General features: G+C 57.1%; 93 protein-coding genes, 2 tRNA genes and 2 pseudogenes (2 of these 97 running past the window's edge). 68 read left to right on the top strand and 29 right to left on the bottom strand.

Going from position 1 to position 115343, the window contains the following annotated elements; genetic code table 11:
- Together ANI01nite_RS02310 and ANI01nite_RS16875 are read right to left on the bottom strand one after the other, a co-directional pair.
- A protein-coding gene (locus ANI01nite_RS02310) for a heparinase II/III domain-containing protein (RefSeq protein WP_141355667.1) crosses the window boundary here: on the bottom strand, positions 1-808 show its 5' portion. It extends 1883 nt beyond the left edge of the window; the window shows 808 of its 2691 coding nt (coding positions 1-808); the start codon lies at positions 806-808; the stop codon falls past the left edge of the window.
- A 173-nt stretch (positions 809-981) separates the two neighbouring features.
- Entirely contained in the window at positions 982-1134 is a 153-nt protein-coding gene (locus ANI01nite_RS16875; RefSeq protein ID WP_218024297.1) for a hypothetical protein, read from the bottom strand.
- On the opposite strand from ANI01nite_RS16875, the pseudogene ANI01nite_RS02305 reads away from it, so the two are divergent.
- From ANI01nite_RS02305 to metG, 10 genes and pseudogenes are all read left to right on the top strand, one after another.
- A pseudogene (locus ANI01nite_RS02305) lies at positions 1133-2306 on the top strand (IS3 family transposase). The gene ANI01nite_RS16875 and the pseudogene ANI01nite_RS02305 sit on opposite strands and share 2 nt — an antisense overlap.
- A 470-nt stretch (positions 2307-2776) precedes the next feature.
- Positions 2777-7192 (top strand): glycosyltransferase, encoded by a 4416-nt coding sequence (locus tag ANI01nite_RS02300; RefSeq protein WP_141355665.1) that lies wholly within the window; start codon positions 2777-2779, stop codon positions 7190-7192.
- Between the two features lie 110 nt (positions 7193-7302).
- Positions 7303-8592, top strand: a complete 1290-nt coding sequence (locus tag ANI01nite_RS16955) for a CgeB family protein (protein WP_255314351.1) — start codon at positions 7303-7305, stop codon at positions 8590-8592.
- A 35-nt stretch (positions 8593-8627) separates the two neighbouring features.
- Positions 8628-9215: a glycosyltransferase gene (locus ANI01nite_RS16950; protein ID WP_371858923.1), complete on the top strand. Its 588-nt coding sequence runs from the start codon at positions 8628-8630 to the stop codon at positions 9213-9215.
- Between the two features lie 50 nt (positions 9216-9265).
- Complete coding sequence (locus ANI01nite_RS02290) at positions 9266-10441, top strand: glycosyltransferase family 4 protein (protein WP_141355663.1); 1176 nt, start codon at positions 9266-9268, stop codon at positions 10439-10441.
- A complete protein-coding gene (locus ANI01nite_RS02285; protein WP_141355661.1) occupies positions 10365-12197 on the top strand; it encodes a glycosyltransferase family 4 protein in 1833 nt (610 codons plus the stop codon). Before ANI01nite_RS02290 ends, ANI01nite_RS02285 begins: the two co-directional genes overlap by 77 nt.
- 131 nt (positions 12198-12328) lie before the next feature.
- Positions 12329-13562 (top strand): annotated as a pseudogene (gene wecC, locus ANI01nite_RS02280) (UDP-N-acetyl-D-mannosamine dehydrogenase).
- A 26-nt stretch (positions 13563-13588) separates the two neighbouring features.
- Positions 13589-14773, top strand: coding sequence for a non-hydrolyzing UDP-N-acetylglucosamine 2-epimerase (gene wecB, locus ANI01nite_RS02275; RefSeq protein WP_141355659.1), 1185 nt, complete (start codon positions 13589-13591; stop codon positions 14771-14773).
- Between the two features lie 123 nt (positions 14774-14896).
- Entirely contained in the window at positions 14897-15904 is a 1008-nt protein-coding gene (locus ANI01nite_RS02270; protein WP_141355657.1) for an NYN domain-containing protein, read from the top strand.
- A 57-nt stretch (positions 15905-15961) separates the two neighbouring features.
- Complete coding sequence (gene metG / locus ANI01nite_RS02265) at positions 15962-17512, top strand: methionine--tRNA ligase (RefSeq protein WP_174787661.1); 1551 nt, start codon at positions 15962-15964, stop codon at positions 17510-17512.
- Between the two features lie 75 nt (positions 17513-17587).
- On the opposite strand, the gene ANI01nite_RS02260 is transcribed toward metG, so the two are convergent.
- Both ANI01nite_RS02260 and ANI01nite_RS02255 read right to left on the bottom strand, forming a co-directional pair.
- Positions 17588-18280: a response regulator gene (locus tag ANI01nite_RS02260; RefSeq protein ID WP_141355653.1), complete on the bottom strand. Its 693-nt coding sequence runs from the start codon at positions 18278-18280 to the stop codon at positions 17588-17590.
- Positions 18281-18287: 7 nt separating this feature from the next.
- Positions 18288-19523, bottom strand: coding sequence for a sensor histidine kinase (locus ANI01nite_RS02255; protein WP_141355651.1), 1236 nt, complete (start codon positions 19521-19523; stop codon positions 18288-18290).
- 183 nt (positions 19524-19706) lie between these two features.
- Between ANI01nite_RS02255 and ANI01nite_RS02250 the strand changes: the two genes are divergently transcribed.
- The 11 genes from ANI01nite_RS02250 (at position 19707) to thiL (ending at position 32414) form a co-directional block, all read left to right on the top strand.
- Positions 19707-20765, top strand: coding sequence for a 3-isopropylmalate dehydrogenase (locus ANI01nite_RS02250; protein ID WP_141355649.1), 1059 nt, complete (start codon positions 19707-19709; stop codon positions 20763-20765).
- Positions 20766-20879: 114 nt separating this feature from the next.
- A complete protein-coding gene (locus ANI01nite_RS02245) occupies positions 20880-21974 on the top strand; it encodes a branched-chain amino acid aminotransferase (RefSeq protein ID WP_141355647.1) in 1095 nt (364 codons plus the stop codon).
- A gap of 187 nt (positions 21975-22161) precedes the next feature.
- The gene (locus ANI01nite_RS02240) at positions 22162-24285 is read left to right on the top strand and encodes a ligand-binding sensor domain-containing protein (RefSeq protein ID WP_141355644.1); all 2124 of its coding nucleotides are present in this window, start codon (positions 22162-22164) and stop codon (positions 24283-24285) included.
- Positions 24286-24416: 131 nt separating this feature from the next.
- Positions 24417-25181: a fumarylacetoacetate hydrolase family protein gene (locus ANI01nite_RS02235; RefSeq protein ID WP_141355642.1), complete on the top strand. Its 765-nt coding sequence runs from the start codon at positions 24417-24419 to the stop codon at positions 25179-25181.
- A 102-nt stretch (positions 25182-25283) separates the two neighbouring features.
- Positions 25284-26789: a glutamate--tRNA ligase gene (gene gltX, locus ANI01nite_RS02230; RefSeq protein WP_141355640.1), complete on the top strand. Its 1506-nt coding sequence runs from the start codon at positions 25284-25286 to the stop codon at positions 26787-26789.
- Between the two features lie 30 nt (positions 26790-26819).
- Positions 26820-27548 carry an HAD family hydrolase gene (locus tag ANI01nite_RS02225; protein WP_255314349.1) on the top strand — a complete coding sequence of 243 codons (729 nt, stop codon included), beginning with the start codon at positions 26820-26822 and terminating at the stop codon, positions 27546-27548.
- 138 nt (positions 27549-27686) lie between these two features.
- Positions 27687-27758 (top strand) — tRNA-Gln (locus ANI01nite_RS02220).
- Positions 27759-27806: 48 nt separating this feature from the next.
- Positions 27807-27882 (top strand) — tRNA-Glu (locus tag ANI01nite_RS02215).
- 99 nt (positions 27883-27981) lie between these two features.
- Positions 27982-29748: a dynamin family protein gene (locus ANI01nite_RS02210; protein WP_141355636.1), complete on the top strand. Its 1767-nt coding sequence runs from the start codon at positions 27982-27984 to the stop codon at positions 29746-29748.
- On the top strand, positions 29748-31391 hold the full coding sequence (locus ANI01nite_RS02205) for a GTPase (RefSeq protein ID WP_141355634.1): 1644 nt from the start codon (positions 29748-29750) through the stop codon (positions 31389-31391). Before ANI01nite_RS02210 ends, ANI01nite_RS02205 begins: the two co-directional genes overlap by 1 nt.
- A gap of 6 nt (positions 31392-31397) precedes the next feature.
- Positions 31398-32414: a thiamine-phosphate kinase gene (thiL, locus tag ANI01nite_RS02200; protein WP_141355632.1), complete on the top strand. Its 1017-nt coding sequence runs from the start codon at positions 31398-31400 to the stop codon at positions 32412-32414.
- A 27-nt stretch (positions 32415-32441) separates the two neighbouring features.
- Here the strand turns inward: thiL and ANI01nite_RS02195 are convergent, their stop codons facing one another.
- Positions 32442-33167, bottom strand: a complete 726-nt coding sequence (locus ANI01nite_RS02195) for an IclR family transcriptional regulator (protein ID WP_038991426.1) — start codon at positions 33165-33167, stop codon at positions 32442-32444.
- A 122-nt stretch (positions 33168-33289) separates the two neighbouring features.
- On the opposite strand from ANI01nite_RS02195, the gene leuC reads away from it, so the two are divergent.
- The 6 genes from leuC to ANI01nite_RS02165 all read left to right on the top strand — a co-directional run bounded on the left by leuC (position 33290) and on the right by ANI01nite_RS02165 (position 39884).
- Complete coding sequence (gene leuC / locus ANI01nite_RS02190; protein ID WP_141355830.1) at positions 33290-34729, top strand: 3-isopropylmalate dehydratase large subunit; 1440 nt, start codon at positions 33290-33292, stop codon at positions 34727-34729.
- 14 nt (positions 34730-34743) lie between these two features.
- The gene (gene leuD, locus ANI01nite_RS02185) at positions 34744-35349 is read left to right on the top strand and encodes a 3-isopropylmalate dehydratase small subunit (protein ID WP_066137887.1); all 606 of its coding nucleotides are present in this window, start codon (positions 34744-34746) and stop codon (positions 35347-35349) included.
- 256 nt (positions 35350-35605) lie between these two features.
- Positions 35606-36925 (top strand): UDP-N-acetylglucosamine 1-carboxyvinyltransferase, encoded by a 1320-nt coding sequence (murA, locus tag ANI01nite_RS02180; protein WP_141355630.1) that lies wholly within the window; start codon positions 35606-35608, stop codon positions 36923-36925.
- Between the two features lie 95 nt (positions 36926-37020).
- Positions 37021-37704 (top strand): lysophospholipid acyltransferase family protein, encoded by a 684-nt coding sequence (locus ANI01nite_RS02175; RefSeq protein WP_255314348.1) that lies wholly within the window; start codon positions 37021-37023, stop codon positions 37702-37704.
- A gap of 33 nt (positions 37705-37737) precedes the next feature.
- A complete protein-coding gene (locus ANI01nite_RS02170; protein ID WP_255314347.1) occupies positions 37738-38772 on the top strand; it encodes an NAD(P)H-dependent glycerol-3-phosphate dehydrogenase in 1035 nt (344 codons plus the stop codon).
- A complete protein-coding gene (locus ANI01nite_RS02165; protein ID WP_141355626.1) occupies positions 38772-39884 on the top strand; it encodes a D-alanine--D-alanine ligase family protein in 1113 nt (370 codons plus the stop codon). The genes ANI01nite_RS02170 and ANI01nite_RS02165 overlap by 1 nt, the downstream gene beginning before the upstream one ends.
- 74 nt (positions 39885-39958) lie before the next feature.
- Here the strand turns inward: ANI01nite_RS02165 and ANI01nite_RS02160 are convergent, their stop codons facing one another.
- Positions 39959-40408, bottom strand: coding sequence for a DUF3515 domain-containing protein (locus ANI01nite_RS02160; protein ID WP_141355826.1), 450 nt, complete (start codon positions 40406-40408; stop codon positions 39959-39961).
- A gap of 141 nt (positions 40409-40549) precedes the next feature.
- Between ANI01nite_RS02160 and ANI01nite_RS02155 the strand changes: the two genes are divergently transcribed.
- Genes ANI01nite_RS02155 through rsmD form a run of 4 tightly spaced genes read left to right on the top strand, consistent with a single transcriptional unit; the run spans position 40550 to position 45368 of the window.
- The gene (locus ANI01nite_RS02155; protein ID WP_128470442.1) at positions 40550-41593 is read left to right on the top strand and encodes an LCP family protein; all 1044 of its coding nucleotides are present in this window, start codon (positions 40550-40552) and stop codon (positions 41591-41593) included.
- 23 nt (positions 41594-41616) lie between these two features.
- A complete protein-coding gene (locus ANI01nite_RS02150) occupies positions 41617-42585 on the top strand; it encodes a DAK2 domain-containing protein (protein WP_128470441.1) in 969 nt (322 codons plus the stop codon).
- Positions 42578-44764: an ATP-dependent DNA helicase RecG gene (locus tag ANI01nite_RS02145; RefSeq protein ID WP_141355624.1), complete on the top strand. Its 2187-nt coding sequence runs from the start codon at positions 42578-42580 to the stop codon at positions 44762-44764. The genes ANI01nite_RS02150 and ANI01nite_RS02145 overlap by 8 nt, the downstream gene beginning before the upstream one ends.
- 19 nt (positions 44765-44783) lie before the next feature.
- A complete protein-coding gene (gene rsmD, locus ANI01nite_RS02140) occupies positions 44784-45368 on the top strand; it encodes a 16S rRNA (guanine(966)-N(2))-methyltransferase RsmD (RefSeq protein WP_141355621.1) in 585 nt (194 codons plus the stop codon).
- On the opposite strand, the gene ANI01nite_RS02135 is transcribed toward rsmD, so the two are convergent.
- Together ANI01nite_RS02135 and ANI01nite_RS02130 are read right to left on the bottom strand one after the other, a co-directional pair.
- Entirely contained in the window at positions 45345-46127 is a 783-nt protein-coding gene (locus ANI01nite_RS02135) for a spermidine synthase (RefSeq protein WP_141355619.1), read from the bottom strand. The two genes, rsmD and ANI01nite_RS02135, sit on opposite strands and share 24 nt — an antisense overlap.
- Positions 46124-47335 carry an aminotransferase class I/II-fold pyridoxal phosphate-dependent enzyme gene (locus tag ANI01nite_RS02130; protein WP_141355617.1) on the bottom strand — a complete coding sequence of 404 codons (1212 nt, stop codon included), beginning with the start codon at positions 47333-47335 and terminating at the stop codon, positions 46124-46126. The genes ANI01nite_RS02135 and ANI01nite_RS02130 overlap by 4 nt, the downstream gene beginning before the upstream one ends.
- Positions 47336-47447: 112 nt before the next feature.
- Here ANI01nite_RS02130 and coaD point away from each other — a divergent pair, with 112 nt between their 5' ends.
- The 11 genes from coaD to ANI01nite_RS02075 all read left to right on the top strand — a co-directional run bounded on the left by coaD (position 47448) and on the right by ANI01nite_RS02075 (position 60386).
- Positions 47448-47918 (top strand): pantetheine-phosphate adenylyltransferase, encoded by a 471-nt coding sequence (gene coaD, locus ANI01nite_RS02125; RefSeq protein ID WP_121866712.1) that lies wholly within the window; start codon positions 47448-47450, stop codon positions 47916-47918.
- Between the two features lie 55 nt (positions 47919-47973).
- Positions 47974-48876 carry a UTP--glucose-1-phosphate uridylyltransferase GalU gene (gene galU / locus ANI01nite_RS02120; RefSeq protein WP_141355614.1) on the top strand — a complete coding sequence of 301 codons (903 nt, stop codon included), beginning with the start codon at positions 47974-47976 and terminating at the stop codon, positions 48874-48876.
- Positions 48877-48930: 54 nt separating this feature from the next.
- Positions 48931-50061, top strand: coding sequence for an LCP family protein (locus ANI01nite_RS02115; protein ID WP_255314346.1), 1131 nt, complete (start codon positions 48931-48933; stop codon positions 50059-50061).
- A 136-nt stretch (positions 50062-50197) separates the two neighbouring features.
- A complete protein-coding gene (locus tag ANI01nite_RS02110; protein ID WP_121867806.1) occupies positions 50198-51046 on the top strand; it encodes an ABC transporter permease in 849 nt (282 codons plus the stop codon).
- Positions 51036-51923 carry an ABC transporter ATP-binding protein gene (locus ANI01nite_RS02105; protein WP_255314345.1) on the top strand — a complete coding sequence of 296 codons (888 nt, stop codon included), beginning with the start codon at positions 51036-51038 and terminating at the stop codon, positions 51921-51923. The genes ANI01nite_RS02110 and ANI01nite_RS02105 overlap by 11 nt, the downstream gene beginning before the upstream one ends.
- A gap of 7 nt (positions 51924-51930) precedes the next feature.
- Positions 51931-52968, top strand: a complete 1038-nt coding sequence (locus ANI01nite_RS02100) for a glycosyltransferase family 2 protein (RefSeq protein ID WP_141355613.1) — start codon at positions 51931-51933, stop codon at positions 52966-52968.
- 2 nt (positions 52969-52970) lie between these two features.
- The gene (locus tag ANI01nite_RS02095; protein ID WP_141355611.1) at positions 52971-53789 is read left to right on the top strand and encodes a CDP-alcohol phosphatidyltransferase family protein; all 819 of its coding nucleotides are present in this window, start codon (positions 52971-52973) and stop codon (positions 53787-53789) included.
- 40 nt (positions 53790-53829) lie between these two features.
- Positions 53830-54720: a glycosyltransferase family 2 protein gene (locus ANI01nite_RS02090; RefSeq protein WP_141355608.1), complete on the top strand. Its 891-nt coding sequence runs from the start codon at positions 53830-53832 to the stop codon at positions 54718-54720.
- A gap of 66 nt (positions 54721-54786) precedes the next feature.
- Positions 54787-55248, top strand: coding sequence for an FAD synthase family protein (locus ANI01nite_RS02085; RefSeq protein WP_121866717.1), 462 nt, complete (start codon positions 54787-54789; stop codon positions 55246-55248).
- Positions 55249-55296: 48 nt separating this feature from the next.
- Positions 55297-56574: a CDP-glycerol glycerophosphotransferase family protein gene (locus ANI01nite_RS02080; protein ID WP_141355606.1), complete on the top strand. Its 1278-nt coding sequence runs from the start codon at positions 55297-55299 to the stop codon at positions 56572-56574.
- A gap of 299 nt (positions 56575-56873) precedes the next feature.
- Positions 56874-60386, top strand: coding sequence for a CDP-glycerol glycerophosphotransferase family protein (locus ANI01nite_RS02075; protein WP_255314343.1), 3513 nt, complete (start codon positions 56874-56876; stop codon positions 60384-60386).
- A 75-nt stretch (positions 60387-60461) separates the two neighbouring features.
- On the opposite strand, the gene ANI01nite_RS02070 is transcribed toward ANI01nite_RS02075, so the two are convergent.
- Positions 60462-61676 carry a CDP-glycerol glycerophosphotransferase family protein gene (locus ANI01nite_RS02070; protein WP_141355604.1) on the bottom strand — a complete coding sequence of 405 codons (1215 nt, stop codon included), beginning with the start codon at positions 61674-61676 and terminating at the stop codon, positions 60462-60464.
- Between the two features lie 422 nt (positions 61677-62098).
- Here ANI01nite_RS02070 and ANI01nite_RS02065 point away from each other — a divergent pair, with 422 nt between their 5' ends.
- The 4 genes from ANI01nite_RS02065 to mutM are packed head-to-tail and all read left to right on the top strand — an operon-like array spanning position 62099 to position 64468.
- Complete coding sequence (locus ANI01nite_RS02065) at positions 62099-62620, top strand: YceD family protein (protein WP_174787660.1); 522 nt, start codon at positions 62099-62101, stop codon at positions 62618-62620.
- Positions 62621-62622: 2 nt separating this feature from the next.
- Entirely contained in the window at positions 62623-62826 is a 204-nt protein-coding gene (gene rpmF / locus ANI01nite_RS02060; protein WP_013348816.1) for a 50S ribosomal protein L32, read from the top strand.
- A 3-nt stretch (positions 62827-62829) separates the two neighbouring features.
- Positions 62830-63528 carry a ribonuclease III gene (gene rnc / locus ANI01nite_RS02055; protein ID WP_141355602.1) on the top strand — a complete coding sequence of 233 codons (699 nt, stop codon included), beginning with the start codon at positions 62830-62832 and terminating at the stop codon, positions 63526-63528.
- Between the two features lie 10 nt (positions 63529-63538).
- Positions 63539-64468, top strand: coding sequence for a bifunctional DNA-formamidopyrimidine glycosylase/DNA-(apurinic or apyrimidinic site) lyase (gene mutM / locus ANI01nite_RS02050; RefSeq protein WP_141355600.1), 930 nt, complete (start codon positions 63539-63541; stop codon positions 64466-64468).
- Between the two features lie 26 nt (positions 64469-64494).
- On the opposite strand, the gene ANI01nite_RS02045 is transcribed toward mutM, so the two are convergent.
- Positions 64495-65310, bottom strand: coding sequence for a serine hydrolase domain-containing protein (locus tag ANI01nite_RS02045; protein ID WP_141355598.1), 816 nt, complete (start codon positions 65308-65310; stop codon positions 64495-64497).
- A 149-nt stretch (positions 65311-65459) separates the two neighbouring features.
- Between ANI01nite_RS02045 and smc the strand changes: the two genes are divergently transcribed.
- The gene (smc, locus tag ANI01nite_RS02040) at positions 65460-69032 is read left to right on the top strand and encodes a chromosome segregation protein SMC (protein WP_141355596.1); all 3573 of its coding nucleotides are present in this window, start codon (positions 65460-65462) and stop codon (positions 69030-69032) included.
- A gap of 74 nt (positions 69033-69106) precedes the next feature.
- The gene (locus tag ANI01nite_RS02035) at positions 69107-70552 is read left to right on the top strand and encodes a glycosyltransferase family 2 protein (RefSeq protein WP_141355593.1); all 1446 of its coding nucleotides are present in this window, start codon (positions 69107-69109) and stop codon (positions 70550-70552) included.
- Positions 70553-70684: 132 nt separating this feature from the next.
- On the opposite strand, the gene ANI01nite_RS02030 is transcribed toward ANI01nite_RS02035, so the two are convergent.
- Complete coding sequence (locus ANI01nite_RS02030) at positions 70685-72763, bottom strand: cell wall-binding repeat-containing protein (protein ID WP_170214534.1); 2079 nt, start codon at positions 72761-72763, stop codon at positions 70685-70687.
- 266 nt (positions 72764-73029) lie between these two features.
- Positions 73030-74265 (bottom strand): MFS transporter, encoded by a 1236-nt coding sequence (locus tag ANI01nite_RS02025; protein ID WP_170214533.1) that lies wholly within the window; start codon positions 74263-74265, stop codon positions 73030-73032.
- A gap of 176 nt (positions 74266-74441) precedes the next feature.
- Between ANI01nite_RS02025 and ftsY the strand changes: the two genes are divergently transcribed.
- Entirely contained in the window at positions 74442-75623 is a 1182-nt protein-coding gene (ftsY, locus tag ANI01nite_RS02020) for a signal recognition particle-docking protein FtsY (protein ID WP_141355589.1), read from the top strand.
- Positions 75624-75795: 172 nt separating this feature from the next.
- On the opposite strand, the gene ANI01nite_RS02015 is transcribed toward ftsY, so the two are convergent.
- A complete protein-coding gene (locus ANI01nite_RS02015; RefSeq protein ID WP_141355587.1) occupies positions 75796-76080 on the bottom strand; it encodes a hypothetical protein in 285 nt (94 codons plus the stop codon).
- 32 nt (positions 76081-76112) lie between these two features.
- On the opposite strand from ANI01nite_RS02015, the gene ANI01nite_RS02010 reads away from it, so the two are divergent.
- Positions 76113-78182: an acyltransferase family protein gene (locus ANI01nite_RS02010; RefSeq protein ID WP_170214532.1), complete on the top strand. Its 2070-nt coding sequence runs from the start codon at positions 76113-76115 to the stop codon at positions 78180-78182.
- 71 nt (positions 78183-78253) lie between these two features.
- Here the strand turns inward: ANI01nite_RS02010 and ANI01nite_RS02005 are convergent, their stop codons facing one another.
- The gene (locus ANI01nite_RS02005; RefSeq protein WP_141355583.1) at positions 78254-78922 is read right to left on the bottom strand and encodes a DNA-3-methyladenine glycosylase; all 669 of its coding nucleotides are present in this window, start codon (positions 78920-78922) and stop codon (positions 78254-78256) included.
- Positions 78923-79031: 109 nt separating this feature from the next.
- Between ANI01nite_RS02005 and ANI01nite_RS02000 the strand changes: the two genes are divergently transcribed.
- Entirely contained in the window at positions 79032-79691 is a 660-nt protein-coding gene (locus ANI01nite_RS02000) for a hypothetical protein (protein ID WP_141355581.1), read from the top strand.
- 21 nt (positions 79692-79712) lie between these two features.
- On the opposite strand, the gene ANI01nite_RS16615 is transcribed toward ANI01nite_RS02000, so the two are convergent.
- On the bottom strand, positions 79713-79889 hold the full coding sequence (locus ANI01nite_RS16615) for a hypothetical protein (RefSeq protein WP_170214531.1): 177 nt from the start codon (positions 79887-79889) through the stop codon (positions 79713-79715).
- A 63-nt stretch (positions 79890-79952) separates the two neighbouring features.
- Between ANI01nite_RS16615 and ANI01nite_RS01995 the strand changes: the two genes are divergently transcribed.
- The 4 genes from ANI01nite_RS01995 to ANI01nite_RS01980 all read left to right on the top strand — a co-directional run bounded on the left by ANI01nite_RS01995 (position 79953) and on the right by ANI01nite_RS01980 (position 85313).
- Positions 79953-81173, top strand: a complete 1221-nt coding sequence (locus ANI01nite_RS01995) for an ammonium transporter (RefSeq protein ID WP_141355817.1) — start codon at positions 79953-79955, stop codon at positions 81171-81173.
- Positions 81174-81405: 232 nt separating this feature from the next.
- Positions 81406-83508 (top strand): catalase, encoded by a 2103-nt coding sequence (locus ANI01nite_RS01990; protein WP_141355579.1) that lies wholly within the window; start codon positions 81406-81408, stop codon positions 83506-83508.
- 95 nt (positions 83509-83603) lie between these two features.
- A complete protein-coding gene (locus ANI01nite_RS01985; protein ID WP_141355577.1) occupies positions 83604-84734 on the top strand; it encodes a YihY/virulence factor BrkB family protein in 1131 nt (376 codons plus the stop codon).
- Between the two features lie 102 nt (positions 84735-84836).
- Entirely contained in the window at positions 84837-85313 is a 477-nt protein-coding gene (locus ANI01nite_RS01980) for a pyridoxamine 5'-phosphate oxidase family protein (protein ID WP_141355575.1), read from the top strand.
- Positions 85314-85441: 128 nt separating this feature from the next.
- Here the strand turns inward: ANI01nite_RS01980 and ANI01nite_RS01975 are convergent, their stop codons facing one another.
- Positions 85442-85633, bottom strand: a complete 192-nt coding sequence (locus ANI01nite_RS01975) for a CsbD family protein (RefSeq protein ID WP_141355573.1) — start codon at positions 85631-85633, stop codon at positions 85442-85444.
- A gap of 260 nt (positions 85634-85893) precedes the next feature.
- Between ANI01nite_RS01975 and ANI01nite_RS01970 the strand changes: the two genes are divergently transcribed.
- Genes ANI01nite_RS01970 through ANI01nite_RS01960 form a run of 3 tightly spaced genes read left to right on the top strand, consistent with a single transcriptional unit; the run spans position 85894 to position 89046 of the window.
- Entirely contained in the window at positions 85894-86955 is a 1062-nt protein-coding gene (locus ANI01nite_RS01970) for an acyl-CoA dehydrogenase family protein (protein ID WP_141355571.1), read from the top strand.
- Positions 86949-88319 (top strand): bifunctional PIG-L family deacetylase/class I SAM-dependent methyltransferase, encoded by a 1371-nt coding sequence (locus ANI01nite_RS01965; protein ID WP_141355569.1) that lies wholly within the window; start codon positions 86949-86951, stop codon positions 88317-88319. Before ANI01nite_RS01970 ends, ANI01nite_RS01965 begins: the two co-directional genes overlap by 7 nt.
- On the top strand, positions 88312-89046 hold the full coding sequence (locus tag ANI01nite_RS01960; protein WP_141355567.1) for a glycosyltransferase family 2 protein: 735 nt from the start codon (positions 88312-88314) through the stop codon (positions 89044-89046). Before ANI01nite_RS01965 ends, ANI01nite_RS01960 begins: the two co-directional genes overlap by 8 nt.
- A 104-nt stretch (positions 89047-89150) precedes the next feature.
- Here the strand turns inward: ANI01nite_RS01960 and ANI01nite_RS01955 are convergent, their stop codons facing one another.
- The 7 genes from ANI01nite_RS01955 to ANI01nite_RS01925 form a co-directional block, all read right to left on the bottom strand.
- The gene (locus ANI01nite_RS01955) at positions 89151-89477 is read right to left on the bottom strand and encodes a hypothetical protein (protein ID WP_255314340.1); all 327 of its coding nucleotides are present in this window, start codon (positions 89475-89477) and stop codon (positions 89151-89153) included.
- A gap of 427 nt (positions 89478-89904) precedes the next feature.
- Positions 89905-91332: a phytoene desaturase family protein gene (locus tag ANI01nite_RS01950; protein ID WP_141355563.1), complete on the bottom strand. Its 1428-nt coding sequence runs from the start codon at positions 91330-91332 to the stop codon at positions 89905-89907.
- Positions 91329-91859 (bottom strand): hypothetical protein, encoded by a 531-nt coding sequence (locus tag ANI01nite_RS01945; protein ID WP_141355561.1) that lies wholly within the window; start codon positions 91857-91859, stop codon positions 91329-91331. Before ANI01nite_RS01945 ends, ANI01nite_RS01950 begins: the two co-directional genes overlap by 4 nt.
- A 121-nt stretch (positions 91860-91980) precedes the next feature.
- Positions 91981-92601 carry a flavodoxin family protein gene (locus ANI01nite_RS01940; protein ID WP_141355559.1) on the bottom strand — a complete coding sequence of 207 codons (621 nt, stop codon included), beginning with the start codon at positions 92599-92601 and terminating at the stop codon, positions 91981-91983.
- Between the two features lie 48 nt (positions 92602-92649).
- Positions 92650-93285, bottom strand: coding sequence for a cyclodeaminase/cyclohydrolase family protein (locus ANI01nite_RS01935; RefSeq protein WP_141355557.1), 636 nt, complete (start codon positions 93283-93285; stop codon positions 92650-92652).
- Entirely contained in the window at positions 93275-93490 is a 216-nt protein-coding gene (locus ANI01nite_RS01930; protein WP_141355555.1) for a DUF6480 family protein, read from the bottom strand. The genes ANI01nite_RS01935 and ANI01nite_RS01930 overlap by 11 nt, the downstream gene beginning before the upstream one ends.
- 141 nt (positions 93491-93631) lie before the next feature.
- Positions 93632-94357 carry an esterase/lipase family protein gene (locus ANI01nite_RS01925; RefSeq protein ID WP_255314338.1) on the bottom strand — a complete coding sequence of 242 codons (726 nt, stop codon included), beginning with the start codon at positions 94355-94357 and terminating at the stop codon, positions 93632-93634.
- Positions 94358-94795: 438 nt separating this feature from the next.
- Here ANI01nite_RS01925 and ANI01nite_RS17105 point away from each other — a divergent pair, with 438 nt between their 5' ends.
- The 3 genes from ANI01nite_RS17105 to ANI01nite_RS01910 all read left to right on the top strand — a co-directional run bounded on the left by ANI01nite_RS17105 (position 94796) and on the right by ANI01nite_RS01910 (position 99920).
- Positions 94796-96829: a peptidoglycan DD-metalloendopeptidase family protein gene (locus tag ANI01nite_RS17105; protein ID WP_170214530.1), complete on the top strand. Its 2034-nt coding sequence runs from the start codon at positions 94796-94798 to the stop codon at positions 96827-96829.
- Positions 96830-97022: 193 nt separating this feature from the next.
- On the top strand, positions 97023-98585 hold the full coding sequence (ffh, locus tag ANI01nite_RS01915; protein WP_073706346.1) for a signal recognition particle protein: 1563 nt from the start codon (positions 97023-97025) through the stop codon (positions 98583-98585).
- Between the two features lie 141 nt (positions 98586-98726).
- A complete protein-coding gene (locus ANI01nite_RS01910; protein WP_141355551.1) occupies positions 98727-99920 on the top strand; it encodes a hypothetical protein in 1194 nt (397 codons plus the stop codon).
- 77 nt (positions 99921-99997) lie between these two features.
- On the opposite strand, the gene ANI01nite_RS01905 is transcribed toward ANI01nite_RS01910, so the two are convergent.
- Both ANI01nite_RS01905 and ANI01nite_RS01900 read right to left on the bottom strand, forming a co-directional pair.
- Complete coding sequence (locus tag ANI01nite_RS01905; RefSeq protein WP_141355549.1) at positions 99998-101710, bottom strand: AMP-binding protein; 1713 nt, start codon at positions 101708-101710, stop codon at positions 99998-100000.
- 354 nt (positions 101711-102064) lie between these two features.
- On the bottom strand, positions 102065-103771 hold the full coding sequence (locus ANI01nite_RS01900; RefSeq protein WP_141355547.1) for an AMP-binding protein: 1707 nt from the start codon (positions 103769-103771) through the stop codon (positions 102065-102067).
- Between the two features lie 148 nt (positions 103772-103919).
- Between ANI01nite_RS01900 and ANI01nite_RS01895 the strand changes: the two genes are divergently transcribed.
- A complete protein-coding gene (locus ANI01nite_RS01895; protein ID WP_141355545.1) occupies positions 103920-104780 on the top strand; it encodes a carbohydrate kinase family protein in 861 nt (286 codons plus the stop codon).
- 127 nt (positions 104781-104907) lie between these two features.
- Complete coding sequence (locus ANI01nite_RS01890) at positions 104908-105777, top strand: VOC family protein (RefSeq protein WP_141355542.1); 870 nt, start codon at positions 104908-104910, stop codon at positions 105775-105777.
- 74 nt (positions 105778-105851) lie between these two features.
- Here the strand turns inward: ANI01nite_RS01890 and ANI01nite_RS01885 are convergent, their stop codons facing one another.
- The 3 genes from ANI01nite_RS01885 to ANI01nite_RS01875 all read right to left on the bottom strand — a co-directional run bounded on the left by ANI01nite_RS01885 (position 105852) and on the right by ANI01nite_RS01875 (position 109925).
- Complete coding sequence (locus tag ANI01nite_RS01885) at positions 105852-106643, bottom strand: CatB-related O-acetyltransferase (RefSeq protein ID WP_141355540.1); 792 nt, start codon at positions 106641-106643, stop codon at positions 105852-105854.
- A gap of 67 nt (positions 106644-106710) precedes the next feature.
- The gene (locus ANI01nite_RS01880) at positions 106711-108516 is read right to left on the bottom strand and encodes a glycosyltransferase (protein ID WP_141355538.1); all 1806 of its coding nucleotides are present in this window, start codon (positions 108514-108516) and stop codon (positions 106711-106713) included.
- A 656-nt stretch (positions 108517-109172) separates the two neighbouring features.
- A complete protein-coding gene (locus tag ANI01nite_RS01875; RefSeq protein WP_141355536.1) occupies positions 109173-109925 on the bottom strand; it encodes an IclR family transcriptional regulator in 753 nt (250 codons plus the stop codon).
- A 120-nt stretch (positions 109926-110045) separates the two neighbouring features.
- Between ANI01nite_RS01875 and ANI01nite_RS01870 the strand changes: the two genes are divergently transcribed.
- From ANI01nite_RS01870 to ANI01nite_RS16935, 4 genes are all read left to right on the top strand, one after another.
- Positions 110046-111434, top strand: a complete 1389-nt coding sequence (locus ANI01nite_RS01870) for an SLC13 family permease (protein WP_141355534.1) — start codon at positions 110046-110048, stop codon at positions 111432-111434.
- Between the two features lie 17 nt (positions 111435-111451).
- The gene (locus ANI01nite_RS01865; protein WP_141355532.1) at positions 111452-112645 is read left to right on the top strand and encodes a CaiB/BaiF CoA transferase family protein; all 1194 of its coding nucleotides are present in this window, start codon (positions 111452-111454) and stop codon (positions 112643-112645) included.
- Positions 112642-113472: an enoyl-CoA hydratase/isomerase family protein gene (locus ANI01nite_RS01860; RefSeq protein WP_141355530.1), complete on the top strand. Its 831-nt coding sequence runs from the start codon at positions 112642-112644 to the stop codon at positions 113470-113472. The genes ANI01nite_RS01865 and ANI01nite_RS01860 overlap by 4 nt, the downstream gene beginning before the upstream one ends.
- Positions 113473-113650: 178 nt before the next feature.
- Positions 113651-113779: a hypothetical protein gene (locus ANI01nite_RS16935; protein WP_255209554.1), complete on the top strand. Its 129-nt coding sequence runs from the start codon at positions 113651-113653 to the stop codon at positions 113777-113779.
- 120 nt (positions 113780-113899) lie between these two features.
- Here ANI01nite_RS16935 and ANI01nite_RS01855 read toward each other — a convergent pair whose 3' ends face one another.
- Positions 113900-114907: an ABC transporter substrate-binding protein gene (locus tag ANI01nite_RS01855; RefSeq protein WP_141355528.1), complete on the bottom strand. Its 1008-nt coding sequence runs from the start codon at positions 114905-114907 to the stop codon at positions 113900-113902.
- Between the two features lie 90 nt (positions 114908-114997).
- Between ANI01nite_RS01855 and ANI01nite_RS01850 the strand changes: the two genes are divergently transcribed.
- Positions 114998-115343 carry the 5' portion of a FecCD family ABC transporter permease gene (locus ANI01nite_RS01850; RefSeq protein ID WP_255314337.1) on the top strand. The gene runs 764 nt beyond the window's last position, so 346 of the gene's 1110 nt are visible here — the first part of the coding sequence; its start codon is at positions 114998-115000; the stop codon falls past the right edge of the window.

Raw genomic sequence — 115343 nt, 5'->3', positions numbered from 1 at the left:
GAAATTTACCGTTTGGCATTGTAATGTAAGTTGCATAATTTGCCGCATCTTTGTACAGCTCAATCAGCGTTTCTGACTCTATCTCTAGGGCCGCGAGAATCTTTAGATGGCTGTGGAGATTCCTCGAAACCAATACATGGTAGGTCGGCGTATTCTCAATGTGAACCCCCTCATCAGTGAACGCATGGATGAAATATTCTTCTAGCCTGTCCAGCGCTATGGAAAGTTTATCAGACCTTTTTTGGTCGTTATCCCAACGTGCGATTACTGCATAATTACGCAAAGAAATGTCTTGAAACATTCCATGATTATTCAGTCCGGCGTGAAATTCTGTCGAAGCCAGTAGATCACTGGTCTCAAGGGCAATTTTTTTAAGTTCTTGGAGACTATCTTTGTCATTTAACTTAACTCCCGCCAAAATAATACTCATTATTGTATTCAGGCGCTGTGCTGTGGTTTCGTCATGATAAGCCATGCTCGAGGCGCCCAGTTCGACTACAGGATTCAATTTTCGCCAAGAAAAAATTAATTTGGCAGCCTCTTTATAGGCAGAGTAATCGATATTCTTGATGATGTAGTCTGCCCAGCCATGCATAAATAACATGCCATGAAAATACCGACCACGAGTTCTATCTAGTTCTGATCCCCATAATATTTCTGGGTTATTCTTTACGGGACCATAGGACGATGGAATTTCCATTCTATTGCCGTTAAAGAATTCTCGAATTCGATCTTCCGTTTTGGCTATAGAACTTACGACTAATTCATCAGTGATCAGAAACAGGGCCTCTGGGTTATTGATGTTCATTTAGTATCTCCGTTGTGTCATGAATTTCTGACCAGATTTATTAAGATTATATTTAAATCAATTACGACTTCTTCGACGAAATATAATTGAAGTAGAAGATGGTGATGTATAATTCACCAACAGTTCATATTGATCTTTCTCCTCTTCCCAGTGTACGCGAGATCAATACGCATCTAATTATTGGGGCATCTCACCTCGCGGGCAGCAGCGGCCTCTTTCTTTGTCCTAGCCACATCGAACGACAGCTTACCGATAAACGCTGTCAGGATCGGGGCCACGCCGCTGATTATTGCCAGGACCACTATTTCCGGCATCAGTATAAACATGCCAAGAATCTTCACCGAAGGATTCAAGAAGGACGCCGTCGCTCTCGTCGAATCGGGGATATCCCAGAAGCAAGTCTCCGCGGATCTGGGAGTCTCAAAGACCGCACTGCAAACCTGGGTCCGCGATGCCCGCTACCAATCCCACGGAATGACCCCGTCCTACGATGCTGACGAACGCAAGGAAATGTCCCAAGGGCTCAAACGCATCCGGGAGCTCGAAATGGAGAACGAGGTGCTGCGCAAGGCCGCAGCCTACCTCTCCCAGCCGCATATCCGTTCCCCAAAATAATGGGCCGGCTCGTCCAAGAATTAGCCGCCAGAACAGGCAGGAAACATATTCGAAGTAGCGGTGACGTGCCGGGTCTTGGGATTCAGCACCCAAGCGTATTACAAGTGGTTGAAGAGCCCTGTCTCCGCCCGGGTAATCGAAGAGCGGGAGTTGATCGGCAAACTGCACGAGCTTCACGAGGAGGACCCGGAGGGAGGGTACCGTGTGCTGGCCGATGATCTGGAAGACGCCGGCTACCAAATTTCCGAGCGCCGGGTCTGGCGATTATGCCGCAAGGCAGGGATCCGCTCAGTGATCAGCAAACGCCAGCGTAAATACGTTCCGGCGGGTCCACCGGTGCATGATGACTTGGTGCAGCGGAACTTCAGCGCCGAGCGGCCTAACGAGTTGTGGCTGACCGATATCACCCTCGCACGACACGAGCGAGGGAAAGCTGTATTTGTGTGCGATCAAGGACGTGTTCAGTAACCGGATCGTGGGGTACTCGATTGATTCGAGGATGAAGGCCCACCTGGCCGTCAACGCCGTGGAAATGGCTGTGGCGCACCGAGGCCACCCGCGCGGAGTCACAGTCCACAGTGACCGCGGCAGCCAGTTCCGGTCCAGGAAATTCACCCAAGCGCTGGAGCGTCACGGGCTGGTCGGTTCGATGGGCCGGGTCGGGGCAGCCGGTGACAATGCGGCCATGGAGTCGTTCTTCAGCCTGCTGCAGAAGAACGTGCTGGACCGCCGCTGGTGGTCCTCGCGCCAACAACTTCGCCTGGCCATTATCGGATGGCTGAAGGGGAAGTATCATCGCAAGCGCAAGCAACGAGGTTTGGGGAAAATGATCCCGATCCAATTCGAGGCTACAATGATCGAGTCTGTCGCTCTGGCAGCGTAAATCTTGGTGTCAACCAAATTCTCAGCAGACCCTGATTCGCTCTGATCTGTTACCGACGTCCTGAGACAGAAGTGTCACCGTCACGAGATTACACACCTGGTTGCACGAATAGACGTAACTTCAGACGGTATTCTGCAGCGAAGCGTTGACAATATGATTTCTAACGCCGACATTAAGGCAAATGATGCTGAAGAGTGCATCGAAGCTGACCCTGCTATACCGAGGCAGGCTCAATAAAGCGTAGTTGGAGGAGCGAGGAGGCGTTCATCAACTGATCTGGAACAAGCATTGGTTCCTTTTGGCATTACAGGTAGTGGCTGTCTTCGGCCCGACGCGTGCCAGATAATTACAAAATGAGGCATCATTGGGAAGTGTCAAAATTCAGCTTATCCAATCGAACCGCTAGAATTACTCATTGAGACGAAAGTATAGTTTAGGGAGTTTCCTAGTTGAAACGATCGAATCATAATATGGCCCAAGCAATTAGTTCGCGCGCCGAACTCTTTAGCATTAGACAAGAGTATCTTGATCTTGGCGGTGACTTTGAAACACGGGTCCTCGATGATCTGGCGAAATACCGTGCACAAATATCGAAACTAACGATTGAGAATGAGAAGCTCCGAGTGCGCCAGGTTAAATCTGAGGGGCTGACCGCGAGGCTCGAACGAGAATTATCGTCTGTCAAAGACGCCCGACAGAAGTTTAGCCGTGAAGCGTCGATCCTCAAGAAGCAACTGGAGAACGAACGCAATCGGGCCGAGAAGTTCAAATCAGCCTACGACAATCTAAAGAACCATCCGGTTGTGAAAGCCGCGCGTGGGTTGAAGAGTCCCTTCGTGCGTAAACAAGTTCCTCCGCGCATGGCGGTTCAGAATTTACCCCATACTTTGGCACCAAAGGCCACCTCCAGTCCGTCGAACGTAGCTCCATCACCTTCTTCAGACGTACCTAGTTCGAAGGATGGTTTCATCGATGCTATTAAGCGCGAAGCCAATGCATATATAGCCCGCTATCGTGACTTGGGTGAGATCGTCGAACCAGCGGCAAGATTAAGCGCGCTTGCCAACGAAGAGGGGGCTCCTTCAAGCTTCGGCGCTATGCACGATCAGATTTTGGGGCAATCCCGACTACTCGATTCTCTGCCGGCAGTTCCACCGAAGACCTCGACACCTGCCTATGTGCCACAACCGGATAAGGTGATGTATTGCGCCCATAGCACCGGTGAGTACAACAGCAACGGATATTCAACGCGTACGACTGGTCTCACATCTGCTGTTACCGAAGCAGGTGTGGATCTCTTTGTAGCAGCGCGCCCCGGCTACCCTTGGGACTCCAATGTCAACAAGAAGTTGCCGAAGGAAAAGCGCCTTATGCGCAAGTACCAGGGCGTCGATACGTACTTCAACCCAGGCGTGTCACTTCGTAACGATCCACTGGATAAGTTTGTGCAGATTGCGGCAGATATCTACGTTCGCGAAGCGATGATGAATCGACCTTCTGTGATCGTTTCTGCTTCCAACCATATTACGGCACTACCGGCATTGATTGCTGCTCGTCGTCTTGGCATCCCGTTCATCTATGAAGTTCGTGGTTTGTGGGAAATTACCGCAGCTGCTGGCAACGAGACTTGGAACCATTCGGAACGATTCGAATTAGCCCGCCGCATTGAATCTCTGGTGGCGAATGAAGCAGATCGTGCCTTTGCGATTACTGAAGAAGTTCGCGAAGAACTGGTGAAGCGTGGCGCGCAACGAGACAAGATTGAAATCTTGCCGAACGCTGCCAATATTTTCCAGTACGTCCCGCTCCCTGCGGAGCGCTCGAGGGTGGTTGAAAGAAAAAAGAAGGGTGAGTTCCTTCTTGGTTATGCGGGCAGCCTAGTCGATTATGAAGGCTTGGATCTGCTGATTAACGCGGTAGCTGGGCTACCCGATTCCCTGTCTCACGTTGGCGCCCTGATCGTCGGTGACGGCTCAGTCTTGCCAGCACTTAAGCAGCAGGTTTCTGATCTGGGCTTAGAGGAGCGTGTTCGTTTCACCGGGCGCGTACCGAATGAGCAAATCAACGACTACCTGGCAATTTTCGATGCCGTGGTCTGCCCACGAAAATCGAACATCGTTACCGAGCTCGTATCGCCATTGAAGCCAATTGAAGCGATGGCCGCGGGGCGTCCTGTGATCGGTTCCAATGTATCGCCAATTGCTACGCTGCTCGGTGCCGATAGTACTCGTGGACTGCTTTTCGACGCGGACAACGTACAGTCTCTGTCCGAGGCGATTGCCCAATTGGCGCTAGATCCAAAGACCGCGCAGGACATGGGACGTCGTGCGCGCAAGTGGACCGTGGAGAATCGTACGTGGCCGATCGTCGCGGAAGCTTTCATTGCCCAAATTGGCAGCGTCCAGAACCGAAAGCCAGTAGGCAAGAAGCTGGACGAGATCCACATGGCTCTAATTGCCGACGAATTCACTACGTCCACCATTAGCCGCGAAGTCAATGTCGTCTCGCCAACTCCAGAAAACTGGCGATCGACTTTGGAGTCAAACCCTGTCGATGTTCTCTTTGTAGAATCGGCGTGGGCAGGGAATGACGGAACCTGGACTCGCAAGGTCGGTTATTATGACGATGAGGAATGCGCGGATCTTGTAGCGCTCATTGGATATTGCCGCAGCAAGAACATCCCAACAATCTTCTGGAATAAGGAAGACCCTGTTCATTTCAATCGATTCCTCGGCACAGCACAGTACTTCGATGTTGTTTTGACGACTGATGCCAATTGCTTGCAAGACTACTGGGATCACCGTGGTGGAAACCTCAAGGCGTTGGGCAGCCTTTCCTTCTGGGCGCAAGCAGAAATCCACAATCCTCTGGGAACATCCCGTGCCTATTCTCATAGTGTGGCGTACGGTGGCTCCTACTACGGTGATCGTTATACCGAGCGTTCGAAGGAACTGCGCGCAATTTTGGAAGGAGCACGTCCTCAGGGTCTGACTATCTATGATCGCCAGGCTGACAATCCTGATTCGCCGTACAAGTTCCCACCAGCTTTGCAGGAGTACGTTCAGGGCGGATTGACTTATGAAGAAATGGTGGAAGCTTACAAGTCGCATCCGGTGCACGTAAACGTGAACTCAGTGAACGCCTCGCCTACTATGTTCTCCCGCCGGGTATTCGAGCTTGCTGCCTGTGGCACTCCCGTAATTAGCGGCAAGAGCTTCGGCGTTACTTGGATGTTTGATGGTTCAGTTCCCGTGGTCGCTTCGAATCGGGAATCGGAACTAATTTCAGCACTGTGGATGAATTCCGAAGCCGATCGTGTCGCCGATGCATGGGAGCCACTACGTGTGACTTTCCGCAAGCATTTGGCACACCATCGTCTTGCTTTGGCGCTACGGATGGCTGGACTCGCAGTGGATATCCCGACCTTGCCAACACTTGGCATTGAATTGGAGACTCTGACCGAGGAAACTGCCCGGGACCTTGTAGCCGCCAGTGTCCGACCTGCACAGGTTTTCGTTACCGATGTCAGCGAGGATGACCCTGCGTTGAGCATTTTGAGATCAGCGGGGATTGAAGTACTGAGCAATAATGCCGCTCGTGAAGTCGATGTAATCGCCACTCGGGTACAAGACGTTCTTAGCGATCATCAGGTCCTTGAAGATATGCTAACCGCAATGTTCTATGGGAAAGTATCTACGGTGCAAGTCTCCGATAAGTACGCGGGTACAAAGGGCTTGCCGCTGTGGATGCGTGAGCCCGCTGAAGCGCAATTGCCGACCTTGAGCCGGACTAGCAATAATTCAAGTTCTGCTGATGTAGCCATATGCCTTCGACGCTCACTTGTTGTTGAAGAACCAGAAGAGAATCTAACGACGAATCATGTACCTGAAGACTCGCAGAACGTCTTAGTCGTTGGACATGACCTGAAGTTTGCCGGACCCATCATGGCCGAGATTTCCGAACGCGGGCACAATCTGAAGGTCGATAAGTGGGACGGCCATGCTCAGCACAATGTTGAAGAAAGTCTAGACCTGCTTGAAGATGCGGATATCGTGTTCTGCGAATGGTCGCTTGGTAACTTGGCGTGGTATTCAAAACACTTGAAACCTGGGCAGAAGCTGGTGACGCGTTTTCACTCCCAAGAGTTATTTACCGATTATCCCCGGGCGGTTGACTTCAAGAAAGTCGACCAAGTAATCTTTGTCAGCGAATTGATTCGTGGTATGGCGATTCATAAGTTTGGAATTCCAGCGGAAAAGACGACAGTCATTCCAAACTCTGTCGATACCAAGAAACTCGATCTTCCAAAGTTCGAGGCCTCGCAATATGTCTTGGGCTTTGTTGGCATGGTCCCGCAGATGAAAAGATTCGACCTGGTCCTGGACCTACTGGAAAAGTTGCGGGCAATCGACAGCCGATACACGTTGCGCGTCAAAGGCAAACGCCCGGAGGATTACCCTTGGATGGCTGCACGCGAAGAAGAGATGGCCTTCTATGAGGCGCAATATGCCCGAATTGAAGAATCTGACCTACTTCGCGGTGCAGTTGCCTTCGATCCTCAAGGCGATGATATGGCCCAGTGGTACCAAGGTATCGGTATTGCCGTTTCGACTAGTGATTTCGAGTCCTTCCATTTCACTCTGGCCGACGGCGCAGCATCTCGCGCCTTGCCGGTGGGCCTGGCCTGGCCGGGCGCTGAGTGGTTGTACCCGAATGAGTGGTTGCATGCAGACACGGAGTCGGCAGCTCAATACGTGGTCCATCAAGTGCAGGATCAAGCCAAGCTGGCCCGCCAAGTTGAGGCTGCACGCGAGTTCACTGTCAAGAACTACGATTCTAACCAAATACTGAATCAAATCATGAACGAATTTGATGCAAAACAGTAGCCTGTTGTAGTTCCATTCACCAGTAGAGGTGCGTTCGGTGGCAATCGCCACCGTACGCACCTCACTGTATTATTGGTTTAGTCTGCGTTGAAGTTAAAGTGAGTTGAAAAGTGAAAATTGCATTAGGGGACTTTCGGAAAGCGCTTTGGCATCTTCGTCATGGTGGTCCACAGCAATTGCAGGAGTGGTATCTGCGTCGCAATTATGAATTGCGTACAGGCGGACATCAACGCTATTTGATAAGTGATGTCGAAAAGCAGCTTGGATTGCATTTCCCATCGGTAGAGTTTGAGCCCTCTGAAGATCATGATGGAAAGTTAGAAGTCGCCGTCATTCTTGATGACTTCAGTGCAAAGGCCTGGTCGCCCGAATGGAACTGCACTTTTATAACCCCTAGTTCGTGGCAAGATGCGCTGGACGCACAAGCGTTCGATCTTCTCTTCGTGGAGTCAGCATGGGCTGGGAATAGTAAGTCTTGGCAATACCACCTCACCGGAGCGTCGGCGCCTCGACCAGCGTTCGTTGAGATGGTAGAAGCATTCAAAGAGCGCGCTATTCCGACAGTATTCTGGAATAAGGAAGACCCGCCGCACTTTGCCGACTTCCTCGAATCTGCAAGATTGTTCGATGTTGTTTTCACTTCGGATTCGCGTATGATTCCAGACTACCGCGAAGCATTGGGCCATGAACGTATCGCAGCTCTGAGTTTCGCCGCTCAACCGAAATTCCACAATCCTGTTCGGTCGCTCAATCAAGAACGTCGAGATGTAGCTTTTGCTGGAATGTACTTTGCCGACAAGTATCCCGAGCGCCAAGAACAGATGGAGATTGTTCTTGGGGGAGCCTTGGATATCTCTCCGAAGCTAGATAGCGGGCTGGACATTTTCTCACGGCAGCACGGCGGAGATGCCAAATACCAGTTCCCGGCACCCTATGACCAGAACGTCGTGGGTGCGCTTGGCTATGACAGGATGCTCTCTGCTTACAAGTACTACAACGTTTTCTTGAATGTAAATTCTGTGGTGGACTCGCCAAGCATGTGTGCCCGCCGTATATTCGAGATCACCGCTGCTGGTACTCCAGTGATTTCAGCACCGAGCGCCGCGATAGAGAATTTCTTCGCTCCGTCAGAAGTACTACAGGTATCCACCAGAGAGCAAGCTGCTGACGCGATTCGTAGCCTAGTACGAAGCCCTGAGCTTCGCGAGCGAATGGTCCATATGGGGCAACGCAGGATCTGGAAAAACCATACGTATGCTCATCGTGCGCAACAAGTCGAACAATTCGTTGGGTTATCCTCGTCCCTAGAGCGTCCGATGTCCATGACTTGCGTGCCAAAGGTAAGCGCGATTGTTTCAACAATCAGACCCACCAGCTTCAACACATATTTACCACTGTAGGAAAGCAGAAAGACGTTGAAGTTGAGCTAGTCCTTGTGACGCATAAGTTCTCGGCAGTCGTCGAACAGTTGAACGATATGGCAGCGGTAGCTGGGGTAGCCAACTATCGATTGATCGAGATGGGTGAAGAAAGCACTTTAGGTGATTGCTTGAACGCAGCAGTGGCGGTAGCCACCGGCGACTTCATCACGAAAATGGACGATGATGATTTGTACGGCGACTATTATCTTTTTGATCAAGTATCAGCTCTTCGGTACAGCGGTGCATCCATAGTTGGCAAGCAGGCGCATTACATGTACCTCGCGGATTCGGATGCTACGTTGCTGCGATTCGCGGAACGTGAACACCGCTTCACCAATCTAGTCATGGGGCCGACGATTCTTGGACATGCGCATGTTTTCCGGGAAACGCCTTTTGACACACGTAACCGTGGTGAAGACACCAGATTCCTAAAGGACGTCATTGAACGCGGAGGGACAATTTACTCTAGTGACCGCTTTAACTTTACGCAGATGCGAGGTAGTGACGGTCTAGCGCATACTTGGGATCTGAGTGACGCGGAGTTGACTGCTACTGGTAGTATTCAGTGGTTTGGACGCAACGATAAACATGTCTTTTTTTAGGAAAGTCTTATTGTGCAATTAGTAAGAGGTATGCCAAGGGAGTGAAAAAGATGAAAATTATGCTTCTGACTCACTCTTTTACGCCTGAGATTTCGCCGCCTCAACGACGATGGTCGATTATCGTCGACGAACTCGGGCAATTAGGTCACGAAATTACTGTAGTGACCCCAAAATCAAATCGGATCGCAAGTAATCGGCAACGTCGTCTTCTTGGTCATTCTTATTTGAAATTGCAGCACTATCCATCAATGCGTCGCTCCAAGACGATGCTCGGAAAAGTATTGAAGCATGGGATCGATGCCGTCTTGAGCGTTCCCGCAGCGTTCCAGGGGCAGAAGCCGGACGTCATTGTTGCAACCGTGCCGGCGATTCCAACGCTAATCGTTGGATTTGCGGCAAGCCGCCTACGGCGCGTGCCTTTGGTTGTGGACCTTCGCGACGCATGGCCCGATTTGCTAAGTGAATCGCAAGTAATCAAGCTCCGGTGGGTTGAGCCGGTTATCTCGAAGTTCATCAGTTTTATAGTGAATCGAAGCGACATGCTCGTCACGGTAACACATGGTCTGGCACTCAAGATGCAGAGAAACGGGATGCAAAATATAGCCACGATCCCTAATGGCGTTGAAACCGAACGTGCAGATCTCGAAGTTGCTCAGCGCGAAAGCGACGGTGAATTGCATATTCTTTATTTGGGAAATATTGGTCGGAGCCAAGGACTTGAGACCGTTATTCGAGCAATGGAGCACGTACCGGGATCTGTTCGTTTGCGCATAGTTGGGCAGGGCACTGAAAAGGCCAAATTGATGAGCCTAGCGATGGATCTTGGCCTTAATATTGACTTTAAGGCCCCTGTCTATGGGCAAGAAGTGCTCGATAACTACGCGTGGGCGGACACATGTGTAGTCTCTCTTCGTCCTGACTGGCCAAGCTTTAATCACACGGTACCGTCAAAACTCTATGAACTTCTGTATTTGAATCAGCACGTTACTGGGTTGGTCAAAGGAGAAGCTGCGGAAATTATTCGAGATTCTGACGCAGGGGTCGTGATTGAACAGAACGTGCCTGCCCTAGCGGCTTATATTAATACCGTGGTTGCGAGCCCGGAAATATTGCAGACTAACCGACGCGGTACTGACTGGGTCATGAAACATGGATCGCTACGCCAAGCTGGACGGGAATATGCCAAACTATTGGTCACCGTTGTCGATGCGCACTCCAAGAGATAGAGCAGAACCATTGATCCCAATAGTCATTCCAAATGCAATCAACACCGGTAAATTAGTACTATCAAACATCGCGGATGACCCGACCTATTTTGCTCTCCAGGTTGCCCGACGATTCAAGACCAAGCCGGTTTTAAGGGCGCTGATAAACGCTCTCGGTAACGATAAATCAAGCATTCGGCTTCGTGCGCTGTCGGCGATGCTGAAGGATGACGTAGGAGCACTTCACTCTGTATGCGGAGAATGGTTGAGTAATGTTGACCATCCAGGCCAAGCAGTATTCCTTGCGAATCTTTGCATCGCATCCAATCAGTGGGAACTGGCAGAAGACTTGCTCAGCAAGAGCGAACCCTCGAACGACCAGGTACGAGCCCGTGCTCGCTTATTGTGGTCCTTGGGCCGAATGACTGATGCAATTAAGCTATTGCAGCAGAATCGTAGTGGGCGTCAACTTGATCACTATGAATCGGAATTGGCAACTTTCAAGGGCGCAGAACCACGTCTTTCTCCGCAGAGTGCCACCGATGCACCTGTCGGTTCGTCCCATACGGTACTTTACGTTGCTACTAATTCATTGCCACACACTGGTAGTGGTTACGCGCAACGAACCCATTCAATTTTGACGTCACTAAGAGATGCTGGCTGGGGAGTTAAAGGACTCACACGAGTCAACTATCCACTGAATATCGGAAAGTTGACGGCCTCAGATCAAGACTGGGTTTTTGGTATCGAATACCAGCGTTGCCTGCCTTTCCCTGCAAAGCACGATTTTACTGGCAGAATCCAGCAGCAAGCCGAGGACCTCCTAACTAGAGTCGTTCAAGCTAAGCCTTCTGTACTTCACACCACGACAGATTTTTCAAACGCGCTAGCCGTAAAGGCAGTTGCAGAAGCAACCGGTACGCCGTGGGTGTATGAAGTTCGCGGACAACTGGCAGACACATGGCTTTCAACGCGCCCCGAGAGTTCGAGAGACTCGGAACGCTACCGGTTGTTTTTGGAGCGAGAAGCGTTTGTAGCGCGGCACGCTGATCATGTTTTCACTCTGGGTTCCGCCATGAAACGCAACTTGGCCGACGCGGGAGTAGACGAAAGCAAAATTTCAATCTTGCCAAACGGGGTAGGGGAAAAGTTCCTCGAGGAGCCGGTACCGAAGGTTCAGGCGCGTGAACAATTGGGGCTTGAACAGGCAGCATTTTATGTTGGCACTGTCAGCAGTTTGGTTCCTTATGAGGGGCTATCGACCATCATTCGTGCTGTTGCCGAACTTGCGAAGCAACATGAATCATTACGTCTGCTGATTGTCGGCGACGGCACTGATCGTGAAAATCTGATCAGCCTCGCCAAAAAGCTTGGAATTGCTGGGCGTTGCGAGTTTCCTGGGCGCATTCCGCGAGATCAGGCGCATCTCTATCATGCTGCGTTGAATGCCTTCGTAGTGCCCAGAATTGACTCTGCTGTAACGCGCTCAGTGACTCCGCTCAAACCAGTGGAAGCATTGGCATCAAACGTGCCCGTTTTGGCATCGGACCTTCCTGCGTTGCAGGAACTAATCACGGACGGTGAGAACGGTCACTTGATAACTTCAGGAGCAGTCACTGAGTGGGCTGAATGTATAGAGAAATTGATACTGGACCCAGAACAAGCAGAGCGCATGGGCAAGTCAGGTCGGGAATTCGTGCTCGCCAATAGAACGTGGGAACAAAACGCAAATAGCATTATCGAAGTTTACGAGCGAGTAATAAGTAAAGCTCCGTGACAATGAAGCTGTCATTGATCTCAGCGATGGGATATGGTTTATAGGGCTAATCTTGCACTACCTGTGCTATAGGATCAGTTTGCAGGCCCTTTCGTAGGGAAAACACTCGTACCAGAAGGAAAGTCACTTTAGTGAACAACATTAAAGAAGTCGCCGTAATCGGTTTGGGTTACATCGGATTGCCAACTGCCGCAATTCTTGCCTCGAAGGGCATCACCGTAAAAGGCGTAGATGTAACTCCTCGAACTGTAGAGGCGGTCAACAAGGGCGAGGTGCCGTTCGTAGAGCCGGCGTTGGGTGAATTTGTTTCCGCTGCTGTGGCTGCCGGTACCTTGTCTGCAAGCTTTGATACCCCAGAAGCTGAAGCTTACATTGTTGCCGTGCCAACACCGTTCAATGATGACTACACCGCCGACCTGTCATACATCGAGGCTGCAGCCGACGGCATCGCTCCGAAGCTGAAGGGCGGCGAACTGGTCATTCTTGAATCGACCTCGCCTCCAGGTGCAACCCAGCACCTCTTCGACTACCTTTTGGCTAAGCGCCCTGATCTCAACAAGGACAGCCTGCTTGTAGCACACTGCCCGGAACGCGTGCTTCCTGGCTACGTCATGGAAGAACTGGTCACCAATGACCGCATTGTGGGCGGAATTACCCCCGGAAGCAGCCGACAAAGCCAAGGCTCTTTACGAGACTTTCTGCCAGGCAGCGATCCTCACCACCGACGCGATGACTGCCGAAATGGCAAAGCTGGTGGAGAACTCGTACCGCGACGTCAATATCGCCTTCGCTAATGAACTGTCGGTGATCTCCGACAAGCTGGGTATTGACGTTTGGGAACTAATCTCCCTTGCAAACCGCCACCCACGTGTCAACATTCTTCAGCCCGGTCCAGGTGTTGGCGGTCACTGCATCGCTGTTGATCCATGGTTCATCGTTTCGGCTGCTCCTGAAGAATCCAAGCTGATTCGCATGGCTCGCAATACCAACGATGCGAAGCCAAACTGGGTCATTGACAAGGTTGTCGAAGCTACCAAGGCCCCATCCTTCAACGGCAAGGTTGCGGTTCTCGGCCTGGCGTTCAAGGCCAACATTGATGACATGCGTGAATCGCCATCGATTGCTATCGCTCGCAAGCTGGCCGAAGCCAACCCAACGGTCGAGTTCCTCGCTGTAGAGCCTCACGTTGAGGCATTGCCTAAGAATCTTGCGGGCATCGACAACCTCAACCTCGTGAGCACTGAAGAAGCACTAGAATCGGCAAGCGTCATTACTTTGCTGGTCGACCATGATCAGTTCAAGTCCGTTCCAGCAACCGCGCTGGCAGGTAAGGAAGTTATCGACACCCGCGGTCTCTGGCGCTAATTTTCAAGCTGACAAGGTAGATATCTATGAAGAAGATCATGCCGATCTATGGTACTCGCCCTGAGGCCATCAAGGTTGCGCCAATCGTCAAGGCTTTGAAAGAAGCCGACGAATTTGAATGCGTTGTTGTCGTCACCGGACAGCACCGTGAAATGCTTGATCAGGTAAATGAGCTCTTTGGCATTACGCCGGACTATGACTTGGATGTCATCCAGCCCCGCCAGACCCTGAACGGCCTGCTCACTAAGACCATTGCCGGTCTTGATGAGATTTTCGAGAAAGAGAAGCCTGATGCTGTGGTGGTCCAGGGTGATACCACTACTTCGACCGCTGGTGCGATCGCGGCTTTCTACCGCGGTATCCCAGTTGTTCACGCTGAGGCTGGACTTCGGAGCTACGACATCTTCTCTCCATTCCCGGAGGAAGCTAATCGCAAGCTGACCAGCCAGATCGCCAGCCTGCACTTGGCTCCAACTTCCTTGAGCAAGCGCAACCTTGAACGTGAAACGTTCAAGGGCAGTGACATTGTCATTACTGGCAACTCCGTCATTGATGCATTGCTGACGGTTGTCGAAAAGAAGGTTCCTTTCTCGGATCCAAAGTTGGAGGAATTGGTTTCCTCTGGCAAGCGCATCGTTCTGGTGACGACTCATCGTCGTGAAAACCAGGGCGAACCGATGCGGGGCATCGGTCGCGCACTGGCCAAGCTTTCCAATGCTGAACCAGATGTTGAATTCATCTTGCCGTTGCATCGCAACCCTGCGGTTCGCGAAGCATTGCTTCCGGAAATCGATGGACTGCCGAACGTCACGTTGACCGAGCCTTTGGCTTACGGTGAATTCACTCGCATCATTGATGCCTCGACCGTCGTCTTGACCGACTCCGGCGGCGTTCAGGAAGAAGCTCCAAGCCTTGGCAAGCCAGTACTTGTCATGCGCCTGAACACGGAGCGACCTGAGGCAGTTGCCGCAGGTACCGTACGTCTAATCGGTACCGACGAGAAGCGTATTTTCGACTCGGTATCTGAGCTGTTGCACGATGAAGCAGCTTACAACGAGATGGCTAATGCTGTAAATCCTTACGGTGACGGCAAGGCATCCGAACGTACTGTTGCTGCCATTGCAGAATTGCTCGGTGTAGGTTCCCGTATCGAGGAATTCGATTCCAAGCTGTCAGATCCAGATGACATGATGCGCGCAACCAGCATCTAGTCCGGTAGAAAAGGCCAGTTCAACATCTGTTGAACTGGCCCTTTCTGGATTTAATAGGGCAAGATCCATGAGGTGCGGACCTAACCAATATGGTTTGCCTAGTTTAATCAGTACGATCGAAACATGATGAATCAAACTGCAATATTTATTGATGCCGGATTTCTACTCTCACTAGGCGGTCATCGTGCCGCCGGAACTACCTTACGTTCAGCCTTCACAACTCATTACGAGGCTTTAATACGCGGGATTGTGCAAACGGTCAAGAAAAATACGGGACTGAATAATCTTCGCGTTTATTGGTATGACGCCTCGAAGGACGGCCTATTTACCGAACAGCATAAGCGTATTGGCTTGATACCAGGCGTTAAAGTCCGCCTAGGACGTATCTCCTATAACGGCGAGCAAAAAGGTGTGGACCTAAGGCTGGCGCTGGACTTGGTCGGCGTTGCGCGCAATGGCTCGGCTTCTATTGCGTACTTGGTTTCCGGCGATGATGACCTCGCCGAAGCAGTTGAGGAAGCGCAGGACTTAGGGATGAAAGTCGTGCTACTTGGCGTAGCGAAATCCGATAGCCGACTTGGCGTAGCTTCCGTCGCTGAACACTTGGCGTTAACCGCTGACTACATCGAAACCGTTCCTAATCATTTATTGGATAGCGCATTCACTAAGGTTCTCGAGTGGGACAAAAATCATTCTGAAAAAACCTCTCTGATTGCTAGTGCATCGACAGAAACAGAACCAAAGCCAGTTGCAAAGCCGGTAGTTCCCACACCTGCAGTCATGGCTCAGAAGCTTGTTGCTAAGTCAAAAATGGAACGGGACACCGAACCAGAGGTGGTCTACTCCAGTGGCGGAGATAGCTCTGGCTATCAGGGTTCTGCAGCTTACGAGCAAAAGGAATTGAAAGTTGCAGAAGAGATTGGCGCAAAGGTTGCTGAATCTTGGCTGGCCTTTACTACCCAGCACGACGTAGTAGAACTGATTGCCGACAAGCCTCAGTTGCCCCCAGAGATTGACAGGACATTGCTCAAGGACTGCGCCCAGGTGCTTGGTGAATGGAAAACCGATCAACAGACCATCCGGCGCACGTTGCGAGGCTCCTTCTGGGAGTACTTAGACAGGATCATGTGACGAGTCAGCACAATCCGCAAATCCGCTTTCAGACGCAAGCTAAGGTAAATTTATATCGTGACTTCTCAGCAAAAACCTTTTTACATCACCACGGCTATTTCGTACCCAAACGGTACCCCGCACATTGGGCACGCCTATGAGGTAGTGGCAACCGATGTCATGGCTCGGTTCAAGCGGCTCGACGGTTTTGATGTCTTCTTCATGACCGGCACCGACGAGCATGGCCAGAAGATGATGCAGACCGCAGAGAATCTTGGCATCACGCCGGCTCAACTGGCACAGCGAAACTCGGATGCTTTCCAAGCCATGAACGATGAGCTGGGCACGAGCTACGATCGCTTCATCCGTACGACTGATGCGGACCATCATGCGGCTGCACAGGAACTGTGGCGCCGCATGGAAGCCAACGATGACATTTACCTGGATAAGTACGCTGGTTGGTACTCGGTACGCGATGAAGCCTTCTACACCGAGGAACAGACGGAAGTTCGTGAAGACGGCATCCGCTATGCCATCGAAACTGACACGGAAGTCACTTGGACCGAAGAAGAGTCATACTTCTTCCGCCTGTCCAAGTACCAGGACAAGTTGCTGGACTACTACCAAAACAACCCTGAATTCGGCGCGCCGCGTTCCCGCTTCAATGAAGTAGTGCGATTCGTCGAGGGCGGGCTGACCGACCTTTCCATTTCCCGTACAACCTTTGACTGGGGAATCCCAGTGCCAGGTAATGAAAAGCATGTCATGTACGTGTGGGTGGACGCGCTCACTAACTATCTGACCGGCGTTGGATTCCCTGACGTTGATTCAGCTTCCTTCCGCAAATACTGGCCGGCAGATGTCCACGTCATTGGCAAGGACATCTCGCGATTCCACGCGATCTACTGGCCAGCATTCCTCATGTCCGCTAAATTGCCGTTGCCGAAGCGTGTCATGATCCACGGCTTCCTGCACAACAACGGCGTGAAGATGTCCAAATCGCTGGGCAACACCGTTTCCCCTGACGATTTTGTGAACCGTTACGGTCTGGATCAGGTACGCTACTTCTTCCTGCGTGAAGTCCCCTTTGGTGCCGACGGCAGTTACAACCATGAAACCATCGTTGCCCGAATTAACGGAGACTTGGCAAATAATTTCGGCAACCTTGCACAGCGTTCGCTGTCCATGGTTACGAAGAACTGCGGGGGAGTTGTCCCGACACCCGGGGAATTGCTGGAAGCCGATCAGCAAATATTAGTCGCTGCCGGCAAGCTGCTGGAAATCAACCGCGACGCGTACTCCCGTCAGGAGTTCAGCAAGGCGCTTGAAGCCGTCTGGCACGTTCTGGGCGACACCAATGCTTACTTTGCCGAGCAGGAGCCATGGAAGTTGAAGAAGACGGATCCTGAGCGCATGGCTACTGTCTTGTACGTGACTATTGAAATTGTCCGCAAGGTAGCGTTGCTGCTTCAGCCAGTCTTGCCCCAGGCAATGACTTCGATGCTCAACGCGTTGGCAGTTGGAGAAGGTTCGGCGCGAACCTTCGAGTCCTTCGAGAGCGCTTTGATTCCTGGAACTGAACTGCCGGCTCCATCGCCAGTGTTCCCACGCTACGAAGAAGAGAACTAAGAAGTACCAGAATGAACATTGAGGTATTCTGCCCAAATTCAAATTTGGGCAGAATACCTCAATTTTTGCGGTCAATCAGGGAGTGACGACGCCCGTCTGGTAGGCGATGACGACGGCCTGGACACGGTCTCGAGCTTCCAATTTTGCCAAGATGTGGCCCACGTGGGTTTTGACAGTCGCTTCAGACAGGAATAGTTTGTCGGCAATCTCAGGGTTGGAAAAGCCCTCTGCAATCAATCCGAAAACTTCCCGTTCGCGAGGCGTCAGCGATTCTACAGCGGCAACAAGGTGAGCATTGTGCTGTGACGAATTCTTCTTGAGCATTGGCGCCATGTGATCCAACAATCGCCGAGTGGTCGACGGGGCTATTACGGCATCGCCTCGATTGACGGTGCGCACGGATTCCAAGAGTTCTTCTGGGGGAGCGTCCTTGAGGAGGAATCCGCTGGCGCCGGCTTGAATCGCGCTCAGCGCGTACTCATCCATGTCGAAGGTCGTCAGCACGATGATCTTTGGGCCATCCGCGGCCTTCTTCTCCGGATACAGCAGCCGCTCGGTAGCTTCGATTCCATCCATTTCCGGCATACGCACGTCCATCAAGATGACGTCCGCCTGGGACATTAGCGGTGCAGCCAGCGCTTCGCGGCCATTGCCAGCCTCGACAATGACTTCCATATCGTCTTGGGAATTAATAAGCATTCTGAAACCACTGCGAACCAGCAGTTGATCATCGACCAAGGCAACCTTGATGGCATCGGGTTTAGGCATTTGAATATTAGTCCTCGGTGTATGGGATGTAAACATTAACAGCGAAACCGCCCCCAGCCTGGGGGAGCGCAGTACAGGTACCTTCATATAAGGCTACGCGTTCTTTCATCCCCTGCAGGCCCTGGCCTGTGCCTTCAAGGACAATGGACCCGGCACCTTGCCCGTCGTCACTGACGGTCAAATTCAAGCCCCGGGAAGTCCACTCGATATGGACTTTGGTCTGAGTGTCCGGGCCAGCATGCTTAATGACATTCGTGAGTGATTCTTGAATGCATCGATAAATAGTGAGCTCCGCACCTGCAGGCAGTTCTTTCCGTGGAGTTCCCGAAGTTTCCAGCTGGACATTCAGTCCAGACACGGCAACGCTTTCTACAAGTTCAGGTATGTTTGCCAGCGACGGAAGAGGGCGATTCTCCAGCTCCTCATCTTTTCGCAGAACGCCTAGGAGCCGGCGCATCTCTTTCAATGATGCGCGACCAGTATCCGAAACTGTCTTTAGAGTCTCGATGGCGATCTCCGGGTCTTTCGCTGCGGCATATCGTGCCCCGTTTGCCTGAGTGATGATGACGGAGAGTGAATGCGCGACGATGTCATGCATCTCCCGGGCAATGTGGTTTCGCTCGTCTGATGCAGCCAGAGCACGCTCTATAAGTCGCTCCTTCTCCAAGCGATCGGCATGCTCACGCAATGATTTCATGGCCAGCCGTCTGGTGCGGGCCAGGTCACCGAAGGTCCACGACAGAGTGACAACCAATGCAAGGCCCACGAAGGAAATCATCATGTCGAAAGTGAAGACCGGCGTTGGATCAAATGAATTCCTTGACGCCCCGAACATGCTGAACGTCGCCAGCAACGCGCCAAGCAAACCAAGGCCCAGCGTACTGAAAGATTGCCAGCGTTTCCCATAGACAGCCATTGTGTAGACAAGGATCGGCACCGAGACCTGCGAGAACAGAATGAGCCCATCAAACGCAAGCTGCATAAGGTGGCCGGCGGCTACGACGAGGGTGACGGGCCATGGATATCGACGCCGCAACATCAGCGGTGCGGATTGAAGGATTGACAGCGTCAGCACGGCTACAAAGGACGCAGGAGTCGACATCGATGATGCGAAGCCGAGAGCTGCCGGCATGCAAATTAGCGTGTACAACAGACCGGTGATGAAATCGACTCGTCCGGGATTCTCGCGGATCCAACCGTCGATACGACGGTGGGGATTGGCAAAGATCAAGTTTTCCTGCAATTCAACATGTTAGTAACAGCCGATCCTGGTAGCGAAGCCATGGATCTTTGTATCCAAGGTTATCGGTAGCGAAGGCTGCGCGACCTCATGCCCAGGGAGGAAATATGCCGTTTCAAATCGAAGATATCTCATTATATGAGATGAACTCTCAAATAGCGGACGCTAGTCGATAGAATCTTTGCCATGGGAAATGTAATTGATATTGCGGTCATTTCGGGTGACGGTATTGGCCCAGAAGTTGTTGCTGAAGCCGTCAAAGTTCTGAAATTCGTCACTAACGGAGGCAAGACCGAGGTCAAGCTGACGGACTACAAGCTTGGTGCGGAGCACTGGCTGGAGACCGGGGAAACTCTGCCGGAAGAGACCTTGGAAGCCATCAAGAAGCATGATGCAATTCTCTTCGGTGCTGTTGGTGCGGCTCCCGGGGATACCCGAATTCCTTCCGGGATCATCGAGCGCGAGATGCTATTGAAGCTCCGCTTCTCGCTGGACCATTTCGTGAACCTGCGTCCGGCGAAGCTGTATCCAGGAATTGAAAGCCCTCTGGCTAACCCGGGTGAAATCGACTTCGTGGTAGTTCGGGAAGGTACCGAAGGTCCGTACGTCGGCAATGGCGGGTCGGTTCGCACGGGCACCGTCCATGAAATCGCTACCGAAGTATCCGTGAATACAGCATATGGCGTAGAACGCGTTGTCCGTGACGCATTCCGCCGCGCAGCAGAGCGTGAACGCAAGCACGTAACGCTGGTTCACAAGCACAACGTGCTGGTGCACGCTGGACATCTGTGGAAGCGAACGGTCGAAATGGTTGCGCAGGAATTCCCCGAGGTTACCCATGACTACCTGCACGTGGATGCGGCAACCATTTTCTTGACTACGGACCCTTCGCGCTTCGACGTGATTGTCACCGATAACCTCTTCGGCGACATCCTCACAGACCAAGCCGGCGCCATCACCGGTGGTATAGGTTTGGCTGCCAGTGGCAACATCAACATGGACCGTACCTACCCTTCGATGTTCGAACCAGTTCATGGTTCTGCACCGGATATTGCGGGTCAGCAGAAGGCGGACCCAACTGCGGCAATCTTGTCGGTGGCACTGATGCTTGACCATCTCGGTTTGGTTGATGAAGCACGGACAGTTGAGCAAGCTGTTGAAAAAGAGATCACTTCACGTCAAGAATTGACCGATAATCGCACCACCAGTGAAATTGGCGATGCAATTGTCGCGTTACTGGCATAAGCTGAAAGTGACGTTTCTGGTTAGCCGCTAACCAGTAGCAAATCCACGAACGGATGTTCCGCAGAGGCGTGGAGCATCCGTTCTTTGTTTATTGAACTAGGAAGTCCAGGGTAGATGGAATTCACCGAAAATCTCTCAACGAATCGCAAGAGCGAGCAGGAGCGAGCTGACGTCTTGGCTAATCCTGGGTTCGGAGACTTCTTCACTGATCACACCGCAGTCATTGACTGGTCGGCAGACGATAGCGGACGTAACGGTGAATGGCATGACGCTAGAATTGAGCCGTATGGCCCAATCGCCATGGATCCAGCCGCTTCGGTATTGCATTACGGACAGGAAATCTTCGAAGGGCTCAAGGCCTACCGGCATGCAGACGGTTCTGTGTGGACTTTCCGTCCGCATGCTAACGCTGCCCGCTTGAACAAGTCCGCACAGCGCCTAGCGCTCCCGCAGCTGGATGAAGAAGTTTTCGTCGAGTCGCTGCGCAAGCTTGTAGCAACTGATATCAATTGGGTTCCGACCGGTGACGGAGAAGCCCTGTATCTGCGTCCTTTCATGATTGCTACCGAAGCGTTCCTTGGGGTACGCGCAGCCCGCGAGGTTTCCTACCGTGTTATCGCGTCACCTGCAGGCAATTACTTTGGCGGCGAGCTCAAGCCGGTTGCCATCTGGGTCTCGAAGAACTATGCGCGAGCAGGCCGGGGCGGTACTGGTTCAGCCAAGTGCGGCGGCAACTATGCCGCTTCGCTCGTTGCCCAGCTGGAAGCCGAAGAAAACGGCTGCAAGCAGGTTCTGTTCCTCGACTCCTTCAATGACAATGCTGTCGAAGAACTCGGCGGCATGAATGTCTTCTTCGTCACCAAGGACAACAAGCTGGTGACTCCGGCGTTGACCGGAACCATCCTTGAAGGCGTGACCCGTTCATCAGTCATCCAGCTCGCGAAGGACCGCGGCATGGAAGTCGAAGAACGCAAGATCACCCTTGATGAATGGCGTGAGGGCATCGCCACGGGCGACATTACAGAGGTTTTCGCCTGTGGTACGGCAGCTGTCATCACCCCAATCGGCGTGTTGAAGAACGGCGAAGAACTCATCGGTGATGAGAACGCTGTCGCCGGCGAAGTGACCATGTCCATCCGCCAAGAACTGCTGGGAATCCAGCTGGGCACCGTGGAAGACCGTCATGGTTGGTTGGAGCGCTTGGCATAGAGCTATCTAAATGTCACTGGTCTCGAGACTTTGGGTCTCGGGACCAGTGTTTCTTTAATCCGAATTGGTCATATGCTTAGACGGTTGCTAGCGTCAGTACACGGTGGTAGGTTCTGTCGCTAATTGAACGGAGAAATGTTTGTCTGGAGACGAACCTAGGGAAACTAAAAGCATCGCAAGGCGAAGCTTGCTCGGACTTGCCGTTGTCGGCGGAGCTGCCGCTGGGCTTTCTATTTTATTTCCAGACCATCGTGTCTCTGAGGTTAGCGGTCCTTCGGTGGCGCCATCGCCGAGCCCCGAACCAATTCCAACTCCGGATACCCGCTACTTATCTGCTCTCAAGCGGGGGCAAGGGATTCATGGTCCTGAAAAGATCTTCGGCAGAGCTTACTCGACGCTGAAGATATTAAGTGCGGTACCGCTGACCAACTATCGCCACACCTCGGAGCTTCGCATCGCTGTGTCTGTCGTCGGGCATATCAATGAATTGCAAATAATCAATCCTTTCGTCGGCAAAGCGATTCACACGTTGAACTTGCCTGACCAGCGCGGGCACGGAATTGACTCGATGGTTTGGGATGAATCCCGGCAAAGACTGTACCTCAGTGTGGATGGGAGTATTCTCGCTTGGAATCCAGCAATTCCAAAGCAATTCACTACTCTGGTGGACGTCGAGGGCGCCTCGACAGTATACGAGCTTCGGCTTGATTCGAACGGCAATCTATGGGGAGGCACCCACCCACTTGGTGCAAGCTTCCATTACAACGTAACGAGCAAAAAACTCCGAGTGTTTGATCGTGTAGCGAAAGACACCGACTATATCCGCAGGCTAGCGCTGGATGGCAGGGGCAGGGTATGGATGGGTACGGGTTCCCGGAATCCTAGGCTATTCACTTTTGAGGCCAAGCAGCCGGGCACGGTACGAGAAATAAACCTTCCAGTAGATGTGGCACATGGGTTCATCGGTTCCATTAACCCGATCGGCCACTACCTCGCTGTTACCGTGAGTTCCGTTTCGGAGCAACTGATACTTGATACCCGGACGATGAAATGGCGTGACCCTGTAACCCGGATTTGGGCATCGCGCGAGATTTCCAAAGCTAGTTCGGGACGGTTCTTCAGCATCACGTCTGGCCATCTGCATTCAACATCATTGCAGGGAATGGCAGACAGCCAAATTGGAAAAGTCGAGGCAAGCGGCGTCTTGTGCATCATCCCGCAAGATGGCCACATCTTGATCGTCAGTACGACGTCCGATGGGGTACTCTGCGAAACATTCGATTTGAGCTTGCATCGCGTACGCGTTGCTCGCAAGATCAGGCTCGCCGCGAGTGCCATCAAGATCCAATCCCTGCTCGGCCACAGCGACGGGAATATCTACATCGGAGGATACAAGGCGAACGGCATTGCCGCATTGAATCCGGAAACCGGTGTCCGCTGGAACTCTGGCGATGACGAACGGGTAATCAACCAGATCGAGGGAATGGTTGAGTACAACCAGGACAAAACCTATATCGGTTCTTACGGCAGCGCAGACCTGGTCCTCATGGAAACATCTCAGAACAATGCCGACAGAAAATATGACCGCATCGCTCGTCTGTTAACTGAATACTCGCAGTCGAGGCCCTTTGGATGGGCCGCAAATGCTTCCAGCGTGTTTTTCGGGACTGTGCCGGAGTACGGTGTCTCGGGCGGAGTTCTGGGAAAGATTGATCCGGCCACAGATACGGTTTCCTGGATACTTGACGGCGATGGCAAGGGATTCATTGAAGGCCATTCCATCATCGGGCTAGCTGCCGATGAATCGCATCTCTATGGCACGACTTCACTACGCAATGGATATGGGGTCGATGACACGAAAGGTCAGGCCAAGGTCTTCAAAATGCATATAGCTTCCCGCAAGATCGTCTGGGCGGTAAGTCCTATTTCGTCTGCGCAAGCATTGTATTCACCAGCCATTATTGGTGGCTGGCTGGCAGTAGCTGATCTTCAGGGCGTCGCCTTGTTGGATCTGGAAAGCGGAGCGTTGAAGAAACGGCATGTCGTCAACAACGTTAAAAACACGTCATACCGTCCTGGGTGGCTTTCAGCAGATATGAGGGCCACCCCTGACGGTCAAAAAATGGTGCATACCGCTGCGGGCGAAGTAACTGTGATCGATTATGTCTCGGGTACTACTCATTCTGTGGTGAGCACAAGACGTCAGGACCGGTTTGGGACCAGAATGACTGTTGGTGCTGATGGACAAGTGTATGGGACTTTAAACCAAACGGCATTGGTTCAATTCGCGCTGACCCCGGAATTGGCCTAGCCGAGTTCGGAATGGGCAACCGAGGCAGCTGGCCCTTCGAGGAACTTCGTCCCCTTGATTGCCTAATATTGTGTAGTTGCCGTTGCTGCAATGAAGGAAAAGCCAGGTCCACATGGATTAGGCTTGTAATCATGCGCATTGCACGATTTGTAGTAGATAGCGACCCGCTGTACGGCGTCGTTGACGGTAATGATATTCATGTTTTGGCTGGAGACCCATTTTTCCAGGGGATCAAGACCACCGGTGCTACGCACTCCTTGGACGATGTCCGGTTGGTAGCACCGATCATCCCTCGTTCGAAAGTCGTTGGGTTTGGCCGCACCTACCGCGAGCACGCCAAAGAGCTGGGCAATGAAGTCCCAGCCGAGCCGTTGATGTTCTTGAAGCCAAATACTTCGGTAGTCGGACATGGAGACCCAGTCACCTTGCCGTCTTTCTCTAATGAAGTTTCCTTCGAAGGCGAACTGGCCGTGGTTATTGGCCGCATTTGCAAGGATGTTCCGGCCGACAAGGCGCAGGACGTGATCTTCGGCTACACGGTAGCAAACGATCTGACCGCACGAGATGCCCAGCGCACGGATCCGCAGTGGGCTCGTGCCAAGGGATTTGACGGTTCTTGCCCGCTGGGCCCGTGGATCGAAACCGAAATCGAAGATGCTGACGACCTGACTATCGTCAGCCGAGTGAATGGCGAGGTTCGCCAAGACGGAACTACCAACGACATGATCTGGCCGGTCAACGAACTCGTGGCCCGTGCTTCCGAAGCATTTACCTTGCTGCCAGGCGACGTCATCATGACCGGCACCCCAGCTGGTGTCGGACTGGTCAATGAAGGCGACGTTGTGGAAGTGGAAGTTGAGGGAATCGGTTCCTTGCGAACCGTCTTCCGCCGGTAGGCAACAAAGCTGGAGACTGTGAGGCTCTCGATCATTAGTGTGATCGGGAGCCTTGCGCTTTAAGTGCCGGTTTCCGTCTTGAAGGCATAGAATGAAAGCATCATGACTGATCTATCGTTGATTCCCCTTGTTACCGAAGATACTCCGGTACGCGTTCGCTTTTGCCCATCACCAACTGGTACCCCTCACGTAGGTTTGATCCGTACTGCCCTGTTCAACTGGGCCTACGCGCGTCACACCGGCGGCAAGATGATTTTCCGCATTGAAGACACCGATGCCAAGCGCGACTCCGAGGAAAGCTACAACCAGCTTCTGGATGCCTTGGCTTGGTTGGGCATTGATTGGGACGAGGGCGTCAACGCGGGCGGTCCTCATGATCCATACCGCCAGTCGCAGCGTGGTGGCATCTACCAGGATGTCATTGAGAAGCTTCGTGCAGCTGGCCATCTTTACGAGTCCTACTCGACCCCCGAGGAAGTCGAAGCTCGCCACAAGGCGGCTGGACGCGATCCGAAGCTTGGCTATGACAACTTCGACCGCGAGTTGACCGACGAGCAGAAAGCCGCGTTCAAGGCCGAAGGCCGCGAACCGGTATTGCGTGTTCGCATGCCAGATCACGACATCACCTTCACCGACCTGGTGCGTGGCGAGATCACCTTCAAGGCGGGATCTGTTCCCGACTACGTGGTCGTGCGCGCCAACGGCAAGCCGCTGTACACCCTGGTCAACCCAATTGATGATGCGCTGATGGGAATTACCCATGTGCTTCGTGGCGAGGACCTGCTGTCCTCGACTCCGCGCCAGGTCGTCTTGTACGCCTTGCTGCATGACATCGGAGTTGCCCAGTACATGCCACGCTTCGGCCACCTGCCGTACGTCATGGGCCAGGGCAACAAGAAGCTTTCCAAGCGTGATCCAGAATCCAGCCTGTTCCTCCACCGCGACAATGGTTTCATCCCGGAAGGCCTGCTGAACTATCTGGCGCTGCTGGGTTGGTCGCTGAGCGCTGATGAAGATATCTTCTCGCGTGAACAGTTGGTTGAAGCCTTCGACGTAAAGGACGTGCTGTCCAACCCTGCCCGCTTCGATGTGAAGAAGGCAGAAGCAATCAACGGCACTCACGTGCGCATGCTGGAGCCACAGGACTTCCGTGATCGTTTGGTCCCTTACCTGCAGGCCGCGGGCCTAGTGGGCGAAGTGCTTACAGAACGCGAAAACGAGATCTTGGATCAGGCGGCGCCATTGGTTCAGGAACGCATTGCGCTGTTGGGAGAAGCAACCGACATGCTTGAGTTCCTCTTCAAGGCTGATGACGAAATTGCCATCGAAGAAAAAGCACTCAAGGGCATGCCTGCAAACCTGGTTGAAGTGATCGACGCTAGCATCCAGGGCCTGGAAGGCCTTGCCGAATGGAACGCTGAAACCATTCAGGCAGCCCTGCGCACGAAACTTGTAGACGAACTGGAACTGAAGCCTCGCCAGGCATTCGGTCCAGCCCGCGTTGCAATCTCCGGGAAACGTGTTTCGCCACCGCTCTTCGAGTCCATGGAAATTCTTGGACGCGAGTCGAGCCTAAAACGACTTCGTGCATTCGGCGAGTCCCGGTAGAGATTCTCCGATAAATCGTTGAGAAGCACTGTGAACGCCTCGGGTGGAACCAGGCCTGCAACTGTTCCTATCCGGGGCGTTCTCTTCGATATCGATGAGACCCTCGTGGATTTGCGCTCCGCCGCTATCCAAGGCTTCTCATCCTTGTCGGCGTCGGCGCTGGCGCATCTGAATCCTGAACAAATAGCTGCGATCGCAGCTGATTTCGCAGACGACGGCGCGCAGGCCTACGGCAGGTACATGGCAGGCGAGCTGACTTTCCTTGGCCAGCGAGAAGTGCGGCTGCAGCGCGCATACAGGTTGGCTGGGGCCACCGCGCCCAGCGGCCAAGCATATGCACGTTGGGCTCATGAATATGAGACGAAAGTTCGCGAGTCGTGGAAGCCCTTTGGCGACGTGCCGGCATTCTTGGACCAGCTGGAGTCTCTGGGGATCCCGTATGGCGCGGTTAGCAACAATGCCGAGTCATACCAACGCGACAAGCTGCAGGCCGCAGGGCTCGCCGGATTCCAATGCGTCATTGGTTCCGATTCCGCTGGGGCACCGAAACCACACTCGGCCCCGTTCCTTGCCGGGTGCGCTGCACTAAAGAGTCTGCCGGCCCACACACTGTACATAGGGGACAACCCGATTAATGACTATCAAGGGGCCATTGACGCTGGACTCCAGCAGGTGCTCCTGGACCGTGCTTCACTTCACAAGAATTTTCCTGGATGGCGGGTGAAGGATTTGGCGTCGCTCACGACTATTCTGTCCTGATTTTCCGCGGATCGCTGGTGGAAAACTGGCCGCGGTGCTCGATTTGTGCGCTGGTCATTTGGCCGGTATAGTTTTATCTCGTGCTACGGCAGTGGCCGGAATGATAACTAGCTGAATTCCTGAAACGCCAAGTCACAATGGGATATGGTGTAATTGGCAACACAACGGTTTCTGGTTCCGTCATTCTAGGTTCGAGTCCTGGTATCCCAGCGCTACATCAAAGAAATTTGATGAGTTGAAGGTAGCTCTTCAGCATACGGCCCCATCGTATAGCGGCCTAGTACTCTGCCCTCTCACGGCAGCAACACGGGTTCGAATCCCGTTGGGGTCACCAATGGAAACCGCGGAGAAATCCGCGGTTTTCGTGTTTTCCCGGACAAAATCAGTACTGGGCTAGCGAAATTACCTGTTGGCATGAGGCAAGATAGTTCTCATGGAGTCGAATGCAGATCTGGATAAGAGCTCAGGGCAGGAAACCGCTTCGCCAGCCGGAACCGGCAGCGAAGCCGTGAAGCATTTGAACGAGCTTCAGGATCTGCTCAGTGAGCTGTCCTTTGTCAACCCTCAGCCACGAGATGCATCCGGATTCGAAGTGCTGCGCAACAAGGTGTTGCACCAAATTTCGGACTACCTGATACCTCGAATTTCGAACTTAGGCGCACCGCTATTGGTGGTTGTCGGCGGATCCACGGGCTCAGGAAAATCGACTCTTGTAAATTCCCTGCTAGGGGAACAGGTAAGCGTTTCCGGTACGGTACGCCCGACGACGCGAACTCCGGTTTTGGCGTTCAATCCGGTTGACCAACACTTCTTTGAATCTGACCGGATTCTTCCCGAACTTAAACGTGTAGCTGGTGGTGGATTCAATGCGCAGGGCGGAGCATCCAGTAACCAAGCACTATTGATGACACCCCGCCAACAAGTACCTCAAGGGCTGGCAATACTTGATGCCCCGGATATCGATTCGGTTTCCGACGAGAACAGGGAATTAGCTGGCCAGCTTCTAAATGCAGCGGACCTCTGGATTTTCGTCACGACGGCCAATAGATACGCTGACGCTCTACCCTGGGATCTGCTCACCGAGGCTGGTGCACGCAAAATAACCGTCTGCGTCGTGTTGAACAGGGTTCCTCCTGGAGCCGAAAACGACATCGTTCCGGACCTGAAGCGCCTATTAAGTGACAAGGACCTGGACCCCACACTGCTGCATGTTCTCAACGAGACGCAACTCGGTGAAGAAAAACTGATTCCCAGTGAGCATGTGGAGCCGTTGCTTGCGTGGCTGAACTCACTGGCAGCGGATTCCGCTCAACGTCAGCGAATCGCGGCCCAAACCCTTGATGGAGCGTTGCGCCGCACCGCCGCCGATGTCAGTGAACTAATCGCTGAACTGCAAGAGCAGGAAAACCAGCTCGGTGAACTATGCACGTTGACCGGCGAACGCTTCGCACAAGCCTTGGCCAGGATCAACGATTCTCTCAATGACGGTTCGCTGCTGCGTGGCGAAATCCTGGCACGTTGGCAGGACTTCGTCGGAGCCGGCGAGCTGCTGCGCGGAATCGAAGGCGCCATTGGACGGGTGAGAGATCGTGTAGGCGCCTTCCTCACGGGGAAGCCTCCAGCGACCCACAGGGTTGAACAAGCCATTGAATCAGGCCTGCATACAGTCTTCATTGCTGAAATCACCAAGGCCTGCCATGACATCGACAGGTCGTGGCAGAACACGCCGTTCGGCCAGGCGCTACGCGCAAATTTGCCAACGCCGCGTCCGCCGAAGGATCTCCCTGAGCAAGCATCAGAAAGCATCCGGCTCTGGCAAAAAGACGTCCTGGACATGATCCGTCAGGAAGGCGCCGGGAAGCGCAAAACCGCCCGGATGGCCGCATTCGGCGTCAACGGGGTGGCCGTGATCTTGATGGTTGTGGTCTTTGCATCAACGGCAGGTCTCACTGGATTGGAAATCGGTATTGCCGGGGGCTCGGCATTGGTGGGGCAGAAACTGCTGGAAGCAATATTCGGAGAGGACGCGGTACGCCGCATGGCCACCAAGGCACGAAAGATGCTCGATTCCAGAGCACGCGATCTCTTGGCGAAGAGCTCCTCAATCTATCTGGATGAGCTCTCAGCCACTTCGCAACCGGAGCTTGCTGATCGGCTGGGCAAGATTACCGCAGGCCTGAACGGGAAGGGGGCCCACTGATGTCCGAACGCAAAATCCTGCGGGCCGTCAGCGGCCTCAACTCGCAAATAAACAGCATCGTGGAAGCGATGCAGCTTGCAGAGCCATACTTGGAACCAGAAACCATCGATTTGGCCGCAGACGTCATCGCCCGCGCTGAATCTCGACGCCAGCTTTCCGCGGAGCATGTCGTGGTGGGACTTTTCGGTGCCACCGGCAGCGGAAAGTCAACGATGTTCAACGCGCTGGTAGGTCAGGAACTTGCCACCACAGGTGTCATCCGCCCGACGACTACCGACACTGTCGCTGCCATTTGGGAACCGGAAGGCGCTGGCGAACTGCTGGACTGGCTGGAAGTGACTACTCGCCACGTCATCGAGGATCGGGACGGCCAAGCGGACTCTGCAAAGAAAAAGACGTTCGATTCCGGGCTCCTGCTGTTGGACCTGCCCGACATGGACTCGACAGCAGTTGATCACCACAAGATCGCTTCCCGATTGGTGGGCCAAGTTGATTATCTGGTGTGGGTGCTAGATCCCCAGAAATACGCAGACGCGTCCATCCACCACGGATATCTCAATTCACTGCGCAGCCAGCAAGGCAACCTGCTGATCGTCTTGAACCAGATAGACACGATTGCCGAGCGCGATCGAAAGCAAGTTGTCGATTCCTTGCGCGGCATCTTGGCCACCTCTCGGTTGGAGAATCTGCCCATCGTCTGCGCCTCGGCCGCTACGGGTGAAGGAGTCTCGGACGTACAGGCCAAGATTGCGGCCGCGGCCAAGAACAAGGCACTTTCCACGCGTCGACTCCGCGCAGATGTTGATCAGGTCATCCATCACTTGAGCGAGGAACTCCAAGTAGAGAAAGTGCGCTTGCCCAGCCAGGTGCACCAAGCCGAGCTGGAGCGCGTGATCGCCAAAGCGCACGGTGCCCATTACATTGCTGATGCAGTGGAAACCTCTTACTTGCTTCGTGGCGCCTCGCGCACCGGATGGCCGTTAACCACCTGGCTGGTCAAGCTGCGCAACGATCCACTCAAGAGGATGAATCTTGGACGGCAGCATGAAGACCCAGAATTGTCATTGACTTCTCGTCCAGAGCTGTCCATCGCAGAAACTGCAGCTATAGAACATGGCATCAACCAGTACGTCGCCGAAGCTTCTGCAGATCTTCCGGAAAGCTGGAAAGAGCCGCTGCGGGAGAAAGTGCACGCAAATACGGCGGAGCTAGATGACGGCATTGATGCGGCGATTGCCGGCACTCCGTTAGGTGTTGAACGGTCCTCGTGGTGGTGGCCCGTAGTCAAGGTCATCCAATGGGTTGCACTTGTTGCGGCATTAGGTGGTGCTTTGTGGCTCGCCGGATATCCGGTTGCCGGATACTTCCAATTCGAGCTTCCGGAGGCTCCCCGAATCGAAGGTATCGCTGTACCAACGCTACTGGTATTCATTGGAATACTGCTGGGCATTGTCCTGGGATTGGCGTGCTCGTTTGTCAACCGAATAGTCGCTAAAGTTAAGCGAAGGAAAGCGTTGAAGAATATTGAACGCTCGGTATCCCAGCTGGTGAGGCAGGCAGTCATTGAGCCCGTTGACCAGCATCTGGACACCTACAACAGCTACTCAGCATTGATCACCTCTGCAGCCAAGAAAGCCGATTAGAACTCTGTGACTACAAACCAACCAAAAGTCGATGCAACAGTGGGTGACCTAGGCGAGCAAGGCATCCTGGAAGCGATCTTGCCGCTGCTCGATTCAGCACAGGCAAGTCTCGGGCCGGGCGACGACGCAGGTGCGTTGAGGGTGAGCGGGAACGAAGTTCTCGTTTCGGTCGATACCCTGGTTGAAAACCAGGATTTTCGGCTCCTCTGGCCCAGCGGGTTGGAACACAATGCTTATGACATCGGATGGAAGTCCATTGCGCAAAATGTCTCAGACATTAACGCGATGGGTGGTCGCGCCACTGGCGCTGTGATTTCGCTGTCCCTGCCGAAGTCCACGTCCCTGGAATGGGTGATGGACTTCAGCCGTGGAGTTGCCGAGGCTATCGCGGAGCTTGGCGCCAAGGAACTGACGATTCTCGGGGGAGACCTCGGGAAGTCGCAAGAAATTTCCGTTACCACGACCGTTCTTGGCGAATGCGCGCATGGGAAAGTGCTGAGGAGCGGAGTCCGAGCCGGAGACCGTGTAGCGGTGGCCGGACGTGTTGGCGCCGCAGGGGCAGGGCTCTCTGTGCTTGAACACGAGCATGACAATGAAAGTTGGAGCAGGGCGGTGCGCCGTCTGGTCCAGACGCAGTGCCGTCCCGTGCCGCCGCTGGAATCTGGCCCACGCGCTGCCGAAGCGGGCGCGACAGCCATGATGGATCTATCCGATGGGCTGATCCGCGACGCCGGGCGCATGGCCAAAGCCAGCCATGTGAATCTCGAGTTGGAATCTTCTGCTCTCCAGGACTTCGCGCTTCGGCTGGAGGCTGCCTCAGAACTGACGGGCACCGATCCGATGTCGTGGGTACTCTACGGCGGTGAGGACTTCGGGCTCCTGGCAGCCTTCCCTGATGGAGTTGAAATCCCCGGTGAATTTACCGTCATCGGTGTTGCCAAGCCTGCCAATGGGCGTCGCGCAGTGGTGAAGGTCGATGGCAAGGTCGCAAAACCTGAGACGGGCTTTGACCACTTCGGCTAGCTGCTCGGGACTCGATTCGTGTGCTGGCTATGCACGGTCATTTTGAACGCGCAGGAGTTCAGAAAGTTCGTGGGCGGCGCTCGTCACGGCTTCGTGATGAATCTTGCCAGGTTGGCGGGTAAGCCGTTCAATCGGGCCCGATAAAGACAGGGCAGCGATGACTCGTCCGGACTGCCCGCGAACTGGTGCGGAAACCGAAGCGACGCCAGGCTCGCGTTCTCCCAGCGACTGGGCCCAACCGCGCCGGCGGACTCCGGCCAGGATTGTGGGTGTGAAGCGCGCGTGGTGCAATCCTTCCACCATGCGCTCATTGTCTTCCCACGCGAGCAGGATCTGGGCTGCCGAACCGGCCTTCATCGACAGCTGGGTTCCCACAGGAATGGTGTCGCGCAGGCCGATTGGGCGCTCGGCGCTGGCGATGCACACGCGGTAATCGCCTTGCTTGCGGAAAATCTGTGTGCTTTCACCGGTGAGGTCGCGAAGCTTGATAAGCACCGGCCCGGCTGCGCTGACCAGCCGGTCTTCACCGGCCGCGCTGGCGAGTTCCACCAGACGGTTTCCCAGCTCAAAGCGGCCATGCATGTCGCGCCCAACTAATCCATGATGGACCAAAGACTGGGCAATGCGGTGCACCGTGGGGCGGGAAATTTCGGTGAGTTCCACCAACTGGGAAAGGGAAGTGGGGCCATTCTCCAATGCATTGAGAATGGCTGCTGCCTTATCCAGTACGCCTACGCCGCTGCCTGTTGTCATACTTCAAGTATCACGTCTCAGTATTTGAGATTCAAGTCCGCATACTGGAAAAGTTTCTCTATGAAGTGTCAAAGTTGGAATATCAATTGTTCGTAGCTTGAGGAGTGTGTCGCATGTCCGCCATGCAGTCGCCCCAGACGTTGGCAGAAAAAGTCTGGAATGCACATGTTGTGCGTCGAGGAGAAGGTGAAGGCGAAGCCCGCCAGCCGGACTTGATTTACATTGATCTCCACCTGCTGCATGAGGTGACCTCTCCGCAGGCCTTCGAAGGTCTGCGTCTCGCTGGCCGTCCGCTGCGCCGTCCGGATCTGACCATTGCGACAGAGGACCACAACACTCCGACGCTGGACATCGACAAGCCCATTGCCGACTTGACCAGCCGCACCCAGATTCACACCCTGCGCGACAACTGCAAGGAATTCGGCGTCCGCTTGCACTCCCTGGGCGACAAGGAACAGGGCATTGTCCACGTCGTGGGTCCGCAGCTGGGATTGACTCAGCCGGGCATGACCGTTGTTTGCGGCGACTCGCACACTTCGACCCATGGCGCCTTCGGTGCCCTGGCCTTTGGCATTGGCACCTCGGAAGTCGAGCATGTCATGGCCACCCAGTCGCTGAGCCTGAAGCCGTTCAAGACGATGGCTATCAACGTCGAGGGCACCTTGAAGCCGGGCGTTACCGCCAAGGACATCATCCTGGCCGTGATTGCCAAGATCGGTACCGGTGGCGGCCAAGGTTACGTGCTGGAGTACCGCGGCTCAGCGATTCGTTCGCTGTCCATGGATGCCCGCATGACCATCTGCAACATGTCCATCGAGGCCGGTGCCCGCGCCGGCATGATTGCGCCGGACGAAACGACGTTCGAATATGTCAAGGGCCGCCCCCATGCTCCGGAGGGCGAAGACTGGGATGCCGCCGTTGCAGACTGGAAACAGCTGCACACCGATGAGGGTGCACGCTTCGACGCTGAAGTCTTTTTGAACGCTGATGAACTTGAACCATTCGTCACCTGGGGCACCAACCCTGGCCAGGGCGTCTCGCTGTCCGAGAATGTGCCTACGCCAGAAGACTTCGAAGACGAGAATGATCGCAAGGCCTGCGAGCGAGCATTGACCTACATGGGACTTGAGGGCGGTACCCCAATGAAGGATATCCGGGTGGATACCGTGTTCCTGGGATCCTGCACCAACTCCCGCATGGAAGACCTGCGTGCGGCTGCCCAGGTCATCAAGGGCAAGGAAAAAGACCCCAATGTCCGCATGATCGTGGTCCCGGGCTCGGCGCGAGTTCGCTTGGAAGCCGAAGCAGAAGGACTGGACCAGATTTTCAAGGATTTCGGTGCTGAATGGCGCTTCGCGGGCTGTTCCATGTGCCTGGGCATGAACCCGGACCAGCTGGCCGAGGGGGAGCGCTGCGCGTCCACCTCGAACCGCAACTTCGAAGGACGCCAGGGCAAGGGCGGACGCACCCACCTGGTCTCGCCACTGGTTGCCGCGGCTACCGCAATCCGTGGAACCCTCTCGTCGCCTAGCGACCTCGTCAACGCACCGGTTTCGGTCTAGGAAGGATCACCGTCATGGAAAAGATTGTCAGCCACACCGGCATTGGTGTTCCGCTGCGGCAGAGCAATGTGGATACGGACCAGATCATTCCTGCCGTATACCTCAAGCGCATCACACGCACCGGTTTTGAGGACGCGTTGTTTGCGGGGTGGCGACGGGATGAGAACTTCATCCTCAACCAGGAACCATTCAACACCGGATCCGTACTGGTGGCGGGCCCCGACTTCGGCACCGGCTCTTCGCGTGAGCACGCTGTCTGGGCGTTGAAGGATTATGGATTCAAGGCCGTGATCTCCTCCCGTTTTGCCGATATCTTCCGTGGCAACTCGGGCAAGCAGGGACTGGTCGCCGCCGAAGTAGCCCAGAGTGACATCGAACTGATCTGGAAGGAACTGGAAAACAATCCAGGCACCACGGTGACCGTGGACCTTGAATCGCGTACGGTTCACTGCGGTTCCATCTCGGCCCCGTTCCAGATTGACGACTACACCCGCTGGCGCTTGATGGAAGGCCTGGATGACATCGGCCTGACCCTGCAGCACGAAGAAGATATCACCGCATACGAGGCCAAGCGCCCTGCGCACAAGCCGAGGACTTTGCCCGCACGTACTGCGGGCTAGCACCGAGTTCAAGGTAAATGGAATGGTCCGCTCATCCCTGGCGTTGTTAGGGGTGAGCGGATCATTGCGTTCCCAACGCAATATTTTTCTGCAGGGCATCATGGCTCTGTCTGAAAGCATGCTCACAATGTGTGCGCCACGAGATGATCTGGGCATACTGGCAGGTATAGAGGCGGTATGCTTACTTAGTCCTGCCAGTTCGAAAGCCTTGATGCTTCGGCGGGCGATAACGACTACGCGATGAGGTAATTCATACATGGGTAAGATCCTGACGATCCATGGTGGTGTTCCGCTAAAGGGCACCGTACGAGTCGGCGGAGCGAAGAACCTAGTGCCAAAAGCCATGGTCGCGGCTCTGCTGGGCGACAGCCCTTCGGTATTGCGCAACGTACCGGAGATCAAGGACGTAGCTGTTGTCCGCAGCCTGCTTGAAATCCATGGCGTCAAGGTGGATCAGGATCCCGAGACCGGTGATCTCACCATGGACCCTACCCAGGTCAAGACCGCCTCGAACCAGGCCATTGATGCCCACGCCGGCGACTCGCGTATTCCCATTCTTTTCTGCGGACCGCTGATCCACTCCCTGGGCGAAGCCTTCATCCCGGATCTGGGTGGCTGCCGCATCGGTGACCGCCCAATCGACTTCCACCTTGAAGTATTGCGCGACTTTGGTGCCATCGTGGACAAAGCAACCGACGGCATCCGCATTTCTGCCCCTAACGGGCTGACCGGCGCCAAACTCGAACTGCAGTACCCAAGCGTCGGCACCACCGAGCAGGTGCTGCTCTCGGCCGTCCGCGCTAGGGGCGTCACCGAAGTCAGCAATGCAGCCATTGAGCCGGAAATCCTGGACCTGATCTCGCTGCTGCAGAAGATGGGCGCCATCATCTCGGTGCACCGCGACCGCGTGATCCGCATCCAGGGTGTCGAGAAGCTCTCGGGCTTCGACCACTCGGCTCTGCCGGACCGCAACGAAGCCGCATCTTGGGCCTCTGCCGCGCTGGTCACCAAGGGCGATATCTTCGTCCAGGATGCCACCCAGCGTGATCTCACCGCTTTCCTTCATGTCTACCGCCAGATTGGCGGCGAATTCGAGGTCAAGGCCGACGGCATCCGCTTCTACCACCCAGGCGGAGATCTTAATCCGCTGATCCTCGAAACCGATGTGCACCCGGGCTTCATGACCGACTGGCAGCAGCCGCTGGTGGTTGCCTTGACCCAGGCCAAGGGCGTCTCGGTCATTCACGAAACCGTGTATGAGAATCGCTTCGGATTCACCGATGCACTGGTCCGAATGGGCTCCACTGTCCAGGTGCACACCGACTGCCTCGGATCCACCCCTTGCCGCTTCGGGCAGCGCAACTTCAAGCATTCAGCTGTTGTGGTGGGCCCCGCCAAGCTCACCGGTGCCGACATCGATGTTCCGGATCTTCGTGGTGGTTTCTCCCACCTGATTGCCGCACTGGCTGCCGAAGGCACCAGCAAGGTCACCGGAATCGAGATCATCAACCGCGGTTACGAGCACTTCATGGAGAAGCTGCAGGCCCTGGGCGCAAACGTCGAGCTGAGCAACTAAAGGGGATCAGATTCGTGGTAAAGATTCTGGCCCCTGGTGAATCTGCGAGGACCAAGCGGGTTTTCTCAGTATTGGCGGGCGTTGTCCGTACTTCCATGAACGCTTTGATTGGCAAGACGTGGAAGGGTTTCGAGACGCTTCCGCAGGGCGGGTACATCCTCTGCCCCAATCACCTCACCGAAATTGATCCGCTGGTTGTCGGCCACGCTATCTACAGCAATGGCCGGCTGCCACGCTGGCTGGCCAAGGAGTCCTTGTTCAAGATTCCAGTGCTTGGCTGGTTGCTGCGCGAGACCGGCCAGGTACCGGTCTCACGCAGCGCATCCAACGCCGGCGAATCGTTGGCCGCGGCCAAGAAAGTGCTGGATGCCGGCGGTGTCATTGTCATTTACCCGGAGGGCACACTGACCCGCGACCCCAATTTGTGGCCAATGGTTGGACGGACTGGCGCCGCACGGTTGGCCTTGCAAACCGGTGCACCAGTGGTGCCGATGGCTCACTGGGGCGACCAGGAACTGCTGCCTCGCTATTCCAAGAAGATGTACCTGTTCCCGCGGAAGCACGTCACCGTGTCCGTCGGCCAGCCAGTGGATCTCGACGATCTGCGTGGAGGCCCGCGCACTCGTGCAGTGCTACAGGAAGCCACAGATCGGATCATGGACGGAATCACTGCACTGACCGCAGAACTGCGCCAAGAAGAAGCACCGGCTGTGCGTTGGGATCCCAGCAAGCACGGCCAGTCGAAGACTGGACGCAATTTCGATACCCCGGAAAATTAATTACTTTCATCATCACCTTCCAGAGGACTGACTTTGACTAAGCCGCTACCACGCAAAATCGCCGTCATGGGCGCTGGCAGCTGGGGGACCACCTTCGCCAAGGTGCTTGCCGATTCAGTTGCAGACAAGGGAATCGCGGTTCAGATTTGGGCACGTCGCGAAGACGCAGCCAATGAAATCAACGAACGCCATACCAATTCACGCTACCTGCGCGAAACCAAGCTTCCTGCCAACGTGGCGGCGTCTTCGGATCCGCAGACCGTGCTAACCGGTGCCGACCTTGTGGTCTTGGCAATTCCGTCGCAGTCCTTGCGCCAGGAATTGGCGAAATTCAAGGAATTCTTTGAACCAGACGCCGTGCTGCTTTCCCTGATGAAGGGCCTTGAACGCGGAACCGACCTGCGCATGAGCCAGGTGATCGCTGAAGTGACCGGGCTGCCAGCTGAGCAGATTGCCGTGCTGTCCGGGCCGAACCTGGCCATGGAGATTGCGCGCGAGCAGCCCACCGCCTCTGTTGTTGCCTGTACAGATTCCGATATCGCGCAGTGGATCGCTGAACTGTGCTCAGCTCCGTACTTCCGTCCTTACACGAATGATGATGTACTGGGCGTGGAGCTTGGCGGTATCGTCAAGAACATCATCGCGCTTGCCGTGGGCATGTGCGACGGCATGGGGATGGGCGACAATACCAAGTCCACCGTGATCACTCGCGGTTTGGCCGAGACCACTCGCTTGGTCCTCGCCCTGGGCGGCCGCTTGGATACCTTGGCCGGCCTTTCGGGTTTGGGCGACCTTGTCGCTACCTGTTCTTCCTCGCTCTCGCGCAACAACACCGCCGGACGTCTGCTCGGCCAGGGGCTCTTCTTGGAAGAGGTCAATGACCGCATGTCGCAGACCGCGGAAGGCATCAAATCAGCACGTGCCGTATTCGACCTTTCACGTGCCCATAACGTGGAAATGCCGATTACCGAAGCAGTGGTGATGGTCCTGGAAGGCACCTTGAGCGTTGAGAACATGGCCGCACGCCTGTTGTCGCGTGAATTGAAATCCGAAGGAGAACGTCACTAATGACTGAACGCAAACTACGCGTCCTCTTACTCTTCGGCGGCCGATCCTCAGAACACTCCGTTTCTTGCGTGACTGCTGCCGGAGTCATGCACGCTATCGACCGTGAACGCTTTGAAATCGTTCCGGTGGGGATCACCCGCGACGGAGGCTGGACCCTGCTGGATGAAGATCCGGAAGGCTGGGCTCTGAACACCGGCAAGCTGCCGGAGATTTCCTCGGTGGATCATCCGGTGCACCTGTCTACCGATGCGCAGAAGACATCATTGCTTTCCTACTCGGATTCCGCTGTGGCGGACCTGGGCGAGATCGACGTGGTCTTCCCGTTGCTTCATGGTCCATTCGGTGAAGACGGGTCAATCCAGGGCATGCTTGAAATGGCAGGTGTGTCCTATGTTGGCTCCGGTATCGCAGCCAGCGCCATGGGCATGGACAAGCACTACATGAAGGTGGTTTTCGAGGGGGCCGGCTTCAAGGTGGGCCCGTACGAAGTCATCACCAACAAGCAGTGGCTGCGCGATAGCGAAGCTGCCATGAAGCGTTGCGAAAACCTGCAGTACCCGTTGTTCGTTAAGCCGGCCCGCGCAGGGTCTTCGGTAGGCATCACGAAGGTTGATGATCGGTCCGGGTTGCGTGCTGCTATTGAAATCGCACGGGCTGAAGATCCCAAGGTGATCATCGAGCAGGGGATCGTTGGGCGGGAAATTGAATGCGGAGTTCTTGAAGGCCGCGGCAGCGGACCCTCGCGTGCTTCATTGCCAGGAGAAATTGCGGTGGCGGACAACCAGCACACCTTCTATGATTTCGAAGCCAAGTACGTTGATGGAGCCGCAGCTGAGCTCAGCTGCCCAGCAAACTTGAGCGACGAAGCCACGATCGAAATTCGCGAGCTGGCAGTCAAGGCCTTTGACGCCATCGACGCAGAAGGCCTATCCCGAGTTGATTTCTTTTACACTCCCGAAGGTGAGTGGATCATCAATGAAATCAACACCATGCCCGGCTTTACGCCGTCCAGCATGTATCCGCAAATGTGGGCGAAGACTGGAATTGAATACCGTGAACTCATTGATGAGCTGATTGCCCTGGCGACCGCGCGGAACATCGGTTTGCGCTAGGCCAAGGAACATTGGTGAGACTTTGGGGTGTGTTGAAAATTCAACACACCCCAAAGCTTTTGTCGAAGGGTTGCTTACAAGCTCACTGACTTGTCAACGCTGACGCACTTCTTGGAAGCTGGGATCTTCTGCGCAGCATCTGAAAGTGTCGCCAGAACTGTGCTCGACGGGATCACGTTAGGGTCGAGGATAACTTCGGTTGCCGGGGTCCGGCCATATGTGGTCAGGGTCCAGATGCTTGTTGCTTCGTCCTCATGCGCTACCCAATCAACATCATTCACTGATACGCAAGGATCTGTGGTCGGCCCGGGGACTTCTACACCGCAACGCAGGACAACTTTGGACGGTTCGCCCCAGGCTGCTGTTGATTGGGACGTCGTGGTACGGCGTTCCGCATCATCGATGGCTTCGGGCAGGACAACCATCATTTCCGCGCATAGCGGGTTGGCTGCGTCTGGGGCAGCATCCACGGAAGCAACTGAAGTACAACCTGCAAGTACCGGAAGCAATAGAGCACCGCTCATCACCAAGGCCGAACTTTGGACAAGTTTTCGGTTAAGTTTTGGTGACGTTCGGGCTTTCGAACTGATTTTAGACACGTTATAAGCCTACATGGGCAGTCTGAAAGATAAGATGTACAGAGTTGAAACTGTGAAAGGTAGCAAATGTCATTTGAAGAGCATCCAGTGCGACCGCGTAAGAAGAAGCGTACGGGTCGAGCCATCGTCTTGAGTGTGCTTGCCCTTGTGGTTGTCGCTGGACTCGTCGCCGGCGGATACCTCTGGAACCTTGGCCGAACTTTCGATTCCGAAAGCCAGACGATTACCAACGCTTTCCCTGCGGAAGAAACTCGTCCTGAAGTCAAGGAAGAGTCCAAGGACGCGGTGAACATCTTGCTGCTTGGCAGTGATACTCGAGCAACGCGTGACACGGATGAGGACAGCGAGGAATTCGGTACCTTGCCCAATGGCGGTCGCTCGGACACCATGATGCTGGTTCACATCCCTGCAGACCGCAAAAACGTGTTTGTCACCTCAGTCATGCGTGACACCTGGCTTGATATTCCGGGCGTAGGCACGGCAAAAATCAACCGTGCATTCGCTAGCGGTGGAGTGCCGAAGGCCGTTGAGACCCTCGAAGGTCTCTTTGGAGTTCGCATTAATCACGTGGCGTCCATCGATTTTGAAGGATTCAAGGGACTGACAGATGCTGTCGGGGGAGTGACCGTCAATAACCCTCGTGCCTTCAAGCAGTCCATTGTTAATGGCATGTACTTCCCAGAAGGCGTGCAGACACTGAATGGTGAACAAGCACTGGCATTCGTCCGCGAACGCAAGTCCTTCCCTGGAAGCGATTACGAGCGCGTCAAGAATCAGCAGCTTTTCGTCAAGGCGTTGCTGGGACAGTTGATGTCCAAGGAAACCCTGACCAACCCCGGCAAGGTTTCCGAAGTCGTTTCCCAAATCGCCCCGTTCATCGCAGTTGACGAAACACTGGACGCTGCCAAGGTTGCTTCCTATGCCTCGTCCATGCTGGACTTGCGTCCAAGCGACATGGAATTCTTCACGCTTCCAAACAAGGGCCCGGGACGTTCCGCCGACGGCCAGTCCATTGTCATTCCTGACATGGACGTGATCGAGAAGTTTGGCCAAGCACTGCAAGAAGACAAGATGGCAGAGTTCGTAGAAACTACTGACTTGTCTCGCTAATTCCACCGAAGGACCGACTTTCCATGACTCCCCAAAAACTCGATACCTCAGTGCGTGCCATCAGGGAATGGCTAGCACGGAGCGTCAAGAGTCTCGGGAACCACTCCGACCGGCTGAACGCTATCAATGTATTCCCTGTTGCTGATGGCGACACAGGCAGCAATCTGTATCTGACTGCGCGGGCCGGTCATGATGCGGTGAGCAAGTTGGAAAGCGACGACATCGGTGGCTTCTTGGAAGTTGCCGCGCGCGCTTCCATGGAATCGGCGCGCGGCAATTCCGGAACCCTGTTGGCTGTTTTCCTCAGCGGACTGAGTGAACCATGGAACGGATGCGAACGGCTTACAGCGCCACTTTTGGCGCTGGGACTTGAACGTGCGAAGGTGCGCTCCTGGTCAGCGTTGAGCGAACCGGTCGAGGGCACCATGCTTTCGGTGATCAATGCCATCGCGTTGGCCGCAGGCTCGACTCTTGCACATCTGAAGAGCGATTTGGAAAGCCGCGCAGCTTTGGATTCGGTCTTGACCCAGATGAGCCAAGCGGCTCGATTGGCAGTGAAGGGAACTGAAACGGAGCTCCCGTCCCTCGTGGAAGCTGGTGTGGTAGATGCTGGTGCAGTGGGCATGCTGATCATCATCGATGAACTCTGCGCTGCCATTCGAAGCGACGCCACTGATTTCGATTCATACGAGAATTTCCATGGCTATCAGGTTCAAGATCCCCATATTCACCTGAACAAGGACAATGAGACTGGTGTAGAAGTGATGTGCACCGTAGCTCTGGATGCCTTGGGTGCCGCTACTCTGCGCGGACAATTGGATTCAATGGGCAATTCAGTGATCATGTCGCCAGTTAATCAGTTGGAGGAAGACACCTACAGATGGCGCGTTCACGTCCACGTTCCTGATGCCGAACCGGCACTGGAACTCATAAGAAAACACGGTGACCCGGTGAATATCAGTGTCACTGATCTGTGCACCCACGATGGCTGAAACAACGCTTACTTCGTTTGAGAGTGCAGAGCTCTCAGCATTCCTGGGAAAGAAGAACTCCACCGCGCTGGAAAAGGCATTCGGCTATATGACGGTGGGGGAGCTCTTATGGCATTTTCCGCGTCGGTACGTTGAGGTAGGTGAGCTCACCCCAATTTCAGAGCTTCCCTTCGATGAGCACGTTACAGTTGTCGCCCAAGTTGTCAACGTCAGCCAGCGGCAGATGCACTCGCGGCGCGGTTTCATTTTTGAAGTGACCGTCAGCGATGAGCTAAGCTCAGGCGGCCAAGAGCTGAAGATGACCTTCTTCAATGGCTATCAAGCACGCACAGATCTGCACATTGGAACTATCGCGATGTTCAGCGGCAAGGTCGGTTGGTACCAGGACCACCTGCAGTTGAGCCAGCCTGAGTATGCGATCCTGGATGAGGCATCCCAGGCAGATCCGCGTCCAATTCCGATCTATCCTGCTTCGGCAAAGATGCCCAACAAGCGCATCCGGGATCTGATGGGGCTGTTGCTGGAGCACTTCACAGATCAGAAGCTTCCTGAGTTTCTTCCAAGGGAACTTCTTCGCACGCATCATTATCCACAACGCCATCAAGCGTTCTTGGATCGCCATTTCCCCAAGGAAATCAAGCACGCCTACGTCGCTCGACAGCGCTTTGCCTTTGAAGAAGCATTTATGCTGCAGTTGGCGTTAGGCGAACGCGGGCGCCAGCTGGGCGCGCAGAAAGCAATTGCTCGCCCACCGGTGCCGGGCCGCTTAGCTGACAAATTCGATGCCCAGCTGCCGTTTAGCTTGACCGAAGACCAGCTGGTCGTCGGTGAACAAATTTCCAAGGACCTGGAGCAGGCGCATCCAATGCATCGCTTGTTGCAGGGCGAAGTCGGCTCCGGCAAGACGGTTGTCGCGCTACGAGCCATCTTGCAGGTGATTGATGCCGGCGGACAAGCTGCACTCCTAGCGCCAACAGAAGTCCTGGCCGCACAACACTACGCCTCGATCAAGAAGATGCTTGGCAAGCTCGCTGAACCTGGGCTTTTCGGCGAAGGCGAAGGAACAGGCGTCGAGCTTCTAACCGGGTCGGCAAAAAGTGCCCATCGCCGTGAAGCATTGCTGGGTATTGCCAGCGGTGAGACTGGACTGATTATTGGAACGCATGCCCTCTTGAGCGACCATGTGCAGTTTGCAGATCTCGGCCTCGTCGTCGTGGACGAACAACATCGATTTGGTGTTGAGCAGCGCGACGCCTTGAGGTCTAAAGCAGTCGACTCGGTTCCTCATACCCTGGTCATGACTGCTACTCCGATACCGAGAACCGTCGCCATGACCGTATTCGGCGATTTGGACACCTCCACAATTAAACGCTTGCCCGCCGGCCGCGCCCCGATCCACACGCATATCGTGCCAATGCAGCTGACCGGTTTCCGCGACAGGCTATTCACCAGAATTGTTGAAGAAGTGGAGAAGGGCCACCAAGTATATGTCGTGTGCCCAAGAATTTCGGACACAGCGGCTGAACAAGGCGTTCTGCTGGCGTCCTATGAAGATTCATCCGGTCAACCCATGAGCGTAGAATCCATGCAAGAAATGCTTGGTGGGATGCCTGAATTCGCTGGGATACGCACCGAGGCGTTGCACTCGCAATTAGATGCGGCAGACAAGCAGGCAACCATGGATTCCTTTGCCCGTGGTGAAATTGACGTGCTGATTTCCACGACCGTCATTGAGGTTGGAGTTGACGTCCATAATGCGACCTTGATGGTGATCATAGATGCTGAGCGCTTCGGCATCTCGCAGCTCCATCAGCTGCGCGGTCGAGTAGGCCGTGGCGGACTGCCTGGTACGTGCCTCATGACAACATGGCTGGACGCGGATCATCCGTCGGTTGGACGCTTGAAGACCATCGAGTCAACCATCGACGGTTTTGAGCTAGCCGAGGCAGACTTGGCTGAACGCAAGGAAGGAAATATCTTGGGTGTTCAGCAATCAGGCAGCCGGTCGACGTTACGGGAACTGAGCATCATCAAGGATCGCTCGCTCATTGAGCAGGCGAGAACCGATGTGGGCAGGCTTCTTGCCGATGCCAACTGGGGAAGCAACTACCAAGGGCTTCTGAGCGCAGTCGGGAATTGGCTTGATGAGTCCACTAGAGAATTTTTGAATAAGAACTGATTGAAGGTATTGCTAGGCAATGAGCCGTATTATCGCTGGAGCTGCCGGTGGGCATCCACTGAAGTCCGTACCAGGCGACGCAACGCGCCCGACAACGGATCGTGTCAAGGAGGCCCTCTTCTCCCGCTTGGATAGCTGGGATATTCTTGCCGGCGCCCGAGTGCTAGATCTCTTCGCAGGTTCGGGGTCGCTGGGAGTCGAGACGGCCAGTCGCGGTGCGCGGCAGGTTGTTCTGGTAGAAAAAGCCCCTAAAGCGGTTTCTGTTTGCCAGCAAAACGCGTCACTGGTGAACAAGGTGTTGATGGCCAATACGGTGACGGTACAGCGGGGAACTGTTGATAGTGTCCTAGACGGCTATTACAACGCAATTTCGGGCCTACCCAGCAAGACCTTTGACATTGTCTTGCTGGATCCTCCCTACCCGCTGACTGAAGAAGAACTGGCTGTCACCCTCGAGAAAATATCCAGAATCCTGGCTGAGGATGCCACAGTCATTGTGGAGCGTTCCGGACGCTCACCGGAACCTACATGGCCAAGCACCATGGAGAAGTTCGCAGACAAGAAGTACGGCGAAACGCACCTATGGTTTGCAGAACCCATCTAGATCCATCGAATGGCGAACTTCTGACGGGTACGGTCCCGCTGCCTGGCACTGGAGTATTTGGTCTTCGGTGAAGTGTTGGCGCGACGCTGTGAGAATCAAGTTCCCGGGGAAGCGCTTGGTAAACATTTCCGGACTTGAACTCAACATCACGAACTCAAAGCTGGAGTTTGCCGCCTCGACTTGGGTGCAAGTGAAATTCAAGGGTGGATCATCGCCGATATTCACGAAGAGCAATCCATCATTGGCCAAAGAGTTCTTGAGTTCCGCGTAATAGTCCGCCGTAGTCAGGTGTTCTGGTGCTTCCGGGCCAGAGAAAATATCCAAGACGATGACGTCAAACTTCTCACCGGCCAGTTGTTCGGCAAGTACACTCCTCGCATCGGCGACAATCGGTGACAAGTGGCAGTCATCCGGCAAAGGAAGATGCGTGAGAACGAAATCAAGAAGTTCGCGCTCAATGTCTACAGCCACGTGGGTACTCGATGGGTAAACGACACTCGCCCAACGGGCCAAGGTCAATGCACCTGCACCTAGATGAAGCATCTTCAATAGGCGCTTTTCTGGGCGCAAGACCTTCAGATGATTAGCTATGCGTGCGAGATACTCGTAGAACACTTCTTCCGGATGGGAAAGATTCACATGGGATTGAGGCGCATCGCCGATGGCGAGTATTTTCGACCCGGGGATCAGGTCATCGTCGTAAATAGTGGCGTGTTCCTGGATGAATCCGAGCCACCGTTTAGCAGGCTTGCGCGTCATTGGGAAAGCACCTTTGGCAGGAGGCGCAAGTGCTCGACGGCATCGGCAATGACCTCACGCTTCTTGCAGAAAGCGAAACGCAACAGTCCTTGGTAGTCTTGCTGATTTTCGGGATGGACAAAGGCAGACATCGGAATCGCAGCTACGCCTACGCGCTCGGGCATCTTGCGCGCTACTTCAGCAGCGTCGTTCAGATCAAAGCTGCGTACGTCAGCAACCAAGAAGTAGGTGCCCTTCGGACGTATAACCGGGATCCCAGCTTGTTCCAGGCCTGATGCGAGAATTTCTCCCTGCTGTCCTAAACCAGCAGCGAAGCGTTCGAAAAAGGCATCAGGAAGATTCAAGGCTTGTGCGACAGCAGGTTGGAACGCAGGGCCCGAGGAATAGGTAAGGAACTGTTTTACCGTACGGACGGCAGTGATCAGTTCGCGGGGTCCGGTTGCCCATCCAACTTTCCAGCCGGTAAAGGAGAAGGACTTGCCTGCCGAAGAAATGGTGATGGTTCGTTCGAATCCACCTGGTAAGCTCGCGATCGGAACATGCCGTATGCCAAAAGTGAGGTGTTCATAGACCTCGTCAGCGATGATGATGCAGTTGTGCTGATGTGCTAGAGAAATGATTTCCTGGAGCACCGAAATATCTAGAACTGTGCCCGTTGGATTGTGGGGATTGTTCACGACGATTACACGGGTCTTGTCTGTGACCGCACGTCGAAGGTCATCCATATCCGGCTCGAATTTCGGAGCCTTGAGCTGAACGACCTTATGCACTGCATTGGCCAACCCGATCATGGCCGCATAGGAATCGTAATACGGTTCAAAAGTCACAACTTCATCGTCAGGTTCCAGGAAGGCAAGTAAGGAAGCAGCGATGGCTTCGGTAGCGCCAGTCGAAACTACGACCTCGGATTCGGGGTCGAGGTTCAATGAATAAAAGCGCTCCTGGTGGGCAACGATGGCTTCGCGGAGCGAAGGAGTTCCTGAACCGGGCGCATATTGGTTAGCGCCATTCTGGATCGCATCGATAGCAATTTTCTTGATTTCTTCTGGCCCTTCGGAATCCGGGAATCCTTGCCCAAGGTTAATTGCCCGATGATCGTTCGCCAGACCCGTGATTTCTTCGAAGATGGTCACTCCCGGCCGGCCAGTGGGATCTAGTAGGTTGGCACCGTGGGCGGTCCGTTGCCATGGAGAGTATTCAATGCTCATGGTTCCATTATCGTCTTGTGTACAGGCGAGCATGGGCATTAAGTCATTGAATATTTACGAGACATTCATACCAGTTCGCTGAATTGGCGAGAGTTCTTGATAGATTCAGATCATGCGAAGAGCGGTATGCCCGGGTTCTTTTGACCCAATTCACAATGGACACGTTGAGATCATTGCGCGCGCAGCGAGCCTGTTTGATGAGGTGATCGTCGCTGTGTCCACCAATTATTCCAAAAAGTACCGCTTCAGCGAAGATGAGCGCGTAGCGATGGTTGAAGAAACTGTCGGGGGACTGCGTGGGGTTTCCGGGGTGCCCATGGGCCAAGGCCTGCTGGCTGATTTCTGCAAGGAGCAGGGTGCCGAAGCAATTGTCAAGGGATTGCGCAGCACTGTTGACTACGCATACGAAATTCCCATGGCCACGATGAATCGGCATCTGACTGGAGTTGAAACCGTTTTCCTTCAGGCCGATACGCGCTACACTCATTTGTCATCTTCGTTGCTAAAGGAAGTACAGGCACTTGGTGGGGACGTTGATGAGTACTTCCCCCGGGCTGTTATCAAGAGACTCACTCACCCATAGGTCGTTGCGCATAGCTATCGCGAACGACTAATCCGAAGATAGGGAATTTAACTTTATGTCTACCCCTCGCTCCATCACCAAAGCAGTCATTCCGGCAGCCGGTTTAGGGACACGTTTCCTTCCTGCGACAAAAGCAATGCCCAAGGAGATGCTCCCAGTTGTAGACAAGCCAGCAATTCAATACGTTGTCGCCGAAGCCGCTCGCGCAGGGCTGAATGATGTCTTGATGATCACTGGCCGAAACAAGCGCGCACTTGAAGACCACTTTGACCGTGTCCCGTCGCTTGAAGCGACCCTAGAAGCGAAAGGCGACGCGAAAAAGCTTGCGTTGGTGCAAGACGCCACCGCATTGGGGGATATCCATTACGTGCGGCAACGTGATCCGCGAGGGTTGGGCCATGCCGTTTTATGTGCTGAGCAACATGTGGGCGATGAGCCATTCGCGGTACTTCTTGGTGACGACTTGATCCATGAAGATGATGATCTGCTTTCCTTCATGATTGACGTCCAGAAGCAGACTGGCGGTTCAGTAATTGCATTGATGGAAGTCGATCCAAACCAAATAAGTGCTTACGGATGTGCCGATGTAGCCCGCGTAGCGAATGCTGACTATGTCAAAGTGAATGGATTGGTGGAAAAACCGAGCATTGACGAAGCACCCAGCAATCTAGCTGTTATCGGCCGTTATTTACTGCATCCTCGTGTATTCGAAATCTTGAAGCACACTGCTCCAGGACGAGGCAATGAAATTCAGTTAACTGACGCACTCCAGGAGTTGACAACTGTCGACGGTGAGGGCGCTGGTGTCCACGCTGTAATTTTTAGAGGTCGACGTTACGACACAGGGGATAAATTGAGTTATCTGCAAGCGAACATCACCCTTGCTGTCGAGAACGAAGAACTCGGAGGGGAACTTAGAACCTGGCTAAAAAGCTTCGTCGAAACGCTCGAAGACTAGCTACTGACCTAGGCTACTCAGGATAATCACATTTATCTTGGGTAGTCTTTTTCATTGCGCGAAGTCACCTCGGCTGCCGTTGGCTTTTGGGGATCGTTGCCCGGTGGAGTAGGAAAGAGAAAAGTGCAAGACCAGGATTCAGTCTTTACGTCGCGGAGTGCGCGAACTAAATCTGAACGTCGGAAGAAGAAACGAACCCAAAGCATCGTCGTGTCTGTAGTTGCAGTGCTACTGGTAGCAGTACTCAGCGCAGGCTATGTGTTATTCGATTTGCAACGACAGTTCAACGCAAAATCTAACACCGTAGCATTGGGTTTTTCAGACGCCGAGGAACAGGCCCGCCCCGTAAAGGATCCGGACGACAAGTCCCTGAATATTCTGTTGCTGGGTGTCGACCATGCCGATGAGGATACAGCTGAATCCGCAGCTTTGAATGAGGCAGTATCGCAGCGGAGCGATTCGATGATGCTTGTCCATATCCCGGAGGACCGCTCTCAGGTGTTCGTCATGTCGATGGTTCGAGACATGTACGTGGAGATTCCCGGCCACGGAATGAACAAGCTCAACGCCGCGATATCGCTTGGCGGAGTTCCACTGTTGATGCAAACAATCGAAGGAATTTTTGAGACCAAGCTGGATCATGTAGCCATGGTTGATTTCGAAGGATTCCGAGAACTGTCAACGGCTTTAGGCGGAGTAACGGTAAATAACGAAATCCCTTTCACCGCGAATGATACTGACTACTTCTACCCTGTAGGTGACATCAAGCTGGAAGGTGACCGGGCGCTTCGATATGTCCGAGAACGGAAGTCGTTTACCAATGGTGACTACCAACGAGTTGCGAATCAACGCAAATTCATCGCTGCAGCTGCCAACCAGGTGCTTTCATCAGAAACACTGGCTAACCCGGTTAAGCTTTACGACATAGTCGACAAAGTTTCTCCTTATCTGACTTTTGACGACAGCTTTGATGCTGCAACCGTGGTTGGACTAGGCTTGCAACTCAAAAACGTGGACACAGATAATATGGCGATGTTCACGATGCCAACCGCTGGCGCATCGATGAGTGCCGATGGGCAATCAATAGAATTGGCTAGCGAACTCGCCATCACTCAAATTAGCGAAGCGTTGCAAAACGACACCATGGCTGATTACCTTCATGACAACCCGCCGGAAACGCCGTAATCGGGTGATGTGGGATGAACGACATCATGTTGAAGTACGAAAGCCAGAAGAACAGCTCTCCATCTACTAGACTTTGAACATCTATGCTTAGCCGACAATGCATCAAGAAGCATTCGAACAAGAGGACATATTTCGCATGACAGTTGCAGAGGAGGCCGAAAAGTATGGCTTGCACCGAGTTGGTGCAAGACCTACTTTGGCTAACTATCTGAAACAGACCTGGCAACGTCGCGAGTTCATTTATGAACTCGCGAAGGCTCGTGTCCAATCCCAGAATCAGAAAAATCGTCTGGGCATGATCTGGATTGTCTTGAAACCGACGTTTAACGCTCTTATGTATGGGTTCATATTCGGCGTGTTGCAGGGACCCAACAAGGCACCCGATTTCCCAGTATTCGTCATTATTGGTGTCTTCTTGTTCGAGTTCTTCACCACATCTATGAATGGTGGGGCGAAATCTATTACGGGGAATAAGGCCCTGGTGCAGTCACTTGCCTTCCCCCGGTTATCCCTACCGGTGGCTCAAGTGACACAGAATTTCTTGACGCTTATGCCGATGCTGGCCGTAATGTTCATTTACGCCTTAATTCTAGGGACGACACCAAAATGGAGCTGGTTTGGAATTGTTCCTCTGCTTGCTCTGTTTACTGTGTTTAATATGGGTATTGCTCTCATCTGTGCACGAGTGACAGTGCATGTTCGAGACTTCACACAGATTTTGCCCCTTGTAGGGCGGGTTTTGTTCTATACCTCAGGTGTCCTCTTTAGTGCGGATCGTTTGCTGAGCCATTGGCCGTGGATGATAGCGATTTTCGACATTCACCCCTTGTATCAAACCCTACAAATCGCTCGGGGGATGGTCATGAACCAAGCTGAATATGACCCTTGGGCATGGTGGGTAGTTGGCGGTTGGTCGCTGGCTACGCTTGTATTTGGCTTACTTTATTTCTGGAAGGCTGAGGAGCGATACGGCCGTGCGAATTAGTTTTGACGATCTGATTAATCCAGACCTATACCCTGAATATGAACCCGCACCGATCTTCTCTGACGATACATCATTTATTGATGTAGTAAAACCAGAACAAATCAAGAATTCGGATCTCCACGTCGACGAGTTCCGGCAGCCTGTAGTAATAGTCGACAATCTCCACGTTAAGTATGAAGTCTTCTCGAGCGGCAAGGCGGTGGGTAATGCCGGCGCGCGAAGACTGTTGCAACCGAAGCTTAAAGGCGTACGCACAGTCCATGCGCTTAAGGGCATCACATTCGTTGCCTATGAAAACGAATCTATCGGTGTAATTGGATCTAACGGTTCTGGCAAGTCAACTTTGTTGAAGGCTATTACTGGGCTAACACCACCCTCTAGTGGTTCGGTGTATGCGCGATCGCGACCAAGCCTTCTTGGGGTGGGGGCAGCGCTAATCCCGGACCTCTCTGGCGATAAGAACATTACGCTGGGTGGACTTGCCCTTGGCTACTCGCGTGAGCAGGTCGAAGAGATGCGTGAGGATATTACGCGTTTTGCCGAGCTCCAAGAATTTATTGACCTTCCGATGAGTACCTATTCATCAGGTATGAGTGCACGATTGAAATTTGCCATTGCAGCTTCAAAAAAGCACGACATCCTGATTGTCGACGAGGCACTTGCTGTAGGCGACGCAAAGTTCAAGAAGCGTAGCGAAGCGAAGATTCGTGAAATTCGAGATAGCGCGGGAACTATTTTCAACGTTTCGCACTCTATGAATTCGATCAAGGAAACTTGTGATCGTGTGATTTGGATCGAAAAAGGCGTCCAAATGATGGATGGTGATCCGGATACCGTGATCAAGGAATATCAAAAGCATCTGAAAGCGAAGAAGTAAGGCCGGAATGACAGGATTTCCTGGTGTCTCTTATGTAATGCCTGTGCTCAACGAAGCGGACTATCTGGAAGAGGCAGTGTCCTCGATCTTGGCACAAGAGTATGCCGGAGAGAAAGAAGTCGTTCTTGCGCTGGGACCAAGTTCGGATTCAACTAACGACGTGGCAAGGCTATTGTCTGAGTCCGACTCGCGAATCGTTCTTGTCGACAACCCTCTGGGGCGAACTCCGATTGCCCTGAACCTGGCGATACGCGCATCCACGATGCCCATTGTCATACGCGTTGACGCCCACAGCGAGCTGCCGTCGAACTATACGTCGCGAGGAATCGAGACCCTTTTCCGTGCGAATGCACACGATGTTGGGGGACTGATGGACGCCAAAGGACGCACAGCCGTCCAGCGGGGGATTGCAGCTGCCTATCATTCGAAGTTCGGATTTGGCGGGCCGGCCTATCACTCAGGCGCGCCCGAGGGACCAGCTGAATCTGCGTACCTTGGTATCTTCCGTCGCGAAGTATTCGACGAAGTCGGTTTTTATAATGAGGAATTGTGGCGTGCCCAAGACTGGGAACTATGTCTGCGGATTCGACAGGCAGGCCACACCGTTTGGTTCGATCCGGAACTAAAGGTCGGCTATTACCCACGTGATAACTTCAAGTCTCTAATGAGCCAGTCGATGGCCTCGGGTACCTGGAGGGCTGAAATTGCTCGACGCTTCCCGGAAGGGAAATCGTTGCGCCATGATGTTCCACCGCTCTTGCTTTTGGGCGTCGCGACAGGACTGGTGGCAACCGTCGTCGAGCCACTAATTCGCCAAGAAGTTCCGAGCTGGGTACGTTTGCCTCTGAAGCTGGCGAAAGCTGTGCCTGCCGGATATGCCGCGGTCGCTTTGGCAGCGGGACTGGCAAGCAACGCGAGTGGATTAAAAGACAAGCTGTTGGCAGCATGCGCTTTCCCCGCAATTCATTTGCCTTGGGCCGTCGGATACCTCAAAGGCCGCATATTTGGAGCATCCGGCACCGTCGATAAGGGCCGCGTGAAGTAGTCATGGCCGAACGTCCAAAGAACCCAACGCTTGACCAGCTGCGAGCGGTCTGCCAACCTCCGGAAGTTCGTGCGCGAAAAAATGCCGAGCACTGGACCGCTGAACTGTACCTGCGTCATATCTCGATTTACCTCACCGCAGCGCTGGTACGAACGCGAATCAGCGCCAACGGAGTTACCGGGTTGATGATCCTTGCCGGCTGGGGGATGTCTCTAGCGCTATTGATCCCTGGCATCTGGGGGCCGCTGCTGGCAGTGCTCCTGTCTCAGGTCCAGTTGTATTTCGACTGCTCTGACGGAGAAGTCGCTCGCTGGAGGGGAACGCAATCTCCCCGAGGTATCTTCATCGACATGGTTGGACACCACACAACTGAGGCGTTGATTCCAATTGCCTTGGGGTACCGAGTCTTCACGGAACTCTCGACAGAGAATTCAACTGTCGAGCAGGCGTGGCCAACATTGTTCATGGCCGCTTGTCTGTCGGTGCTTCTGGTCCTGAATCGTTCGCAGTCGCTCATGGTTCATGCAGCCCGAGGCATGGCGGGGCTTGGAAAATTGCCGGATACGGCGGCCGCCAGATCTGTTCCAACAACATCTCTTGTTGGAAAATTGCGTTCGCTGGCTCGCTTCTTGCCATTCCATAAGCTCCTGCACGCTGTGGAACTGTCGCTGATCATCCTGGGATGCTCGATTATCTCCACGATTGCGGGTGCACCAGCAATTGCTGAAAAATGGATGATTTGGATCCTGATGCCTGCATGCGTCGTTGTGAACATTGGGCATTTCCTGTCCAACATGGCCTCATCCCGCCTCAAAGCATAGTTTGACCGTATTGCCTGTATCCCACCGCCTTAGAGGACAAATGCCTGCAGAGATTAAGCCGACTATCGGTGTAGTTGTATTGACCATGGGTAACCGCCCGGTTGAGCTCCAGCGTGCCTTGGAATCTTTACTAGCCCAACGATCAGTGTCGATTGATGCCGTTGTTGTCGGTAACGGGTGGGATCCAACGGATATTCCGAAAGGCATCAAAACTCATTTTCTTCCGGAGAATTTGGGAATTCCAGCCGGCCGGAATGCCGGAGTGAATCAGGTACGAGGCGAGTACCTGTGCTTCCTTGACGACGATTCATGGTTCATCGATGACGATTTCTTGATCACGGCTGTAGAGCGATTCAAACATTATCCTCGCATGGGGCTGTTGCAGCCGCGCATCACAGACCCGGAGAATGAAGAGCAGAATCCAAGGCGCTGGATTCCTCGTTTGAAAAAACGGACGGCAGTCGAACCAAGCAAGGTTTTCCACGTGGGCGAAACCTGTCTGGTGACCACCCGCAAAATCTTTGATGCCACAGGTGGCTGGGCAGGGGGGTTTTGGTACGCGCATGAAGGAATTGAACTTGCCTGGCGTGTATGGGATACCGGCACCTACGTCTGGTATGCCGGCGATATGCAGATCGGCCATCCGATCGTGGACCCTCGACGCCATGACGAATTTTATCGTTTGAATGCCCGCAACCGGGTATGGCTGGCCCGCCGTAATTTGCCAATGCCGCTGCGTTGGATTTATCCGACATCCTGGATGCTGATTGAGTGCTTGCGGCTGCGTCATAACAAAAGTGCCGTGGCTCAATATTTTGCAGGATGGCGTGCTGGATGGTCCGGCAGCCCCTGGTACCGGGAGCCACGGCCTAAACTGAGATGGAAAACAATTGTTCGCATGACCCTCGCGGGCCGTGCGCCAATTATCTAATGACAAATCCGAGTGAGCGCTACCAGCTGAGCGCGAATTACTTTTACCTTACTTCGAGAGGGATCCATGACTAAAACTGTGTTGACGTACGGAACTTTTGACCTGTTCCATATCGGTCACCTGAATATCCTGAAGCGTCTCAAGGAAAAGGGTGACCGCCTGATTGTTGGCGTATCCACGGATGAATTCAACGCCATCAAAGGTAAAAAGCCTGTAGTTCCATTCGAACAGCGCCTTGAGATTGTCCAGGCCATCAAGTACGTAGACCTCGCCATTCCTGAAGAGAACTGGGAACAGAAACGTACTGACATCAAGAAGTATGATGCCAAGGTCTTCGGCATCGGAGAAGACTGGAAGGGCAAGTTTGACGACCTTGGCGATGAAGTCGAAGTTGTCTACCTTCCACGTACCTCCGGTATTTCGACAACCGAAATGAAGCGCGTCCTGAGCGAGTTCGATGAGCGACATGTCACTTCGTTAAAGAACACATTGGACACTTTGAGCCAGATCGTGAAGGAATTGAGCTAGTAAACTCATCTAGTTGTAAGTTTCTGTTTTCGAGGTTTCAAGGTAGTCATGGCTAGCGAGCACATCACAGACTCCATTAAGTCCAGCGTAAAAGACGCCCTGCGAAAGGTGGGTCGGCGTCCGGAAGCCAAGCGGATTTCCCGCATAATGGGGTTATCGGGGCGTTCTTCGGCTAACGTGAATGTTGGCGTGTCGAATATTCCCGTACCAGGATCCGTCGCGGTCTACTTCGGTGATGGTGCGGACAAGATTTATCAAGTAGCTCAATGGTTGCCTGTGCTTGAAGAACTGCACGAAAAAGAAGAAGTCCTCCTGGTCTTCCGTACATTGAGCGCATTCAAAGCGGCAGAGAGAATTACAGACCTGCCAAAGATCTATGTACGTCGGTTGACTGATTTGATGGATCTATATGACGACAATGATCTCAAGCTGGTCATCTACACCAATAATTCGCGAACGAACTTCCAATCACTGGATCACCCAAGACTTGTCCATGTGCATGTAAACCACGGTGAGAGCGATAAACTCTCTATGGTATCCAATAAGGCCAAGGCCTATGACAGGGTATTCGTAGCGGGCCCAGCAGCCATCAAGCGTCACGAGGCAATGCTGATTGACTTCGATTTCGAAAAATTGGAAGTCACTGGTCGTCCGCAGCTGGATATCGACTTCGAACCCGAATTGGATCCAAGCGACAAACTCGATGTTATGTATGCGCCGACGTGGGAAGGCGAAAACGAGGACAACAACTACACCTCGTTGGACAAATATGGTGTAGCCATTGTCGAGTCGTTGCTGGAAAACCCGACCTGGCGTGTCATCTACAAGCCGCACCCGCGGATCCAGACCAGCAATACACCTGGTGTTGCCCAGTCTCACTCACATATATTGCAGATGATCGAATCTGCCAACGAGGCTGGCGGAGAGCACGTGATTTCGGAACAGGGCAATATCTTGGCCATGTTTGAATCGACCGATGCGCTAATTACCGATGTTTCCAGCGTGGGGTTGGACTACTTGTACCTTCACCCGGAGAATCCACTCGTCATTTCCGACCGACGTAGCAACCGTGAAATTCTTCACCGCGACGCTCCCGTTGCCCAGGCCTGCCATGTAGTGGACCGCGACAGCGTGATGAATATTCGAGCCTTGCTCAACGATGCGTTGACGCGTGACAGCCACAAGGACCAGCGTATTGAAATGCGCCAATTCTACTTTGGAGACCTAAATCGGGGCGATTCGACCAAGAGGTTCCAGCATGTAGTTCAGCAGTTGATTGCCGAGCGCCAAGGAAAACTGGAGAATTTCCGAGGCTGGCACAGCTAGAGTTCCGTAAATTCCTTGATCCCAATTCGTACCTTGCGTATTGGGACCGATTGCTTTTAGGCACAAGTTGCTGACACGACAGCATTGCAGGACCGCTGTGACCTTTTGCAAGCGACTGCGGTGGTTTCAAACCGATTTGTGAGCATTCGGGCGGTAATCTTTACTTTGGATCACATGAAGGCTTGGACACTGCATGTTGGTGCTGGTGTCCTTTCATTTTGTACTCGCGTGATGTCCAGGCTGATCCGCTGAAAGTCTCATGCGATGCAATGCAGCTAGAACATTGAAGGACTCTTTTCGTGGCAGTTGAAATTCGATCTATGCAAGACCTAGCGCAGTCCGGATTGCAGACGTTGCGCACCCAACGGTTGAAGCGTAAGAGGTATCGCTATTACAGCGGCTACCAAGAATTGAATCTTGAGATTCGTGATGACGTACTGCATCTGGAAGCCTGTGTTGCCCAGTCCGTTCAATCTGTTTCGGTATTACACGGAAGCCACATAGTTCTTGTAGCGACGCCACTTGAACTTGAACCGCTAAAGAGCGGCAACGCTGAACTCCGTCGGTTCCAGGCACGGATCTCACTGGATTCAGTTCTGGATCAGTGGCATGAGTACCGGGAACTTGCTTCAAATGATGAAGAGCCGGAATTCAGCTCTGTTGATTCGGATGAGGCAGATGAAGACCATGTCACTTTGGACGATGAGCAGTACTCCGGTACGGTACGTCTCGCGCTAACCTTCATTTCCGATTTTAATGAATTGCCTTCCGGCATTGCATGGTTGCAACTTGCTGAAGGTGGCGAATTGCTCCGGCGAAAAGAAGTCCGGGAGCGCATAGAGGCAGGGGAACTAATCCTCGATGGACCTGTAATTGCCCACCGCATTTTGGGACGGTTTTCTTCAACTGCCTTCAGCAGCAACACGGTCTACCATTCGGGCGATCGAAGCGTAGGACTGTATATCAATAAGAAGGCAGAAGTTGCACTAGCCATTAATCGACCACTGCGATTCAAGTACCGGATACGTACGGATATCACCCAGATTCATGACGGAAAGCTGTCCTTAGGCGGCGTTCTGGAAACTCAAAGCGATCGGTTGTCCTCAGCCACATTGCAACTTATTGGACGTAAGTCCGAGTTCAGGCTTGACGTTCCAGTCGAGCTGAACTTTGATGAGAAAGGTGCAGAAAAACGTTTCGGACGTGCCAGCTACGGTTGGTCGGCATCCCTTGACTTCAAATCTGCAGACTGGACGGCGATAGATCGGGGCGATAACTACGATCTCTATTTACTGGCTGCCCCGTACTCCGGAGGCGAACCCGCTCGGGTTCGGGTAAGTCGCACTCCATTCGCCGTGCGTAGTACAACGCGAGCCGGTACAGTGACCAACGGTGATAAGACTCTAGCGATCTCTCCGTACTTCACCTTTAAAGCGAAATCTACATCGCTGATCCTGGAAGTGTTCGACAAAGAAGCATTTGCCGTCCTTGCGGACGCTAGGCATCGCAGTTTCCCGATTAGCCAGCCATCCGATTCCAAGCCGATCTGGATCATTGGCGAACTATCCTACAAAGCCCAGGACAACGGGTTGCACCTGTTCAATTACCTGCGGCAGGAACGTCCAGATATTGATGCCTACTACGTCATCAATGAAAACGCTCCGGACTTGCGGAATTTCGACTCCATGGATCACGTCGTTTTCCATGGCAGCAAAGAGCATTTTGAATTGGCTATTCGTGCGCAACGTGTCATCGGTACTCACCACGCAGATTACCTGTACCCGACGAGGCACCATAGCTTTTCATCGCGTTGCCGTGCTACCAGAGTATTCTTGCAGCACGGCGTCATGGGAACCAAATGGATGGTTCCCAATTACGGCAAGAACTCGCCTGGCTTTGCTACAGACCTATTCATGGTGTCGTCAGAGCGCGAGAAGCAATACATCGTTAAAGACTTCCTTTACTCGCCGGAAGAAGTAAAGGTCACAGGGCTATCCAGGTTCGATTCCTTGCTGGCCAAGGATCTTCCCGTGAACGAGAATTTGCTGCTGATCATCCCGACGTGGCGGGACTGGTTGCAGAACGAGGACGTGTTCCTTGAATCGGACTACCTTGAGCAATGGAAGAATCTGCTAAATTCGGTGGAGCTGGCAGACCTGGTGCAGAAGCACGGCTTGGAAGTAGTTTTCTGTCTTCACCCCAACATGATGCAATTCAGGGATCATTTTGCTGGAGCGCCGGCCCGGCTGATCGTCCAGGGTGAAATTGATGTCCAAGAACTCATCAAGACCGCTGCGATCATGATCACCGATTACTCTTCGGTGAACTTCGACTTCAGCTTCCTGCATAAGCCTGTTCATTACTATCAGTTCGACCGTGCTCGATTCTTGGGTCCCAACGGTTCGCATTTGAACCTCGATGATGAATTGCCCGGTCGCATTGCTTTCGACAGCGAAACGTTGTTGAAGGATCTATCTCATACACTGGATCGTGGCAAGGCCATGGAACCGAAGTTCCGTCAACGGGCTGACGTCTTCATGACACATCGGGACCAGAACAATTCACGACGTATTGTCGCAGAAATTGAACGAGCCGAATTGCGTGGCAAACCCAAAGTTGGTTGGCGCGCAGAACTGCCAGTTAAGCTGAAGAACAAGTTCCGAGGGCATAAGCGGTACTTTGATGTCATGCGCAAGCTTTACAAGTTGTACAAGCTGGCACCAATGGATGAAGACCTCATTGTATTCGAATCCGGTCTTGGACGTCAGTACGGAGATTCTCCTCGATATATCTACGAGGAATTGCTGCGACAGGGAGATACGCGACGCAAGGTTTGGGTTTACTCCGGCAAGCACCGCTTCACCGATCCGTTGACGTCTACTGTGAAGCGGTTGTCGCCGGAATACTTCTGGTACCTTGCACGGGCGAAATTCTGGGTCAATAACCAGAGCTTCCCTCACTACGTGAAGCGTCGTGCAAAGGGCGTGTTCCTGCAGACATGGCATGGGACGCCTTTGAAGCAGATGGCTCTCGATATCCGAGAAGTCCAAGGCCGCGATGAGGGCTATCTGGACCGAGTTACTCGAGCTACGCGCCAATGGACGCATCTGATTTCGCCATCTCGCTACACCAGTGAGATTATGCGGTCTGCGTACGCATTCTCGGGTGAAGCTGTGGAACTCGGATATCCACGAAACGATATCTTGACGGGTCCTGGTGTTGCCGATCAAGAACAGCGCGTGCGTGATGAGCTTGCGATTCCCCCGGGAATCAAAACGGTTCTCTACGCGCCGACATTCCGTGATGATGCTGCCTCAAGCCGAGGCAAATTCAGATTCGATCTGCCAATGGACCTGGACGAGTTCGACCGTCGTTTCGGTGAAGACACCATCCTGATGCTGCGCATGCATGTGCTGATTTCAAATGCAGTGTCAATTCCGGAGAGTCTGCGGCATCGCATAATCGACGTGTCCAGTCATCCAGACATCCAGGAACTGTATCTCGCCACAGATGTATTGATTACCGATTACTCCTCTGTGTTCTTCGACTACTCACTGTTGCGTCGTCCGATTATCTTCTATGCATATGACCTGGAGAACTACCGCGATAACCTTCGTGGTTTCTACTTGGACTACGAGAGCGCGCTGCCTGGCCCGATTGTCGAAGAAGAGAGTGACCTCTGGGATGCACTCGCGTCAGCCCTTGCAGGGGAACAACTTCCTGGTGTGAACCGTGACGACTTCATCAAAAAGTTTGCACCACATGATGATGGGCAGGCCGCACGACGCGTTGTTGAACGTTTCTTTAAATAGGGAAGTCCTCACTGGCAGTTGAGAAGGTGTTGCCGGAACAGTCCTAGTTCCGGCAACACCCTTCTGGCAAGCGGACTAGCGATCAGCGATGCTATCCTCGTGCACAAGGGAAAGAGTTTCGGCAATGAACCGCTGCATGCTGGCTCCTTGGGAAATGTCGCCAAAGTAATAATCGACCATTTCGCGCAACTGGGGGTCGTTGCTATTCAGCGCGTCATGGGCGAGGCTAACTATTTCGTCAGCCTGCTGGGCCGACAACGCAGGGACCTGTCGAAGTGCAGGTGAGTCATCAATAGTGGCATCGCCTGACACCGGCGCGGTCACGAACATTGGTTTTCCTGTTGCCAGGAAGTCGTAGGCAACCGCGGAAATATCAGTGACACAAAGGTCAGCGATTGACCATTGCCAACCCCAATGCTCGGAATCGTCGAAAATGAATCGTGCGTTGGAAGTATCGTCGTGAGCATCTAGCCGTTTGCGGATTCGTTCTACAGCCTGCGCATATGGTTTTGCACTCATCCCCGAACGCGGATGCGGACGAAAAATGATATTGAAACCGCCGTCCTTGACCAGTGCGTTGATCAATAGCTCACCGTGCGAAAGTGCTGATCCGTAATTCATTGAAGGCCTGTCACCTTCCCACGTAGGAGCGTAGAGAAGCGTAGGCAGTTCCTTATTAACTGTTACGGGCGGCGTGTAGTTCACATCTATTTGAGGACGACCTATGAGGCGGCAGCGCTCCGAAGGATCGAAGTTACGTAGGTGCTTTGCCAGACGATCCTTGGCTGCTTCACCCGCAGAAAATACGTAATCATAGGCCTTGAGCTGATTGGACCACATGTAGGCTTTCTCGCTTTCACCGTGGCAGATGAAAACATGGTTAGGCCCATTGAACCGAAGAGCTTGGAAATTGCGAATATTCTGGTTCACATAGAACACCACGCGCAGATCCTGAGAATGCATGAGCCGCTCCATGTCGTCCACAGCAGGGGCGTAGTGGATCGGTAGCGGGCATTCTTCGCGCAAGGACAACGCAGTTTCGGGACTTCGAACGAGAATTACTACAGGCACGAATTCTGCCAAGGCTACAAGTGGCTCATACCATTGCCTGAGCTGGTAGGCATTGACCATTTCATCGGGAAAGTGGAGCGCCACCTTGTACCGGCCAGCTCCGACGGGCAGCTCGCGGAGTTCTGTGGCGTGGTTCCGAATGAACTCAATGCGTCGTCGAGTCGCAATGCGCTTCCGAATCTTTTCGACGACTCTATCGACGGTATGTATTACATTCATGAACTATCCCTCAGCACTTAAATCGATGCACGACTAAGCATAATTCTTCATACTGCAATTCTTCGGGATGTTTGCTATAAGCCATTTTGCGTCGGTTGGCCCCTAGCATGGTCCTGCCTTATCGGGTGCGTTGGACGCCGTTGAAATCTGTTCAGCATTTGTCTCAACCACTCAAATGGACCGTGCAGAAACTGATCCGCTTCCTGCGCTATGCTGTGGTGAGTGCAACACTGATATCGAACGCTAAAATTGGTTTCAGTTTGGGAACTTGGCCAACGGCAAGCTAAGATGAAATGTCGGACTATGTTTCTATAGGAGTCATCATTAGCGAAAAGCGTTCTGATCGATCGCCGCACGGCGAACTCGATCGCAACTCGCCTCTGGTTTTTTCAACCAGGGAGCTCGGCCGTTCGCCTGGCTCGATGAAAACTCTCAAAGAGCAGGTTCCGGCGCCCACGGATGTGGGAAATGCACTCATCGGTATTCGTGGAGGATCTGAGCTTGACTTAGATCTTCGCTTTGAAGCCGTGCATGAGGGAATTCTGGTATCGGGTACCGCTACAGCGCAGATTGCTGGGGAATGTGGACGATGCCTGGAGCCCATCGAGTACGATTTCGAGGCTGATATTCAAGAGCTCTTCTACTATGAAGAGAGCGAAGAATTCGAAGACGATGATGATATGGATCAGTATTGGGTGGTCGGTGACTTGATTGACATCGATCCGGTACTAAGGAGCGCAGTGGTTACCGCCCTGCCGTTCCAACCGGTTTGCCGGGAAGATTGCTTGGGGCTCTGCAGCGAATGCGGAATCAGCCTCAACGATGACCCCCAGCATGATCACGAGATCCTGGATCCACGTTGGGCAGCGCTAGCGCAGCTGTCCGACATTGTCGCAGAGGATGCGACAAACGATAAAACGTCAGACAAGAGAGAAGAGAAGTAGTCGTGGCTGTTCCAAAGCGGAAGATGTCCCGTGCGAATACTCGTGCCCGCCGTTCTCAGTGGAAGGCTACCGCACCGAACCTGGTGAAGACCGTTGAAAACGGTCGCGTAACCTACAGCCTGCCTCACCAGGCTAAGGTTGTCACCGACTCGGCTGGTACCGAACTGTTCCTTGAGTACAAGGGTCGCAAGGTCGCAGACGTCTAAGACATGTCTTCTAAAGAAGAACTTATGAAGCGTCTCGGAATCAACATTGATTCCGAGACGTTTCGTCTTGCATTCACCCACCGCTCCTATTCATATGAGAACGGTGGCATTCCAACAAATGAACGCCTCGAGTTCCTAGGCGATTCAATTCTTGGCTTCTGCGTTGCAGAATACCTATACGCAACTTTCCCGCTTCTGCCAGAAGGTGATCTCGCGAAACGGCGCGCGGCTATCGTCAGTACCCGCGCCCTGGCAATGATTGCCCGCGATCTGGAAGTGGGGGAGCACTTGCTCCTGGGGCGTGGTGAAGCGCAGTCCAATGGCTCAAACAAGTCATCCATTCTGGCAGACACCATGGAAGCCATCCTTGGAGCAACATACTTGGTTCAAGGCATGGAAGCGGCACGCTCATTTGTGCTTCGTTTCGTCACTCCGCTGCTGGAGGATCCTCGACTGCTGGGCGCAACCACCGACTGGAAAACTGTAATCCAGGAAGAAGTAGCCTCCCAAAAACTAGGCGAGATGCACTACCAGGTCACCGGTTCCGGTCCCGACCATGCACGTACCTACCTCGCTGAACTCCTCATCGGTGACAAGGTATTTGGCGACGGGCATGGGCCGTCCAAGAAAGAAGCCGAGCAGGAAGCGGCACACAAGACTTGGCTAATGCTGCATCCTGGTGAGCAGCTACCCAAGGGATAGCATTAAGCGCATGCCAGAACTGCCAGAAGTTGAAGTCGTCCGCGAAGGCTTGGACAAGTGGGTTCGCACTCGAACGGTGAAAACCGTTCAGGTGCTGGACCCTCGTTCTGTCCGCCGTCATACCGATGGCGTTGATGACTTCGAGCAGACCCTGAGCGGCTGTTCAATTGCTTCTGTTGTTCGCCGGGGCAAGTTCCTCTGGATGGACTTGGAAGGCTTGCCTACTCCGGCCGCCTTGGTAGCTCACCTGGGAATGAGCGGGCAACTTCTTGTTGAAGAGCCTGACGCACCCGATGAGAAGCATTTAAAAGTACGCCTGTCACTGAGCAATAGATCTGGCTACCCAGGCGAACTGCGCTTCGTTGACCAGCGAATCTTCGGCGGAATGTTTATATCTCCTGTGATGGCAACACCCGATGGGTTGCCAGCGGGCGCAGGCTCGCTACAGGCATCGATCCCATTAGCGGCTGCACACATCGCCAGGGATGTCATGGATCCTCACCGCAATCCCGATGACCTGTATGTCGCGCTTCGCAAAAAGAATACAGAATTGAAGCGGGCCATTCTGGACCAGGGGATCATTTCAGGCGTCGGCAACATCTATGCGGATGAAGCCTTATGGCAAGCGTGCCTGTCCGGATTGCGCAGTACCGCGACAATTAGGCGTCCTGAAGTCCAACGCCTCAACGATGCCTTGGTTGATGTGATGATGCGCGCCCTTGCAGCTGGGGGTACCAGCTTTGATTCCCTCTATGTAAATGTGAACGGTGCCAGCGGTTATTTCGCCAGGTCATTGAACGCCTACGGGCGTGAAGGCAAGGCCTGTTTGCGGTGCGAGGAGAAAGGACGAGAATCGCTGATTCGGCGCGATCCGTTTATGGGTCGTTCCTCATACAGCTGTCCTGTGTGCCAGCCACGTCCACGCCGCACGCGAAGCTAGCTGGCACATCGAGAACATATCGCAGGCTATGCAATTCGAGAATTGAGCACCTGTTCATTGAATGGTGCCCAAGCGTCAACGGCCCACTGTCCAAAGTTCTTATCGGTGAGCGTCACACAGGCTACACGATGTTCGGGATCCACCCAGAGGAATGTGCCGGACTGCCCGAAATGCCCGAATGTTGACGCCGGATGGCTTGCGCCTGTCCAGTGCGGTAATTTGGATGATCGGATTTCAAAGCCGAGGCCCCAGTCATTCGGATTCTGCCGCCCATAGCCAGGCAGAATCCCAGCAAGGTTCTCGAAATGAACACGCGTTGCGTCACGCAATGTAGCTTGGGCCACGATAGTTGGGTTCAACAGCTCAGCAGCGAATTTTGCCAAGTCCGCGGCAGTGGAGCGCCCATCCTTCGCGCAGCTGCCGGCAATCTCAGTATTAGCCATGGCCAGGGGAGCGAAGACAGCCTCTTGTGCGTACTGGGACATGCTGATTCCAGTCTGTTGCTCCAAATGCTCTGCTAGCTTCTCGAATCCGAAATTCGAGTAGCCGCGTTTGGTCCCTACGGCAAAGCGGATCGCTTCGGAATCGAAGTCATAGCCGGCTGTATGCGCCAGGAGGTGGTGCACCGTGGAACCCTCCGGCCCTGCAGGATCTTCGAGGGTTATGGCTTCTTCTTCCAGCGCTACCAAGAACGTGTAGGCGCTGAGCAATTTTGTCACTGAGGCCAAGGGATAAACGCGTGCAGTATCACCGTGCCGGTCAATGATTGCCCCGTTGCCGTTGACTACCACGGAAACCGCATTGTCACTTGGCCACTGGTCAATCTGCGTCAGAATGCTCATAGAATGATCTATCCCTCGATTTTCGTTCTTGGATTTTGCGAGCACAACCAGAAAATCCCTACCGTGCTTCGCTAGAATTGCCACAAGGATTGGGTTTGGATGTCCAACCCAACTTTAGCCATTCGACCCAAACTTAGGAACTTCACGCCGTGCATCTCAAGACTCTCACCGTTCGCGGATTCAAGTCTTTTGCGTCGGCGACCACCTTTGAGTTCGAACCCGGTGTCACAGCAGTTGTCGGGCCTAACGGCTCGGGCAAATCCAATGTAGTGGATGCGCTGTCTTGGGTCATGGGGGAGCAGGGTGCTAAGACACTTCGCGGCGGCAAGATGGAAGACGTGATCTTCGCCGGCACGTCGGGTCGCCCACCGCTTGGACGTGCCCACGTTTCCTTGACCATCGATAACGCAGATGGTCAGCTTCCCATCGACTATGCAGAAGTCACCATCTCCCGGACGTTATTCCGTACCGGCGGATCCGAATACGCAATTAATGGAAGCTCGTGCCGTCTACTGGACATTCAAGAGCTGCTCTCGGACTCCGGCCTGGGGCGGGAAATGCATGTGATTGTCGGGCAGGGGCAGCTGGACCGCATTCTGCACGCAACAGCCGAAGACCGGCGTGGCTTCATTGAAGAGGCGGCCGGCGTGCTTAAGCACCGTCGGCGAAAAGAGAAAACTCTGCGTAAGCTGCAGGCAATGCAGGGAAACCTGGATCGCCTTGAAGATTTGAGCGCTGAGGTGCGGCGCCAATTGGCCCCGTTGGGACGGCAGGCGAAAATTGCTCGCCGCGCGCAGACGGTCCAGCTCGACGTCAGAGACGCAAAGTCGCGGTTGCTCGCTGATGATTTGGTCACGCTGAATAACAAGCTTGCACAAGATATTGATGACGAATCAAAGATCCAAGCCCAGCAAGAAGAGGCTGCTGCACGCCTGGAACGCGTCAAGAAGCATATCGAAGAACTCGCTTCCCAGATGGAAACCATTACCCCTCGTCTTGGGCAGATTCAGGAAACATGGGTTGCGCTGAGCACCCAGGCAGAAAGGTACCGTTCGCTTGCCGCGTTGGCTCGTGAACGAGCGAAATTGCTGGAGAGCAACGAAACTCATTTCGATTCCAGTCGAGATCCTGAGCGGTTGGAAGCCCAAGCTGAGCGAATGAGCTCAGAACTTGAGGAACTGGAAGAAGCTCTTGAAGACCGCCATGAGATCCTGGCTGAAGCCGTCGAAGCCAAGGAGCAGGCCGAGGAAGCTTCACGGGCTGAACAACAACGAATGGCTGCCATGCTTCGTGCTGCAGCGGATCGCCGCGAGGGGATGTCCCGGCTAGCCGCCCAGGTGGCTTCCGCACGTAGCCGTGTCGACGTAACTCGGGCTGAGATATCTCGCCTTCAGGAAAGTGTCCGTTCCTTCGACTCGGATCTTGAATTGGATTCGCGCTCTCACGCCGAAGTCGCCACCGATCTTGAAAAACAGCTAGCTGGAGAAGCGCAGCTGAATCTGGATTTCGAGAGTGCAGATCAAGAACATTCGGCATTGTCAGAAGCGCACAACGTCGATAGCCAACGGGAACGCGAGCTATCTGTGCGTGTTTCCGGACTGCGCGCACGCCTTGATGCCCTGAAGCTGAACTCAAAACCAGATGATCAGTCCGCTCAGCTTCTTCGTTCGGCTTCTGGCAAGCTCCTGGGGCGTTTGGGCGAGCTGATTACGGTCAACCCCGGATACGAACAGGCCATCGCCGCGATATTGCGTGAGAACGCCGAAGCCTTGGTAGCCAAGAACCTTGGCAACGCGCTGGAGCTCATCGAAGACGTGCAACAGCAAGAGGCCAGCCAGGTTTTCCTGCACGCAGAGCTGTCTTCACAGGTTGCTACGGCGGCTGGCGTGGCTAACGCTGTCAGCGCTCGTGAAGTTGTTGCTGCCGATAGCGCTTTGGACAGTTTGCTTGATCAGCTTTTTGCTGGCCACTACATCATTGAGGAGATGAGCCAAGCGCCGGCAGTATTGGCGCAGCACCCTACGGCTTTGCTCACCACCTTGGACGGCATAACTGTTTCCGCATTACGCAGCTCTGTGGGGGATTCAGCGGGCGCCTCCCTGATCGCTCAACAGGCATTGGTAGAACAGACGGAAACCGAACTATCCCAGTGCCAAGAAGAACTTTCATCAGTTGAACAAAGACTGGCCCAACGAGGTCCAGAGCTTTCCGTCGCCCAGCAACAGCGCGAAGACGCCTTGTCCGCTTTAACGGAATCAGACGCGACAATTGATGAACTGTCGTCGTATCTGGCACGTCTTGGGCAGAAGCTGCGCAGCGCGCAATCGGATAAAGCCGCGTTGGAAGAAAAGCTTGAGGCAACGCTTGAGAAGCTGGAAATTGAGCAGGAATCTCTGGAGGAGATTACCGAGCGCATGGAACTTGCTTCGACCGATCAAGACGAAGAAACCGTGGATGACGCGGCTCGGGCAGCACTGGCCGATGCCGCGGCCGCCGCACGCCAGCAGGAATTGGAAGCCCGTTTGGCCTTGCGCAGCAGTGAAGAGCGCGTTTCTGCGTTGCGCTCACGCATCGAGGGGTTGCGCCGCACTGCGGCCGCCGAGCGAAATCACCGTGAAGTCGCCGCCCGACGCGCTGAACAGCGCAAGGCCCAGGCCGCCAATGCGAACCGCATTGAGCAAGCAGCTGAACGCGTCCTGCGTTTCATTGAAGTATCGGTATCCATGGCTGGCCAAGAACGCGAGGAACTCGACGGCAAGAAAACTGAACTCGAAACCATGCTGGGTAGCCAGCGCAGGGAAGCGGAACAGCTCTCCGCAGAGCTCGCCCGGCTTGCGGATGCCGTGCATCGCGACGAGATGGCCCGTGCAGAACTGCGGATGCGTATCGAGAACCTTGAGACCAAGGCACTGGAAGAACTGGGATTCACCCCCGATCATCTGATTGCCAACTACGGTCCAGACCAGCTGATTCCGGAAGCTGTAGATGAAGACGACAAGTGGGGTGCGCTGCGGCAGAGCGTTGACGAAGACGGGAACCCTGTCGGCACCCGAGCCTATGATCGCGTGGAGCAGGAAAAGCGGCTGAAGAAAGCGGAACGCGACCTAGCGGCCTTGGGCAAGGTCAATCCGCTGGCACTTGAAGAATTCGCCGCTTTGGAAGAGCGCCATAAATTCCTGTCCGGCCAGCTAGAGGATTTGAAGAAGTCCCGTGGGGATTTGCAGCAGATCATTGCTGACGTTGATTCCCACGTTGAACGAGTGTTCACCGAGGCCTACAACGACACAGCCGTGCAGTTCAAGCGGATCTTCGATCGCCTGTTCCCGGGCGGCGAGGGCCAGCTCGTGCTTACCGATCCCGAAAATATGCTCACCACCGGCATCGAGGTGGAAGCGCGTCCAGCCGGCAAGAAGATCAAACGGCTCTCGCTGCTCTCCGGTGGCGAGCGTTCGCTGACTGCCGTCGCCTTGCTGGTCGCCATCTTCAAGGCCCGGCCATCTCCCTTCTATGTAATGGACGAGGTCGAGGCTGCCTTGGACGATATGAACTTGGGTCGACTGATCACGATCTTTGAGGAGTTGCGCGAGTCCTCCCAGCTGATCGTGATTACCCACCAGAAAAAGACCATGGAAGTGGCTGATGCGCTGTACGGCGTCACCATGCGCGGAGACGGAGTTTCCACGGTGATCAGCCAGAAAATGGAAAGAGCTGTAACGCCGTAGCCATTGCGGTACAGTTGGAATTTATAGGTACGAGCAAATTCGTTCTGTAACTCATTATCTCTACTTAGGCTGGCATGGCATTTTTCCGTAAACGCAGCAAAGATAACTCTGAAGTTCCCTTACTTTCTGTCCGTCGGGGAGCTGAGGAGAAGTCTATTGTCGCGGAGGCGCAAAAGAGCCTAGAACCTGCCCCATTAGTGAGCGTGGTTATTCCTGTTTACAACGCCATGCCGTACCTGACGGAACTGCTTAATTCACTTGAAGCCCAAGACTTGAAATCAGAAGATTTCGAAGTCATTGCAGTAGATGACGGCTCTACGGATTTTGGCGGAGAGATCTTGGACGTCTATGCGAAGCGAAATTCGAACTTCAACGTTGTGCATCAAGAAAACAGCGGTTGGCCCGGTAAGCCGCGCAATGTGGGAATCGACCATGCGCGAGGAGAGTATGTCTTCTTCATCGACAGTGATGATCGGCTCGGTGTCGAAGCGCTCAGGCGCATGACGTCCTTCGCCCTGAAACATGACGTGGATGTTCTTGTCCCGAAAATGGTGGGCTTGGACGGCCGAAGAGTTCAGGCGAAATTATTCGGGAAAACAATTCTCGATGTTGATTACGACTTTATTTTGCGGACCTTGTCGCCGCAAAAGATGATTCGGCGCAGTCTGCTCAATTCGCATGGTATCCGCTTTGTCGAAGAGAAAGTCAGGCTGGAAGATGGCATCGCCATGGTCGAGGCCTATTCCGCTGCTCAGCGAATAAGCATCCTGGGCGACTACAACTACTACGAGATCCGGCTGAGATCCGACGGCCAGAATATTAGTACGCAGCGGATCGATCCTGCCGGTTACGTTGATTCCTTGTCCAAGATCGCCCAAACAATAGCGGACTACACAGGAACGGATCTGGCGTTGGCCCGGAAGCGCATCGCCGGATTGTTCGTTCGCAAAGGCTTGCGCTTCTACGACGGCCAACGTTTCCTGCGCTTCACTGCCGAACAGCGTGAGGCGTGGGTATCAAATCATAAGGGTTTCTTGGAATCTTTCCACCTGGACAACCCTGCAGAGTTCTTCAAGCCGCAGGACGCTCGGCTGGTCGAAGCCATCCTAGACAGCGATATCGAGTACTTGGAAGAGCATGCACGAAAGAAGATCGAAGCGGAACAACCGCCAGCGGTTGTCTCGATTGAGAATACTGCTGAAAATGTTTCGTTGATTGTCGATTTGCCCGCTACAGGTCCGGCGCCGAAAGGCATCCATATCAGGGATCGGGATACCGAAATCCTGGCAATGGGTGAAATCGCAGTTGACGACAGCGGATCACGAATGACCGCATCTTTTTCGCGAGATTGCGTGCTTGAGTCTGTCTCCCGATTGGGCAACATCTTCATCGAGTACCATGGAGTTCCTGCAAAACGGATCAAGATGGGGAACAATGTTGCGAACCAGGAATTCGACGGCTTGCTGGTCTATGCAACCTCTAACGGATATTTGAGCATAGATACTCGCCAAGCGAGGTAGCACATCGGCTCATGGAGCCGTGCCGGCTGGCTTCAAATTGCCTTGCGGCTCCGTGCAGAAGTAAAGAAGCTCGTAGTTGCCACTATCCGCATCTACGAGCTTCTTTACTGTGCGAAGGCTAATTCGCCATGCTTACGAACACGTATTGAGCTTTCCGTCATTCCGGTAAGCAACTGTTGAATCAAGAGCCAGCGGTCCGCCGATGAGGACGTTGGTCCAGCCTTCCATGCTGGTCAGGGCCGAGCCGATGGATTTCGGCAGGCAGGTCTTCTTAGCCAGCAGCATTGGCGCTCCGTTATAGCCTGCTGCAACAGCACCGCTGAGCCCGTCAGGGAAGTTCTTGCCGTTGGCAATGAACTGTCGCTGTGAACCATTGGGCCAGAAGGCTTTGGCGATGACAGCACTGGTGTCATATCGCGTTGCGCCGCCATAGCGGGCGATGCGGGCATTCGGAACCGCCTTGCGGATCTGGTTTTCCGCATTTTTGGAAACCGCCAGTGGTCCACCAGCCAAATACACGGTGGAAGGATTCAAGCGCTTCAGCTGCTTCAGGATGGCGCTCGGCACGTACTTCTTGCTGCTCAACAGCAACGGAGCCTCACGGTTCGCCGCGACTGCCGCCATGGAAAGGGCATCAGGGAACGAACGTCCCGAAGCAACAAACACGTTCTTCGCAGAGGACCAATTCGTAGCGATCTCGGCACTGGTTCCATAACGGGTGCTTCCCGCTTCGCGCGATACCGGTGCGTACTTCTTCAATTGAGTAAACGTCTTGCTGCTGACTGCGGTCGGGCCACCTGCAATAATGATGCGCGAAGGATTCAGCCGCTTGATTTCCGCAGCCACCTCGCTGGGCAGATACGCCTGTTTGGTCAACAGCAAAGGAGCGTTGTGGCGGTTGGCCAGCGAGGTGACCGACAGCGCATCGGCGAAGTGCTCGCCGGAAGCGACAACAACAGTCTTCGCGCCATAGGGGAAGGTGCGCTTGGAGATGGCAACAGGAGTTCCGTAGCGGTTGGCACCAGACATCCGCGTTGGGCCTAAACGGGTCGGCCACACATCCATGTTGCCGAAGTAGCTGGTGGTCAATTTGTAGGCGGTGCTGCGGCGGTTCTTCGCGAAGTCGCGCAATGAGGTCAGGTCGCCATTCCACACGTTGGCATCGACGTTATTGGTCGAGCCCAGCATGTTGGAGTTGGAAGAGTACTGCCAGACGTTGAAGGTGGTCCAGCCTTCGGGAAGCTCCCGGGGATTCTTTGCAACGTCAGCGGTCGGGAAAATGGACACATGCAGTGGCCAGGACTTGAAGGCCACGGAATCACCGGTGCACTCATCCCACCATGTCTGGGCGGTGTAGATCATCGGCAGGCGGCCGGTCTTGGCCTTGACTGCATTGCCGAAGTCCTTGATCCACGCGACCATTGCCGAAGGAGTCATGCCGTAGCACATATCGCCCTTGCCCTGAGGGTAAGCGGTCTTGCTATACGGGTTCCACTCGATATCCAGCAACGGCGGCATGGTGTACCCGTCGTTGATCCAACCGCCGCCATTGGCCATGAATTCCTTGGCCTGTGCAGCGCCGGACGAATGGGCAGGCATGGCGAAATGGTACGCACCGCGGATCAGGCCGGCATTGCGTGAGTTGGTGTAGTTCTGGCTGAACTTCGGGTCCTTGTACAAGGAAGAAGGCCATGACTGCGTGGCCTTGATGTAGGCGAAGCGTGCTCCGTTGGCCTTGGCGGTGGACCAGTTCACGGTGCCTTGATGGCGGGAAACATCGATTCCGAGGGTGCCCGGCGGACGCCAAGTGCGCAGCTCATCCAGGGAAGCGGGCGCACCGACCTCGAAAGGAATGGAAGCGGCAGCATCATCCGTGGCCAGCTGCGCGAGATCCGCCAGCTCGGCCACGGTGGGGACGGTGGCGTCTCCGGTTTCCGCAATTCGCTTGGCCCCCTGCCCCAGTTGGGCATCGAGGTGCTCCATCTCCAGTTCGGCCAGCGCCTTGTCGGCGAGCTTCACGCGCTCCTTGTTGGAAAGTTCCTCACCCTTGGACAGTGCCGTGGAGATTTCCTCAGCAGCCGGCGTGGCCACGGCAGCAGATATGCTCTGCGTTGACGTCGTGGACTCAGCAACGTTGGTGCCGGTCCCGGTGGTCTCCGGAGCATCAGATGGCGCAGAAGACGGTTCCGGCGCGTCTGTCGCGGTAGCCATGGCAGCGGGAGACTGGCTTGATTGAGCGGAGGGTTCTTCCGCTGGCGCAGCGAAACCCGGACCAGCAGAAAGCGGGATGGAAAGTGCGGCTACGACCGTAATGGATAGGGCTTTGGATCGTCGTGTCCGGAGTGCCGGCATGGATTCCCCTGAATAATTGAGTGCAAGTGACATGGCAAAAGCCTTTGCCAGTATATCTACCCGATGTTTTCCGGCAAGATTCCGGGAATTAATATCAGGGTGAAAAACAGTGGAAACTAAGTTCCCTATTCAGCCAATTTCACCGGCTTTATGGTTTTCGGAACCAGAAGCCACGCAATCACCCCGACCAGGCCTACCACTGCCGAAATATTGAATGCCAATTGGAAACTGATCATATCCGCCATGGCGCCGGCCAGCAGTGGACCGATAATTGAGCCGAGATCGGTGCACATCTGGAAACCGGCCAGGGCCTTGCCGCCGTTGCGTCCGGAACCAATCACGTCAGCCACGGATGCCTGCTGCGCTGGGCCAAGCAGCCCACCGCCAAGACCAGCCAGCACTGAGAAGACGATGAAGCCAACCAGGGACGTCGAGTAGCCCATGGCGCCAATGGACAAGAGCAGGATGCTCATCCCGAGAACAATAGGAATTTTGCGGCCAATGCTATCGGTCAGGCGGCCGGAGAACATCAGCGCGCAACCATTGCCGATGGCAAACACCGTCATGGAAATCCCGGCCGCCGTGGCGCCCATGCCTTGGCCGAAGATGGCCAAGGCGAAGAGCGGGATCATGCTGTTGCGCACGCCGAACGCCAGCCAGCCGTAGCTGAACCCGGAGAACAGTGCCGCACGGTAGGCGGGGGAGCCCAGCGCCTCGCGCGTGGTCACGACCTCGATATCCGTTTTCCGCGAGCGCGGGTTGGCGGCATCCGCATCCAGTTCACGGCGGCGGCCCAACGCCATGTAGACCACACCCGCGGCAATCACCAGGGCGGTTCCGTAGATCAGGAAGGGAACACGCATGCCCAGCGGGGCGAGGAGGGTCCCGAGAACCGGGCCAAAGACGTTGCCCAGGAGGAACGAGCCGGCGTACAAACCCGAGATGCGGCCACGGGACTTCTCCGGAGCCAGACGTGCAATCAACGCCATGGCCGAAATGGTGAACATGGTCGAACCGAACCCACCCAGGCCGCGGGCAATCAACAGCTGCGTGTAGTCCTGCACCACCGCGCAAAGCAACGTGGATACTGCGACCAGCAGCACGCCGGTGACGTAGATCCTTGGCTCGCCCAGCTTGCCTACCAGCACTCCGGCTACCGGCGCGAAAATCAAGCGGGTGAAGGCGAAGATGCTGACAATGATGGTGGCGGCCGCATTGCCGACATCAAAGCTCACCGCGTACTGCGGCAAGATCGGGGCGATGAGCCCGAAACCCAAAGCGATGATGAAGGCCGCTACCAGCAACACGCCAATCTCAGAGGGGATCGGCGGCCTGGAAAAACGGGTGGTTTTCAATGCCATATCTATTGGAGAGATGGTTCTGCCAGCAAGCGGGCAGCAACCGTCAGCCTTTCTGGAACGACGAGCAGGGCAAATCAGCCCACCTGCCAGTTTAGCCTTGGATGCCAAATACATTTTCGCTGGTGCTGAGTGCCACATGATCCCTAAATCGTTGGAGATATGAGACGATTTAAAGCGTGTCTGATTCGCTTATATTAACCATCATCATTGTCGCGGTTGTTGCCGTGGTGGCTATTGGCGTCATTGCCTTCGTCACCAAGGGCCGCAAGCCCAAGACTCCGTATACGTCAGAGCGCGATGCAGACGACTTGCCAACCGGCCAGAGCGCTGAGGGCGATACTGATGCCGCAGCGGACACTGCCGGAGCAAGCGATGCGCCCATCGCAGTCCAGGAACCTGCCGCACCGGCTGCGCCACAGCTCGATGTTCCTGAACCAGTGCAGGGCCGCCTGGCCCGCCTGCGTGCGCGACTGACCAAGTCCAACAACATGTTCTCCAAAGGCCTGCTGGCCCTGCTCAGCCAAGACTCGATTGACGAGGATGTCTGGGAAGAGATTGAAGAGAACCTGCTGATGGCAGACCTGGGTACCGAACCTGCCCTTGAGCTTGTCGACGCGCTGCGCGAACGAGTGAAGATTGAAGGCAGCAAGGACCCAGCCCGCGTCAAAGCCATGCTCCGCGAGGAACTGCTCAAGCTGGTCGATCCGAGCCTGGACCGCAGCTACCTGCCTGAACCGCACCCGGACCGCCCGAGCATCATCATGGTTGTCGGTGTCAACGGCGTAGGCAAGACCACCACCATCGGCAAGATGGCGCGAGTTCTCGTCGCTGAAGACAAGGACGTCTTGCTGGGCGCCGCCGACACCTTCCGCGCTGCAGCTGCAGAACAGCTTGCCACCTGGGGTGACCGCGTGGGCGTGCCAACCGTTCGCTCGGAGATTGACGGTGCCGACCCGGCATCCGTTGCCTTTGAAGCGGTTTCCGCCGGCATTGACCAGGAAGTCGACATTGTCATGATCGATACCGCCGGACGCTTGCAGAACAAGGTCGGCCTGATGGACGAGCTGGGCAAGATCAAGCGCGTGGTCGAGAAGAAGGCCACCATTGACGAAGTACTGCTGGTCCTCGACGCGACTACCGGCCAGAATGGCCTGCAGCAGGCCAAGGTCTTCTCCGAGGTCGTCAACGTTTCGGGCATCGTGCTGACCAAACTCGACGGCACCGCAAAGGGCGGCATCGTCGTGGCTATCCAGCGCCAGCTTGGCGTTCCGGTAAAGCTCGTCGGCTTGGGCGAAGGCCCGGACGACCTTGCTCCATTCAACCCCGAAGATTTCGTGGACGCACTGCTCGAAGGCTAATCGAAGCGTCTAAAATTCTTGATCTCCCCGCCATGCAAAATATGGTGGGGAGATCTGTTTAAAACGGGAATGTGCCGTCAGCTGCTTGGTGCGGATTAGTTCAGGGCCTTGGCTGGACACCGGGCTGAAATAGATGCAAGCTGTCAGTGAAATGGATCACATTGACTATTTGCTACTTCCGAAGCGTCATCCCGATGCCGGCAGAAAAGTGCAGGTCAATAGCTGAAAGCGGTTTGCTGGCCCATTCTAGCCGCGGGATGTCCAAGAGTTTGGTGACCAGGGCTACAGAAAACGTCCAGATTTCTTGGGTAAAGATATTTTCTGGGGAATTGTGTCCCTTCAGTCCGTACGCACTGCCTGCACGGCACTCCAGATGGTTCCGGATGCCCGTGCGGCCAGACCAGCCGGTAAAGGATCCATCCAGAAGTGTCGTCGAATCAAGACTTGCCCATGCCATCCAAGCGGGACCCGAGACCCAAGGCTTTTCGCATGGACATCCAGGGCCTGCGCGCCATCGCCGTGGGTGTCGTCGTGCTTTACCACTTCTGGGGGCACTATCTGCCCGGCGGCTTCGTCGGTGTCGACGTGTTCTTCGTGATCTCGGGATTCCTGATTACTTCGCATCTGCTGACCAAACCACCGAAGAACTTCGCTGACGTGGCCAATTTCTGGATGCGGCGAGTCAAGCGTCTCATCCCGGCCTCGTTCTTGGTGATCCTGGTCAGCGTCCTGGGCATTTGGCTTTTCGCGCCATCGACTGTCTGGCAAGACTGGGGACTGCAAGCGATGGCAGCGACGTTCTATTTCCAGAACTGGTATCTGGCTCTGACCAAGGTTGATTACCTGGCCGAAGGCGAAGCGCCAAGTCCCTTCCAGCATTTCTGGTCCCTGTCTGCCGAAGAGCAATTCTATTTCGTATGGCCAATTATGATCGGCCTGCTGATCTTTGCCGCCATCAAGTTCGGCCTCAAGCCGGCGACCGTCGCGTTGGCCGGCATCAGTGCAGTCTTCTTGCTTTCCTTCGGATACTCGCTGTACGCGACAGCAACTGAACCGGGCAGCGCCTACTTCTCAACCTTTACCCGGGTTTGGGAGTTCTCCGCCGGCGCATTGGTAGCGGCATTGGGGGCGCGTGCGCATGCGGCAAAGAATGACGTGATCAGCTTGATCGGGTCCTGGGGTGGTGTGCTCGCCATCGCATTCAGCGCATTGGCTTTCACTGGCGAGATGCCGTTCCCTGGATACATTGCTGCGATTCCGGTATTCGGCACCGCGCTGATCCTGCTCTGCCATTCGACGCATAAGTACTCGCCCAACGTATTCTTGAGCAGCAAACTGTTCCAATTCTTCGGGGATAATTCATACGCCATATATCTGTGGCATTGGCCGCTGCTGATTCTGATGCCCTTCCTGGTGGAAGACTTCAAATGGCCTCAGAAGATCATTGCCTTGGTCCTCACCTTGGTTCTAGCGGTATTGACGCAGAAACTCGTCGAGGTCCGATTCCGCAAGTTCATTGACTCCTCCGCGCTGCTCACGGCTCCACGTTTCCTGGCCACTGGAAGTCTTGTCTTGGCTTTGGTGGCGGGTGCCTTCTACCTCAACACCGAACGCATCATCAACGATGCCCAAGACGTCGACAAGGCATTGGCGCAGGTCGAAAAGGAGCTGGGTGAAGACTGCTTTGGCGCCGCATCATTCAGCGATTCGTGTGGCAAGTCGGTGAATATCGAAACTGCCTACCACCCGGTGGCCCCGGCACCAGTCGTCGCGAAGACTGACAAGCCGGTCGTCTACAAGGATGATTGCTTCGCCAGCCAGGCTGCCAACTACAAGGACCGCCCGGTCTGCAGCTACGGCGATGGAAAAATCAAGGTAGCGCTGGTTGGAAACTCGCACGCTGGCCAGTGGATTCCCGCACTGGAACCTATGGCCAAGAAAAATGGCTGGACCATTGACACCTATCTCGCAAGCCGCTGTGCCGTCATGGGCGAGCCTCAGGTTTTCGATTCCGAGGCAACTGAAAAGGGATGCGCTGATTTTGGCGGATGGGTCACCGAGCAGATCGAGAAGGAAGACTACGACCTGGTGATCAGTTCCAACCGCCAGTCCTTGCCGGTCTCCGGATACGAAATGGAGAACACAGCAGAGCCTGCCCAGAAGGCCTACGAAAAAATTCTGGAAGAGTGGGCTGGTACGGGTGCCGCTGTGGCGGTCATCAGGGATACGGCCTTCCCCGGAGAGACCGTGGACAATGTCCCAGACTGTGTGGCTTCCAATGCTGGAGAGTTCATCGACTGCAGCGGCGAAGCAAAGCAGTGGATACCGATGGACCCGCAGGCCGATGCCGTGAACGCGCTTGATAATCCGAACATCATCGACGTCGACATGAATGACCAGCTGTGCGAGGACGGCCGCTGCTTTGCAGTGGTTGGCGGCATCGTGGCCTATTGGGACCACTCGCATCTGACCGAAACCTTTGCAGGATCTCTGTCACCGACCCTGGAATCCCGGCTGAAGAAGGCTCTGGATTCCGAGGAGCTGTTCCCGGCCGCATAAGGCTTCTGACGGGCATCGCCTGGTGGGCCCCGGCTACGACGCATTGAATGCATCGTGGCCGGGGCCCAAGGTCATTCTGCGGTGCTTCTTCCTGATGCAGGAGCATCTCGGCCTGGGCGATAAGCGGAAACGCTGGGTTCTCCGGGCAACCAGAACCTCCACGGGAACTGCGGACCTCCTGCTATCCCGGCAACCCCAACGCGCGGCCCGGTGCGGATCGCTGCCGGAGCGTTGGGCGCAGCGTGGATGGCAAATGGGGGCGAGAACAGGTCCAATCCATCGTGCGTCAATCTGGTGAGTCCCAGCGCAGCTGCCAAGTTCCCCGGTCCGCGGGCCAACTGGACCTCCGGGATGGGATTGCGCGAGTAGCGGGCTGGGCGTTTATCGAGCCGGCGGGCCAGTGCCAGTTCTGTCCCAGACGTAATTGCGCCTGAGCGTATCAGCACCCCGGAGGCAATGCCCGGCGGCGAGCAAACGAAATTCAGGGCATAGTGCATGCCGTAGCTGAAATACACATACGCATGTCCGGGGTCCAGGAACATGGATGCGTTGCGCTCGGTTTTCCGGTCTTTCGAGTGGCTGCCCGGATCGTAGGGGCCACTGGTGCCCAACCCCATGTACGCTTCGGTTTCGGTGATGCGCACGCTGACCGGTCCTTCGGCGGAATCCACCGTGAGTACGGCCCCGAGCAATTGCGGTGCAACGCTGAGCGCATCGGGCAAGAAGAAAGTGCGGTCCATGTCTCCAGTGTGCCTGCTGAAGCCTAATTGTCCCTGGCGCATGCCACGATTCTTTTTACTTGGAACTCGGGGGTTCAAGTAACTCGCACTCGTGAAATGGAGGTGGACCATGAAAAAGTCCATTCTGACGGCAACTGCACTTGCCGGAATTCTCTCGCTGGCCGCCTGCGGCGTCTCCACGGAAGATTTCGAGGCCGCGCAGGCCTCAAGCTCGGCCATGGCCGCAGAAGTAGAAACGCTTCAGGCGCAGCTGACCGAAACTGAATCGCAATTGGCCCTGGCCCAGGACGAAGCTGCAGAGCTTCGCGCGGCCGAAGAAGAACGGGTCGCTGCCGAAGAAGCCGAGAAGGCCCGCAAGGCGAAGGAGAAGAAGGACAAGGAAGCCGCGGCCAAGGCGGAGAAAGCCAAGGCCAACAAGGCACGGAAAATCACCAAGCGTGAACTGGCGCAGATCGTGAAGAAGCCGGACGCGCACATCGACGAGAACGTGATCGTCTATGGGCGGGTCACGCAGTTCGACTCCGCGACCGGTCCCTGCACCTTCCGAGCTGATCTGAGCCATGCGCACGTCGGCAAATACGACTACGAGCACAATTCGATGTTCACCGCCGGCGACGGCCTGGTGGATTGCAAGGTGCTTGATGACATCGTGGCCGAGGACATCGTGCAAATCACCGCGACGGTCACCGGTTCGCTGAGCTACGACACCACCATCGGCGGCTCAACCACGGTGCCGCAGTTCCAGGTCGTGAAAATCAAGCGCCTGTAGCCGCACGCGGCGTCAGCGCGATCAGCCCGGCATCGGCAGAAAATACTTTCTGCCGATGCCGGGCTGCCCGTTTTCACCGGCCGCCAGCAGCAGCGTGAACTGCTCGAAACGACGGCGAAACATCGCCGAGAAGCAACCGTTACCCCCGGCAAGAACTTGATACACAGCGGAAACGAAGCAGCGAGCATTCGGAAACATCGGGTTAGTTCAATAGTCATATCACCACCGATACACCGAATAACTTGAGGGGACGTGATCCAGATGGAGTTGGATGTTGCCAGCTTATGGATCCTGATAGCTGCCGCGCTCGTGCTGCTGATGACACCGGCACTGGGACTTTTCTACGGCGGCATGACTCGCGCCACCGGCGTAGTGAACATGATGCTGATGAGCTTCTCCGCCGCGGCGATCACTGCAGTCGTCTGGGCGCTTTGGGGCTACTCGTTCTCCGCCGGAGAACCAGCCATCGCCGGGATTGTCGGCAACCCGATCAGTGACTTCGCTATGCACAACACCGAGCAGTCTGAGCTGCTCGCCGCCGGCTTCGCCGGAACCTTCGCCATGATCTCGGTGGCCATCATCTCCGGCGCCATCGCCGACCGTGCGCGCTTCGCACCATGGCTGTTCTTCGTGCCGCTGTGGGTCACCCTGGTCTACGCACCGGTGGCCTTCTGGGTCTGGGGCGGCGGCCTGCTTTCCGCCGACGGCTTCCTGGGCAGCATCTTCGGCGAAGCCATCGATTTCGCCGGCGGCGCAGTGGTCCACACCAACGCAGGTATCGCGGCCCTGGTCCTGGCCCTGAAGCTCGGCCAGCGCCACAACTTCCACGACCGTCCGCAGCCGCACAACACCCCGCTGGTGATGCTCGGTGCCGGCCTGCTGTGGTTCGGCTGGTTCGGCTTCAATGCCGGGGCGGCAACCACCGTCGAGCAGGCAGGGCTCATCTGGGTCAACACCTTGGCAGCTCCGGGTGCCGCAGTCCTCGGCTGGATCCTGGTCGAGAAGCTGCGCGGCTCGCGCCCCAGCTCGGTGGGCGTTGCCTCCGGCCTGGTGGCCGGCCTGGTAGCCATCACCCCATCCTGCGCCGACGTTGCCCCATGGGCCGCCATGCTGCTGGGCGTGCTGGCCGGGGCCGGTGCCGCCTGGGCCGTGAACCTGAAGTGGAAGCTCGGCTACGACGACTCGCTGGATGTTGTCGGCGTGCACCTGGTCGCCGGCCTGATCGGCACCCTGTTCCTCGGCTTCTTCGCACTGCCGACCGAGGAAAGCGCCGGCGGCCTGTTCTACGGCGGCGGCGTAGCCCAGCTGATCGCCCAGACAGCCACCCTGATCGTGGTCATGGCATTCTCCGCGGTGATGACCTGGGTCATCGCAACGGTTATTGGAAAGTTCAGCCCATGGCGTGTCACGGCAGACATCGAGATTGCCGGGATCGACGAGGCCGAACACAACGAAAATGGATACCAGCTGGTTTCCAAGTAAGGAGTGGAATCTGGAAAATAACGCAGTACAAGCACGAGGGGCAGGACGTTTCTGAAACGTCCGACAAGACCGCCGGTGGGCCATGCAGCCACCGGCGGTCTTGGCATTTACCGATGCGCCAGCTGGCACATGTGCAAACCATGGGAATCAGCTTGCCCGGTGGCATCGGCACCGCGAAGGCCCCTAGCGTGGCACTTACCAGCCGATCATTCCTGCGAATAAGGAGAGTGCCATGACCAGCGAACCACAACAGCCATCAACTCACGGACAGAAGCCGGTACTGTCCGGCCCCGGACAGGACAACGAGTTCCTGACGACGACCCAGGGCGCTGCAGTCAACGACACCGATCACTCGCTGAAAGCCGGCGAGCGGGGGCCCACCCTGCTGCAGGACCACCACCTGCGCGAGAAGATCATGCATTTCGATCACGAGCGGATTCCCGAGCGCGTTGTCCATGCGCGCGGTGCCGGCGCCCACGGCACATTCACCAGCTACGGCAATGCCGGCAAGCTGTGCCGTGCGGACTTCCTCAAGCCGGGACGCCAGACCCGGGTCTTCGTCCGCTTCTCCACCGTGGTCGGATCCCGCGGTTCGATGGACACGGCCCGCGATACCCGCGGCTTCGCGACGAAGTTCTACACCAACGAAGGCATCTTCGATCTGGTGGGCAACAACATCCCGGTGTTCTTCATCCAGGACGGGATCAAGTTCCCGGACCTCGTCCACGCCGCGAAGCCGCATCCCGATACCGAGATCCCCCAGGCGCAATCCGCCCACGACACCTTCTGGGATTTCGTCTCCCTGCATACCCCCGCCCAAGCCCATGTGATGTGGCAGATGAGCGACCGGGCGATACCCCGCTCGCTGCGCATGATGGAAGGCTTCGGCGTGCACACCTTCCGCATGGTCAACGAGGCGGGCAAAGCGTCCCTGGTGAAGTTCCATTGGAAGCCCAAGCTCGGCGTGCACTCGCTGGCCTGGGAAGAGTCCCAGCTGGCCGCCGGCGCGGATCCGGACTTCCACCGCCGCGATCTGGCCGAAGCCATTGATGCCGGCGCCTACCCCGAATGGGAACTGGGCGTGCAGATTTTCCCCGATGACGGCACAGCGGTCTTCGAAGGCATCGACCTGCTGGATCCGACGAAATTCGTCCCAGAAGAGCTGGCTCCGGTCCAGCCGCTGGGCAAGATGGTGCTGGACCGCAACCCGGAGAACTACTTTGCGCAGACCGAGCAGGTGGCCTTCCACCCCGGGCATCTGGTTCCGGGCATCGATATCAGCGACGACCCGTTGCTGCAGGCGCGGCTCTTCTCCTACCTGGACACCCAGCTGACCCGCTTGGGCGGGCCGAACTTCGCGCAGATCCCGATCAACTCGCCGGACTCGCCGGTCAATGACATGTTCCGCGACGGCTTCCACCAGCACCGGGTGCCCAAGGGCATCGCGCCGTACAAGCCGAACTCGCTGGATGGCGGCTGCCCCTACATGTCGCAGGTTCTATCTGGCCAGCAGCCTCCACTGGACTTCCCGCAGCCTGTGGCCTCCGGGAAGAAGGTGCGTTCCGAGCCGGCCAGCTTCTCGGACCACTACAGCCAGGCCCGCCTGTTCTACATCAGCCTCTCGGCCGTGGAGCGCGCCCACGTGCAGCAGGCCTACTCCTTTGAACTGGGCAAGTGCACCGATACCGCGATCCGCCAGCGGCAGGTGGAATGCCTGGCGAAGATCGATACCCAGCTGGCCTCCGGGGTGGCCCAGGCACTGGGCCTGCCGGCACCGGCCGCAGTGCAGCTGGATGACCCGGTGGCGAGCCCCGCGCTGTCGCAGATCGGAAAAGCCTGGCCGGTGGACGGGCGCAAGGTCGGGGTGGTGTTCAACAGCGGAAACCACCAGCACGTACCGGCAATAGCCCAGGCGCTGGCCGAACGGGGCATGTCCCCGCTGCTCGTTTCGGCCTCCGGCGGCGAAGTGGCCCCGGACCTGCCCGTTGACCGCACCTACCTGACGGCGCGCTCCATCGAATTCGATGCGCTGGTGCTCATCGGCCCGTTGCCGCCGGCCCCGGACGCCGCGGTTGCGCTGGATGCCAAGGCCGGCGCCCTGGGGGCAGGCGGGGTTCCCATCGACCCGCGCGTGGCGTTGCTGGTCGCGGAGGCCTACCGGCACAACAAGGCCATCATCACCCTTGACGGGCTCTCCGATGGCCTGCTCCAGGCAGTCGGCCTGGAAGACGATGCCCCAGGCATTGAACTTGTCGAGGTAGACGGGGTTGCCGACAGCGCGCAACAGCTGCTGTCCACCCACCGCGCCTGGGAACGCTTCCCGGTCAAGGACTAGCGCAGCCAGGCGGGTGCGGCGCGGCAGGTGCATCAGCTGGTGCGCCTGCGCCAGCGCTGCCCGCTGGCACAAGTAATTGTTGAGGAGATTTGCACATGACTTCAGAATCCGAGAGCCATGATGGAAAAGGCAGCGCGGGCGCAACGGCTGCGAAAGCCAGGCGTGCTCCGGCACCCGATGCCCGATCCAAGCCCGATTCCCCTCCGGACATGCACCCGCGGTCATGGAAGTACGCGGCCAAGCGCTCCATCAGGGAATTCTCCCGGAAGAAATGCACGGATATGGCGGCCTCGCTGACCTATTTCGCGATGCTCTCCATTTTCCCGGCCCTGCTGGCGGTAGTCTCCCTGCTCGGAGTTGCCGGCCAGGCGGAGAACATGACCCGCAACATCCTTTCGCTGATCCAGGAACTGGCCAGCAAGGAAGTGGTCGAAACCCTGCGCCAGCCCATCGAGCAGCTGGCGTCGGCCCCGTCGGCAGGCTTTGCGCTGATTGCCGGTCTGCTCGGTGCGCTATGGAGCGCCTCGGGGTATGTCGGGACGTTCGGACGGGCCATGAACCAGATCTATGAGGTGGACGAAGGCCGCCCGTTCTACAAGCTCCGCCCGCTGATGCTGCTGCTGACACTGGTACTTCTTGTGGCCGTGTCCGTGCTGGGGATGCTGCTGATCGTCTCCGGTCCTCTGGCCCAGGCGCTGGGCAACGCCATGGGGCTGGGCGAGGGCGCGGTGGCGATCTGGAATATCGCCAAATGGCCGGTGATCGTGCTGTGCGCGATTGTGCTGGTGGCCGTGCTCTACTACGGGGCTCCCAATGTGAAGCAACCGAAGTTCCGCTGGATCAGCCTGGGCTCGGCCATCGCGCTGCTCGTGCTGGCGGTGGCGACCGTCGGCTTCTTCTTCTACGTTTCGAACTTCGGCAACTACAACAAGACCTACGGTGCCATCGGCGGGGTCATCGTGCTGCTGCTGTGGCTGTGGATCGCCAACCTGTCGCTGCTGTTCGGCGCGGTCTTCGACGCGGAAGCCGAGCGCGGGCGCCAGCTGCAGGCGGGGATTGCCGCCGAGCGCTCGGTCCAGCTTCCGCCGCGGGATACCAAGGCCAGCATGAAGCAGGAGGAAGAAGAAGAGCAGGACATCAGCGACGGGCGGCAGCTGCGCTTTGCCAGCGAGCTGGACGCCGAAGAGCAAGCGGATCCGGATTCCAGACGGAACCCGGAAAGCTGAGCAGGAGCCGAAGCTGGCAATCGCCTGGGCGCCCCTTGGCGCGGGCCGGCACCTCGGTAGCGTGTGAAACGACCAGATTATTCCAAGACAAAGGAGCTCATCATGGCCAACGACGAAGCAAGCAAAGTCATCAGCATCATCAAGGACATGCGGATCGCCATGGTCACAACCCACAGCGCTGGACGGCTGGCCAGCCGCCCCCTGACGCTGATTGAAGCCACCGACGAAGGAGAGCTCTGGTTCTTCTCTGCCGCCGACGCCGGGATTGTCAAGGAAATCCGGGCCCAGGGACTGGTCAATGCCGCGTTCAGCGGATCCAAGGCGTGGATGTCGGTCAGCGGCCACGCCGAGGTGGTGCTCGATGTCGCCAAGAAGAAGGAGCTGTGGAACGCCGCGGTGGAGACCTTCGCCAGCGAAGGCCCGGAATCTGCGCAGACTGTGCTGCTGCGCATCGATGCCGACTCCGCTGAATACTGGGAGAACCCCGGTGGGGCAGCGAGCCTGATGGCCGGCTGGGTGAAGCAGAAACTCACCGGAAAACCCGCCGAGCCCGGGGACTCGAATAGCGTCGAACTCTAGGGCGCCAAAAACCGCAAACGGCCGCTGCTCCGAATTCCCGGAGCAGCGGCCGTATCGCTGTGCACATTGCCTGGCGCAGAGCTATGCCCCATGGATACGCATCCATGGGGCATAGCCGGTAGTGCGGTTTAGGACAGGTCGTCTCTGACATCCTTGGCGGCGTCCTTGACGTGTTCACCTGCCTGCTTTGCCTTGGCTGCGGCCTGGTCCTTCACGCCTTCGGCTTGCAGACGCTCATTATCAGTGGCATCGCCGTAGGCCTCCTTGGCCTTGCCAGATACTTCCTGGGCCTTGTTCTGGATCTTGTCTCCAATTCCCATGATTCTTACCTCCTGTGTGGATCTGGTTACTGACAATTTGAACTATAGGGCAGATTGCAAATCGAGGTCCCGAAGCTGAAAGTTTGCTTGCGGCCAACTTTGCAGATCATCACAATGCCGCCTTCGCGGCGACCAATCCCATAAGCTGGCTCGCTGCGTTGCGTGGTCCTTTGCGGTTATCAGGAGTCATTCAGCTGGGCCGGGCAAGAATGGGCCGTGACCTAGACTGGCCAAAAGTTCCGCGCAGAGAAGGAGAGCTGATGGACCAGCGGCCGGTGTCGTTTAGTGCAGCCGAACGAGGATCCCGCCCCCGCAACAGCGAGTTATGGTGGGGCGCCGAAGAAGCGGTGCGTGCGGCCGCCGTGCGCTGCGAGGGCAACCCGGACGCGATGCTGCGCGTGCTGGAAGGCTCGGGGGAAGATCCTCCGGTCCCAGCCGCTGGCCAGACGCAGCGGCTCTGGGAGCTGCTGGCGTCCGTGGCCGCCACCGACCTGGTTGCGGCCAGGACGCTGGAACCGCATCTGGATGCAGCCGGAATCCTGAGCCAGGCGGGCATGCCGTGGCCGGCAGGCACCTCATGGGGCGTCTTCGCCGCGCAGTCGCCCACCACCACGCTGGAAGCGGTCCGCCAATCCGGCGGAGAGTGGGAGCTGAATGGCACGAAGCCCTGGTGCTCCTTGGCCGCCGCGCTGACGCATGCATTGGTCACCGCCCGAACACCGGAGGGAGACCGCTTGTTCATGGTTTCCCTGCGTCACCCCGGCGTTGAACCGGCGACAGGTGCCTGGGTCAGCCGTGGCATGGCCCAGCTGCCCAGCGGTTCCGTGGACTTCACCGGAGTACCGGCCCAACCGGTGCAAGACGCTGGCTGGTACCTGTCCCGCCCGGGGTTCGCCGTTGGCGGCGTCGGTGTTGCCGCCTGCTGGTTCGGGGGAGCGGTGGGAATCTACCGCCATCTGCAGCGCAGCGCCCAAGCGCGTACCCCGGATCAGCTGGCCCTTGCTTGGCTCGGCGAAGCGGACCGCTTGCTCGCCGGCAGCGCCGCGCTGTTGGAACATGCAGCCAGGCTGGCGGATGACGGAGAATTGGATGCCATTGCCGCCTATCGGATCCGCGGCCAGGTGGCCTGGGCCTGCACCCGCATCTTGCAGCTCAGCGGCGAGTCTACCGGCCCGGGCCCGCTGACCGCCGATGAGGAGCATGCGCGGCGCGCAGCAGACCTGGGCATCTATCTGCGCCAGCACCACGCGGCCCGCGATGACGCGGCGCTGGGCCAGCTGATTGCGGACCGTGCCGGCAAGGAAGGTGGCAGCGCATGGTGAACTTCACGCATCAGGACCAGGGAACCTCTGCAAGCTGCTGGCAGCAAGCTGGGCTTGAGCAGATCGCCGCACTGGATCCGGAGAAGCTCTTCCACGCAATGGCATCGGTGATTGTTCTGGCCGCCCACCCGGATGACGAGACGCTGGGAGCCGGAGGGCTGATCCGCATGGCGCTTGGCCAGGGGACCGATGTCCACGTGATCGTCTGCAGCTTCGGGGAAGCATCGCATCCGGACTCCACCACACACTCCGCGGCCCAGTTGGCCGCGCTGCGCCACGCCGAACTGGCCGAGGCCATGGACATGCTGCGCGCACAGGGACCGCGCAGCGGAACGCTGCATCTGCACTGCTTGGGCCTGGACGACGGGAAACTCGCAGCGCAGCAGGAGCCGATCCGCGCAGCCCTTGAGCAGCACGCCGGCGAGCGCTGCCTAATCGCCAGCACCTACCGCGGCGACGGGCACCCGGACCACGAAATCCTCGGTCTGCTCGCCGCGGACTGCGCCCTGGCGCACAATGCCTGCCACCTGGAATTCCCCATCTGGTTCTGGCACTGGGCGCAACCGGACCGGCAGCCCAGCTTCAGGCATTGGTTCCGGCTGGCCCTGGATGCTTCCAGCACGGATGCCAAGGCCCGCGCCCTGGAGGCCCACCGTTCCCAAACCACGCCGCTGTCCGCCCTGCCAGGAGACGAAGTCCTCCTTAGCGAAGGCTTCCTGCAGCATTTTTCCCGCGGTGCCGAGATCTTCCGCGCCACCTGGCCCGGCCACAGGGATGCCGCATCGGCTCCGGCAGTATTCGACGAGCTCTACGGGGAGCGCGAGGATCCGTGGGAATACCGCAGCAGCCGCTATGAGCGGCGCAAGCAGCAGATCCTGCTCGCCTGCCTGCCACAGGAACGGTATGCGGCGGTGCTGGAGCTGGGCTGCTCCATCGGTGTGCAGAGCGCCGAACTGGCCCGCCGCAGCACGCGCCTGCTGGCGGTCGATGCCAGCGCCACCGCGTTGGCCCAGGCGAGGCGGGCCGTGGCCGGAATGGACCACGTCGAATTGCTGCAGGCCACGGTGCCCCGGCAATTTCCGCAACTGGAGCCGGGCAGCTTGCAGCTGGTGGTGCTCAGCGAGATGGGCTACTTCCTGGCCGCCGACGAACTGGAGCAGGTGCTCGCCGCCAGCGCGGCGGCACTTCAAGCCGGCGGAGAGCTGGTGGTCTGCCATTGGCTGCATCCCATTGAAGGCTGGCCGCTGGACGGGGAAGAAGTCCATCGCATGGCGGGCCAGCTGGGGTGGGAGCGCATCGTGGAGCATCGCGAAGCCGATTTCCTGCTTGAAATACTGCGCAAGCCAGCTGGTGCCCATGGGTAGCCAGCTGGCGGCCATGGCGGTGATCATCCCGGCCCGCGACGAGGAAGAACGCCTGGGCCGTTGCCTGGATTCGGTGCGCGCGGCCATGGACCGACTGGCGTGTGCCCGCCCGCAGATCCAGTCCAGGGTTATCGTGGTTGCCGACAGCTGCACGGACGGCACGGCGCAGATCGCCGGGCGGCATGCCAGCGAGGATTGGCGGATCAGCGTGCAGCAGGTGGGCTTCGGCAATGTCGGTGCGAGCCGGGCCGCCGGAGCACGCCATGCCCTTGGCCTGCTCGCTGCGGCCGGCGACCCGGGCGCCATCTGGCTGGCCAGCACCGACGCGGATACCTGCGTCCCAGAGCATTGGCTTCAGGGCTTTGCCCGCCTGCACGCCGGTGGGGCAGATGCGGTAGCGGGAACCGTGGAACCGGACCGCAGCGAACTCGATGAGCACCTCTTCGCCCTTTGGCAGCAGGAATACCAACCGGTGGAGGGGCATGGCCATATCCACGGCGCGAACTTCGGCGTGTGCGCTGCCGCCTATCTGGCTGTCGGAGGCTTCGAGCCGCTGGCGGCCCGGGAGGATGTGGCACTGGTGGAAGCCTTGCGCCATGCCGGCTACCGGGTCCAGGCCACGGCCCGGCTGCAGGCAACCACCTCTGGGCGCCTGCGCGGCCGGCTGGACGAAGGCTTCGCGGACTATCTGGCAGCGCTGGAACACCGGATGCTCAACACCGGCTAGCATCCAGCAAGCAGACCTGGTCCCTGGCATGGAAACAGCCCCCTGGTGAACTGCGCGGTGCGCAGATTACCAGGGGGCTGTGCCAGTGGCAGCGTTGCCAGCTGTTAAAAGCTGCTGCCGGACTCCTGTGCGGCGTGCCTGTGTCCTGGAGCATTCGCGTCGAAATGGGGCACCGCGTGGGCGACCGCACTGTACTGCCAGTACTTTACGCGGAATGCGGCCATGCCGCTGTGCTCGGCCTGCGCGAACAAATCCTTGATCGTGCTGCGCGGCGCACTGGCCGGAACCACTTCCAAGACTGGAGAAGGCTCGGAAATGTGCAAGAATTTCAGCTCCTCGGTCTGCTTTTCAAGCATCGCGACCAGCACCGGCCGCTTATGCACCGAAACCAGGCCCATGACATCGTCGAGCGATTCCTCAGGCTGTGTCATGACCACTGGCATTCCCTGGGTCCAGCCATAATTGCCCAAATGTCTTCTGCCCTCGCGTGATCCCAGCAACTCAGCAACGCGCACCGCGGTCTGGGATCTGACTAGCCTTCCTGGCATGTGAACTACCCTCCACTTCTAGACGATACTTCTCACTTCAACTATGCAGTTTTCCGGCCCCTGAGGCGGCGGCATGGCCTGCAGTGACGCTGTCGACCATACGCCAAGCGGTGGGGACTTGGTATGAAATTATCATTGGCCCACCAAGTTCTTGTGCGCACGTCCCGATTCTGAGGAAATTCCCAGACTTTATTTTTTGCTAGTCAAAAGCTTTATTGCAGGAATTGGCTTGGGCTGCGCGGGATCGGTTCGCCCATGTAGTTGCGTGCCGCTGATCCATCGCCGGCAACCAAGGAAGCTGATCATCGGCTCAGGTGCGCCCAAGCTCGCGCAGTGCCCGATGCGCCGCATGCCAGCCGGCCATCCCATGCACCCCGCCGCCCGGAGGCGTGGAAGAGGAGCACAGGTACAACCCCGGAACGCCCAGCGAATATGGGTTGGGCGAAGCGGAGGGGCGGAAGAATTGCTGGGTGCCGGACAGTGATCCGCCGCCGATATCGCCGCCGACCAGGTTGGGATCCCAGGCCTGTAGCTGCGCTGGGGAAGTGTCCACCCGCTGCACGATCCGGTCCCTGAAGCCCGGCGCGAACCGCTCGATCTGCGCATCGATGAGCGCACCGGCATCCCCGGCATGGCCCTGGGGCACGTGGGCGTAGGACCAGATGACGTGGCGGCCGGCCGGGGCGCGCGAGGCATCGGCGCTCGAAGGCTGGACCACCATAACGAAGGGGCGGTCGGGCATTTTCCCGGAGGCGACCTGGTGCTCGGCGGCGGCCAGCTCGGCGGCATCGCCGATCACATGCACGGTGCCAGCCCGCGCGGTGCGCGCATCCTGCCAGGGGATCGGGCCATCGAGCAGGTAGTCCACCTTGAAGGCGGCGGTGCCGTAGCGCCAGCGTTCGAACCGGCGGCGCAGGCGTGGCGGAAGCTGGCCGCCGGCGATCTGCACCACCTGGCGGGGCGTGGCATCCAGGAAAGTGAGTTCGGCATCGGGAAGCTGGGCGAGGCTGGTGATCTGGTGCCCGGTGTGGATCTGCACGTCCAACCCATCGAGCACCCGCAGCAGCGCGTCGATAATGCTGCCGGTGCCGCCGTGCGCCACCGGCCACCCCCAGGACTGGCCCAGGGCACCGAAAAGCACGCCGAATCCCGAGGTGAACGGGTGGACGAGCGGCAGCATGGAATGCGCGCTGGATCCGGCGAAGAGCGCCGCGGCCTGCCGGGTGCGGAAGGCCGCGGCGGACAGGAGCTTCGCCGGCGGCAGCGAGCGCAGCCCGAAGCGCGCCATCAGCACCGGATGCGGCGGGATGCCCAGCAGCGGGCTGGTGGCGTTCTCCAGGATCTCCTGCGGATTGCGCACCAGCGGCCCATGCAGCAGCCGCCAGATCTTCCGATCGGCGGGGAACTGCCTGCTGGTGGCGTCCAGGCTCTGGTGCAGGAAGACCGAGGGGCCGTCGTCCAGCGGGTGGGCCAGCGGGTAATCGTGGAAATCCCATTGCAGGCCGTGGCCGGCCAGGTCGAAATGCGCGAATGCCGGGCTGCCGTAGGCGAAGGGGTGGGCGGCAGCTCCCAAATCCACAATGGTGCCCTCGCCCAGCGTGCTGCCGGAGGCCGCGGCGCCGCCCGGATGGGCATTGCGCTCGAAGACCTGGACATCGAAACCGTTCTGCGCAAGCACCGCCGCGGCGACCAGCCCATTGGGGCCGGCCCCGACGACATTCGCCTTCCCATTGCTCATCGGCGGCGTTCCTCCTGGTTCTCGTGTTCTTGCGGGGCGAAGCGCTCGGGCCAGGTCTCATCGCTGAGCGCCTTGAGCTGGCTGATCTGCGACTCCGCACGATGCGACAGGTCCTGCAGCAGCGCCTGGTCCAGGCGCGGATCGTGGGGCAGCATCAGCAGCAGCGTCTGCCACATGCGCAATTTGGCATTGAGCAGTCCGGTGAGCACATCGAGCTGCACCTGCGCGGCGGCTAGCTTGCGCATCCGCAGCGGATTGAACGGGTTGACATGACCGGCGAGCTTGGCCACCGGTGCCAGGAGGCGGGCCAGCGGACGCTGCCTGCATCCCAGCCGGTCCATGATCCGCTTCAGATCCGCCTGGTCGTCCTTCACCTGCTGGTGCAGCGACTCGAAGCGGTCGGCGTACGCCGTGCCCGCCCAGGTGTGGTGCGCCGCCTTGAAATGGTTCAGCCCCGATTCGGAACCCAGCAGGTGCTCGCCCAAGTACCTGTGCAGGGTCATCTGGTCGATGGTGTTGTTCGGCATCGTGCCCGTCCTTAGTTCTCGAAAGCGGTTGCAGTCTTCTGCTGGCTCGAACGCTAGGGCACCGGCCGCCGCAGGCCAATGGCTCACCGCTGATCTGCAGGCTGCACCCAGCCTTCGGCGGCTATCCGGCAGGGTAGGGGCTGGCCTTGAGCAGCCGCGCCAGATGGGCTGAGTTGCGGGTGGCAATGCCCGTGGCATTGGCCGTGACCTCCGGGGTCTGCTGCAGGTCCTGGTAGTCGGTGGTGTGCATGGCCTGCCCCACCCAGTAGGTCGAGCCCTGGGCCGCCAGCGTGAACCCGGCATCGGACAAGCCCTGGCCCAGATCCGCGATCACGTGGTGCGCACCGTCCTCATTGCCCACCACTGCCACCAGGCCGACCTTGCCGAAGAGGATCGGGCGGCCCTGCTCGTCGGTTTCCGACAGCTCGGCATCGAGCCGTTCCAGCACCCGCTGGGCCAGGCTGGAGGGGTGGCCCACCCAGATCGGGGTGGCCAGCACCAGGATGTCCGCGGACAGCAGCTTCTGCCGAATCGCCGGCCACTGGTCGCCGTCTCCCATGTCCTTGAGCACCCCGGGCTTCACATTGAAATCGGCAATGCGCAGGATCTCGGTGGACACCTGGTGCTCCTTGAATTCGGCCGCCACCTGCCGGGCCAGCAAATCGCTGCTGGAGGCCTTGGGCGAGGGGGAGAGGGTGCATACCAGGATCAATGCATTAATAGGCGTCTGGGTCGTGGTCATCATTCCTTGTCATCGATGCCTTTGCCATCGGCAGTGCGTGCAGCCGGATCAGCGCTTGATGCGCGCATCGATGCGCGCGGCCAGCTCTCCTGCATTTTGCATCGCCCGGTCCAGCGATGCTGCGGTATCCCATAACCCGGCGTGCTTGACCTGCGCCGGGCCGGAAGCCAACTGGGAAAGGTCATAGCGCAGATTGCTGCTGGCAGCCTGCAGCACTGCGCTCAGCATGCCCAGGGCCGTGGCGACATCGGCCACCAGTTGCGGCTTGGCTTGCTGCGAGAGCCAGCGCAGGTCATCCAGAGCGGTCGTGGCCAGCGCACCGAGTGCGGCAGAGGATTTCGCGGCCTGCAAGCAGGCCTGTGCAAGGCGGCGGTCGCGCTGCTCCGAGGCCGGTTGCGCGTAGGCTACCCCGAACTCCGCGGAAGCCCGCGCATCACGGTCTGCCATGGCCAGCGCGTCGAGCCGCAGCTGCTTGGCCCGTGCCAGCAGGCCGGTGAGTTCGGACTGTGCGGTCCCCGAAGCCGATACGTAGCCGCCCGACATTGACATCAGCGCGGCGGCGGCTGCGAGCATCAGCGCCGCCGCGGCTCCGCCGCCCGGGTTCCCGTCCGATTCAGCCAGCTCCTCCAGCCAGCGTCCAATGCGTGCATCGCTGATTGGACGCTGCGCCAGGCTATTCGCCATGGCCCTGGTCTTGGCTCATCGAACCTTCACCGGGCGGGGTTTCACCCGGCGGCACCGAACCGCCCGGTTCCAGCCCGGTAATCAGTTGCTCTTCTGGATCGGGGTTTGATGTGGCCGCGGCCTCGCGGTTGGCTGATTGCGCATCGTCGTGTGCATCGTCGCGTTCGCCATCGTCCTGCGGCGCGGAGAATTCCTGCGGGTTCATCGGGTGCTCCTGTCTGCATGATTGCTGGAGGTGAGAGTCCAGCCCTTGTCCGCTCACGCTAGACAGCGCTCAGCGGCGGGTTCAACAGCAAGGAGCAATTCACACCGAACGCTCGGATTGCGGTGCTCTGCCTGCCGGGGATCAGCCGGCCGAAGGCGATTCATGCCCCAGGTGCTTGAGCACTGCTGCATGCAGGCGCTCATCGGACAGCAACCGGAAATGCCCCAGCGTGGGCAGCTTGATATTGGTGGCTCCGGCCAAGTCGCAGCCGCCGGGGATGTGCGGGTCGAAGCTGCTGTAGATGGAGATGATCCGCGAATTCACGCTCAAGTTGGCCGAGAGCTTGAGCAGCCCCTGGTCATTGGGGGACAGGGCCCGCAGGGAGCGGATCGGAGCATAGCGTGCATAGCGCGAACCGGAGAAAGGAGTGCCGATGGCGATCATCCGATTGATCCGGTATCCCTGCAGCGAGGCGGCCATGAGGTACTTGCCGATCAGGCCGCCCTTGCTGTGCGCCACCAGCACCGCACCGTCCAGCTGCTCCTTGGCCAGGTAGCGGGAAACTGTCTCGGACATCTCCGGTACGGTGCCGTGGTTGAAGCCGAGCTGCGGGATCACATGCACCGGGTGGCCGGCCTGGTGCAGCGCCTTGGCGACCGGGAGCATGAATTTCCAGGATTCCCAGATTCCCGGAATCAGGACCACCGGTTCGGCCGCCGGGTCGCTGACCGTGCGCAGCTGGTCGGCCGGCGTGCCCGGCAGCAGCGAACGCAGCTGCCAGACGCCAGCATAGAGATAATCTTGCAGCCATGCGCAGGACAGCACTGCCCACCGGAAAAGCCTGCCGGCCAGGGTGCTGGTCTCCACCGTGAATCCTCCGTTTTTCACCGCGCTGCGGGGACCGGTTGCCCCGCGGTCCCTCCTCACAGCATTATCAGCACATCAGCACGGTTCAGGCAGGAAGCGACATTGCCCGCCCAGGGAATTCCGGGTTTCCGTCAGCCGGCTAGTTATCGGCAACGCGCCGAATCGAGGCGGGAATCCCGGGTGGAATCAGCGCTCGCCGGAAGACGAGCAGGCGTCGGAATTGCAACGATTTGATGCCGGATTCCCGTGATGGCGGCACGGCTGGGACGGTGCCGCGGGAGAACGGTGTTCCGCGGAATCATCCCCGCCGTTGCAAAAGCCTTCAACTAGCCATGGATTATTCATCGCGCTAGGGCTATTCTGAGGTTCTGTTGAGTAATTGCAGTTTTGGGGGACTGGCAAGTTATGAAACGACAACATCATGGTTTAAGCAGTTCTATGCCGCGCGGAGTCTTGGGGACCAGCCGCCGGCTGCCGTATGGGGCACTGGCTATCGCTGCGGCATTTGGCCTGAGCAGTGCATTGGCGTGGCCCGGTGCGGCCGATGCAATGCCTGCCAGAGCCGAATCAAGCACCGTGGCCTTCAGCGCGGAATCCCGGCCGCTGCTCGGGAGCGACGTCGTCACCGTACCGGATATGCCCGAAGTGGCCGGCATAGAAATCACCGGCCTGAAATCTGGCACTGAGAGGCTCGGCGGGTCCGAGCCTGGCCCGGTGGCACAGGTGGCCGAGCATCGAGCGGCCATGACGGCAACGTCGAGTACGGGGATAACCGTGCCGCCCGCACCGATTGCCGCGTCCCAGGAAATCCGGCCGGCCATGCTGCGCACCGGCCTGCTGCTGGAGCACCCAGTGGCCACCCGGCAAATCTCCAGTGCGTTCGGCTGGAGAGCCAACCCGACAGGTGCCGGGCACCAAATCCACATCGGCCAGGATTATCCCATTGCCTGCGGCTCGCCCGTTCGTGCCAGCGAGACCGGCAGGGTGATTGTCGCCGGCTGGGCGGGCCATTCCGGCCAACGGGTCACCATTGACCACGGGAATCGGGTGCAGACCGGATACAGCCACAACTCGCTGCTGCTGGTAAGCGTTGGCGAATTCGTAGTCCAAGGCCAAGTCATTGCGTTGTCCGGGACAACAGGCAATTCCACTGGGTGCCATGTGCATTTCGAAGTCATCGTCAATGGGCAGTGGCAGAATCCGAGCAACTACCTGCCGATGGCCGGCGGGCAACGGCGAGCGGTACTTGCAGCCGGGCCATTTGCGGGGGACGCCGGCAGTGCCCTGCGCCAGCAATCGGTTGCTGGAGCATTTGGGCATTCTTCCGGGACCTCAAGCAACCGCGGCTCAGCAGGCGAAGAACGCCCAACCCGTGCGAAGCATTACCAGGCTGACCCGGTGCAGCCATCTGCCGACGGCAACCATAAAAAGGCCAAGGCGGCCAAGCCCAAGACCCAGCCGAAAAAGGATCACTCGAAAACCAGCCCGTCTCCAAGAACCACGCAGGCGGCACCGCAGCCGAGCAAGGCGCCTAAGCCGCCGAAGAAGCTGGAAACCGAACGCCCGAAGGCCCAGCCAACGCCTTCGCCAACGCAAACTCCTGTTCCAGCTGAGCCAAGCGCGCCGACTCCAAGCGCGCCAACGGCAGCACCGACTCCAAGTGCGCCGACTGCAGTACCAACGCCAAGCACTGGGCCAGTGGAGCAACCCAGCGCTTCCGCATCACCTACCGCCGTGGAGACTCCAGCCCCGGAGAATCCAACAGAGGAGGTGGAATCCTCCCAGGCACCTCCAACGGCTGAACCGACCCTAGCTCCTGAACCGAGCCCGGACTCGGGTATCGAACCGCAGCAGGAGAAAGAAACGGGGAACCCGGACACCTCGGACCATGAAGAGGAAACCGAGCCCACGGCCGGGACAGAAAAGATCATCGGTGTAGCCCAGCCGAAGATCGTGGACATGCAGGCAGAGAAGGACCAGAAGGCTCCATCCAAAGCCAAGGAGCTGGCGCCGGCCAAGCCTGCTGCTCCAGAGAAGAAGAGCGCAAAGAAGCCAGCGGCTGACAAGCCCAAGCCGGCAGTCGCGGACAAGCCGAAGGCGGCTGTTCCGACGAAGAAGAAGGCGCCAGCACCGGCTAAGCCAAAGCCGGCAGTCCCGGCTAAACCAAAGGCGCCAGTGGCCAAACTCAAGCCGGCAGCTCCGGCCGCGGCGGCTGCGCCTGCAGCGAAGAAGGTCGCGAAGGCGCCGGCCGCAATGGCTCCGCAACCGAAGCCCAAGCCAAAACTGCAACCGAAACCGAAGCCGAAGCCAAAGCCGCCAGTTGCGGCGCCAGCCGTGCAGAAAGCCGCCCCGGCACCGGCCAAGCCGAAGCCGAAGGCCGCGGTTCCCGCACCGGCTGAAGCTGCCGCCCCAGCCAAGGTGCCGCAGCCGCCGGCAGGCACCGCGCCTGCTGCCAGCGAGGCCAAGCCGTAGCCCTTGGCTGCTGGCACCCGAAGCTGCTCCCGTCCTTTTGGAGGGGAGCAGCTTCGGCGTTGCGCCATAGGCTGCTGGTGAAACGCTGCACAGCTGGTTAGTTCGGCGCCCGATTATTGATATTCTTGGGAGTTGAGTCCTGTGCGATTTTCCAATGCGCACCACAAGACCTATCGAAAGAAGTGCCCGGCACGTGTTTAATTCACTTTCCGATCGCCTGACAGAAACCTTCAAGAACCTGCGCGGCAAGGGCCGCCTGAGCGAAGCGGATATCGACGGTACCGTACGCGAGATCCGCCGCGCCCTGCTTGACGCCGACGTCGCCGTGCCGGTGGTTCGCGGCTTCGTGGCCCAGGTGAAGGAACGTGCCCTGGGTGCCGAGGTCTCCGAGTCGCTGAACCCGGGCCAGCAGGTCGTCAAGATCGTCAACGAGGAGCTCGTGGGCATCCTCGGCGGGGAAACCCGCCGGCTGAACCTGGCCAAGAACCCTCCGACGGTGATCATGCTCGCCGGCCTGCAGGGTGCCGGCAAGACCACCCTGGCCGGCAAGCTGGCCAAGCACCTGAAGGCCGAAGGCCACACCCCGATGCTGGTGGCCTGCGACCTGCAGCGCCCAAACGCGGTCAAGCAGCTGCAGATCAACGGCGAACGCGCCGGAGTGCCGGTCTACGCACCGCACCCGGGCGTCTCCTCCGAATTCGACACCCCGACCGGCGATCCGGTAGCAGTGGCCCGCGACGGCGTGGCCGAGGCCAAGGCCAAGCTGCACGACATCGTGATTGTCGATACCGCCGGCCGCTTGGGCGTGGACACCGAGATGATGGCCCAGGCAGCGAACATCCGCGCCGCCATCAACCCGGATGAAGTGCTCTTCGTCATCGACGCAATGATCGGCCAGGACGCGGTCAACACCGCCCAGGCCTTCCATGAGGGCGTGGACTTCACCGGCGTGGTCCTCTCCAAGCTGGACGGCGACGCCCGCGGCGGTGCCGCCCTGTCGGTGGCCTCGGTGACCGGCAAGCCGGTCATGTTCGCCTCCACCGGCGAGAACCTGGACGACTTCGAGATCTTCCACCCGGACCGCATGGCCAGCCGCATCCTGGACATGGGCGATGTGCTCACCCTGATCGAGCAGGCCGAGAAGAACTGGGACAAGGGCGAAGCCGAGCGCATGGCGAAGAAATTCGCCGACCAGGAAGACTTCACCCTGGACGACTTCCTCGCCCAGATGGCCCAGATCAAGAAGATGGGCTCGATGAAGAAGCTGCTGGGCATGATGCCCGGCGCGCAGATCTCCCGCCAGCAGCTCGAGCAGTTCGACGAGCGCCAGATCGACCGCGTGGAGGCCATCGTCCGTTCGATGACCCCGCATGAGCGCGTGGCCCCGAAGATCATCAACGGCTCTCGCCGCGCACGTATCGCCAAGGGCTCGGGCGTCTCGGTCTCCGAGGTGAACCAGATGCTGGAGCGCTTCGGCGAAGCGCAGAAGATGATGAAGAAGATGGCTGCCGGCGGCGGCATCCCGGGCATGCCGGGTGCCGGCAAGGGCGCTGCCCGCAAGGCGAAGGCCAAGGGCAAGGGCAAAAAGCAGAAGTACGGCAACCCGGCCAAGGCCGCGCAGGCCGAGCTGGAGGCCAAGAACAAGAAGGCCGCAGCTCCGAGCGGTGCCGCCTTCGGCGCAGGCGCCAACCAGGACTTCGATCCGTCGAGCCTGAACCTGCCAGCGGGCTTCGAGAAGTACCTGGGCAAGAAGTAGGCCCTGATTCCCTGTACAGGGAAGTGACCGCGCCATGGGAACTGGAACCAGTTCCCATGGCGCGGTTTTCCTTTGCGCAGCACAGCGCCACCTATGATTGATAGATAACGACAATCCCACCCGCGAAAGGGGTCCGCCTCCGTGGATTCAACCGAGTTCAACTACCTCAACCTCGAATTCATCTTCATGGGCGACAAGCCTGATGCGGCGGCGCTGATCCGCACCGCGCTGGCCGACCGGCGCCTGCTCGGATTCATCGGCGGGGCAGTTGAACGCGAGCATTCCACCGAAGTGATGGCCGAGGTGGCCACGGTGAGCGAAGCCCGCGATGCGGTGCTCTACCGCATCGATGCCAAGGGCAAGCTGCGCGAGGGCTCGCGTGTGACCAAGCTGGTCCACGAGCTGAAGAACTCCACCGGTGCCGACTACGTGCTGGTGGACGGGGACGAGATCGACGGGCCCAATCCGGATGAGGACCTGCTCGGCGACTACGGCACTTCCAGCGAGCTGCTGCACGGTCCGAAGCTCAAGGGCTCCGAGCTGGTGCTCGCGGCAGGCTTCGAGACGAACGAGATCACCGTGTGGGAGACCGGCGCCGGGCTGATGGCCATGCCCAAGGAACCGGTCTATGCCCCGAGCATCGGGCGTTCAAACCGCCCGTACCTGTCCCTGGACCGTACTGGCAATGTCATCACCGCAACCATCGAAGCCAAGGGGCCGCGGCTGGAGCTGTTTGGTTCCTCGATGTCCATGACGGTGGACCTGGAACGCACCGTTATCCTGGAGCCGGAAGCGGGCAGCCCGGCAGCGGTGCGCCTCGAAGAGCTGGATCGCCTGCTCCATGGCTGGGACGAGACGGAACTGGAGCTCGTCGAGCAGCTGGTCGAGGATCCTGCCCACCGCGCGGAGGCGCAGCAGCTGGCTCGCGGCAGCAGGGATTTGAAGGATCTCAAGCGTTTGCTGACGCTGCTGGGCTTCGATGCGCGCAGCGTCGACTACCTCACCGGCCGTCCGCTGCCCGAAGAACGCCGGGTGATCACCACCGGCGGCCCGTACAAGACCATCAAGTCGGCCCTGGCCGAGCAGGAGCGCGAAGCCAAGGGCCTGGAACGGCTGCTCTACCGGCACAACTGGAACCCCAAGGCGCTGATCGGTTCAGGCGCAGCGGTGCTGGCATCCGGTGCGGCAGTGCACCTGGTGCTGGCCAAGAGCGAACGCTTCGGGTGGCTGCCCAAGCCGGCGCGCCAGCTGCTGATGCTGGCTTGGTATGCCGATGGCGCTTTCTACCTGGGCAAGGGCATTGTCGACGCGCTGAAAGCCAAGCGCAGCCGCTAGCTAATCGCAGCAAACCGAAGGCCAGCCCGGCAGGAAGCGAGAATGCTTCCTGCCGGGCTGGCCTTTGCCGCAAAGTCCTAGCCGCGGTCCTTCAGTTCAGGGAAATCGGTATCCCGGTACTCTCCGCTGACGGTGGTGCCGGACGCATGCCGTTCCTCCTCGGCCAGGCGCAGCTCCACGCGGCGGATCTTGCCCGAGATGGTCTTGGGCAGGGTGGTGAATTCCAGCCGGCGGATCCGCTTGTAGGGGGCCAGCTGCTCGCGGCAGAAGCCGAGGATGTCCTTGGCCACCTCGGCGGATGGCTCCAGGTTGCCGGCCAGCACCACGAAGGCCTTGGGCACCGAGAGCTTCAGCGGATCAGGAGAGGGCACCACGGCCGCTTCGGCCACCGCAGGATGCTCCAGCAGCACCGACTCCAGCTCGAACGGGCTGAGCTTGTAGTCGCTGGACTTGAAGATGTCATCGGCGCGGCCCACATAGGTCAGCACGCCTTCCTCATCGCGTTCGGCGATATCGCCGGTGTGGTAGACGCCGCCCTGCATCGCTTTGGCGGTTTTCTCCTCATCGGCGAAGTAGCCCTTCATCAAGCCTGCCGGAGCCGGATCGAGGCGCAGGCAGATTTCCCCGATTTCGGCCAGCTGCCCGGTGGTCGGGTTGCGCAGTTCCACCGCGTAGCCCGGCATCGGGCGGCCCATCGCGCCGACCTTCACTTCGGTGCCCGGCGAATTGGCGATCTGCACCGTGGTTTCGGTCTGCCCGTAGCCATCGCGGATCACCTGGCCCCAGGCCTTGCGCACCTGGTCGATGACCTCTGCATTCAACGGCTCGCCGGCGGAGACCAGCTTGCGCGGGGGAGTCTTGAGGGTGCCCAGGTCCGCCTGGATCAAATAGCGCCAGACGGTGGGCGGCGCGCAGAAGCTGGTGACCTTCTCCACCGCCATCTGGTTCATCAGCGCCAGCGGATCAAAGCGCTCGTAGTTGTAGACGAACACCGTCGCCTCGGCGATCCACGGGCCGAAGAAGTTGGACCAGGCGTGCTTGCCCCACCCGGGGGATGCCACATTCAGGTGCACGTCGCCTGGTTCCAGGCCGATCCAGAACATCGTTGCCAGGTGGCCCACGGTGTACGAGGTGTGGGTGTGCTGCACCAGCTTGGCCAGCGAGGTGGTTCCCGAGGTGAAGTAGAGCAGCATGTTCTCATCGGCCAGCGTCGGGGAGTCCAGCCTGAATTCGGCCGGCGCCTCGTGGGACTTGCCGTAGTGCAAGGTGCCTTCGCTGGCCTCGCCGCGCACCTGGACGATCCGGTAGTCCCCGGGGACCGTGTCGAATTTGGCGACGTGGTCATGGCTGGTGATCACCCAGTTCGCGTTGCCGCGCTCGATGCGGTCGGCCAGATCCGCGCTGACCAGCTGCGTGGTCGACGGGATGATCACCGCGCCGAGCTTCATGCCCGCCAGCATCACCTCCCACAGGGCCACCTCGTTGCCCAGCATGACGATGATGGTGTCGCCGCGCTGCAGGCCCTCATCCGAGAGCCAGCGGGCCACCTGGGTGGAGCGGCGCGAGAGCTCGGCCCAGCTGTAGCGTGCGGAGCTGCCATCGGGTTCGGTGAGGATCAGTGCCGGTTCATTGGCCCGCGCCGGGTCCTTGGCCACCTGGTCGAACCAGTCGTAGGCGAAGTTGAAATCGTTGAATTCCGGCCAGGAGAACTCGGCCCGGGCCCGGTCGTAGTCATCGCGTGCTGCCAGCAGCAGATCGCGTGCTGCCCGGAACTTGCCGGTATTGCTCATTAGAGTCCTTTGCATGATGGGCGCCAGCGCCCAAGAGAATTCTTCGGTCTTCTGGAATCAATATACTTCAGTGCCCAGTTCTGACGAATTGTTGCGACATCATGCGCGGTAAGAGTGTTGAAGTTCGCAAATTTTGCCCAACAAATTCCACTGCAGGCATACATAGTGCCTGAATGAAGACGTTCTGCGAACTTTGCGGTGGTGCCTGCCGCCTTGTGCCGACAGGCGGTGGTTGTCATTGGCTGGCCTCGGCGCAGACGTGCAGCCAGTATCCGCAAGGTGCATTGGCGGCAAAGAAAAAACCAGGGCGCCTGCCGAACCCATCTCCGGAAAGCGCCCTGGTGCCAGAAGTGATTACCCCTTGAGCTTCGGGAAGTCGGTATCCCGGTATTCGGTGCCAGCTGGGGTATCGCCGGTGTGCCGCCGTTCTTCTGCCTGGCGCAGTTCCACGCGGCGGATCTTGCCCGAGATGGTCTTGGGCAGATCGGCGAATTCCAGCCGGCGGATGCGCTTGAAGGCCGAGAGGTGCTCGCGGCAGTAGGCGAGGATCGATTCGGCCAATTCCGGGCCCGGCTCGTGCCCGCCGGAGGCGACGATGTAGGCCTTGGGCACGGTCAGCCGCAGCTCATCGGGTGCCGGGACCACCGCCGCTTCGGCCACGCCGGGGTGCTCGATCAGCACCGATTCCAGCTCGAAGGGGCTGATCTTGTAGTCGCTGGACTTGAATACGTCATCGGCACGCCCGACGTAGGTCAGCACGCCGCGCTCGTCCCGCTCGGCGATATCCCCGGTGTGGTACACGCCGTCCCGGAAGACCTCGTTGGTCTTGTCCTCGTTCTCGAAGTAGCCCTTCATCAGGCCCAGCGGACGCGGGGAAGTGGCCAGACAGATTTCTCCCACGTCGCCTTCCTCGCCGGTGGCCGGATCGCGCAGCACCACCTCGTAGCCGGGCATCGGCCGGCCCATCGCGCCGATGGTGATCGGCTCGCCTGGCGGATTCGCGATCTGCACCGTGGTCTCGGTCTGCCCGAACCCGTCGCGGATCACCTGGCCCCAGGCCTTGTTGACCTGGTCGATGACTTCGGCATTGAGCGGCTCGCCAGCAGAGACCAGTTTCTGCGGGGGATTGGCCAGCGCGCCCAGGTCTGCCTGGATAAGCAGGCGCCACACGGTGGGCGGCGCGCAGAAGCTGGTCACCTTTTCGGCGTCCATCTGGTTCATCAGCGCGATCGGGTCAAAGCGGTCATAGTTATAGAGGAAAACAGTCGCCTCGGCGATCCATGGCGCAAACAGGTTGGACCACGCATGTTTTGCCCAGCCCGGCGAAGCGACATTCAGGTGCACATCACCAGGTTCCAGGCCGATCCAGAACATGGTGCTCAAGTGGCCCACCGGGTAGGACGTATGGGTGTGCTCAACCAGCTTGGCCTTGGATGTGGTGCCAGAGGTGAAGTAGCGCAAGAGCGTTTCATTGGAGCGCGTGGGGGAATCGAGCTGGAAACTGGCCTCGGCCTGGTGGGACTTCGCGTAGTCGAGATTTTCTTCTGGCACGCTGCCACCGATCTGGATCAGCGTGTAGTCCCCGGGCACGGTGTCGAACTTCTGGATCTCGGCCTCGTTGGTGATCACCCATTGGATCCGGCCGCGATCGATCCGGTCGGCCAGGTCCGTGGGCGTCAGCTGCGTGGTGCACGGGATCAGGATGGCGCCGAGCTTGATTCCGGCGAGCATCGACTCCCAGAGCTCAACCTGGTTGCCGAGCATGATGGCAATGGAGTCCGAGCGGTTCACGCCCTGGTCGGCGAGCCAGCGGGCCACTTGGGTGGAGCGCTCGGAGAGCTCGGCCCAGGTGCGCCTGATGGAGCTGCCGTCTCGTTCGGTGATGATCAGCGCCGGCTGATCCGCCCGCTGCGGATCCTTGGCAACCTGGTCAAACCAGTCAAAGCCGAAATTGAACTCACTGAACTGAGGCCAGCTGAACTCGGCCCGTGCCTGCTGGTAATCGTTGCGCAATTCCAGGAGCCGATCTCGGGCAGCTCTGAATTCATCGGTAACGCTCACAACTAACCTTCCCTCGCGTGGACAATGGCGCCCCGTCGATAGAGTGAGGCGGATCACTGGCCAATATACTTGGAAGTCCAAGGGTTTGAAAGCGTTGTTGCCGACCGAAGTCTTGAATCACCTGAGGCTGGGGGTATTTAATTAGTGCATGAGCCAGCAGCCCAAGGTGCTTGTCTGTGGTCCATCCAGCTGGAATCAGCTGGTTGAGCTTGACCACCTGCCCGATCCCCGACCCCAGCAACTCCTCGCGAACAGCGCATGGCGTACCGTCGGTGGCACTTCTGCGGGCAAGGCACTGCACTTGAGTTCGCTGGGTGTCGCCACCGAGCTCTTTACCCAGGTGGGCGACGATGAATCCGGGCGTGCGCTGCGGCGTGCGCTCTTGGGCGCTGGCATCAACCTGCAGGTGGTGCCCAGCGCGAGCACCGAGCAGCACGTTAACCTCATGGCTGGCGGCCAGCGGGTCTCGGTCTATCTTGCCACGCCGTCCACTCCCGCGGATGCGGATGTCGAAGCCGTTTGCGCCGCGGTGCGCGAAGCCGATCTGGCGGTGATTGATCTGAGCGAGTTGGGGTTGCGGGTCATTGAGCGATTGCGTGGGCCGGCCGTGCCGCTGTGGGTCGACCTGCATGACTTTGATGGCTTTACCTCGTTCCATCAGCCATTCCTGGGCGCGGCATCTGTGGTTTTCATGAACGATGATGCCACCAGTGACCCGTGGGAGCTGCTGGCCGGTTGCCTGCGCCGCGGCCCCGGTCTGGGTATTTGCACGCTGGGGGAGCAGGGCGCGGTGGCCATGGATCGCCAGGGCCGGCGTTGGGAAGTGGCCGCACCAAAGGTCGAGGTGGTCGATACCAATGGTGCCGGAGATGCCTTCATGGCGGGATTCTTGGCGGCCCGGCTGCGCGGCGCGCCAGTGCAGGCGTCGATGGAGGCGGCTGCCAGCAGTGCGGCGGCAGCGCTATCGAGCAGGCATCTGCACCCGAAGCTCGCCCAGTTGCCAGCCTAGCGGAGCGGTGCACCCGATGCGTTCAATGGCGTGATCACCGGAACACGAGAATTTACTTGAAACATCAAGTAAATTGGAGTAGGGTGATAGCCAACAGGAAGTCCTGATCGGAAAGAAGGCGCTGGAGATGACCATGATCAAAGAAGACAAGCTCGCCGCAACCACCCACATGAACGCCGTGCAACTGAAGGTCGGCGACATGAAGGCCATGAGCGAGTACTACCAGCAGGCGTTGGGACTGGCTGTTTTGGATGAAACCGCGGAAGGCACCCGCCTGGGCCGCGGCACCCAGGAACTGGTCAACCTGCAGAACGCGCCAGGCCTGCAGCTGCCATCGCGCAACGAAGCGGGGCTCTTCCATACCGCACTGCTCTTCGGCACCAAGGCAGATCTGGCAGCCACCGTGCTCTCGGCGGCCCAGTTCGACCAGAGCCGCTTCGTGGGCAGCTCGGATCACCTGGTCTCCGAGGCCTTCTACTTCACCGATCCGGAAGGCAATGGCATCGAGCTGTACTGGGACCGTCCGCGCGATACCTGGAGCTGGAGCGGCGGCGAGGTGGCGATGGATACCATCTACCTGGATCCGAACAAGTTCCTCAATGAGCACCTGAACGAGCAGGCCATCACCGGACAGCGCCAGGCCGCCGCCGATATCGGGCACGTGCACCTGCAGGTTGGCGATGTCGCCACCGCCCGCCAGTTCTACGTCAACACCCTGGGCTTCGACGAGACCACCGCACTGGGCAACCAGGCGCTGTTCGTCTCCGCTGGCGGATACCACCACCACATGGCGATGAATGTATGGAACTCGCGCGGCGCCGGACCGCGCAAGGACACCCTGGGCCTGGGCGAGGTGCTGATCAACGTCCCGACCGAAGATGAGGTGGGCAAGCTGGCCGAACGGCTGGCCTTCGCCAAGGTGGAGAACCACCATACCGGCGCCGAGCTGCGTTTCAAGGACCCATGGAACAACGAGTTGCGCGTGGCAGTGGGCTGATCCAGACTCTGGCCCGACAGCTTAATTGCCCCGGGCGCCCGCCAAATTGGCGAGCGCCCGGGGCATTCCCATGTTCAGTTGCTTGCGGACTGCAGGGACTCCAGGTGTTCGGCGATATGCCTGGCGGTCAGCGGCTGGGTTTCTAAGGGCTGCAGCGTGCCGGCCGCTGCCCGTTCAAGCACCTGCTCGGCAAAGGCCGCAGGGTCCGACACCTGCAGCGGCGTGAGATCCTCCGGGGCGTACCGCCACCATTGGGAGGCCTTCAGCGCTTCGGTGGTGTGGGCATCGAAGCGGTCGCGGATCTTCTTCGCCGGCAGCCCGCCCACCACGGTGAATGGCGCCACGTCCTTGGTGATCACCGAATTCGAGGCGATGACCGCTCCATCGCCAATCGATACCCCATGGCCCAGGGTGACCTTCTCGCCGATCCACACATCGTTGCCGATGGTGATCTTCCCCGGCGTGTAGCTGTACTTCGTCGTGCCCAGTTCCACGCCGCGATCGGCGCAGTAGGTCTGCATCAGCAGCCGCTGGTTGTAGAACACCGGACTGGTCGAAGCCCACTCCAAAGGGTGCTTGGCACCCATGACCGACAGGCCCTTGGCGATCGAGGTGAAGCGTCCGACGCTGATGGCCTTGTTGAGCTTCGAATGCGTATAGGAGAACGCTCCCATGCGCGGCAGTGCTGTTCCGCTGGTGCCCCAGAAGGTGGTGTAGGGATCCAAGGCGAGGTCTTCCTCGTAGCTGACCCAGGCATCGGGGTTGTAGGTGCTTCCGGTGTCCTCGAAATCCTTCATGCCAGGAACCGTCATGAGGATCCGGTGGCTCTTGAGCAGCGGCCGCAGCTGGGACATCTTGATTCGCATGCGATCGAGTTTATCGAAGCGGGCTTGGAGAATTGTCCATGGGCACGGAGCACGCGCTGGATGCCGGCTACTGCTCGGGGCGGAAGGAGAGGTTCTTCTGCGTGGTGAAGTAAGGCAGGATCATCGATTCGGGCAGGCCCAGGCGCTTGTCTTCAGCATCCTTGCCCACCCGCAGGCGCAGGTTCACGTCCACTGCCGTGTCCTGCTCCGGGATCTCGCCCAGCAGCTGGGGATCCACATCGAAGAAGGCCAGTTCTCCCTCCACGCCGGTGCTGGGCACCGAGGCGAGCTCTTCCTTGCTGCCGCGGTTGACGAAGACCAGCTCGAAAACGGCATCGGCGGACAGGGCGTCGAGGTCCGCATGATGCTCCACCTTCACCTGCAGCCCCTGGCCCGCGGGGAATTCCACGCCGCTCAGCCGCGCATCGAAATGCGGGACGTCGCTGGTTGCGGCCTTCTTCTTGAACAGCTTGGCGATGGACACGGTTTCCTCCCAGAGCGAGACGAGATCGCGAGACTGGTACTCGCGGGCAAAAGTGCGGGCTTGCTGCGACATCCTCGCCGCCAGCGCAGGGTCATCCATGAGCTGCTCGACGCGGTCCGCCATCAGCTGGATATCCCCATGGGGGACCAAAAAGCCGTTGCTCCCATCGGTGATGCTGTCGGCGGGGCCGAAGTTGATGTCGAAGGACACCGGAATGCAACCCTGCGCCTGGGCTTCGAGGATCACCAGGGCCTGGCCCTCGTTGGTCGAGGTGAACAGCTGGGCCAGGCAGGAGGCGAAGCGGCGGGGGAGCTGATCGGAGAAGCCGTGGAAGACCACCTGCTCGCCCAAGCCCAGCTCGGCGGCCCGCACTTCCAGCGCGTCGCGCTCGCTGCCCTCGCCCACGATGTGCAAGGTGGGATGCTTGCCGCGGCGCGACAGCTCATGGACGGCATCCAGTGCGGCGGCCACATTCTTGTTGGGGGTCAGCGAACCGGCGACGATCAAATCCGTGGCGCCGCGTTCGGGTTCTGGCGGCTGGAGAAACGAAGGCTTCAGCGGATTGGGAATCACGAATGCCGAGTCCGGATTCCCGAAGCGCTCGACATAGGCCTGGCGCTGCGCGCGGGTCAGGAAGACGAACGCATCCCAGTTGGCGCGTTCCTCGATGATCGGGCCGTGGCCCTTGGAAAGCTTGCCGGTGGCCAAATCCTGTCCCTTGGCCACATGAATGCTGTGGAAGGCGAACACCTTGGGCACATGCACGGTTTTCCAGGAGGCGAGCATGGCCGCGGTGAATTTGCTGTCGATGACCACCAGGGAATCCGGGTGGTCGACGATCTGCGAAAGCCAATAGCGGTAGAACGATGCAGCGCTGTTGAAACGCGCCACCAGCATTCCGGTGCGGTCGAACGCCTCGAGGATGCGGCGGTGCTTGCCGTCGTGGAACTTCGTATCGGTCAGGAAGACGGTGCCGTCGTTGCGGAAGTAGGCGGTCTGCCTGACCTCGCCCTCCGGACCGGCCACGCTGTGCTCGCAGAACACGCCGGTCCCGCCGGGATGGCGAACGGAATCACTGAGGGTGAAGTCCTGGTGCGCGGGTTCCGCTTTCCTGCCCGGGATGCGCTCCTGCGGCTGCAGGTCGTGCTCCGCCAGGTAGAGATAGGGGTTGAGCACCTTGACCTTCGGTGAGAGCTTGCCGCGTTCCACGAGCTCTTCGGCGATCTGCGGAATCTGCGCATTCGGCGCGAAGGTGATCACAGCGGCCGAGCCATGGCGCTCGGCGAAAGCCGCCGCGCGCTGGGTGCAGACGGTGGTCATCCCGCCGAATTCGCGCTCCAGCTTCCACGTCACCATATAGGCGTCCACATGCTGTTCCTTGAATACCACGGTGAAGGATCCTTAGGTTGACCACAGGAAAGTTAATTTCACACGAGGATAGGCAGTACCCCGCGCCAGATTTCAGCCTACGCGGTGAAGCTAGGCGGGCGCTGGGAATGCGCCGTTGTGCCGGTCACACCGCGTCATCTGCCCAGCGTATCGTGGTTCGATTCCGATTCGGACCCTCGGACGTCGTCGGGAAGTTGTCCGGAGGAAGAAGGGCAACTATAGCCACCCAGATTGAATGAATGCGGTGCGGTATTTAGATAGGTCATTCGGTGGGATGGCTGACTCAGGTCTACCTAGTTACTGTCAGGGGCTGCAAGCAGGATCGTACAGGGACTGAAACGAAAGATGAACTACTGCACCGAGATCACATTTCTGCCATGCGAGATTCCAAGGCTTCGACCGACCGCCGCTTATCGAGCGGCGAAATTTATCAATAGATGCGTTTTCTCGTTCCACGACATGGATAAGAGCTCTGAGCGACGCTTAAAGTACGTTGTTTGCTGTACTCGCCGTTCGGCGATTCAGCTCTCGAGCAGCCCAATCGCACAAGGGGAAAGTACTGCCTGCACGTTTGGTGGAATGCTAGGTCTTACTGGCGACGACCCGAATTGTTGTTGCCAGAATTAAACACAGCACATGCTCGGGCGCAAAGGGCGTCAGTGCGTCCCGGACAGACGGTTTGTGATCATTTTGGCCGTTTGAACGAGGCTTTCACCGTATTCCTCGAAATGTGATTCGGTGATTCTACTTGTCGGACCGGAGATTGAGACGCTTCCAATGGGTGCGCCCGAGCGATCGCAGATGGCAGCGCCCAACGAGGTGATGCCCTCGCTACGCCCGTCCACGTTGATCGAGTAACCACGTTCGCGAATAGCCTGAAGTTCATCTCTGATTTTCGCAGGCGAGGTCAACGAGCTCGAAGTTCGTGCCTCAAGTGGGCCAGACAAATACTCATCGATGAATTTGGGGTCCGACGCTGAGAGAAAAGCTAGCCCGGTTCCGGATGCATGCATTTGGAGGGCTGTTCCCAGCGCTATGAAGGCCCGCAAAGTATGTGAGGAGTCTAAGCGTTCTACCACGACCATGTTGCGCGCATCCGGAACGCAAAGATGAATTGTTTCAGAGGTTTCTTCCTGTAACGCGCTCATCGGAGCGAGCGCCAAATCGCGAATGTTTTGGCGCATTCCGGTCCTGGCGGCGACTGCGTAAGCGTGGTAGGTGAGGGACCAATGCGAAGCAGGAGCTTCGCTTTGCTCTACCCATCCGAGCTCTTCCAAGGTTCGTAATGCGCGTAGAACAGTCGCTTTCGGTTGCTCAAGTGTCCTAGCCAGCTCTGACAAACCTACGGGTTGGAAGTTGGAAATCGCTTCGATGACGTGTATGGCGTTCACCACGCTTTGAGTGCTCATGAAAGCAGTCTAGAAGATTCGTTGACCGACCTAAAAATGTGAGCTAGCCTACAAATAATCGAAAATGAACCGTCGGTTCATTGAGTGAACCGATTGTTTATAGTTAAAGGAGGGTTTGTCATGACAACGCAAGTCATCGCACTCGTATTGTTCGTTTTAGTCTTTGCAGTAGCGACGCTGAGAAAAGTGCATCTAGGTGTCATTATGTTTGCAGCTGCAGCTGGAGTTGGAATCTGGCTGGCAAATATGGCGCTCAAGGACGTGATTTCTGGATTCCCCGTCTCAATTCTGGTTCTGCTTGTTGGTGTCACCTACTTCTTCGCCATTGCGCAAGTTAACGGAACCGTAGACCAAATAATTGAGCGTGCAGTATTGCGAGTGGGTGATCGCGCAGTCTTGCTTCCGTTCGTATTTTTTGCATTGACCGCCGGTATTGCTGCAATGGGGTCCCCATTGGCCGGCTTGGTGATGACGCCCATCGGCATGCCCCTGGCAAAGAAGTATGGGATAGATCGCATGCTGATGGGGCTTGCCATAGGCTGTGGCCTGAGTGCTGGTGGATTCGCGCCCACGAGCCTGTTCGGAATTGTCACGTACGGAACCGCGCATGCGGTGGATATTGAACTGAATCCGCTCGTTCTTTTCGGCGTTGCGTTGGTTGCTAACTTTATCCTGTTGATCGCGGCATTCTTCATGTTTGGTGGGCCAAAGCTTCTCCGTTCAAAGCGAACGGGTGCATTCGGCTCGAATCACAAGCCGAATTTCGCGCGGTCCTCTGGTATGCCAGAGCACCCTTTTGAACGTCAGGGATTTGCCACGCGTAGTGGTTTAGTAGCGGAAAAGATCAAGGTGCGCATCAATGAGGCACCCATCGCTACTTCCTCGTCGCTAGCCCCATTCACCCTGGTTCAGAAGACTACGATTCTCTGCATGATGGGCCTAGTTGCTAGCGTGGTCTCACTTTCTCTCATTGGTCAGGATCCGGATATTGGGGTTCTTTGCTTTGTCTTTGCAAGTGTCATGACGCTGGTAGACCCAGCGACCGGAAAGGGTGCTGTTTCCAAGATTGATTGGTCGACGGTGCTGATGGTCGGCGGCATCATTACCTTCGTTGGTGTTTTGCAAGAAATGGGTGCGGTCGACCTTCTTGGGCATGCTGCTAGCCAGGTTGGCACTCCGCTTCTCGCCGCTCTATTCATTTGCTTCATTGGTGGTTTGATTTCGGCCTTCGCGTCGACTACCGGCATGCTTGCTGCGTTGGTCCCTCTCGCGATCCCTTTAGTAGCCAATGGAGACATAACCGGGTGGGCGGTGATCGCCGCGCTGGGTGTCTGTTCCTCAATCGTTGATGTGTCTCCGTTCTCCACCGTCGGAGCAACGCTGGTAGCGACGGTTGACGTGGATGAACGCCCCCGAATGAGCAAGCTTCTGACCCGTTGGGGGATGTCCATGGTCGTGGTCGGGCCGATCGGACTTATTGGTGCTCTCGTCATTCCGACAATGTTTTAGCAATTAAGGAGAACCACATGTTGCCATTAGAAGGTTTTACTGTAATAGACCTCAGCCGCGCATTGGCTGGACCGTATTGCACTACGATGCTTGCAGATTTCGGAGCCAATGTTATAAAGGTTGAGAGCTGCACTGGAGGTGATCCCTCGCGGAACTGGCCACCTTTTGATTCCGACGGGCGAAGCCTGTACTACGACTCGGTGAATCGTAACAAGCGCTCGATGTCAATTGACTTTTACAGCGAAGAAGGCAGAGAGAAACTCGAACTTTTAATAACGCATGCCGACGTCCTAGTGGAAAATTTCAAGTTCGGAACTCTCGAAGCAATGGGTTTCGGTCCTGCTAAATTGTCTGAGCTTAATCCAGGCCTTCTCCACGTATCGATCAACGCCTACGGGCAAAGCGGACCGTTGCACAACTTGCCAGGTCTAGACCAAGTGATTCAGGCAGCCAGTGGATTGACTTCAGTTACTGGCCCGTCCGGTGGATCTGGATATCGTGTAGGCCTACCAATTGTCGATATCGTTTCAGGCATGAATGCAGCCTACGGCGTGGTGACTGCCTTACTTGGCAAGACGCGTGGTGTTGCCACCGAGAAGGTATCTACATCACTGTTCGAATCGGCACTGGCCCTATCCGTGTTTCAAGGGCAACAGGCGATTTCATTGGGTGAAGCACCTGTAGCACAAGGCAATAGCCATCCGTCGATCGCTCCTTATGGTGCTTTTGAAACGGAGACCGATTCGTTGGTCGTGGCGGTCTCTACTGACAAGCATTGGCTAGCCTTTGCCGAGATTCTGCAACGCGTGGAGTGGGTTCAGGACGAAAGATTTGCTACCAGCGCTGCACGGACCACGAACCGTGACGCTTTGGATAGAGCCATCACCGAAGCCTTGTCGGCCAAGCCCGCCGAAAAATGGATTGCGGCCTTTAGAGCGGCGGGTATCCCGAGCGGGCCAATTAATGATTACAAGCAGGCATTTGAGTCAGAACAGGCTCAGGCCTTGGGAATCACCCAAGTCGCCCGACGTTCGGATGGCAGCAGCATACCCTTGGTTCGCAACCCGCTAAGTATGGATGGTCAGCCAACCATGGTGCGTATGGCTGCACCCGACTTGGGTGAGCACACTGACGAGATCCTTCATGAAATGGGAATCGTGAGGAACATGCTGGTTGCAGCTGGCCGAAAAGAAACGGACAAACAGCGATGATGAATTCAGAAGTTGTGAAGACTGTCAAAGCAACTGGCCGAATTAGAGTTTTTCGCGATTCGGGAGTATCCACACTGCAAATCTCGAATCCGAAGAAAAGGAACGCACTCGACCAAGCGATGTGCATCGAGCTTGAAAAACTCATTCTCGATCTCGATCGTGATCCGCAGACCACAGTGATAGTTCTCCGCGGTGAAGGCCAAGATTTCTCGGCCGGGGCTGCGCTCAATGACCTGGAGCACGTGCTCTTCGCAGAGGTGGGCAACGGTGAAACGATAGATTATTTGTCACGTGCGGATTCTGCAATCAGGTCAGTGCGTAAGCCTACGATCGCTCTGGTTCGCGGAGTTTGCATGGGAGGTGCTTGGCAAATCGCTGCGGCCTGCGACATTCTATTAGCTGCCGACGATTGCCGTATTGCCATCACTCCGGCAAAACTTGGAATACTTTATCCTCGTCCGGGCCTAGAGCGCTTAGTGGAACGGATAGGTGCCGACCGTGCAAAATTCCTGCTCTACTCGGGCATCGAAGTTTCGCCCAGAAAGGCCGCAGCCTGGGGGCTGGTTAGTGAGCTGATGGAAGCAAACCTGTTTGAAGTCGAAGCGCGGGAGTATTGCAAGACAGTTGCTTCCCTTTCGCAGTTCGCGGTGACGAGTATGGGTCATCTCATCGATCAGATGCAAGCGGATGACATTGACCAGCGATGGGCAGAACTGTGGGCTGAGTTCCAAACTCATGAAGATTTAGCACATGGAAGAGCCTCATTTTTGGCAGGGCAAAAGCCGGTTTTCTCATGGAGGCTAGACCGAGCGGATCTACGTTCGTGAGTAGTGCAAGCATGCTTGAACTGTCGTGATAGCTTAGTGCGCCGGAATCATGGGAAGAATCGCCCAGTTGGCAGTATCCCTTGCCCTTCTGGGCGAAACTTCCTATGGTCGTGGTCATGGGGTACTCTCCCCGCATTTGTTGGAGGCGCAGTGCGTCTCCGGTAAAGGACGGCACGTCATGTCGAGCAAATCCCCGCGCAAGGGCGAAGCGAAAAAACCAGGCAAGAGCATCAAGGAGAAGCGCGCTGAGAAGCGGCTGAAGCACGCGGAGAGCGCTGTCGATCCGGTGCGCAAGGCCGCCAGATAACCACTGATTGAGCGCGGCACCTTTCGGGGCCGCTAGTTAACAGCATCGAGTCCCTGCCTACGGCGAATGACGCCGGGCAGGGACTCGATTCTTTTTAATGGTTGGAGCTGCTCGCGGCCGCTATGGCAGCTGCGGGTCGACCTCGAAGTGCTCGGCCACCTGGGTGATGACCTCACCGGCGCCCTGCAGCGAAACCGAGGAGAGGAAGATCGAGTCGTCAACCGGCATGACCTCGCCCTCCAGCTTCTCCCACAGCGGGTTGGAGGTGAACTTCTTCTCCTGGGCGCGCGATGCGTCACCCTCGGCACCTTCCGGCGCCCAGGTGGACTGGAAGATCACTTCGGCGTCGGCCTTCAGGATTTCTTCCGGCGAGAGCGGAACAAAAATCGACTCGGTGGTGTCCGGCGCGTCCTTCGGGCGCGGGATGCCCATGTCGACCATGATCTCGCCGATGAACGAATCGGTGGCGTACAGGCGGGCGGTGTCCTCGCCGGCGAAGCGCACCAGCGAATAGGTGGTTTCAGGCTTCTTCGCCAGGATTTCCTTACCCACCGCGGCAGCACGGGCCTCGTAGTCGGCGACGGCCTGCTCGGCCTGCTCCTTCTTGCCCAGGGCCTCGCCCAGCAGCACCACATTCTCCTTCCAGGTCGGACCGGTGGACTCGGAGAAGATGGTCGGGGCGATCTTGTTCAGCTGGTCGTACATGGCGCCCTGGCGCACGTCGGCGGAGATGATCACATCCGGCGCGGTGGCCAGCAGCTTCTCCAAATCCGGTTCGGCGATGGTGCCGACGTTCACTGCCTCATCGGTCAAATCCGAGATGTCGCCGAGGTACTCCGGGAAGGGATTGTCGCCCTGGCGGTACTCGGTGTAGGCCACCAGCTCGGCGCCCAGCAGCATGGTTGCATCCACATAGGAAGGATCCAGCGCGGCCACGCGCAGCGGGCGCTGCGCCAATTCGGTGGTGCCGCGGAAATGCTTGATGCTCGCAGGGAAGCTGGCATCGGCCTGCGCGGTGGCGGCGGTTTCGGCCGGTTCGGTGCTCGGCGCCGAGCTTGCGCAGGAGGACAGGGCCAGCGAGGCCGCCGCCAAGGCCGCGGTCAGTGCGAGGATGCGGGGAGTATGCATGCGAGTGCTTTCCGTGAAGACGATTTACTAAATGACGCATGATGTATTTTTGCCAGCCCCATTTAGGTAAGGGTAAGCTCAGTGCGCGAGATGAACAGTAGCACGATTCCGGCCGCACCGGTCAACATCCTGCGACATAATCGATCGCAACCCCCGTTCGCACCCGCCGCGCACCTCGCGGCCCGAGAAAGGCCACCGACCATCAACCGCACCACACCGCGCATCAGCTCACTGCTGGTCCTGGCCGCCGCGGTGGGCGCCGCCATCGGGCTCAGCCTGTGGATCGGCAGCACCACCTCCAGCTTCGCCGAGCTGCGCCACGCACTGCTGGCACCCGACGGGCAGGTCAGCGACATCGCCATCCGGGAGATCCGCTGGCCGCGCACCGTCACCGCACTGGCCGCCGGCGCCGCTTTGGGCATGGCCGGCACGCTGA

It is taken from the genome of Glutamicibacter nicotianae, assembly GCF_006539525.1.
GTDB classification, from domain to species: domain Bacteria; phylum Actinomycetota; class Actinomycetes; order Actinomycetales; family Micrococcaceae; genus Glutamicibacter; species Glutamicibacter nicotianae.
Note: the sequence above shows the minus strand (reverse complement) of the source record. Positions and strands in the feature narration are given on the sequence as shown.

What these genes read in the sequence shown, in the direction of transcription:
- ANI01nite_RS01980 (WP_141355575.1), top strand. Translation starts at nt 84,837, where the DNA reads ATGGCCAACGACGAAGCAAGCAAAGTCATCAGCATCATCAAGGACATG.
- ANI01nite_RS02065 (WP_174787660.1), top strand. Translation starts at nt 62,099, where the DNA reads ATGAAAACTCTCAAAGAGCAGGTTCCGGCGCCCACGGATGTGGGAAAT.
- ANI01nite_RS02080 (WP_141355606.1), top strand. Translation starts at nt 55,297, where the DNA reads ATGGCTAGCGAGCACATCACAGACTCCATTAAGTCCAGCGTAAAAGAC.
- ANI01nite_RS01985 (WP_141355577.1), top strand. Translation starts at nt 83,604, where the DNA reads ATGACTTCAGAATCCGAGAGCCATGATGGAAAAGGCAGCGCGGGCGCA.
- rnc (WP_141355602.1), top strand. Translation starts at nt 62,830, where the DNA reads ATGTCTTCTAAAGAAGAACTTATGAAGCGTCTCGGAATCAACATTGAT.
- ANI01nite_RS02245 (WP_141355647.1), top strand. Translation starts at nt 20,880, where the DNA reads ATGGAATTCACCGAAAATCTCTCAACGAATCGCAAGAGCGAGCAGGAG.
- ANI01nite_RS01930 (WP_141355555.1), bottom strand. Translation starts at nt 93,490, where the DNA reads ATGAACCCGCAGGAATTCTCCGCGCCGCAGGACGATGGCGAACGCGAC.
- ANI01nite_RS01895 (WP_141355545.1), top strand. Translation starts at nt 103,920, where the DNA reads ATGAGCCAGCAGCCCAAGGTGCTTGTCTGTGGTCCATCCAGCTGGAAT.
- coaD (WP_121866712.1), top strand. Translation starts at nt 47,448, where the DNA reads ATGCGAAGAGCGGTATGCCCGGGTTCTTTTGACCCAATTCACAATGGA.
- ANI01nite_RS02150 (WP_128470441.1), top strand. Translation starts at nt 41,617, where the DNA reads ATGACTCCCCAAAAACTCGATACCTCAGTGCGTGCCATCAGGGAATGG.
- leuC (WP_141355830.1), top strand. Translation starts at nt 33,290, where the DNA reads ATGCAGTCGCCCCAGACGTTGGCAGAAAAAGTCTGGAATGCACATGTT.
- ANI01nite_RS02210 (WP_141355636.1), top strand. Translation starts at nt 27,982, where the DNA reads ATGGAGTCGAATGCAGATCTGGATAAGAGCTCAGGGCAGGAAACCGCT.
- mutM (WP_141355600.1), top strand. Translation starts at nt 63,539, where the DNA reads ATGCCAGAACTGCCAGAAGTTGAAGTCGTCCGCGAAGGCTTGGACAAG.
- ANI01nite_RS01995 (WP_141355817.1), top strand. Translation starts at nt 79,953, where the DNA reads ATGGAGTTGGATGTTGCCAGCTTATGGATCCTGATAGCTGCCGCGCTC.
- ANI01nite_RS02195 (WP_038991426.1), bottom strand. Translation starts at nt 33,167, where the DNA reads ATGACAACAGGCAGCGGCGTAGGCGTACTGGATAAGGCAGCAGCCATT.
- ANI01nite_RS02100 (WP_141355613.1), top strand. Translation starts at nt 51,931, where the DNA reads ATGACAGGATTTCCTGGTGTCTCTTATGTAATGCCTGTGCTCAACGAA.
- ANI01nite_RS02260 (WP_141355653.1), bottom strand. Translation starts at nt 18,280, where the DNA reads ATGCCTAAACCCGATGCCATCAAGGTTGCCTTGGTCGATGATCAACTG.
- ANI01nite_RS02160 (WP_141355826.1), bottom strand. Translation starts at nt 40,408, where the DNA reads ATGAGCGGTGCTCTATTGCTTCCGGTACTTGCAGGTTGTACTTCAGTT.
- ANI01nite_RS02135 (WP_141355619.1), bottom strand. Translation starts at nt 46,127, where the DNA reads ATGACGCGCAAGCCTGCTAAACGGTGGCTCGGATTCATCCAGGAACAC.
- leuD (WP_066137887.1), top strand. Translation starts at nt 34,744, where the DNA reads ATGGAAAAGATTGTCAGCCACACCGGCATTGGTGTTCCGCTGCGGCAG.
- wecB (WP_141355659.1), top strand. Translation starts at nt 13,589, where the DNA reads ATGAAGAAGATCATGCCGATCTATGGTACTCGCCCTGAGGCCATCAAG.
- ANI01nite_RS02005 (WP_141355583.1), bottom strand. Translation starts at nt 78,922, where the DNA reads ATGGACCGCACTTTCTTCTTGCCCGATGCGCTCAGCGTTGCACCGCAA.
- ANI01nite_RS02155 (WP_128470442.1), top strand. Translation starts at nt 40,550, where the DNA reads ATGTCATTTGAAGAGCATCCAGTGCGACCGCGTAAGAAGAAGCGTACG.
- ANI01nite_RS01975 (WP_141355573.1), bottom strand. Translation starts at nt 85,633, where the DNA reads ATGGGAATTGGAGACAAGATCCAGAACAAGGCCCAGGAAGTATCTGGC.
- ANI01nite_RS02025 (WP_170214533.1), bottom strand. Translation starts at nt 74,265, where the DNA reads ATGGCATTGAAAACCACCCGTTTTTCCAGGCCGCCGATCCCCTCTGAG.
- ANI01nite_RS01885 (WP_141355540.1), bottom strand. Translation starts at nt 106,643, where the DNA reads ATGCGAATCAAGATGTCCCAGCTGCGGCCGCTGCTCAAGAGCCACCGG.
- ANI01nite_RS02070 (WP_141355604.1), bottom strand. Translation starts at nt 61,676, where the DNA reads ATGAATGTAATACATACCGTCGATAGAGTCGTCGAAAAGATTCGGAAG.
- ANI01nite_RS01955 (WP_255314340.1), bottom strand. Translation starts at nt 89,477, where the DNA reads ATGACACAGCCTGAGGAATCGCTCGACGATGTCATGGGCCTGGTTTCG.
- ANI01nite_RS01965 (WP_141355569.1), top strand. Translation starts at nt 86,949, where the DNA reads ATGGTGAACTTCACGCATCAGGACCAGGGAACCTCTGCAAGCTGCTGG.
- ANI01nite_RS01990 (WP_141355579.1), top strand. Translation starts at nt 81,406, where the DNA reads ATGACCAGCGAACCACAACAGCCATCAACTCACGGACAGAAGCCGGTA.
- ANI01nite_RS02165 (WP_141355626.1), top strand. Translation starts at nt 38,772, where the DNA reads ATGACTGAACGCAAACTACGCGTCCTCTTACTCTTCGGCGGCCGATCC.
- ANI01nite_RS02130 (WP_141355617.1), bottom strand. Translation starts at nt 47,335, where the DNA reads ATGAGCATTGAATACTCTCCATGGCAACGGACCGCCCACGGTGCCAAC.
- ANI01nite_RS16615 (WP_170214531.1), bottom strand. Translation starts at nt 79,889, where the DNA reads ATGTTTCCGAATGCTCGCTGCTTCGTTTCCGCTGTGTATCAAGTTCTT.
- ANI01nite_RS01970 (WP_141355571.1), top strand. Translation starts at nt 85,894, where the DNA reads ATGGACCAGCGGCCGGTGTCGTTTAGTGCAGCCGAACGAGGATCCCGC.
- ANI01nite_RS02090 (WP_141355608.1), top strand. Translation starts at nt 53,830, where the DNA reads ATGCCTGCAGAGATTAAGCCGACTATCGGTGTAGTTGTATTGACCATG.
- ANI01nite_RS17105 (WP_170214530.1), top strand. Translation starts at nt 94,796, where the DNA reads ATGCCGCGCGGAGTCTTGGGGACCAGCCGCCGGCTGCCGTATGGGGCA.
- ANI01nite_RS01865 (WP_141355532.1), top strand. Translation starts at nt 111,452, where the DNA reads ATGTTGCCATTAGAAGGTTTTACTGTAATAGACCTCAGCCGCGCATTG.
- ANI01nite_RS16875 (WP_218024297.1), bottom strand. Translation starts at nt 1,134, where the DNA reads ATGTTTATACTGATGCCGGAAATAGTGGTCCTGGCAATAATCAGCGGC.
- ANI01nite_RS02205 (WP_141355634.1), top strand. Translation starts at nt 29,748, where the DNA reads ATGTCCGAACGCAAAATCCTGCGGGCCGTCAGCGGCCTCAACTCGCAA.
- ANI01nite_RS02085 (WP_121866717.1), top strand. Translation starts at nt 54,787, where the DNA reads ATGACTAAAACTGTGTTGACGTACGGAACTTTTGACCTGTTCCATATC.
- ANI01nite_RS02300 (WP_141355665.1), top strand. Translation starts at nt 2,777, where the DNA reads ATGGCCCAAGCAATTAGTTCGCGCGCCGAACTCTTTAGCATTAGACAA.
- ANI01nite_RS02035 (WP_141355593.1), top strand. Translation starts at nt 69,107, where the DNA reads ATGGCATTTTTCCGTAAACGCAGCAAAGATAACTCTGAAGTTCCCTTA.
- ANI01nite_RS16935 (WP_255209554.1), top strand. Translation starts at nt 113,651, where the DNA reads ATGTCGAGCAAATCCCCGCGCAAGGGCGAAGCGAAAAAACCAGGCAAG.
- ANI01nite_RS02290 (WP_141355663.1), top strand. Translation starts at nt 9,266, where the DNA reads ATGAAAATTATGCTTCTGACTCACTCTTTTACGCCTGAGATTTCGCCG.
- ANI01nite_RS01875 (WP_141355536.1), bottom strand. Translation starts at nt 109,925, where the DNA reads ATGAGCACTCAAAGCGTGGTGAACGCCATACACGTCATCGAAGCGATT.
- ANI01nite_RS02095 (WP_141355611.1), top strand. Translation starts at nt 52,971, where the DNA reads ATGGCCGAACGTCCAAAGAACCCAACGCTTGACCAGCTGCGAGCGGTC.
- ANI01nite_RS02175 (WP_255314348.1), top strand. Translation starts at nt 37,021, where the DNA reads ATGAACGCTTTGATTGGCAAGACGTGGAAGGGTTTCGAGACGCTTCCG.
- ANI01nite_RS02145 (WP_141355624.1), top strand. Translation starts at nt 42,578, where the DNA reads ATGGCTGAAACAACGCTTACTTCGTTTGAGAGTGCAGAGCTCTCAGCA.
- ANI01nite_RS01945 (WP_141355561.1), bottom strand. Translation starts at nt 91,859, where the DNA reads ATGCCGAACAACACCATCGACCAGATGACCCTGCACAGGTACTTGGGC.
- ANI01nite_RS02000 (WP_141355581.1), top strand. Translation starts at nt 79,032, where the DNA reads ATGAAAAAGTCCATTCTGACGGCAACTGCACTTGCCGGAATTCTCTCG.
- ANI01nite_RS02235 (WP_141355642.1), top strand. Translation starts at nt 24,417, where the DNA reads ATGCGCATTGCACGATTTGTAGTAGATAGCGACCCGCTGTACGGCGTC.
- ANI01nite_RS01870 (WP_141355534.1), top strand. Translation starts at nt 110,046, where the DNA reads ATGACAACGCAAGTCATCGCACTCGTATTGTTCGTTTTAGTCTTTGCA.
- ANI01nite_RS01890 (WP_141355542.1), top strand. Translation starts at nt 104,908, where the DNA reads ATGACCATGATCAAAGAAGACAAGCTCGCCGCAACCACCCACATGAAC.
- ANI01nite_RS01855 (WP_141355528.1), bottom strand. Translation starts at nt 114,907, where the DNA reads ATGCATACTCCCCGCATCCTCGCACTGACCGCGGCCTTGGCGGCGGCC.
- ANI01nite_RS01940 (WP_141355559.1), bottom strand. Translation starts at nt 92,601, where the DNA reads ATGACCACGACCCAGACGCCTATTAATGCATTGATCCTGGTATGCACC.
- ANI01nite_RS02270 (WP_141355657.1), top strand. Translation starts at nt 14,897, where the DNA reads ATGATGAATCAAACTGCAATATTTATTGATGCCGGATTTCTACTCTCA.
- ANI01nite_RS02285 (WP_141355661.1), top strand. Translation starts at nt 10,365, where the DNA reads ATGGATCGCTACGCCAAGCTGGACGGGAATATGCCAAACTATTGGTCA.
- ANI01nite_RS01905 (WP_141355549.1), bottom strand. Translation starts at nt 101,710, where the DNA reads ATGAGCAATACCGGCAAGTTCCGGGCAGCACGCGATCTGCTGCTGGCA.
- ANI01nite_RS02015 (WP_141355587.1), bottom strand. Translation starts at nt 76,080, where the DNA reads ATGGCATGGGCAAGTCTTGATTCGACGACACTTCTGGATGGATCCTTT.
- ANI01nite_RS02010 (WP_170214532.1), top strand. Translation starts at nt 76,113, where the DNA reads ATGGACATCCAGGGCCTGCGCGCCATCGCCGTGGGTGTCGTCGTGCTT.
- ANI01nite_RS02250 (WP_141355649.1), top strand. Translation starts at nt 19,707, where the DNA reads ATGGGAAATGTAATTGATATTGCGGTCATTTCGGGTGACGGTATTGGC.
- ANI01nite_RS02045 (WP_141355598.1), bottom strand. Translation starts at nt 65,310, where the DNA reads ATGAGCATTCTGACGCAGATTGACCAGTGGCCAAGTGACAATGCGGTT.
- gltX (WP_141355640.1), top strand. Translation starts at nt 25,284, where the DNA reads ATGACTGATCTATCGTTGATTCCCCTTGTTACCGAAGATACTCCGGTA.
- ANI01nite_RS01860 (WP_141355530.1), top strand. Translation starts at nt 112,642, where the DNA reads ATGATGAATTCAGAAGTTGTGAAGACTGTCAAAGCAACTGGCCGAATT.
- rsmD (WP_141355621.1), top strand. Translation starts at nt 44,784, where the DNA reads ATGAGCCGTATTATCGCTGGAGCTGCCGGTGGGCATCCACTGAAGTCC.
- ANI01nite_RS02110 (WP_121867806.1), top strand. Translation starts at nt 50,198, where the DNA reads ATGACAGTTGCAGAGGAGGCCGAAAAGTATGGCTTGCACCGAGTTGGT.
- ANI01nite_RS01950 (WP_141355563.1), bottom strand. Translation starts at nt 91,332, where the DNA reads ATGAGCAATGGGAAGGCGAATGTCGTCGGGGCCGGCCCCAATGGGCTG.
- ANI01nite_RS01935 (WP_141355557.1), bottom strand. Translation starts at nt 93,285, where the DNA reads ATGGCGAATAGCCTGGCGCAGCGTCCAATCAGCGATGCACGCATTGGA.
- galU (WP_141355614.1), top strand. Translation starts at nt 47,974, where the DNA reads ATGTCTACCCCTCGCTCCATCACCAAAGCAGTCATTCCGGCAGCCGGT.
- murA (WP_141355630.1), top strand. Translation starts at nt 35,606, where the DNA reads ATGGGTAAGATCCTGACGATCCATGGTGGTGTTCCGCTAAAGGGCACC.
- ANI01nite_RS01960 (WP_141355567.1), top strand. Translation starts at nt 88,312, where the DNA reads ATGGGTAGCCAGCTGGCGGCCATGGCGGTGATCATCCCGGCCCGCGAC.
- ANI01nite_RS02030 (WP_170214534.1), bottom strand. Translation starts at nt 72,763, where the DNA reads ATGGCTACCGCGACAGACGCGCCGGAACCGTCTTCTGCGCCATCTGAT.